General features: G+C 49.1%; 85 protein-coding genes and 2 pseudogenes (2 of these 87 running past the window's edge). 72 read left to right on the top strand and 15 right to left on the bottom strand.

Translation table 11 applies throughout. The features are described from left to right. The 5 genes from NW747_RS04375 to NW747_RS04395 form a co-directional block, all read right to left on the bottom strand. On the bottom strand, positions 1 to 474 hold the beginning of the coding sequence (locus tag NW747_RS04375) for an exonuclease SbcCD subunit D (RefSeq protein WP_273188146.1). The gene continues 693 nt to the left of window position 1, outside the view; only the first 474 of its 1,167 coding nucleotides appear in the window; it begins with the start codon at positions 472 to 474; the stop codon falls past the left edge of the window. A 57-nt stretch (positions 475 to 531) separates the two neighbouring features. Continuing rightward, positions 532 to 942: a HEPN domain-containing protein gene (locus NW747_RS04380; protein ID WP_273188147.1), complete on the bottom strand. Its 411-nt coding sequence runs from the start codon at positions 940 to 942 to the stop codon at positions 532 to 534. After that, positions 932 to 1,273 (bottom strand): nucleotidyltransferase domain-containing protein, encoded by a 342-nt coding sequence (locus NW747_RS04385; protein ID WP_273188148.1) that lies wholly within the window; start codon positions 1,271 to 1,273, stop codon positions 932 to 934. Before NW747_RS04385 ends, NW747_RS04380 begins: the two co-directional genes overlap by 11 nt. A gap of 29 nt (positions 1,274 to 1,302) precedes the next feature. Further along, positions 1,303 to 2,139, bottom strand: coding sequence for a deoxyribonuclease IV (locus NW747_RS04390; RefSeq protein WP_273188149.1), 837 nt, complete (start codon positions 2,137 to 2,139; stop codon positions 1,303 to 1,305). Between the two features lie 193 nt (positions 2,140 to 2,332). After that, positions 2,333 to 3,589 carry a Glu/Leu/Phe/Val family dehydrogenase gene (locus tag NW747_RS04395; RefSeq protein ID WP_273188150.1) on the bottom strand — a complete coding sequence of 419 codons (1,257 nt, stop codon included), beginning with the start codon at positions 3,587 to 3,589 and terminating at the stop codon, positions 2,333 to 2,335. Between the two features lie 1,183 nt (positions 3,590 to 4,772). Here NW747_RS04395 and NW747_RS04400 point away from each other — a divergent pair. The 4 genes from NW747_RS04400 (at position 4,773) to NW747_RS04415 (ending at position 10,881) form a co-directional block, all read left to right on the top strand. Beyond that, the gene (locus NW747_RS04400; RefSeq protein ID WP_273188151.1) at positions 4,773 to 6,587 is read left to right on the top strand and encodes an ammonium transporter; all 1,815 of its coding nucleotides are present in this window, start codon (positions 4,773 to 4,775) and stop codon (positions 6,585 to 6,587) included. A gap of 239 nt (positions 6,588 to 6,826) precedes the next feature. Next, positions 6,827 to 7,219: a hypothetical protein gene (locus tag NW747_RS04405; RefSeq protein ID WP_273188152.1), complete on the top strand. Its 393-nt coding sequence runs from the start codon at positions 6,827 to 6,829 to the stop codon at positions 7,217 to 7,219. A 669-nt stretch (positions 7,220 to 7,888) separates the two neighbouring features. Next, positions 7,889 to 9,100: a Fic family protein gene (locus NW747_RS04410; protein WP_273188153.1), complete on the top strand. Its 1,212-nt coding sequence runs from the start codon at positions 7,889 to 7,891 to the stop codon at positions 9,098 to 9,100. An 857-nt stretch (positions 9,101 to 9,957) separates the two neighbouring features. Continuing rightward, positions 9,958 to 10,881 carry an NAD-dependent epimerase/dehydratase family protein gene (locus NW747_RS04415; protein ID WP_273188154.1) on the top strand — a complete coding sequence of 308 codons (924 nt, stop codon included), beginning with the start codon at positions 9,958 to 9,960 and terminating at the stop codon, positions 10,879 to 10,881. Between the two features lie 319 nt (positions 10,882 to 11,200). Here NW747_RS04415 and NW747_RS04420 read toward each other — a convergent pair whose 3' ends face one another. Both NW747_RS04420 and NW747_RS04425 read right to left on the bottom strand, forming a co-directional pair. Then, positions 11,201 to 12,061 (bottom strand): IS3 family transposase, encoded by an 861-nt coding sequence (locus NW747_RS04420; RefSeq protein ID WP_273185781.1) that lies wholly within the window; start codon positions 12,059 to 12,061, stop codon positions 11,201 to 11,203. Then, complete coding sequence (locus NW747_RS04425) at positions 12,058 to 12,408, bottom strand: hypothetical protein (RefSeq protein ID WP_273185784.1); 351 nt, start codon at positions 12,406 to 12,408, stop codon at positions 12,058 to 12,060. Before NW747_RS04425 ends, NW747_RS04420 begins: the two co-directional genes overlap by 4 nt. A 766-nt stretch (positions 12,409 to 13,174) precedes the next feature. Between NW747_RS04425 and NW747_RS04430 the strand changes: the two genes are divergently transcribed. From NW747_RS04430 to NW747_RS04450, 5 genes are all read left to right on the top strand, one after another. Continuing rightward, positions 13,175 to 13,612 carry a VanZ family protein gene (locus NW747_RS04430; protein WP_273188274.1) on the top strand — a complete coding sequence of 146 codons (438 nt, stop codon included), beginning with the start codon at positions 13,175 to 13,177 and terminating at the stop codon, positions 13,610 to 13,612. Positions 13,613 to 13,739: 127 nt separating this feature from the next. Further along, positions 13,740 to 14,534: a tyrosine-protein phosphatase gene (locus NW747_RS04435; protein ID WP_270441861.1), complete on the top strand. Its 795-nt coding sequence runs from the start codon at positions 13,740 to 13,742 to the stop codon at positions 14,532 to 14,534. A gap of 752 nt (positions 14,535 to 15,286) precedes the next feature. Beyond that, positions 15,287 to 15,637: a hypothetical protein gene (locus tag NW747_RS04440; protein WP_273185784.1), complete on the top strand. Its 351-nt coding sequence runs from the start codon at positions 15,287 to 15,289 to the stop codon at positions 15,635 to 15,637. Next, positions 15,634 to 16,494, top strand: coding sequence for an IS3 family transposase (locus tag NW747_RS04445; RefSeq protein WP_273185781.1), 861 nt, complete (start codon positions 15,634 to 15,636; stop codon positions 16,492 to 16,494). The genes NW747_RS04440 and NW747_RS04445 overlap by 4 nt, the downstream gene beginning before the upstream one ends. A gap of 965 nt (positions 16,495 to 17,459) precedes the next feature. Then, the gene (locus tag NW747_RS04450; protein ID WP_273188155.1) at positions 17,460 to 18,977 is read left to right on the top strand and encodes a capsule assembly Wzi family protein; all 1,518 of its coding nucleotides are present in this window, start codon (positions 17,460 to 17,462) and stop codon (positions 18,975 to 18,977) included. A 255-nt stretch (positions 18,978 to 19,232) separates the two neighbouring features. Here the strand turns inward: NW747_RS04450 and NW747_RS04455 are convergent, their stop codons facing one another. Together NW747_RS04455 and NW747_RS04460 are read right to left on the bottom strand one after the other, a co-directional pair. Continuing rightward, positions 19,233 to 20,093, bottom strand: coding sequence for an IS3 family transposase (locus NW747_RS04455; protein WP_273185781.1), 861 nt, complete (start codon positions 20,091 to 20,093; stop codon positions 19,233 to 19,235). Next, positions 20,090 to 20,440 carry a hypothetical protein gene (locus tag NW747_RS04460; RefSeq protein ID WP_273185784.1) on the bottom strand — a complete coding sequence of 117 codons (351 nt, stop codon included), beginning with the start codon at positions 20,438 to 20,440 and terminating at the stop codon, positions 20,090 to 20,092. The genes NW747_RS04455 and NW747_RS04460 overlap by 4 nt, the downstream gene beginning before the upstream one ends. A 618-nt stretch (positions 20,441 to 21,058) precedes the next feature. Here NW747_RS04460 and NW747_RS04465 point away from each other — a divergent pair. The 3 genes from NW747_RS04465 (at position 21,059) to NW747_RS04475 (ending at position 25,537) form a co-directional block, all read left to right on the top strand. After that, positions 21,059 to 22,522 carry an ISLre2 family transposase gene (locus tag NW747_RS04465; protein ID WP_273186357.1) on the top strand — a complete coding sequence of 488 codons (1,464 nt, stop codon included), beginning with the start codon at positions 21,059 to 21,061 and terminating at the stop codon, positions 22,520 to 22,522. A gap of 685 nt (positions 22,523 to 23,207) precedes the next feature. Next, a complete protein-coding gene (istA, locus tag NW747_RS04470; RefSeq protein WP_273185725.1) occupies positions 23,208 to 24,785 on the top strand; it encodes an IS21 family transposase in 1,578 nt (525 codons plus the stop codon). Next, complete coding sequence (locus NW747_RS04475) at positions 24,782 to 25,537, top strand: ATP-binding protein (RefSeq protein ID WP_273185728.1); 756 nt, start codon at positions 24,782 to 24,784, stop codon at positions 25,535 to 25,537. The genes istA and NW747_RS04475 overlap by 4 nt, the downstream gene beginning before the upstream one ends. 278 nt (positions 25,538 to 25,815) lie before the next feature. On the opposite strand, the gene NW747_RS04480 is transcribed toward NW747_RS04475, so the two are convergent. From NW747_RS04480 to NW747_RS04490, 3 genes and pseudogenes are all read right to left on the bottom strand, one after another. After that, entirely contained in the window at positions 25,816 to 26,040 is a 225-nt protein-coding gene (locus NW747_RS04480) for a DUF2188 domain-containing protein (RefSeq protein ID WP_273188156.1), read from the bottom strand. Between the two features lie 441 nt (positions 26,041 to 26,481). Further along, positions 26,482 to 26,865: a hypothetical protein gene (locus NW747_RS04485; protein WP_273188157.1), complete on the bottom strand. Its 384-nt coding sequence runs from the start codon at positions 26,863 to 26,865 to the stop codon at positions 26,482 to 26,484. 155 nt (positions 26,866 to 27,020) lie between these two features. Beyond that, positions 27,021 to 28,483: pseudogene (locus NW747_RS04490) on the bottom strand (ISLre2 family transposase). Positions 28,484 to 28,895: 412 nt separating this feature from the next. Here NW747_RS04490 and NW747_RS04495 point away from each other — a divergent pair. The 15 genes and pseudogenes from NW747_RS04495 to NW747_RS04560 all read left to right on the top strand — a co-directional run bounded on the left by NW747_RS04495 (position 28,896) and on the right by NW747_RS04560 (position 45,120). After that, positions 28,896 to 30,011: a hypothetical protein gene (locus NW747_RS04495; RefSeq protein ID WP_273188158.1), complete on the top strand. Its 1,116-nt coding sequence runs from the start codon at positions 28,896 to 28,898 to the stop codon at positions 30,009 to 30,011. A 400-nt stretch (positions 30,012 to 30,411) separates the two neighbouring features. Then, positions 30,412 to 31,965 carry a ComEC/Rec2 family competence protein gene (locus tag NW747_RS04500; RefSeq protein ID WP_273188159.1) on the top strand — a complete coding sequence of 518 codons (1,554 nt, stop codon included), beginning with the start codon at positions 30,412 to 30,414 and terminating at the stop codon, positions 31,963 to 31,965. Between the two features lie 393 nt (positions 31,966 to 32,358). Then, the gene (locus tag NW747_RS04505; RefSeq protein WP_273188160.1) at positions 32,359 to 32,925 is read left to right on the top strand and encodes an SLATT domain-containing protein; all 567 of its coding nucleotides are present in this window, start codon (positions 32,359 to 32,361) and stop codon (positions 32,923 to 32,925) included. 2 nt (positions 32,926 to 32,927) lie between these two features. Beyond that, a complete protein-coding gene (locus tag NW747_RS04510; protein WP_273188162.1) occupies positions 32,928 to 34,250 on the top strand; it encodes a nucleotide-binding domain-containing protein in 1,323 nt (440 codons plus the stop codon). A 972-nt stretch (positions 34,251 to 35,222) separates the two neighbouring features. Beyond that, positions 35,223 to 36,059, top strand: a complete 837-nt coding sequence (locus NW747_RS04515) for a ParA family protein (RefSeq protein ID WP_273188163.1) — start codon at positions 35,223 to 35,225, stop codon at positions 36,057 to 36,059. 18 nt (positions 36,060 to 36,077) lie between these two features. Then, entirely contained in the window at positions 36,078 to 36,419 is a 342-nt protein-coding gene (locus NW747_RS04520; RefSeq protein WP_273188164.1) for a hypothetical protein, read from the top strand. 1 nt (position 36,420) lies between these two features. Then, the gene (locus tag NW747_RS04525) at positions 36,421 to 37,125 is read left to right on the top strand and encodes a hypothetical protein (protein ID WP_273188165.1); all 705 of its coding nucleotides are present in this window, start codon (positions 36,421 to 36,423) and stop codon (positions 37,123 to 37,125) included. A 372-nt stretch (positions 37,126 to 37,497) separates the two neighbouring features. Beyond that, positions 37,498 to 38,415, top strand: a complete 918-nt coding sequence (locus tag NW747_RS04530) for an IS1634 family transposase (protein WP_472924493.1) — start codon at positions 37,498 to 37,500, stop codon at positions 38,413 to 38,415. A 64-nt stretch (positions 38,416 to 38,479) separates the two neighbouring features. Then, a complete protein-coding gene (locus NW747_RS10360; protein WP_472924494.1) occupies positions 38,480 to 38,899 on the top strand; it encodes an IS1634 family transposase in 420 nt (139 codons plus the stop codon). A 350-nt stretch (positions 38,900 to 39,249) separates the two neighbouring features. Then, the gene (locus tag NW747_RS04535; protein ID WP_273188167.1) at positions 39,250 to 40,545 is read left to right on the top strand and encodes an AAA family ATPase; all 1,296 of its coding nucleotides are present in this window, start codon (positions 39,250 to 39,252) and stop codon (positions 40,543 to 40,545) included. 34 nt (positions 40,546 to 40,579) lie between these two features. Beyond that, positions 40,580 to 41,221 carry a hypothetical protein gene (locus tag NW747_RS04540; protein WP_273188168.1) on the top strand — a complete coding sequence of 214 codons (642 nt, stop codon included), beginning with the start codon at positions 40,580 to 40,582 and terminating at the stop codon, positions 41,219 to 41,221. 584 nt (positions 41,222 to 41,805) lie between these two features. Then, positions 41,806 to 43,193: pseudogene (locus NW747_RS04545) on the top strand (IS5 family transposase). Positions 43,194 to 43,445: 252 nt separating this feature from the next. Continuing rightward, positions 43,446 to 44,150, top strand: a complete 705-nt coding sequence (locus NW747_RS04550; RefSeq protein ID WP_273188169.1) for a hypothetical protein — start codon at positions 43,446 to 43,448, stop codon at positions 44,148 to 44,150. Then, positions 44,147 to 44,704, top strand: a complete 558-nt coding sequence (locus tag NW747_RS04555) for a hypothetical protein (RefSeq protein WP_273188170.1) — start codon at positions 44,147 to 44,149, stop codon at positions 44,702 to 44,704. Before NW747_RS04550 ends, NW747_RS04555 begins: the two co-directional genes overlap by 4 nt. After that, positions 44,701 to 45,120, top strand: a complete 420-nt coding sequence (locus NW747_RS04560; RefSeq protein WP_273188171.1) for a HEPN domain-containing protein — start codon at positions 44,701 to 44,703, stop codon at positions 45,118 to 45,120. Before NW747_RS04555 ends, NW747_RS04560 begins: the two co-directional genes overlap by 4 nt. A gap of 596 nt (positions 45,121 to 45,716) precedes the next feature. On the opposite strand, the gene NW747_RS04565 is transcribed toward NW747_RS04560, so the two are convergent. Both NW747_RS04565 and NW747_RS04570 read right to left on the bottom strand, forming a co-directional pair. Further along, the gene (locus NW747_RS04565) at positions 45,717 to 46,634 is read right to left on the bottom strand and encodes a hypothetical protein (protein WP_273188172.1); all 918 of its coding nucleotides are present in this window, start codon (positions 46,632 to 46,634) and stop codon (positions 45,717 to 45,719) included. A 139-nt stretch (positions 46,635 to 46,773) separates the two neighbouring features. After that, positions 46,774 to 47,178, bottom strand: a complete 405-nt coding sequence (locus tag NW747_RS04570; protein ID WP_273188173.1) for a hypothetical protein — start codon at positions 47,176 to 47,178, stop codon at positions 46,774 to 46,776. A 1,851-nt stretch (positions 47,179 to 49,029) separates the two neighbouring features. On the opposite strand from NW747_RS04570, the gene NW747_RS04575 reads away from it, so the two are divergent. The 31 genes from NW747_RS04575 to NW747_RS04725 all read left to right on the top strand — a co-directional run bounded on the left by NW747_RS04575 (position 49,030) and on the right by NW747_RS04725 (position 90,425). Further along, positions 49,030 to 50,196, top strand: a complete 1,167-nt coding sequence (locus NW747_RS04575; protein ID WP_273188174.1) for an XRE family transcriptional regulator — start codon at positions 49,030 to 49,032, stop codon at positions 50,194 to 50,196. Beyond that, complete coding sequence (locus tag NW747_RS04580) at positions 50,196 to 50,702, top strand: DUF4411 family protein (protein ID WP_273188175.1); 507 nt, start codon at positions 50,196 to 50,198, stop codon at positions 50,700 to 50,702. The genes NW747_RS04575 and NW747_RS04580 overlap by 1 nt, the downstream gene beginning before the upstream one ends. Before the next feature lie 224 nt (positions 50,703 to 50,926). Next, a complete protein-coding gene (locus NW747_RS04585; RefSeq protein WP_273188176.1) occupies positions 50,927 to 51,079 on the top strand; it encodes a hypothetical protein in 153 nt (50 codons plus the stop codon). A 66-nt stretch (positions 51,080 to 51,145) separates the two neighbouring features. Then, positions 51,146 to 52,258, top strand: coding sequence for an ATP-binding protein (locus tag NW747_RS04590; RefSeq protein WP_273188177.1), 1,113 nt, complete (start codon positions 51,146 to 51,148; stop codon positions 52,256 to 52,258). Between the two features lie 235 nt (positions 52,259 to 52,493). Beyond that, positions 52,494 to 53,036 carry a hypothetical protein gene (locus NW747_RS04595; protein ID WP_273188178.1) on the top strand — a complete coding sequence of 181 codons (543 nt, stop codon included), beginning with the start codon at positions 52,494 to 52,496 and terminating at the stop codon, positions 53,034 to 53,036. Positions 53,037 to 53,419: 383 nt separating this feature from the next. Then, positions 53,420 to 54,667: an IS256 family transposase gene (locus NW747_RS04600; RefSeq protein ID WP_273186602.1), complete on the top strand. Its 1,248-nt coding sequence runs from the start codon at positions 53,420 to 53,422 to the stop codon at positions 54,665 to 54,667. A 48-nt stretch (positions 54,668 to 54,715) separates the two neighbouring features. After that, positions 54,716 to 55,729, top strand: coding sequence for a dTDP-glucose 4,6-dehydratase (gene rfbB, locus NW747_RS04605; protein WP_273188179.1), 1,014 nt, complete (start codon positions 54,716 to 54,718; stop codon positions 55,727 to 55,729). Between the two features lie 814 nt (positions 55,730 to 56,543). Further along, the gene (locus NW747_RS04610) at positions 56,544 to 57,704 is read left to right on the top strand and encodes an AAA family ATPase (RefSeq protein ID WP_273188180.1); all 1,161 of its coding nucleotides are present in this window, start codon (positions 56,544 to 56,546) and stop codon (positions 57,702 to 57,704) included. After that, positions 57,701 to 58,483, top strand: a complete 783-nt coding sequence (locus tag NW747_RS04615; protein ID WP_273188181.1) for a DUF3226 domain-containing protein — start codon at positions 57,701 to 57,703, stop codon at positions 58,481 to 58,483. Before NW747_RS04610 ends, NW747_RS04615 begins: the two co-directional genes overlap by 4 nt. Positions 58,484 to 59,465: 982 nt before the next feature. Further along, positions 59,466 to 60,929 carry an ISLre2 family transposase gene (locus tag NW747_RS04620; RefSeq protein ID WP_273186528.1) on the top strand — a complete coding sequence of 488 codons (1,464 nt, stop codon included), beginning with the start codon at positions 59,466 to 59,468 and terminating at the stop codon, positions 60,927 to 60,929. A gap of 431 nt (positions 60,930 to 61,360) precedes the next feature. Next, positions 61,361 to 62,308, top strand: a complete 948-nt coding sequence (locus NW747_RS04625; RefSeq protein WP_008860568.1) for a homoserine O-succinyltransferase — start codon at positions 61,361 to 61,363, stop codon at positions 62,306 to 62,308. 630 nt (positions 62,309 to 62,938) lie between these two features. After that, on the top strand, positions 62,939 to 63,715 hold the full coding sequence (locus NW747_RS04630) for a basic amino acid ABC transporter substrate-binding protein (protein ID WP_273188182.1): 777 nt from the start codon (positions 62,939 to 62,941) through the stop codon (positions 63,713 to 63,715). Between the two features lie 429 nt (positions 63,716 to 64,144). After that, complete coding sequence (locus tag NW747_RS04635; protein WP_273186860.1) at positions 64,145 to 65,437, top strand: IS110 family RNA-guided transposase; 1,293 nt, start codon at positions 64,145 to 64,147, stop codon at positions 65,435 to 65,437. Between the two features lie 798 nt (positions 65,438 to 66,235). After that, complete coding sequence (gene mmuM, locus NW747_RS04640; protein WP_273188183.1) at positions 66,236 to 67,177, top strand: homocysteine S-methyltransferase; 942 nt, start codon at positions 66,236 to 66,238, stop codon at positions 67,175 to 67,177. Positions 67,178 to 68,157: 980 nt separating this feature from the next. Next, complete coding sequence (locus NW747_RS04645; RefSeq protein WP_008860572.1) at positions 68,158 to 68,460, top strand: hypothetical protein; 303 nt, start codon at positions 68,158 to 68,160, stop codon at positions 68,458 to 68,460. 351 nt (positions 68,461 to 68,811) lie between these two features. Beyond that, complete coding sequence (locus NW747_RS04650; protein ID WP_273097419.1) at positions 68,812 to 69,636, top strand: MetQ/NlpA family ABC transporter substrate-binding protein; 825 nt, start codon at positions 68,812 to 68,814, stop codon at positions 69,634 to 69,636. A 456-nt stretch (positions 69,637 to 70,092) separates the two neighbouring features. Next, positions 70,093 to 70,737 carry a YigZ family protein gene (locus tag NW747_RS04655; protein ID WP_273188184.1) on the top strand — a complete coding sequence of 215 codons (645 nt, stop codon included), beginning with the start codon at positions 70,093 to 70,095 and terminating at the stop codon, positions 70,735 to 70,737. A 1,546-nt stretch (positions 70,738 to 72,283) separates the two neighbouring features. Continuing rightward, positions 72,284 to 73,459, top strand: a complete 1,176-nt coding sequence (locus NW747_RS04660; protein WP_273188185.1) for a YkvI family membrane protein — start codon at positions 72,284 to 72,286, stop codon at positions 73,457 to 73,459. 1,314 nt (positions 73,460 to 74,773) lie between these two features. Continuing rightward, positions 74,774 to 76,675 (top strand): NADH-quinone oxidoreductase subunit 5 family protein, encoded by a 1,902-nt coding sequence (locus tag NW747_RS04665; RefSeq protein WP_273188186.1) that lies wholly within the window; start codon positions 74,774 to 74,776, stop codon positions 76,673 to 76,675. Continuing rightward, a complete protein-coding gene (locus NW747_RS04670; RefSeq protein ID WP_008860578.1) occupies positions 76,668 to 77,543 on the top strand; it encodes a respiratory chain complex I subunit 1 family protein in 876 nt (291 codons plus the stop codon). The genes NW747_RS04665 and NW747_RS04670 overlap by 8 nt, the downstream gene beginning before the upstream one ends. A gap of 12 nt (positions 77,544 to 77,555) precedes the next feature. Further along, complete coding sequence (locus NW747_RS04675; RefSeq protein ID WP_273188187.1) at positions 77,556 to 78,068, top strand: NADH-quinone oxidoreductase subunit B family protein; 513 nt, start codon at positions 77,556 to 77,558, stop codon at positions 78,066 to 78,068. Then, complete coding sequence (locus NW747_RS04680; RefSeq protein WP_008860580.1) at positions 78,049 to 78,486, top strand: NADH-quinone oxidoreductase subunit C; 438 nt, start codon at positions 78,049 to 78,051, stop codon at positions 78,484 to 78,486. Before NW747_RS04675 ends, NW747_RS04680 begins: the two co-directional genes overlap by 20 nt. 6 nt (positions 78,487 to 78,492) lie before the next feature. Beyond that, positions 78,493 to 79,578 carry a hydrogenase large subunit gene (locus NW747_RS04685; protein WP_273188188.1) on the top strand — a complete coding sequence of 362 codons (1,086 nt, stop codon included), beginning with the start codon at positions 78,493 to 78,495 and terminating at the stop codon, positions 79,576 to 79,578. Between the two features lie 11 nt (positions 79,579 to 79,589). Continuing rightward, positions 79,590 to 81,407 (top strand): 4Fe-4S binding protein, encoded by a 1,818-nt coding sequence (locus tag NW747_RS04690; protein WP_273188189.1) that lies wholly within the window; start codon positions 79,590 to 79,592, stop codon positions 81,405 to 81,407. Next, positions 81,400 to 81,744, top strand: coding sequence for a hydrogenase maturation nickel metallochaperone HypA/HybF (locus NW747_RS04695; protein WP_273188190.1), 345 nt, complete (start codon positions 81,400 to 81,402; stop codon positions 81,742 to 81,744). Before NW747_RS04690 ends, NW747_RS04695 begins: the two co-directional genes overlap by 8 nt. Beyond that, positions 81,745 to 82,401 carry a hydrogenase nickel incorporation protein HypB gene (gene hypB, locus NW747_RS04700; protein ID WP_273188191.1) on the top strand — a complete coding sequence of 219 codons (657 nt, stop codon included), beginning with the start codon at positions 81,745 to 81,747 and terminating at the stop codon, positions 82,399 to 82,401. A gap of 1,317 nt (positions 82,402 to 83,718) precedes the next feature. After that, a complete protein-coding gene (hypF, locus tag NW747_RS04705; protein WP_273188192.1) occupies positions 83,719 to 85,947 on the top strand; it encodes a carbamoyltransferase HypF in 2,229 nt (742 codons plus the stop codon). Between the two features lie 9 nt (positions 85,948 to 85,956). After that, positions 85,957 to 86,178 carry a HypC/HybG/HupF family hydrogenase formation chaperone gene (locus NW747_RS04710; RefSeq protein ID WP_273188193.1) on the top strand — a complete coding sequence of 74 codons (222 nt, stop codon included), beginning with the start codon at positions 85,957 to 85,959 and terminating at the stop codon, positions 86,176 to 86,178. Beyond that, the gene (gene hypD / locus NW747_RS04715; protein WP_273188194.1) at positions 86,175 to 87,209 is read left to right on the top strand and encodes a hydrogenase formation protein HypD; all 1,035 of its coding nucleotides are present in this window, start codon (positions 86,175 to 86,177) and stop codon (positions 87,207 to 87,209) included. Before NW747_RS04710 ends, hypD begins: the two co-directional genes overlap by 4 nt. A 1-nt stretch (position 87,210) precedes the next feature. Continuing rightward, entirely contained in the window at positions 87,211 to 88,194 is a 984-nt protein-coding gene (hypE, locus tag NW747_RS04720; protein WP_273188195.1) for a hydrogenase expression/formation protein HypE, read from the top strand. 872 nt (positions 88,195 to 89,066) lie between these two features. Further along, positions 89,067 to 90,425: an aminotransferase class III-fold pyridoxal phosphate-dependent enzyme gene (locus tag NW747_RS04725; RefSeq protein ID WP_273188196.1), complete on the top strand. Its 1,359-nt coding sequence runs from the start codon at positions 89,067 to 89,069 to the stop codon at positions 90,423 to 90,425. A gap of 107 nt (positions 90,426 to 90,532) precedes the next feature. Here the strand turns inward: NW747_RS04725 and NW747_RS04730 are convergent, their stop codons facing one another. Then, a complete protein-coding gene (locus NW747_RS04730; RefSeq protein ID WP_273188197.1) occupies positions 90,533 to 91,450 on the bottom strand; it encodes a dienelactone hydrolase family protein in 918 nt (305 codons plus the stop codon). Positions 91,451 to 92,559: 1,109 nt separating this feature from the next. Between NW747_RS04730 and NW747_RS04735 the strand changes: the two genes are divergently transcribed. The 14 genes from NW747_RS04735 to NW747_RS04800 all read left to right on the top strand — a co-directional run. After that, positions 92,560 to 93,588 carry a deoxyguanosinetriphosphate triphosphohydrolase gene (locus NW747_RS04735; protein ID WP_273188198.1) on the top strand — a complete coding sequence of 343 codons (1,029 nt, stop codon included), beginning with the start codon at positions 92,560 to 92,562 and terminating at the stop codon, positions 93,586 to 93,588. 639 nt (positions 93,589 to 94,227) lie between these two features. Beyond that, on the top strand, positions 94,228 to 96,141 hold the full coding sequence (lonC, locus tag NW747_RS04740) for a Lon family ATP-dependent protease (RefSeq protein WP_273188199.1): 1,914 nt from the start codon (positions 94,228 to 94,230) through the stop codon (positions 96,139 to 96,141). 950 nt (positions 96,142 to 97,091) lie between these two features. Beyond that, positions 97,092 to 98,825 carry a sensor domain-containing diguanylate cyclase gene (locus NW747_RS04745; RefSeq protein ID WP_273188200.1) on the top strand — a complete coding sequence of 578 codons (1,734 nt, stop codon included), beginning with the start codon at positions 97,092 to 97,094 and terminating at the stop codon, positions 98,823 to 98,825. After that, positions 98,822 to 99,598: a TatD family hydrolase gene (locus tag NW747_RS04750; protein WP_273188201.1), complete on the top strand. Its 777-nt coding sequence runs from the start codon at positions 98,822 to 98,824 to the stop codon at positions 99,596 to 99,598. Before NW747_RS04745 ends, NW747_RS04750 begins: the two co-directional genes overlap by 4 nt. A 311-nt stretch (positions 99,599 to 99,909) precedes the next feature. Then, positions 99,910 to 100,056, top strand: coding sequence for a hypothetical protein (locus tag NW747_RS04755; protein ID WP_273188202.1), 147 nt, complete (start codon positions 99,910 to 99,912; stop codon positions 100,054 to 100,056). Between the two features lie 162 nt (positions 100,057 to 100,218). Next, positions 100,219 to 100,512 (top strand): nucleotidyltransferase family protein, encoded by a 294-nt coding sequence (locus NW747_RS04760; protein WP_273188203.1) that lies wholly within the window; start codon positions 100,219 to 100,221, stop codon positions 100,510 to 100,512. Continuing rightward, positions 100,496 to 100,897, top strand: coding sequence for an HI0074 family nucleotidyltransferase substrate-binding subunit (locus NW747_RS04765; protein WP_273097311.1), 402 nt, complete (start codon positions 100,496 to 100,498; stop codon positions 100,895 to 100,897). Before NW747_RS04760 ends, NW747_RS04765 begins: the two co-directional genes overlap by 17 nt. A gap of 442 nt (positions 100,898 to 101,339) precedes the next feature. Beyond that, on the top strand, positions 101,340 to 102,707 hold the full coding sequence (gene rlmD, locus NW747_RS04770) for a 23S rRNA (uracil(1939)-C(5))-methyltransferase RlmD (protein WP_273188204.1): 1,368 nt from the start codon (positions 101,340 to 101,342) through the stop codon (positions 102,705 to 102,707). Between the two features lie 553 nt (positions 102,708 to 103,260). Then, positions 103,261 to 104,538, top strand: coding sequence for an S-layer homology domain-containing protein (locus NW747_RS04775; protein ID WP_273188205.1), 1,278 nt, complete (start codon positions 103,261 to 103,263; stop codon positions 104,536 to 104,538). A gap of 1,318 nt (positions 104,539 to 105,856) precedes the next feature. Beyond that, entirely contained in the window at positions 105,857 to 107,344 is a 1,488-nt protein-coding gene (locus NW747_RS04780; RefSeq protein WP_008860626.1) for an aldehyde dehydrogenase family protein, read from the top strand. 1,815 nt (positions 107,345 to 109,159) lie between these two features. Next, positions 109,160 to 109,615, top strand: a complete 456-nt coding sequence (locus NW747_RS04785) for a Fur family transcriptional regulator (protein ID WP_008860634.1) — start codon at positions 109,160 to 109,162, stop codon at positions 109,613 to 109,615. Positions 109,616 to 110,105: 490 nt separating this feature from the next. Then, positions 110,106 to 111,425 (top strand): S-layer homology domain-containing protein, encoded by a 1,320-nt coding sequence (locus tag NW747_RS04790; RefSeq protein ID WP_273188206.1) that lies wholly within the window; start codon positions 110,106 to 110,108, stop codon positions 111,423 to 111,425. Between the two features lie 1,141 nt (positions 111,426 to 112,566). After that, the gene (locus NW747_RS04795) at positions 112,567 to 113,859 is read left to right on the top strand and encodes an S-layer homology domain-containing protein (protein WP_273188207.1); all 1,293 of its coding nucleotides are present in this window, start codon (positions 112,567 to 112,569) and stop codon (positions 113,857 to 113,859) included. A 1,316-nt stretch (positions 113,860 to 115,175) separates the two neighbouring features. Further along, positions 115,176 to 115,343 carry the 5' end (the start) of a diguanylate cyclase domain-containing protein gene (locus NW747_RS04800; protein WP_273188208.1) on the top strand. Its footprint extends 1,554 nt past the window's final position, so the window shows 168 of its 1,722 coding nt (coding positions 1-168); it begins with the start codon at positions 115,176 to 115,178; its stop codon lies beyond the right edge, outside the window.

A 115,343-nucleotide genomic window follows, 5' to 3' on the forward strand; every position in this document is an offset into this window, starting at 1 on the left:
TTCTTCATAGGAATGCACCTGGTCTGCTCCCTTAAGGCCCAGGGTATTCATCATGACCCGCACCCGGGCCGGTTCGGCGTAGGGAAGGGGACAGAAGGCCACCTTTCCATCGGCATCTTCCAGAATCACCGGAAAAAGGCGGGTGAGGGGACCGAAAATATAAAGGCCCTGCCACTTCAAAAGGCGGCTGGCCACAGCCAGCCGTTCGGCGCTGTCATGGTTGCCGCTGATGATGATAAAGGGGATTTTCCGCTTCCCCACGATTTCCTCGGTCATCCGGTCAAAAAGCTCCACTGCCTCTTCCGGCGGATAGGAGCGGTCGTACACATCGCCGGAGAGAAGGATCACATCGGGCTTCTCTTCGTCCACCAGGGGAAGAAACCGGTTGTTTAAAAGCCATTCCTGGTCCTCTGTCATGCTGTGCTCCTTCAGAAGCTTCCCCAGATGCCAGTCTGCTGTATGGATAAATTTCATGGCTGCCTCCTTTGTCTGATTGAAAAGAGGAATCTGCCTTTCTGCAAATTCCTCTTCTTACACTTTCCTATTCACTCTGCCGGGCAGGTAATTTTTAATCATCTCATAAAAGTCCTTTGCCCTTGCATACTGTTCATCGGCATCCTCTTTTGAAACAATAAAGAAATCGGCATAATCTGTATTATTCCGAATTTGAAAGGCCTGGCTTAGATACTTGGAGTATCGGACCTCAAATACACCGGTTTTGATGTATTCCTTTTGGAAGTAGGAAATGACGCCGGCATGTTTTTTAAAGTCTACCCCATCCAATGCCAGAATGGCACGAACAGCTGTAAACATGGCATAGTAAGAACGGCCTATAGAATCTTTAAAATTATGGTGTTCCAAAAGGATATGGGCGGAGTCAAGCCTTTCTTTTGCCATTTCCATTCGATAATTCATGAGTTCCAGCCGTTTTTCAAGCAACAATATTCACCCCTTCCCTGCTGATATTACGGTAATAGGGCACATCATCCTTGTATTTCATATACTCGTCATAGGGGATGACAACGGGGGAAATGATGATGCCGTACTCCAGCTCTAAATCGGAAGATATATCCCAGACCTGTTTCAGCTTCTGCTGCAGCTCCCTCCGGGGGCCCACTACAATAGCTGCCAGATCCAGGTCTGAATCATCGGTGAAATCGCCACGGGCGTAGGAACCGTACAGGATAATCTGTACCACGTCATTTCCGAAAACAGAGCGGTAGGCCCCTGCCACCGATTGGATGATTTTCTGTACATCCGATACACTGCACATAGGCACTCCCCCTTTCTTTCTGTATTATATCATGGTTCCCGCAGCCCTTTCAGCAAGGCGATTTCCTTTTTATATCCCGGAAGTTCGTTCGGTGTTTCCAGGTAGAAGGGAAGGTTCTTCAGAAGGGGATGGTTGATGATGCGGGCAATGGCGTCAAGGCCCAGGGTGCCCTCTCCGATTTTTTCGTGCCGGTCCTTATGGCTCCCCAGGGGGTTCTTGTCGTCGTTCAAATGGATGGCGTGAAGCCGGGAAAGACCGATGACTTCGTCAAAGTGGCGGAGCACGCCATCCAGATCGTTCACTATGTCGTAGCCGCCGTCATATACATGGCAGGTGTCCAGGCATACTCCCAGCCGGTCCTTCCTTTCCGTTCTGTCTATAATGGACGCCAGTTCCTCGAAGGTGCGGCCCACTTCCGTGCCTTTCCCGGCCATGGTTTCCAGCAGTACATACTTTGGCAGTTCTTCCTGGTCCATTGCGTAGTTCAGCATGTCGGAAATCAGAACCGTGGCTTTTTCTACGCCCTGCTTCAAATGGGCGCCGGGGTGGAAATTGTACATGCAGCGAGGCAGATGGGCCGTCTTGGCCAGGTCTTCCCTCATGGCAGTCCGCGCAAAGTCACGCACGCCCTCCTTTGTGGAGGCGCCGTTCATGGTGTAGGCGCCATGACAGAGGATAGGGCCGAAGTGGTGCACTTCCATCCACCGGGCCAGCCCTTCCACGTCTTCTTCTATGAGGGGCTTGGACTTTCCGCCCCGGGGATTTCTGGGAAAGAACTGGAATGTATTGCCGCCAAGGGCGGTGGCAGTCTGTGCCATGGACAGAAAGCCTTTGGAAACAGATAAATGACATCCGATAATGAACATGGTTTTCTCCTGGTGAATAGGGGTCCTTCGCGGCCCGAAAATCAGAGGGCGCAAAAGGCTTCCGGGTTTGACAATGATTTCCCGGAGAACCCTGAAATACATTTCTCTTCTGATTATATCACGCTTGCCGGCACGCAAAGAGGCCTCCTGCTTATGTAAAGGCAGGAGGCCTCCCTTGATTCCCGTATTCCTGTTATCCTAAAAATCCTCTGGTATTCTGGGCTTCCACCACCCGCTGCAGAGCCAGCATGTAAGCGGCCAGACGGTAGGTGACATGATATTTTTCCTTCAATGCATATACATCTTCATAGGCTTCTCTCATTTTCTTCTGGAGACGCTCATTGTATTCCGCCTCAGTCCAGTAGTAGCCGGTGCGGTTCTGTACCCATTCGAAGTAGGAGCCTACGACGCCGCCCACATTGCTCATCACGTCCGGCAGCACTTCGATGCCCTTCTTTTCAAAGTAAGCATCTGCTTCTTCCGTGGTGGGACCGTTAGCACCTTCCAGAATGAGGGGTGCTTTGACCTTTTCCATGGTGCTTCCGTTAAGCTGGTTTTCCAGAGCTGCCATGAAGAGCACGTCCACGTCCTGGCTGAAGAGTTCGCTGTCCGGAATGATTTCAGCCCCTTCTTCGGTGTAACCTTTCAGGGAGCGGCCGTGGGAGTTGGCGTATACATACATGGCTTCAATGTCCAGACCCCTGGGGTTGTGCCAGGTGCCGTTGATATCGCCGATGGTAGTGATTTTCACGCCTTCCTGGTGCATGAGGAGGGCACCTACGGAGCCTACATTGCCAAAGCCCTGGACTGCCATGGTAAGGTTTCGGATATCTTTGTGGTTCTTTTCACACCAGGTCTGAAGGGTGAAGAGAAGACCTCGGCCGGTGGCTTCATTTCTTCCCAGGGAACCGCCGGTGGCAAGGGGCTTGCCGGTGACCACGCCGGGCTGCCAGCTGCCGGAGAGAGCGGCGTATTCGTCGGCTATCCATGCCATAATCTGGCCGTTGGTATTCACATCCGGTGCCGGTACGTCCTTATCGGGCCCGATGATGGGGTAAATCTTCCGCACATAGCCTCGGGTAAGCCGTTCCAGTTCCCGCTTCGACAGCTTGTGGGGGTCCACCCGGATGCCGCCTTTGGCACCGCCGTAGGGAATATTTCCGATGGCGTTCTTAATGGTCATCCACGCAGCCAGCGCCTTCACTTCGTTTTCATCAGACTGGGGATGGAAACGAATGCCCCCTTTGGCCGCGCCCCGGGCTGTGGAATGCTGTACCCGGTAGCCGGAGAAAACCTCCACATGGCCGTCATCCATGCGGATCGGAATGCTCACGGTCAGTTCCCTTTCCGGGTACCGTACAAATTCATAATCCTCTTTCTGGTAACCCAGCACCTGGGCTGCTTTGTCCAGCACATCAAGCATGTTTTCATAAGGATTGTAATTCGCCATAGTATGCCTCCTCGAATGAAATGATTGGGAAGGAAACGTCTTTCCTGCCCGCTCCTTCTACTATAACACCGGCCGCTGATTTTGAAAACCAAGTCATGGAAGCATGAGTATTCTGTATAGATATGCCTTTCAGTGTGCCCTTGGCGGGATAGCAGGCATTGGCTGGCGGGTGACTACTATTCCGCTGTCGGCTGTCGGCTGTCGGCTGTCCGCTATCCGCTGACCGCTGACCACCGGCGAGGTTCGGCGCCATGTATGATGATTGCGCCCGAAGGGCGCCACCACCACCCTTTGAACCCTTTGAACCTTCTGAACCCTCTGAACCCTCGCGCCGAAGGCGTGTCCAATGGCACAGCCGGATAAGGGGGGGCGAGCGCAGCAGCTAATCACCAGAATGCATATCATGCCATATGACATAGAAACCAATCCCGTAACGATCTTGCGTCCCCTTTAGGGGAAGAGGGCCACGAAGTGGCGAAGGGATGTACGAGGGTAAGAATGATTATGATACTCGATGTGGACGTGACCGCCGAAAGGCGGCATTATAATACTCATTGCCCCCTAAAGGGGAAACAACTCACTACATTTTGCGCGTCGCTAGCGCTCCTTCAACTACTGCTGTCACTGACTCACTGGATTTTCAGGTCGCTGATGCTCCCTTACAAATCCAGTTCGCATAGTGCAAACTGTGTTCGCTGTGCACCGAAGGGCGCCACCATCACCCTCAGCGGCAGAGCCGCTGTCGCCCCCTGAGCGAAGCGATGCAACCCTTCTACACAACCTGCGGCGCTAGCCGCGCCCCCTTTTTTAAAATTGCGGCGAAGCCGCCACCACCACCCTCGGCCTGAAAGGCCGTCAAACTTAAGAACCCTCCGGCCGCAGGCCGGTCAATCTTAAGAACCTTTCCCTTCACAACCCTTAGAACCTTTTGAATATGCCCTTCGCAGCCCAATTTCATTTTCCCCCTTGACGCGGACCAAATGCTATTGTATCCTATTAACATACAGAAGGCCGAAAGGCCGCAATTACATATTTTTGACAAAGATGTCTGATGATGAATGGTTCACATCAGGCTTTTTCTTTTGGACAAGGGGGCCCGGAAATATATCCGGGCCCTTTCTGCTTTCAAGAAAAAGCCGCCATTCTCTCAGACCTTTTTTGTTAAGGAGAGGGAGTGGATTTTATGAAAAAAATGGAAGCAGTCATTCGAAAGTGGCCGCTGCTTCTGGCAGCTTTGGCCACACCGGCGGTGGCCATGGCGGCGGAGCCGGAGGGAAGGTATTCATCGGTGGACACCATCTGGGTGCTTTTAGGAGCTATTCTGGTGTACTTCATGCAGCCCGGGTTCGCCATGGTGGAAACGGGGCTCACCCGTGCCAAGAATGCCGGCAACATTGTAATGAAGAATTTCATGGACTTTGCTCTGGGCACCGTGGTGTTCTGGTTCCTGGGCTTCGGTCTCATGTTCGGTACGGATATAGGCGGTATCATCGGCACGCCGGATCTCTTTGTCACCCATTTCCAAGTGCCTGATGATGCCGGTTATACACCGCTGGCCTACCTGTTCTTCCAGACTGTGTTCTGCGCTACTTCGGCTACCATCGTTTCCGGGGCTATGGCAGAACGGACGAAGTTCTCTGCCTACTGCGTATATTCCGTACTCATTTCCCTTCTGATTTATCCCATTTCCGGTCACTGGATCTGGGGCGGCGGCTGGCTTTCCGAACTGGGATTCCATGATTTCGCCGGTTCCACCTGCGTTCATCTGGTAGGCGGCGTGTGTGCCTTCGTAGGGGCGTGGCTTCTGGGACCCAGAATCGGCAAGTACAATAAGGACGGCACCGTAAACGCCATCCCCGGCCACAGCATTACCCTGGCCTGCCTGGGCATGTTCATCCTGTGGATGGGCTGGTTCGGATTCAACGGCGGCTCCACCGTTTCCATGACCGGCGACAAGACCATTGAGTCTGTGGGCCATATCATGATTACCACCAACCTGGCTGCAGCCGCAGCTGCCTGCACCACCATGATCGTCACCTGGGTGAAATACGGAAAGCCTGATGTATCCATGACACTGAACGGCGGCCTGGCAGGACTGGTAGCCATTACCGCCGGCTGCGATACCGTCACCGTTCCCGGCTCCTTCGTTATCGGCATTATTTCCGGTATCTTCATCGTTTACGCCGTCGAATTTGTGGATCAGAAACTGAAAATCGATGATCCCGTAGGTGCCATTGCCGCCCATGGCGGATGCGGCGCCCTGGGCACCATTCTGACCGGCTTCTTCTCCGAATCTGACGGTCTCCTCTATACAGGAGATCCCCATTACCTCTTCATCCAGATTCTGGGGGTGGTGGCAGTGGCAGTTTACGTATTCATTGCCATTAACATTGTATTCCGCATCATCCGCGCCACCATCGGCCTCCGCGTAAGCCCGTCGGAAGAAATCAACGGTCTGGACTTCGAAGAGCACGGCCTGGCTTCCGCCTATGCAGACTTCATGATGATTCCGGAAACCACGGAAGAAAAAATCGAAGCCGGCAGAGCTCCGAAGAATGCGGTGGAAATTCCCATGGACAAGGAAGTGCCGGACACTGTGGTTCCCAAAGAAATGCCGGCAGACGGCCATCACCTTTACTGCGTCACCATCATTACTTCGGACAAGCGTTTTGAAATTCTGAAAGCCTCCCTGGAAGCCATCGGCATTACAGGCATGACCGTTACCCAGGCCCTGGGCTTCGGCCTTGAAAAAGGACAGACCCAGATGTACCGCGGCGCTGCTGTTTCCGCCAAACTCCTTCCGAAAGTGCGGGTGGATATGGTGGTATCCAAGATTCCGCCCAGAACGATTATCGAAGTGGCTAAGAAAGCACTCTACACCGGCAAGTACGGCGACGGCAAGATTTTCGTCACCACCGTGGACAATGCAGTGAAAATCCGTACCGGCGAAGAAGGCTACGATGCCCTCCAGGACTATCCTATTGAAGACGATAAATAATGGTATACACAAAAAGAGCTGTGGTTTTCCGCAGCTCTTTTTGCGTGGGAAAGAGGACAGAGGAAATAAAGTGTATACTTATTTCACAAAAGCAGGAAAACTCACTTTTCCACAGACTTATTCACAGGCTGTTGATAACTTTAAAATGAGAATTCCAAATGTAGACAATCAGCGGCAAAGAGAAAGGTGTCTACTGGAGATATACACAAAAATCTGTGAATAACTGTGAACAAGTCCGGATGAAATGGGAAAAAGTGGAAAATGACAGGGGGAAGCAAGGGGCATTCAGGGATATTTCACTTGTCCACAGGAAGAAAAACTGTGAATTCACTTTTCACAGACAAAGAGACGGGAAGAAAAAAGGAGTAAAAGGTTCTGTCAAGAAAAGGTCAAGGCTGATGAATTTCGTAAAAAGAACGAGTAAAAGGGAGGATACCATAGAAAATCATGCCCTTCCTCCTGTCCATGTCCAATGGAAAGAAGAAAATCAATATAAGAATGAAAGCCTTTTTTCCGCCTGGGGGAGAAGGGGAAAAAGAAGTACCCTATATATTTTTTCACAATTTCACAGCTTGCCAGTGGAAGTTGTCGGCTATCCGCTGTCACCGTCATCTCGAGCGGAGGATTTATGAGAAGATTGTCTCGCGGTGTTTTATTCTGCCCCCTACATAGGGGTGGCAAGGGAACACGATTCGTAAGGAAGCGAAGCGACCTGAGAATCGTGTGACACGCTTTCCCGTGGAGAAGTCCGGCGCAACCGGATAGGGGGTGGCGAGCGTAGCGAGCCAATTCGCAGAATGCCTATCATGCCATATGACACAGAAAGGTAAATCCGTAACGCTGACTTTATAAGCATTGCTCGTAAGGGCAATCCACCACCTTCAGCGCCGCAGCCGCTGTCGCCCCCTGAGCGAAGCGATGCAACCCTTCTACACAACCTGCGGCGCCAGCCGCGCCCCTTTTTTATAAAATCTGCGGCGAAGTTGCCATCACAACCCTCTGGGCCAAAGGCCCCGTCAAACTTAAGAACCCTCCGGCCCATAGGGCCGGTCAATCCTAAGAACCCTCCGAGACCTGCGGTCTCGGCCTCCTTTGGTACTGCATACCACCTTTCCGCCCGCAAGTGGTGGCACAACAAAACTCAAACCTCAAAGCTCTCTTGCTCTTATTTATAAAAAATGCTATTTTTATAAACGAAGCTGCTTTCATTTACAAAAATGCCTGTTTTTATAAATGAACAGCGCAGCCGATCAAAAAAATACCGATTTTATAAATAAAGACCATGAAGGAGGTGCAGGCCTGTGAAATTTATTTCCCTGACCAAATATTTCTACCAACACACACAGGAAGAATATGAAACAGAGTATATCAGAAGACTGGAAGCTCCCTTTACTGTTCATTTCAACATTCCCATACACCAATACAATAGAAAAAGCGCATACCCTGCATTTCTCTGCTATACGGGGGAAATCCTCAGGCTTGTTGAGAAGTTTTATAAAACCTATGAGCAATTTCTTTATACAGTGAACACCGTGCCCCCTGTTGTTCTCTATCAGTTTACCCGGCTCAGCATAGTGGAAGAAGTCAAATCGACCAATGATATAGAAGGAGTACGCAGCACAAAAAAAGAAATCAGAGAAATTATAGAAAAAAAGGGGACGCACTATCACCGGCTGCAAAGTGTAGTCCATCAGTATCTGGAACTGCTTGGCGAAGAAGAAATCAAATTTGACACCTGCCAGGATATTAGAAATTTCTATGATGATTTTACCCATCAGGAAATTACTCGGGAAAATCCGCAAAACAGACTGGATGGGAGCCTGTTTAGAAAAGAACCGGTGCAGATAGAAGCAGCTACAGGGAAAATAATTCACCAGGGACTGTATCCTGAAAGCCGGATTATTGAGGCCCTGGACCAGGCACTCCGCATCCTTCATTCGGAAGAATATCCTCTTCTCATCAGGCTGGCGCTCTTCCATTATTTCTTTGTGTACATTCATCCTTTTTATGATGGAAATGGCAGAACCGACAGATTCATTACCTCCTACTTTCTGAGCCGCCAATTCCATCGCCTTTTGGCGGTGAGGCTGTCTATTTACATAAAGAGAAACCAAAGCAGGTACTATCATATGTTAGAAGAAGCAGACAGTGAAAGAAATCGCGGAGATATGACCCCCTTTGTCATGGGCTTTCTGGAAATCCTGATCGGTTCTACAGAAGACACCATAGGCGTTTTGTCAAGAAAAAATGAGCAGATGCGTAAGTATGAATCCAGAATTGATGCCTTTCAGCTTCAAGATAAACTGCTTAAAGAAATATATATCACCCTCCTGCAGGCGGCCCTCTTTTATGGAGAAGGCATCTCCATGGCAGACCTTATGAAAGTGACCGGCAAAAACAGGGGAACGATTCAAAAACGAATCGATGAGATACCTGGAAATCATTTAATCGTAACCAAAGCAGGAAAAACAAACTATTACAAATTAAACCTCATGCTGTTTAAAGAAAACTGAGGGAAACCGGTTAATCCCGTAACCCTGACTTTATAAGCATGGCCCCCTAAAGGGGAAACGACTCACTACATTTTGCGCGTCGCTTCGCTCAGGGGGCCGCCGATTGGCGGTCAGGATAGCGATGGGGTGTCAAATCGGCGCTCGGCCTTGTACACCCTTTGCCTCTTCGCGGCGTTCCCCTCAAGGGGAAACGAGAAGTATGGAGAGGAAAAACAGAGAGTCATATATTTCATGTACCACTCCGACATTCCCCCTTTGGTGGCTGTCGCCACCACCTTTCCCCCGCAAGCGGTGGCACTATAACCCGTGCTTACTGTAGAGCCGCTGATGAAGTGAGGCTTCGCGGTGTTTTATTCTGCCCCCTGCATAGGGGGAAGTCCGGCACAGCCGGATAGGGGGTGGCGAACGCAGTGAGCCAATCCGCAGAATGCGTATCATGCCATATGACACAGAAAGGTGAATCCGTAACGCTGACTTTATAAGCATTGCCCAACGGGCAATCCACAACCCTCGGGGCTAAAGGCCCCGTCAAACTTACGAACCCTTGGGCCCCAAGGGCCCATCCATCTTAAGAACCTTTTTTCCGCAACCTTTCTATACAACCCGCCGCCGACAGGCGGCCACAACCCTCGGCCCGAAGGGCCGTCAACCTTCCCTTCTGAACCCTTTGAACCCTCGCGCCAAAGGCGCGTCTGACGTCTCCCGCCGAATTGTCTCCGCATCCTTTACAAATTTATGATTCTTTTACCTCACACTGTATCATCATGTGTTATACTGTACTATCATGTGATATTATATTAGTAATAAATAACTAAAATAGACTTATCTCAGGTATTTTTATAGAAAAAGGTGAAGTTATGAAGATTCTTGTGACCGGCGGTGCCGGCTTTATTGGTTCCCATCTGGTTCGTCAGCTCATGGAAGCAGGGGATGAGGTCGTTTCCCTGGATAATCTTTCCACAGGCCTTCGGGAAAACCTGCCGGAAGGAGCCCGGCTGGAAGTGATGGATACCCATGACGACAAAGTGGAAGACCTCTTCCGCCAGGAACATTTTGATGCTGTAGTTCATCTGGCTGCCCAGACCCTGGTGAGCGACTCCATGGTGGATCCTGAAAACGATATGTACCAGAATATTGCAGGTACCGTTCATATCATGGAATGCTGCAGGAAATACGGCGTAAAGCGGGTAATCTTCTCCTCCTCCGCTGCCACCTATGGTGACGTGGACGAAAAAGCCCTGCCTGTGCAGGAAACGCTCCCTCAGATTCCCCTTTCCTTCTATGGTCTGACCAAAATGACCGTAGAAAAATACCTGGCTCTCTACCATATGGCCTTCGGCATTCACTACGTGGTACTCCGTTTCGCCAACGTATACGGCGAACGTCAGGGCGATGGGGGAGAAGGCGGCGTCATCAGTATCTTTGCCAAACGCCTCGCTAAAGGACAGGATATTACCATCTTCGGAAACGGCAAACAGACCAGAGACTTCGTCTACGCCGGCGACATTGCTCGGGGCATCCGCCTGGCACTGACCACACCAAATGCCGATACCTGCTACAACCTCAGCACCCAGACAGAAATCAGCCTGAACGAACTGGTCACCATCCTTTCCCGTATTACCGGAAAAGAAATTACCCCATCCTACGGCCCTGCCAGAGAAGGAGACATCTATCGATCCTCTCTTTCCAACGAAAAAGCCGTGAAAAACCTTCACTGGACCCCGGAAGTATCCCTGGAAGAAGGACTGAAACGGACCTACCAGTATTTTGTTAAAAAATAGATTTGCAAAGTTTGGTGATGCTGTAGAAACGCGGATAATGAACTGTCGCTGCGCTTCAGGGGACGGACATTTGCCGTTTCCCCTAAAATCCAGCCGCCCCCTTCCGTCTCGCTCCGCTCGCCACCCACCCCCTAAGTGGGGGTGGGCAAGAAAAAGATGGAGGCCCCCTTCCGTCTCGCTTGCACTTGTCAACAAAAATTGGACACGAAACTAAAAAAATTAGGCATAAAAATTGAATACTTGTACAAGGCGCAGTGAATCTTCCAACATTGCCTCGGGAACCGACAGACACTTCATGCCAACTATAACTTGAATAAGTTCAGCAGTTAAAAATATGGCGTTCTCGGTACTGCTTCGGCGTCAGGTAGCCCAATGTATAGGCCGGCCTATATTCGTTAAAGAAATGGATGTAATTATCCACCTCTTCCGCGACGGACTTCTCCCCGGTCACGTGTAAGTCCATGAACATCTCGGCCTTAATCCATCCATTGACAGATTCCATTGCAGCGTTATCTGTCGGCGTTCCGGCACGTGACATCGACCGGGTAATGCCGTACATGGGCAACAGGTCGTTGTAGGCCTTAGATGCGTAGACAGATCCCTGGTCCGTGTGCAGAATCATTTGGTGCTCCGGATGTTGCTCCTTCCATGCAATCAGATCTTTCAGCCCACTGATATAGGTCATGCGGTCGCCACGCTTTGCCGAAAGGGAATGGCTGACAATCTCATCGTTCCAGAGATCCATGTAAAGAGTCAGTTCGTAGTAGGTGCCCTTCACATAAAACGCTGTCATATCGCTCACGATGCACTGCATTGGCCCGTCAATCTGCATCTCTGACAGGAGCAGATTGGGGAATATTCGCGCCGGATCTCCAGCCTTCTTGTAGCGGTAATGCTTGGACTTGCTCTTGATTCCCGCAATCTTGCAACACTTATGAGCATAGGGGTCAGACAGGACAATGTTTTTGTCCAGGCGTATCTTGGCATTCAGCCAGCGGTAACCATGCGATGGATACTTCAAGTGGTATTCTTGAAACAGCCTGACATTGCTTGCAAGGTTCTTCTCTCTTTCCGAAGGATGAGAAAGATGCTTCTTCCATGCGTAGAAACTGCTCCGCTGGATGCCCATTGCTTTACATAGAATCTTCACTGGGATTTCTCCTGACAGTTCCATAATCACTTGGTAGTCTTGCTGGCGTATAGAATGACCGTACCATCTCCCTTCACCTCGTATCCTTTTTTTAGCCTTGCTTCTGTGATCCTGGCTTTAATCAGCTCCTGGATCAATTCCTCCTTTGTCATAGATTTCAGTTCATCCAGCTCTGCCGGCTCTTTCTTGAAAGAAAGTGCGCTGATGGATCTCTGTCCGCGTTTGGGCGGCAGCCGATTGGCATCCCGATACATTCTCATGTAATTCCGTGCGGTCTGCTCACTGATGCCATATTCTTCTGCGGCTTCATACCGGCTTATTTCGCTGTAGTAAATTCGTCGACCGATGTCCAATCTTTGTTCTTTCGTGTACTTCATGGCAAACCTCCTGTCCAGTAAAGGGGATACTCTGTCCAGTGCTTATTTTGCACTGCCTATGCAGTGTACACTTGTATGTCTAAAGATTACCCCCTCTGTGTCCAATTTTAGTTTACCACTTCACGCTCCGCTCGCCACCCACCCCCTAAGTGGGGGTGGGCAAGAAAAACATGGAGGAGAGGAACAGTTAACTCAAACCCTTGCTTTCCTTAAGCTTGCGGGGGCAAGGGACCGCGTCTCTACCTCAAATCTTGCCTCCCCCCGCTCGCGGGGGGAGGGGGACCACGAAGTGGTGGAAGGGGGGCCTTAAAGCGGTCGATGCCTGCGAAGCGGGCATAAGAACTCTGTCAAAGGAAAGGGTGCCATCAAACATAAAGGGGCACCCACCATCATTTACCATTGCACTGACGCCCCCTTCCGTCTCGCTTCGCTCGCCACCCACCCCCAAGTGGGGGTGGGCAAGAAAAAGATGGATGCCCCCTTCCGTCTCGCTCCGCTCGCCACCCACCCCCAAGTGGGGGTGGGCAAGAAAAAGATGGATGCCCCTTCCGTCTCGCTCCGCTCGCCACCCACCCCCTAAGTGGGGTGGGCAAGAAAAACATGGAGGCCCCTTTCCATCTCGCACTGCTCGCCACCCATCCCCCGAAGCGGGAATGGGCAGGTAAAATCAGGAGGAGACTTCCCAGAAAGACCGGTGGCCGCAAAGCGGACACACTATGAGCTCATCAGTACTCACCATAGCCTTCCTTTGTCCTTACTCATACACATGAAAAAATACTTACTTACAGTTCTTTCTCTTTTTATTATTTGTTTTATATGGCATAATTCCATGGCAGATGCGCCCCATTCCAGCAGGGAAAGCATATATGTTCTTCATCTGATTCAGCATTATCTGTATATGCTTCCTGACGTAGGGCATTTGACCAATGGCGTTTTGCGGAAACTGGCACATCTTACAGAATACGCCTGGCTGGGAATCGCTTTATACAGCGCTTTCAGAGTGTTTCGTATTTCCCATGGGGGAAAGTGTACGCTGGTGATTTCTTTTCTTGTCGCATCTGTAGACGAATGTATCCAGCTCTTTTCTCCTGGAAGAAGTGCGGAGTTTAAAGATGTACTGATTGATACCACCGGTGCAGGTCTTGGAATCCTTTTCGTGGCTGTTTTGACAGGGATATGGAATCGATTTGTTTTGAGCAGGTAAAATGCGAAGATCCTTTCTGTTTCGCTGCTCTTGTCCCCCTTTCCTGTGCCCGTAAGGGAAGACAGGAAAAAAATCAGAACAAAGAGCTTAGAACCATAAAACATAACCTTGAAAAGGAGAATCGCCTATGATCGATATACATTCTCACATACTTTATGATATAGAGGGGGATGACGGCTCCCGATCCGAGACCATGTCCCTGGGCATGCTCAGGCAGGCAGCTGCATCCGGCACCACCCATATTTTTGCTACTCCCCATATGCATCGCCATGAGGTGGTGCCTTCCTGGTCTTCCATTGAGGAGAGAGTGGCGGAGCTGCAGCAGAAGGCTGATGCAGAGGGGATTCCCATCACCATTCATACCGGGGCAGAAGTCAGTCTCGATTACGACACGCTGCAGTACTTGCCTGGCGGAGAGAATACAGATTACTGCCTGGGTGGTACCCATTATCTGCTGGTAGAACTCACGCCACAGAGCGAACCGGAAATGGTGTCTAAGCTTTTTTATGAGCTCCAGCTTCGGGGATATATACTAATACTGGCTCATCCGGAGAGGTACCACCGTATTATGCGTCATCCGGAAACGGTTTTTCGCTGGATGCAGGATGGACTTCTCACGCAGAGCAATGTAGGAAGCTTTGACGGACTTTTTGGCGAAGATGCGCAGAAAAATGTAGAGAATCTATATCGCCATCATATGATCTGCTTTCTGGGAAGTGATGGGCACAGGACAGATTGGAGAAATCCTGATACTCGCAAGGCCCATGAGGCGATTGACCGATTCACCGGAAGCGGAGAATTTTGGGAAACCTGCAGCAGGAATGCTGAAATGATTTTAAAAAATCGCGTTTTTTATCCGAAAATTCCCGATGCCTATGAAATGAAAAAGAAGGGATTCTTTGCCCGCCTTTTTGGAAAATAATTGGAATAAAGGACGAGCTTGGAATGGGGGCTGTGAAAAATGCATGAATGACACAGTGACCACTATCATTTCGGCGCCAGCGCTGCGGAGTACTGAAATCCCACCTCTCCATGGTACAGTGAGCAGGGTGGCAGGAGATTTCCGGCTCAGCATTTCCATAGAGCCCAAAGCCTTTATGATTCATATCGGCACGTACCCCCATTCGAGATGACCCGGGGGCTTCAGCTTTCCGTCAGGAAAAACATAGAAAAAGGGCTATGAAGAAATGATGACCATTTTTTCACAGTCCTTTTTATGTAATCTTTATTTCATGCCATCTATCCTTTACATCCCCAATCATGAAAAATCAGAATCCGGAGTATAGAAAACAGGCAATGCTTTTATAAAACGGATGGTATCTATATATTTTTGGCATAATGTTAAATCTGTGCTTTAACCTAAGCTATAGGGTGCTATAATATGATGAACATAAAAAACTTCAATCACAGCGAGTAAAGAAAGGGCATCCCGAATAGAAAGGGGCACCATTGCACTGATGCCCCCTTCCGTCTCGCTCAGCTCGCCACCCACCCCCTGAGTGGGGGGCAAGAAAACATGGATGCCCCCTTCCGTCTCGCTGCGCTCGCCACTGAAGTGGTAAACTAAAATTGGACACAGAGGGGGTAATCTTTAGACATACAAGTGTACACTGCATAGGCAGTGCAAAATAAGCACTGGACAGAGTATCCCCTTTACTGGACAGGAGGTTTGCCATGAAGTACACGAAAGAACAAAGATTGGACATCGGTCGACGAATTTACTACAGCGAAATAAGCCGGTATGAAGCCGCAGAAGAATATGGCATCAGTGAGCAGACCGCACGGAATTACATGAGAATGTATCGGGATGCCAATCGGCTGCCGCCCAAACGCGGACAGAGATCCATCAGCGCACTTTCTTTCAAGAAAGAGCCGGCAGAGCTGGATGAACTGAAATCTATGACAAAGGAGGAATTGATCCAGGAGCTGATTAAAGCCAGGATCACAGAAGCAAGGCTAAAAAAAGGATACGAGGTGAAGGGAGATGGTACGGTCATTCTATACGCCAGCAAGACTACCAAGTGATTATGGAACTGTCAGGAGAAATCCCAGTGAAGATTCTATGTAAAGCAATGGGCATCCAGCGGAGCAGTTTCTACGCATGGAAGAAGCATCTTTCTCATCCTTCGGAAAGAGAGAAGAACCTTGCAAGCAATGTCAGGCTGTTTCAAGAATACCACTTGAAGTATCCATCGCATGGTTACCGCTGGCTGAATGCCAAGATACGCCTGGACAAAAACATTGTCCTGTCTGACCCCTATGCTCATAAGTGTTGCAAGATTGCGGGAATCAAGAGCAAGTCCAAGCATTACCGCTACAAGAAGGCTGGAGATCCGGCGCGAATATTCCCCAATCTGCTCCTGTCAGAGATGCAGATTGACGGGCCAATGCAGTGCATCGTGAGCGATATGACAGCGTTTTATGTGAAGGGCACCTACTACGAACTGACTCTTTACATGGATCTCTGGAACGATGAGATTGTCAGCCATTCCCTTTCGGCAAAGCGTGGCGACCGCATGACCTATATCAGTGGGCTGAAAGATCTGATTGCATGGAAGGAGCAACATCCGGAGCACCAAATGATTCTGCACACGGACCAGGGATCTGTCTACGCATCTAAGGCCTACAACGACCTGTTGCCCATGTACGGCATTACCCGGTCGATGTCACGTGCCGGAACGCCGACAGATAACGCTGCAATGGAATCTGTCAATGGATGGATTAAGGCCGAGATGTTCATGGACTTACACGTGACCGGGGAGAAGTCCGTCGCGGAAGAGGTGGATAATTACATCCATTTCTTTAACGAATATAGGCCGGCCTATACATTGGGCTACCTGACGCCGAAGCAGTACCGAGAACGCCATATTTTTAACTGCTGAACTTATTCAAGTTATAGTTGGCATGAAGTGTCTGTCGGTTCCCGAGGCAATGTTGGAAGATTCACTGCGCCTTGTACAAGTATTCAATTTTTATGCCTAATTTTTTTAGTTTCGTGTCCAATTTTTGTTGACAAGTGCACCACCCACCCCCTGAGTGGGGGTGGGCAAGAAAAAGATGGATGCCCCCTTCCGTCTCGCTCCGCTCGCCACCCACCCCCCAAGTGGGGGTGGGCAAGAAAAAGATGGACGCCCCCTTCCGTCTCACTCCGCTCGCCACCCACCCCCCTAAGTGGGGGTGGGCAAGAAAAAGATGGATGCCCCCTTCCGTCTCGCTCCGCTCGCCACCCACCCCCTAAGTGGGGGTGGGCAAGAAAACATGGATGCCCCCTTCCGTCTCGCTCCGCTCGCCACCCACCCCCCCCCAAGTGGGGGTGGGCAAGAAAAACATGGATGCCCCCTTCCGTCTCGCTCCGCTCGCCACCCACCCCCCTAAGTGGGGGTGGGCAAGAAAAAGATGGAGGAGAGGGGCGATTAACCCAAACCCTTGCCTCCCCCTGCTTGCAGGGGGAGGGGGACCGCGTCTCTACCTCAAACCTTGCCTCCCCCCGCTCGCGGGGGGGAGGGGGACCACGAAGTGGTGGAAGGGGGGTGCCTTAAAGCGGTCGATGCCTGCGAAGCGGGCATAAGAACTCTGTCAAAGGAAAGGGTGCCATCAAACATAAAGGGGCAGGTGAATCAGATCACTCATCTTGCGGGAAGACAGCCTGCGGCTTCCTGTCCGATACAGCTATTTCAACACATAAAACACCCTTTGACAGGAAGGGCGTTTCACGTCTTTACCGCCTGTTCTGAGGAAACACCGATTCAGATATAGAGTCTGCCTTTTTAAGAATTCTCATGCACTGCTGCGTCATGGGGCTCGACATGAATGAATCATCACTTGCCTAAGGAGGAAAAGATAGAATATGCAAATCGTAAAGAAAACCCTTGCTGCGGCGGTTATACTGGCATTAACCGGCCCGGCTTTTGTTATGGCCGCAGACAGAACCACTGCCAACGTATCCGTAGACAGTGTTTACTATTCCTATATTGATAAATTATCCGGCATGGGATACCTGAAGACACTTCCGAATGGCGCCCGCCCCTACAGCCGTATGCAGATGGCCCGCTGGTGCCTGGAAGCTGAAGAAAAATCAGCAGAAAAACCTATGCCGGCCTATCTGGCTGATGAGCTGAAAGCACTGGAAAACTACCTGGCCCCGGAAATGGCCTCCCTTAAAGGCAATCCCACGGAAGACACCCTGCGCCTTAGAAGCGTGGCAGTCGAAGGGGACTACCTGAAAGCTGACCGGTTCAGCTACAGCGATGCCACCGATTCCGGCAGCTGGGCTCCCTTTGGAGCAAACAGGAATGGTCACAAGTATGGAAGAAATGGAAATCTGGCCCTTTCGGCTGAAGTATCCGGTAACATTGGGCATGAAACGGCTATTTCCATCAAAGGGCGCACATCCTGGGATAAGGATAACGACGGCACTGCTTCCCTGGAAGAAGCCTACATCAAGACCAGGGCAGGTTCTTTTGCCTTCGAAGCAGGCCGACAGGCTCTCACCTGGGGTGAAGGGTACAGCGGACATCTCCTCCTGGGAAATCAGATGAAACCTCTTACCACACTGCAGGCCCACCTTGCCAATCCGGTCAAAATCGGCGGTTTCTTCCATTTTCTGGGAGACTTCGATTTCCATGCCTTCTACGGGCAGCTGGATAAAGACAGAGCGTCCGATGCGCAGGGCAGAGGCGTCACCGATTATGATCATCCCGGTATCCTGGGCCTTCGCGTCGACCTGACACCGGCAGACTGGGTCACCCTTGGCGCTTCCCGCGTATCCATGATGGGCGGGAAACACCACAGTATGGACCGGTCAGACTGGCGGAAATGGACATTTGGCTCTAATGAAGACAATAACGACAAATGGGATGACATCGGCGGCTTCGATTTCAAACTCCGCTTCCCCGCCTTTCAGTTCTATGGTGAATTCATGGGCGAAGACCAGGCCGGAGGCCTCCCAAGCAAATGGGGCTGGCGTCTGGGCACCTATATCCCGAAATTGAATGCGGATGGTTCCTGGGACATGATCCTGGAAACCGCTAAAACCACAGACGTATGGTACAGCCACTGGGTATTCCAGAATGGATGGACCTACAGCGGAGACATTATGGGCGATGATATGGGAAATGATGCAAGAAAGTACTACGCCCGCATTAACCATTACCTGCCTGGAGAAAAAACACTCTCTTTCTACGGCCTTCGCACAGAACGTCAGAAAAACCGGGACGGTGCCACCGTGAATGAAGCCGGAATCACAGGCCGCATGAAACTTCATGGCAATATGTACCTTGACGGCACCCTGGGCTATGCCGGAGTTAAAAACCACGGCACTGACCATGACTACTTCGGCGGAGTCAAAGTGGAGTGGAACTTTTGAGAAGTTCTACTTTCTGACGCCCCCTTCCGTCTCGCTCCGCTCGCCACCCACCCCCTAAGTGGGGGTGGGCAAGAAAAACATGGAGGAGAGGGGCGATTAACCTCAAATCTTGCCTCTGCACTTGTCAACAAAAATTGGACACGAAACTAAAAAAATTAGGCATAAAAATTGAATACTTGTACAAGGCGCAGTGAATCTTCCAACATTGCCTCGGGAACCGACAGACACTTCATGCCAACTATAACTTGAATAAGTTCAGCAGTTAAAAATATGGCGTTCTCGGTACTGCTTCGGCGTCAGGTAGCCCAATGTATAGGCCGGCCTATATTCGTTAAAGAAATGGATGTAATTATCCACCTCTTCCGCGACGGACTTCTCCCCGGTCACGTGTAAGTCCATGAACATCTCGGCCTTAATCCATCCATTGACAGATTCCATTGCAGCGTTATCTGTCGGCGTTCCGGCACGTGACATCGACCGGGTAATGCCGTACATGGGCAACAGGTCGTTGTAGGCCTTAGATGCGTAGACAGATCCCTGGTCCGTGTGCAGAATCATTTGGTGCTCCGGATGTTGCTCCTTCCATGCAATCAGATCTTTCAGCCCACTGATATAGGTCATGCGGTCGCCACGCTTTGCCGAAAGGGAATGGCTGACAATCTCATCGTTCCAGAGATCCATGTAAAGAGTCAGTTCGTAGTAGGTGCCCTTCACATAAAACGCTGTCATATCGCTCACGATGCACTGCATTGGCCCGTCAATCTGCATCTCTGACAGGAGCAGATTGGGGAATATTCGCGCCGGATCTCCAGCCTTCTTGTAGCGGTAATGCTTGGACTTGCTCTTGATTCCCGCAATCTTGCAACACTTATGAGCATAGGGGTCAGACAGGACAATGTTTTTGTCCAGGCGTATCTTGGCATTCAGCCAGCGGTAACCATGCGATGGATACTTCAAGTGGTATTCTTGAAACAGCCTGACATTGCTTGCAAGGTTCTTCTCTCTTTCCGAAGGATGAGAAAGATGCTTCTTCCATGCGTAGAAACTGCTCCGCTGGATGCCCATTGCTTTACATAGAATCTTCACTGGGATTTCTCCTGACAGTTCCATAATCACTTGGTAGTCTTGCTGGCGTATAGAATGACCGTACCATCTCCCTTCACCTCGTATCCTTTTTTTAGCCTTGCTTCTGTGATCCTGGCTTTAATCAGCTCCTGGATCAATTCCTCCTTTGTCATAGATTTCAGTTCATCCAGCTCTGCCGGCTCTTTCTTGAAAGAAAGTGCGCTGATGGATCTCTGTCCGCGTTTGGGCGGCAGCCGATTGGCATCCCGATACATTCTCATGTAATTCCGTGCGGTCTGCTCACTGATGCCATATTCTTCTGCGGCTTCATACCGGCTTATTTCGCTGTAGTAAATTCGTCGACCGATGTCCAATCTTTGTTCTTTCGTGTACTTCATGGCAAACCTCCTGTCCAGTAAAGGGGATACTCTGTCCAGTGCTTATTTTGCACTGCCTATGCAGTGTACACTTGTATGTCTAAAGATTACCCCCTCTGTGTCCAATTTTAGTTTACCACTTCACCTCTCCCGCTTGCAGGGGGAGGGGGACCGCGTCTCTACCTCAAATCTTGCCTCCCCCCGCTTGCGGGGGGAGGGGGACCACGAAGTGGTGGAAGGGGGTTGCTCCAAGCGGTCGATGCCCGCAGAGCGGGCATAAGAACTCTGTCAAAGGAAAGGGTGCCATCAAACATAAAGGGGCACCCACCATCATTTACCATTGCACTGACGCCCCCTTCCGTCTCGCTCCGCTCGCCACCCACCCCCTAAGTGGGGGTGGGCAAGAAACATGGAGGCGAGGAGCGATAATTCCAAACCTTGCCTCCCCCTGCTTGCAGGGGGAGGGGGACCACGAAGTGGTGGAAGGGGTGGCCGTAGGCCACTATGACAAGAACCTTAGTGTAAAATTTTACTCGGTAAGGGAATTTTTCCAGAAACAATAAAAGAGGAAAGCCTCCCCTTGAGTGGAAATGTTATAATTTCCGTGGCAAAGAATAAAACAAAGAAAGGGCTTTCCTCATGGATATTATAACAAAAACTGGAGAAATTTGGAGTGAAAATGCAATTGGTGCAGTCATTTCTCTCATTAAGGAATCTGATGACTCTATCGAGGCTGAAAGGAAGCTAACTCATTGGCTCACTGAAATGAACTGTCAGCTTATAGCTATGGCCCTGGCGCGTATTGACACTGAGCTGTATCAGATTTACAAGGCACAGGGGTGGCGTGTGGCGCGCCGGGACTCTAGGACGATTTGCTGCCGCTATGGAGAGCTGACCTATACACGAAGACTTCTGCAGAAAGAAGGGAAGAGCTTCTATCCCCTGGACTGCAAAATGGGCTTTGAGTCCAGAAAGCACTACAGCTTGGGAATGATTGAGCGGATTGTCGAGGCTGTTGCAATTACCACATCTCGCAGTGCCAGCGAACTCCTGCAAAGCCTGGCCGGGATTACCATCTCCCATCAGTCCGTTATCTCACTCAAGAACTATGCCGGCGAGAAGGCGAAGACTTATGAAAAAGCATTGGCAGAAGAGGAAAAGGTTGAAAAGCCGACACAGCCGGAAATTATAGCGATTGAAGGAGATGGAATTGTACTCAAGAACAAGGAGAAAGGCAGCGTTTCGGAAGTGCACCGCCTCCAGATATATGAGGGAGTCAGGAAAAATGGCAACAGGACAGAACTGGTAGGACTTCGCTGCTTTGCATCTACCAGCAGAAAAGAACTTTTTGCAATGGTAAGAAGCTATCTGCTTGGGCACTATGACCTGTCTAAGACCACAGTGCTGTCGAATGGGGATGGAGGGTCCGGATACCAGTTTCAGGACTTTGAGCGAATGGTAGAAGGCTGCCTGGATCACCAGCACTTCCGCGACTGCTATCATGTGCATGAAAAGATCCGGACCCGGCTCAGCTTCTGCAACAGGAAACTGATAGACCGTATTATCCGAGAACTTCACCGGACCGACAATATTATGAAACAGATTCCCGTATGGATGGACACTGCCCGGAGCTGTGCCCGGACAGAGGAGGATTTGGAGGAGGTAGACAAGCTGCAGAGCTATCTGGAGAGAAATGCCCCCTATATCCCCAGCCTGAGTCAGCGCGGCATCCATACAGAGATTCACCTGGGGACTGCAGAAACAAACCACCGGTTCTATAGCTATCGCATGAAGCGGCAGGGACGGAGCTGGTCCAGCGAGGGAATGGAGTGTATGGTTTGGGTATTGACCGCCCGGAAGAATAAAACACTTACAGCAGCTCTCCTGTACCATGCTAATGGGAAAAGCTACAAAAAGATGGATAGAGCCATGCACAAGGCTGCGGTGCAGGCAGAGCGTAAAATCGCCCAGAATGTCCGGAGTGAGGCGCAGAAGCGTAAAATGAGAAACTATAGGCCAGGATGCCTGGAGGGGCGTATAGGCGTTTATGGAGCTTCTTCTTCACCAATGGGGAGACTGGCCAGAGCTATACAGAAATACTGATTAAACCGAAGCCACGGAGATAGTAATCATCGACAGTCAAATGAATTACCGAGGAAAACTTGACACTTACGCAGGCCTTAGTGTAAAATTTTACTCGGTAGGGGAATTTCCCAGACACAATAAAAGAGGGAAGCCTCCCCTTGAGTGGAAATGTTATAATTTCCGTGCACAAATAAAACAAAGAAAGGGCTTTCCTCATGGATATTATAACAAAAACTGGAGAAATTTGGAGTGAAAATGCAATTGGTGCAGTCATTTCCATTCGTATGGCTCACGGTGGTGTATCGGGAGGCTCTCATGGCACATAGTACTCAACAGCATGATACTACATTGGAGAAATCTCTTCCCAGGTCTCAAGGAATACTAAAAGGATTTAAATGAGAAATCTCATCGGATATGGATAGTGCCTCAGACCCGATAAGATTTTAACATGCAACGATTATTTACTGCTTACGATGTATGAGTATTCCGCAGTAGGTGTACCGCCTGTCCGCCAAGGTGTACCGTTTGTCCGCCGAGGTGTACCGCTTGCCATTTTTAGGTAACTTCTTGAACTATTGGTGTACATGCCAGCTGAAATACTCCTAAATTCTTTTAATAAATATATTAATATATGGCTTCCTGCCATAGAATGAAAACAGGGACGTAGTATTTCCCTTTGTTCTATGAAAGGAGGCCTTTTAATATGGCCAATTTTGCCAGGATCCGGCTCATCCTGGAGCTCCATGACCGCGGAATGTCTCAAGATGAGATTTCCCGCTCCCGTCACATGTCGAGGAGTACGATTACTACCGTACTGCGAACAGCGCGGAAGAAGGGCATCACTTATGCGGGCATCCGCAAGCTGGATGATGCAGCACTACAAAAGCTCTTCTTCCCTGACCGACCGGAAGGTTCAGACATGTACGAGCTGCCGGATTACGAATCCATCCATAAAGAGCTCAAGAAGCCGGGTGTGACTCTTTCATTGCTCTGGACGGAGTATCGTGACAGGTGTCACCAGAATGGAAACATTGCTGTAGGGCATACCAAGTTCTGTGAGGATTACGGCCGGTACTGCACAACCCATGACCTGACCAATCATCTGGAGCATAAGCCCGGAGCCCAGTGCGAGGTCGATTGGAGCGGGCCGACCATGCAGATCATCGACCGTGATACCGGCGCGACCATTTCCGTGCATCTCTTTGTTTCCTGCCTCACATACAGCAGGTATGCCTACGTGGAGGCCACGCTGGATATGAAGATGGATACATGGCTCCGGTGCCATGTCCACATGTACGAGGCATTTGGCGGCGTTCCTGTGCGGACAGTCTGTGACAATCTCAAAACCGGCGTTGTGAAGCATCCCAAAGAGGGTGAAGTGGTTCTCACCGACGCCTATGAGGCACTTGGGCTTCATTATTCAACTGCTATTATGCCTGCCGGTGTGCGGAAGCCCAAGCAGAAAGCATCCGTGGAGAATACGGTTGGAAATATTGCCACCGCTATCATCGCCCGTCTTCGCAATAAGGTTTACTTTACTCTTGGCGAGCTGCAGAAGGATGTAGTAACTGCTACAGATAAGTACAACCGGCAGCCCTTCCAGAAAAGGCAGGGAAGCCGCTATGAAGTATGGCTGGACGAGAAGAAATATCTCCGGGCTCTTCCACGAGCTCCTTATGAAATCGCCGCGGTTATTCTGGGAAGGAAAGTATATCCCAATTTCCACGTTTCCTTTAAGAAAAACTGGTACTCCGTTCCCTACGTATACCGCGGGCAGTCCGTGGACATCCGTTACACCGACAAACTTGTGGAAATCTACTGCGGAAACCGGCGTATTGCCTCCCACATCAGATTTCCTGACTACATGACCAACCACTATTCCACACGCCCGGGAGATATGCCGGATGAATTCAACCAGCCGGAAATGGACAAAGATCGCATCTGTGCCTGGGCCGGGAAAATCGGACCGTGTACGTCGGAAGTCATCAGGAGGATCTTTGACAGTGTAACCATAAAAGAGCAGGGCTATAATGCTTCATTGGCCGTTCTGCATCTCAGTCAGAAATATCCGAAGGACCGCTTCGAGAATGCCTGCCAGTATGCTTTAGCCCACACAACATCGCCCCGCTACAACTATCTTAAAGCTGTATTGGGGAACAATCAAGACAAAATCCTGGACGGCGTACATTCCGCCCGTTATGAAAATACCGGAAAACACAGTATTTCCGAAAAAGGCGCTTACATCCGCGGCGCAGACTATTATGGAGGAAAGACAAAATGATCAATGAAGAAACACAGCGGAAACTCCGCAACATGAAAATGGAACCTCTGGTAGAAGCCCTGCAGAACCAGCAGAGTGATCTGGAATCTTATGCCCCTTTGGACTTCGATTCGAGGCTGACACTGGCCATCGATGAATGCTATTCAGTAAAATTGGATGATCGCATCCGGAGGCTGACGCATATTGCTAAGTTTCGCTATCCTGATGCCGATGTTCACACCCTTATCCTGCAGGGAAGAGGTTTCAGCCGCGAAGAAATCCTGGGCTATGCCAGCTGCGGTTACATTGAACGCCATAAGAATCTGATCATCAACGGATTTACCGGAGTAGGAAAGACCCACCTCGCCTGTGCTTTAGGGAAAGAGGCCTGCCGCCATCTGTACAGGGTCAAGTATTTCCGCATGCCGGAGCTTATGGAACAGTTCAATTATGGAACCGAAGTCGGACGGAGCGTGGCCAGCATTGTAAAGAAGTTCTCCGGCTACGATCTCCTCATCATCGACGAATGGCTTCTCGAGATGCCGACGGAAGTGGAGCAGCAGTATCTTCTTGAAATCTTGGAAAACAGGTACGATGCCCATTCTACTATTTTCTGTTCCCAGTACAAAAGCTCAGAATGGTATCCGCGCCTCGGTGATGGGGTTCTGGCCGATGCGATTATGGACAGAATCATTCACAATGCCTACCACATCAATTGCGGATCAATGAATATGAGAGAATATTTGAATAGCACCGATGCGAAAAATGACTAAATTATTTTAACATCATAACCTAAAGAATAAGCGGTACACCTTGGCGGATAAGCGGTACACTTTCCGCGGAAAGGCGGTACCGCTTTTTCGGATAGGCGGTACACCTGTTGCGGAATATTCACGATGTAATTGAAAGATGATGATATACTAACAAAAGACAGGCGTTTAAAGCAGAAAATACTGGATGTAGTCATGAAAAAATGATGGGGAATTATTACCAATATAGCCAAATAAAAAGCAGGCAGTACACGCATAGGATGTACTGCCTGCTTTTCTCATTATCCCTTAGGTGGGAAGGGGTCATTGCCATAGGAGTCCTTCTGACGGATTTTTCCATCTCTGCCATGAATGACAAGTTCGCTATGCTGATTACGTGCCAGCTCTCTACCGATTTCAATGGCTTTGCGCTGGGTCTCTGTTCTACGGTAGGCTTTTGAACTACCAGAAGATTTTACCTGATATCCACCTTGGGAGTGATTCGTGACATGAATATTTTTGCCCATATATGTGATCCTTTCGATAAAGAAAATAAGAAGGGAAGGAACCTACAACCTCCGCGCCAATCCTGATAAAAACTACCGATTGATATCAGTAATAAACTTTGATGATGAAGGCCTTGAGACCGTAATCGGCAGCGAAAATAACTTTGCCGCTTTTGGTTTTCATAGAGGCACGGTAGATGATACGGCATCTTTTGTTTCGACGAGTATTTCGCTTGTAAGTCATAATAAAAACCTCCTGCTTTCAACTCAAAAACTACCTACGAATCGACATCGTAAAACAGATAATTCTTGGCAAAACTTGAAACAGGGGGCTTTGTGTCCTATACTAACAATGATAGCTGAAGTAAAGGGTAGGTTACACTCGCTCTCTATTTCAAAGGGATCAATGAAGCTGGCACTTCATTGATCCTTTTTTTATTTAGCGGGTGTACCGCGAAATAACTACTTGATGATAATGGATTCCTTCAAATCAAAGAGGATTACATTATCTTCCTGATAGAAAGTGCCGGAAATCCGGTAGCCGCCTTTGGATAAATCCCAATCCATTAGCTGGGACAATGTGTTCAGTAGGTCCCTGCTGTTCCAGCGAACGGATAAGATGGTATTGTTGCGGTTTGTGTTAAAGAACTTCACCGCGTTTGGCGTTTTCTCATCACATGCCTTCAAAGCCACCATCTTCTCCTGCCGGTCTATCAGGAAAAGTACGTATTCAGGCTTTTGCATCTTTAGTGTGACAGCCTTGTTGAATGTGACTCCGTTTTCTGTGACGGAAAGATATGGGACTCCTTCTTGAAAATTGAAGGGCTTGAAGTTGGAAAGATCCATGGCTTTCACCTCGCTTTCTATCTAATGGTAATTATAGCATTTTGGTAGCCGGATTACAACTGCACATTGCACAAAAAAATCTTCAAAAAGTGTCAAGTTTTCCTCGGTACTTCATTTGGCCGCCAATAATTACCGCCTCCGTGGATTCGGTTTTATCAGTATTTCTGCATATCTCTTGCCAGTTTCCCTGTTGGCGAAGAGGGAGCTCCATAAACGCCTATACGTCCCTCCAAACATCCCGCCTATAGTTTCTCATTTTGCGCTTCTGCGCCTCGCTACGGACATTCTTAGCGATTCTGCGCTCTGCCTGCACCGCGGCTTTGTACATGGCTCTATCCATCTTTTTGTAGCTCTTCCCATTAGCATGGTACAGGAGAGCTGCTGTAAGTGTTTTATTCTTCCGGGCGGTTAATACCCAAACCATACACTCCATTCCCTCGCTGGACCAGCTCCGTCCCTGCCGCTTCATGTGATAGTTGTAAAACCGGTGATTTGTTTCTGCAGTCCCCAGATGAATCTCTGTATGGATGCCGCGCTGACTCAGGCTGGGGATATAGGGAGCATTTCTCTCCAGATAGCTCTGCAGCTTGTCTACCTCCTCCAAATCCGCCTCTGTTCGGGCGCAGCTCCGGGCAGTATCCATCCATACGGGAATCTGTTTCATAATATCGTCGGTCTGGTGAAGCTCTCGTATAATGTGGTCTACCAGTTCCTTGTTGCAGAAGCTGAGCCGGGTCCGGATCTTTTCGTGCACATGATAGCAGTCGCGTAAGTGCTGGTGATTCAGGCAGCCTTCTACTATTCGATCAAAGTCCTGAAATTGGTACCCGGAACCTCCATCCCCATTCGACAGCACCGTGGTCTTAGACAGGTCATAGTGCCCAAGCAGATAGCTTCTTACCATTGCAAAAAGTTCTTTCCTACTGGTAGATGCAAAGCAGCGAAGTCCTACCAGTTCTGTCCTGTTGCCATTTTTCCTGACTCCCTCATATACCTGGAGGCGGTGCACTTCCGAAACGCCGCCTTTCTCCTTGCTCTTGAGTACAATTCCATCTCCTTCAATCGCTATAATTTCCGGCTGTGTCGGCTTTTCAACCTTTTCCTCTTCTGCCAATGCTTTTTCATAAGTCTTCGCCTTCTCGCCGGCATAGTTCTTGAGTGAGATAACGGACTGATGGGAGATGGTAATCCCTGCCAGACTATGCAGGAGTTCGCTGGCACTGCGAGATGTGGTAATTGCGACAGCCTCGACAATCCGCTCAATCATTCCCAGGCTGTAGTACTTTCTGGACTCAAAGCCCATTTTGCAGTCCAGGGGATAGAAGCTCTTCCCATCTTTCTGCAGAAGTCTTCGGGTATAGGTCAGCTCTCCATAGCGGCAGCAAATCATCCTAGAGTCCCGGCGCGCCACACGCCACCCCTGTACCTTGTAAATCTGATACAGCTCAGTGTCAATACGCTCCAGGGTCATAGCTATAAGCTGACAGTTCATTTCAGTGAGCCAATGAGTTAGCTTTCTTTCAGCCTCGATAGAGTCATCAGATTCCTTAATGAGAGAAATGACTGCACCAATTGCATTTTCACCCCAAATTTCTCCAGTTTTTGTTATAATATCCATGAGGAAAGCCCTTTCTTTGTTTTATTTGTGCACGGAAATTATAACATTTCCACTCAAAGGGAGGCTTTCCTTTTTTATTGTTTCTGGAAAAATTCCCCTACCGAGTAAAATTTTATACTAAGCAGTGCCAGGCAATCTTAGGCCGCTTCATAGCTAAACAATATGCGTACAACCCTTATACTGTATAGAAAGGTGAACCAATAAAGGTGAACTAATGAAGTACTGAAAAGATGTCTTTTAATAGTTTGCACGGATTTTCCCTTATTAGGTGGTTTGCTAATCAATTGTGATGGGAATATTTATCTTATAATATGATAATAAAATATTCTATATTGAATAAAACTATTGTTTGTATCATAATATAGACATGATTTTTTTTATTGCGATTTGAAATTTTTAGGAGGATTGCATTATGAGCGATACAGTAGGTGAACAAATAAGTAAAGAAAATGAGGATAAAAATGAAGGGACAAGACGGATTGTTGCTTTTTTGGATTTGATGGGGTTTAAAAACTTATTAAATAAGGATAAAAATCAGGCAAATGAATTGCTTAAAAAGTATAATGAGATTCTGAGTAAGGAATATAAGAATTCTGCCGGAAGACCGCCTTATAAAGCGGGAGAACGAAGCACTGCTAATGGTGTACCAATGAGCCAAGAAGCAGTAGAACTAATCAATTCAAACACAATTAGTACATTTAAGGCTTTTATCCCTTTTAGTGATTCACTAATCATATTGGCGGATGAAAAAGACGCTTCACTTTTTGTAAAACAATTATCTAAGTTTATTAGTCATGTTTACAAACAAGTGATGCACGAATTGCGTAAATCTAACTCTCAGATACTTCCCCTGTTTTATCGTGGAGGTTTGGCAATTGGTGATGCCAAAGTTCTTTATGGCGTAGCTTTTGATATTTGGAATAAAAATATAGCAACGAATGGTGGAACTTTTTGCAATGCCTATGTAGGGGGACCTGCATATGTTGAGGCATATGGATTGGAAGAGGAAGGAATAGGCCCCTCTTTAATCTGCTCACAAGAGTTGGCTACACTGCTAAGCCAAAAGCTTGGCGAAGAAGCTGTGGTCATTACAGATGTAGAAATAAAAGATGCATCCAAGGCAAAAGAGGTAAAGCAGATTCTTTGGCCTTTTTATGCTTGTGAGGCAGTAGGGAATTTGAGTAATCAAAATAAAGAAGCGCCTTGTGTTGTAGAAAATAGTAAAAGTGATATAGAATACAACATAAAAACTACCTGCACTCAGCTTTTGGAACCAGCAAAAAGTGCTTTTAATGACAGCATAGACCAGGTAGATTCAATCATCCTTCAAATAAAACATGAAAAAATGTTTTCAGATGATGGATTATATGCCCAAGCATCTTCTATTATAGAGAAAAATATGAAACAGGTTAAATATCAATATGAATTTATTAAATTGGTTGAAAAAGGAATTAAAATTTATAGAGAGAATAGAATGAAACACATAATTAAAAATAGTCGGATAGTAGGAAAGGCCAATGATGATTGAACTTTAGGGTATTTTGACGGTTGCTCAAGTAAAAGATACGGATGTTCAGACCTTATATATTACGGAGCTTTGACATCACCAAATACGTACGTGAGAGCCACTCGATATGTGACAGGAAGCCAGTGGGTACGCAGGAGAGTACTAACTGTTACAGGTGAATGCCTTTCTCCTGATTTACATGCAAGAGTAGCGGTATTTTCCGCATATTGTACTTTGGCAAAAGATTGGCTCTCCTGCACGTATTGATCTGGAAAGAATAGGTGGATTCGGATCGCGTATTGTATGACTTTCAGTGGCGTATTAGATGGTTCTCACGGTGCGTGAGAGCTAATAATAAGTTCGTATGATTATCCTCAATGTTGGGGCTGTGAATTTTCTCTTTTCTTCGGAGGGGTTCATTATGGACATGACTGTTTTCAATGTGGGGTTTGGACAATCCATACTCATGGAAGAGGATGGAGACCAGCTACTGGTGGACTGTGGGAGCAAAAATTCGAGGTCAAGATGGAATCATTCGATTTCCTACATGAAGAACAGTTTAGCAGGAACTAAAAGAAGGCGCACTGCCCTGCTTACCCATTATCATGTAGATCATTACCGGTATTTTAAAGAGATGAAGCCACATTCTTTTGATGACTTTTATCTGCCTTATGTCGGGTTCCAGTCTAAATCCAAAGGGAGCATTCTGACGGAAGAAGCGCTGCTTACCCATCTTTTCCTGAAAGGCAATAAGAGTGATACAAAAGTGTATCTTCAAGATCAGATGCAGATGGTATTTGATTTGTTGAAGAAGAATGGACGGATTGCCGTACTGATGAAGGGGGATTATTTCACGCTGGGGCATACTGTCTGCGAAGTGCTTTGGCCTTCCTTTGATATTGAGAACGAATTTGAAGTTAAAGGGAGGAGAAAACTTATTGATCGATTTAAAAGTTACCTATCTAAGTATAGGGAAGATAATCCAGAGTGGAATGAAGTCTATGCAATGTGGAGTGAACTATACCAGGTTGTTATAGACCGCCTTTATCACTTTTATGAATTGTGTTCTGGAATTGAATATAACGATAATGATACGAATGGAGAAAGAGGAGGCAGACGCGGCAGAAATATAGATCAGATTAATCGTCTGATTGATTTAGACGAAATTCGGGAGATGGTGAAACAGCAAAGAAAAGACTTGGGACAGCTGACGCTATTGTCTTCTGATTTAAAAAAGTCACTTCAGCGAGATGTGTCAGATTCTTTTGCTAAGTTCAGTAAAGAGCTGGCTCACAATTTTAAGTCTGACAATAATGCTGTATCTATCGTATTTAGAGACAGGGTCCCCAATGTAGAGCAAGAAGAAGAAGATGTTGGATATCACCATAAATTTCTTATGACTGGTGATATTACTAAGGATATACTGGAAGAACATATCTTTAAAGATCCCGATGAATCAGGGCAGATTTATAATTTTATCCAGTGTCCGCATCATGGTACGAAAAAGAGACACTACAGCACGCAGCTGCCCAACGCCTGGCATTTCATCATTTCGAATGGCCATTTTGGAAATTATGGGAAAATAGCTCCTGAATATATTCAGCCCTGCATTTTGACCAGTAAGTTAAAAATCTCCAATAGCCAGAGGAGAGCACAAAATACTAATGGCAGTTGTCCTGATATCAATACTATCAGGTGGTGTCTTATACGGAATCATTTTCATTTGCGTTATTATTGCCCTTATTGGGATCCACCTACTTCATTTATGAGGCGTTGGTCTAACGGTCAATGTATTCATGCAGGAAGCCGTATTTGCACAAACCCAACGCCTGAAATATGCAGTCAGCTGGCCCAAGGAAAGCAATGCTCAACGTTTGACTGCCGGCTGCATAAAGGAGAAGAAATTGTCTGCTATAAATTCAATATGGACACGATTCGTTCTCCTCTTGTAGTTACCAAGATTCTGAAACCTTAAAAATTTTCAGGATTGGATTTTGCACTATCTCTGTTTTTATTTACTTGACCTTGGCTGGATAATAAATAAAGTGAGGGGCCATTGGCTTTCTGCTTACGGCTGTTAGCGGCGAGCGGAATTCGCTAAGTAACCTCGGGGCCAAATTGCCACCCGGAGGCGGGGGAGTTCAGCCAATGCTGGACGAAGAACAAGGCCTATGAATATGACGCTGCTTCAAGAACCACCTAATACATGGGTGAAAGCCATAGAACACGCGGTAGGGAGCCAGACGATTCAGGTGTGAGGTATTTATTTGTTCAAAAAGTTGTAAAATGTTATGATGAGATATAGACACTAAATGATCTGGGGTGTTTTATCCTCTCCCCCCCGATATGCGCGATTGGAGGATACTATATGGATAATGCGAAAGAAATGGCACAAGTCTTACTAGATGAGGTGCGTCAGAATTTTGCAAGTGTGGTATGGACTCATAAAATACAAGAGAAGCAGGCAGATATTTATGCAAATCGATATAAAATATTTGAAACCTGTAATATTATTTTTGCAGGTTTTACCTCTTGTGGGGTTGTAGCTATCTTTTTATGTGATGACTATATTACAAAAGTCCTTACGACAGTTGTATCCTTTGGCTCTTTCTTTTTGAGTGCTTACTTAAAGGGCTTTGATTTAAAAAATCTAGAACGACAACATAGGATAGCTGCGAATAAATTTATTATTGTAAGGAATCAACTTCTACATATTATAGCAGAATTACATATGGAATCTAACTTAGAACAAATAAAAGCAGAATATCAACAGATACTTTCTGACTTAAATAAGCTTTACTTAGAAGCACCATCAACAACTGATTCAGCTGTGAGTAAGGCAAGTGAAGCGCTAAATATAAAAAATGAGTATACTTATACAGATGAAGAAATAGATCATTTTCTTCCAAATAATTTAAAAGGGGGGATTCATTAAACATGGCTTTATCTGATGACTTTAAAATTTTCTGTAATAGGATTCAGTTAGATGATCTAGCCGATATGCAGAAAACAACTGAATCTATAGCGAAAAAATTGAATAGTCACTATTATGGACTTGATAAAGAATCGGAATCGCATATGTATATTGTCGGCTCTGTGGGACGAAAAACCGCTATATCTGGTAGTAGTGATTTAGATTTGCTGTTTGATATGCCTTCATGTATATTTAAACAGTATGATAATTATAAGAGCAATGGGCAATCTGCTTTACTTCAAGATGTAAAATCTGTTCTTTTGGAGAGATATTCTAATACAAATATCAGTGGCGATGGTCAGGTTGTTGTTATTGAGTTTAACAAATATACTGTCGAACTGGTTCCTGGATTTAAGCAATCAGACAATAGATTTAAATATCCAGACACACATGATGGAGGAAGTTGGAAAATAACGGATCCATTGAGTGAACAGTCTGAATGCTCTGATTGCAATTCAAAATCATTCGGGATTTATTATGATTTTTGTCATATCGTAAGAAGCTGGAAGAATACCATAGGATTTAAATTTGGTGGACTCCTTATTGACACTTTAGTATATAATTTTTTCAAAGATAATGATGATTTTAAGGATTCGAGTAGTGATAATTATTTAGATATCCTAAAATCTCTATATAAGTCTTTTAAAAATGAAAATCCAAATCAAAATTATTGGCTGGCGGTCGGGAGTAATCAACATGTACTTAATTCAAATAAGGGGGAATTTGTAAAGAAAGCAGAAAAAGCATATGAAACCTTGTCAGATATGGATGATTCATCTTTTGGAATAAACGATGCGTTAATTGATTTGTTGGGGTCAGACTTTCCGAAAGCAGAAGAAACAGTAAATAAATCTGCACGTTATTCAACGGTTGATGAAAATCATAACAAAGGCTTCAATCGAGAAGATTTTATAGAGCAATTAGTTCCCGTAGATATACGCTACTATCTCCATATCGACTGCAAAGTCACTCAAGATGGGTGGAGACCATTCTCTCTGCGTGACATGTTGCATAATCGCTATGCGTTACTGGCTCATAATAAGCGGTTGGATTTTTACATAAAGGAAACTGATTGTCCTAAACCATATAATATTTGGTGGAAAGTAAGAAACGTAGGACCTGAAGCAATAAGGAGAAATATGATACGTGGTAATATCATGGAAAGCAATTCTGAACATCGTTATGAGCATACAGATTTTGCAGGTCCACATTACGTAGAATGCTATTTGATAAAAAATGGTGTATGCGTAGCAAAAGATAGGATAGATGTACCTATTGGAGAATAATTTGGAAGCAAAAAGAATAACAGCACTTTACAACCTGTAGTCCCGTAATTTTATGTCTAGAATTCATCTGATGTCTTCCTGAAATATTCGGTAGATACTTACATTTTACTGATATTTTAGCTCCTGATTAGCTTGAACTCTTCTCTCTCCGAGAATTTCGAAGGAAAGCTCTTTGTACAGTTTTTGGCACTGATTTACCTTTCCTACATCAAAAAGCAAATGGACGAGAATGGACTGTACAAGAAGTATACGATGCAGACACTGCTGGATGATTTGGATATAATTGAGCTTTACCAACAGTCAGGCAAAGCCCATCATCTTTCAGAGATAACAAAGAAGCAGATGGCTCTGCATGATGCAATGGGAGTCGCAATCCCGAAATAGATATAATTTCACGGGACTTCAGGTTAACAAGTTTAGAAATTATGATATGGCGTTGCTTTTATATTCAGCGATTATGTTGAGGTTCATGAAAATGCAGAGATTAGAGGGAGGTACCTTTTTAGCTTCTGGGGGTGTTGGGGGATGATAGCATATGTATTACATCTGTTCGGCTATTCTGAAAAATTAATCCGGTTTGCAGAAACAGGCAACCAAGGTATCCACCATTATGATTGAAAAAGCAATTGACAAATTTGAGAATACTTTCTGCTTATAGAGGCTAGAATTTAGTTGAGTGGAAGACAGAAGGTGCTTATAATTCTTAGGAAATAAGTAAAAAGATGATGTACAATGTAAGTGGTATCAATAACGTGCAAAGTTATTATTAGTACAATGAATGGAGATACTAAAACATAAAAAATATTTACAGCAACATTTTTTTATCAATACGGATCTGACTGATTATTTATTAGCATATTTAGCTTTTGTCTAAAATGTATTATGACCATTAGTTGCTATTATTAGTTATTGATTTGAGTTTAGAGATTCCAATAAAATTTCTCGTTATTTGCATTTGAAAAGAGGTATATCATGGGTAAGGTTATTTCCATTATCAATATGAAGGGCGGAGTGGGAAAAACGACACTGAGCACTGGCCTTGCAGATTATTTTTCCGACAAGGGACTTAAGATACTTTTAATTGATGCAGATCCTCAGTTCAATGCAACGCAAGCGATTATAGATTGCTATAAAGGCGATAATAGTGTAGAAAATGATTATTATATAAAAGATATTCTAGGCCGAAGCAAAACAATATATGAGTTATTTAAACCGCAAGTGGATTTAACTAAGCCAAAAGAGATGCCGAAAGCAAGCCATTTAATTGTTAATGCAAAGGAAAATTTAGATATTCTTTGCGGAGATCTAAATTTGGTGCTTGCTAATAATAGTGCAGAGCATACATTTGTGCGTAAGCTAAAGGTGTTTATAGATAAAAACAATCTTAAAGACAAATACGACTTTATTATTATTGATTGCCCTCCTACATTGACCATTTATACGGATAGTGCGCTAATGGCTTCTGATTTTTATCTTATTCCTAATAGGATAGACAGATATTCCATTGTGGGGATTCAGTCCCTTCAAAGGGCTGTTTCAAATTTGATTGAAGAAGAGGGAATTTCTTTGAAGTGTATTGGTCTAGTTTATACTATGGTTAATAATAAATTATCAAAAGAGAGTAAGCTAAAAATAGACTTTGAAAGTAAAAAGGCTGTTGATGATATTGATATTTTTGCATCGAGTTTAAATCTTTCAAATAATATATCAGCAGGTGCAAAAGGACCTATTCCAACAAAATATAAATTGCCAAGGCAGGATATTGAGGCTATCGGTGAAGAACTTATTTGCAAAATTCACGATGCTTAGGAGGAGGGAAAAAGAAAAATGTATACATCACTTTTACTTTTTCGCAATGAATTAAAAAACAACAAAATTCCACTTTACAAGATAGTGGGAATTCTTTCTGTTTTGCTTTTATCAAAAGAGATCTTTCCTCATAATGAGATGATAAAAGGGTTTCTCATGGAGATTTTGGGACTAAGCTATAAAGAATATGTCTTCCGCTCAAGAACGCTGCTATGCGCCCGAGTTACAAGAGATTTGATTAATGAAAAAGTTGTCAATGATTACAAACTAAAATTGTATAAATTTTTAGAGACGCAAATTGAAGTCTTAAAAAGACGAGATAACATCAAAGAAAATAATAAGTTGAACGGGTGGATATAAAATGGTAGTAAATGATTTGACTCGTGGTGAAATTGATGAGTTAAATAACAATATGGATAGCTTTCAACGATACATCAATTCCTACTGTAAGGATCAGAATATCACATTGTCACAGGCAACGAATTCCTTTTTAAGATTTTGGGCTAAGCATATTATTTTTATGAATTATTTAAAGGAATATGATTATATCAAATGGCATTGTCGGATTAGCGGAATCATTTCGGATATGTTTTTCTTTTCAGCGAGCATTATTTTGAATCAAAAACGGTATATGTATCTAAATTTACGTTCGTTTATTGAATCATTCATGAGATTATTGCTTAATGAGGAAATAGAAAATGGGCAAATAACTAGAAAGGCATTTGAGAAATTTCGATTGGTATATAAGAATGATATTCTTAATGCTGATGATTTTTCTATTATCAAAAGTGTTTATCAAGAATCTTGTGTGGCTATTCATAATCCTTTATTCGAAGGAAATGATTTGGCAAAGGGGATAAGGGATTGCTTGGAGTATAGATGTGGCGCTGGTGGGAGGTATACAGTTATGGGGAAAAATTTTAATAATGTAATAACTGTTACATCTATCTTTATTAAGCTACTGATTTATAAATATAAAGATCAAATTAATGGGGCTTTTCACAGACGAAAGAAGCTGATGGCTAAACTTGTAGGTGACAAAATGGTTGAATCTTTATCATCTTGATAAATTTGAAAATTAATTTCTAGTTCTGTAGTTTTATATTCAGGATCACCGGGGCTTTCACTTGAAATTCTATTATTAATATTTTCAAGCAATTTTTAGTGACAAATGGATTAAATTCTCATTCCTTCATGTGCATATAATATAATTTATATCTAGCAAGGCGGAGATTTCTATGGATATGCCAGCTAACGCCAAGACGCAGACTATCTCGGGAAAAAGTATATCTTTATTGATACTCCCTATTGGAATGCAGAGAAGCATCGCGGGGAGCATAAGCGCCGCTATATTGGTAAAATAGTTGAAGGTCAGTTTGTTCCGAATGGGAAGTATCTGCTGTCACTGGAGAAGTCCGGGACAATAAAGCCTGGGCCGATTCCCGCCACAGAATGCAAGCGGCAGTTTTATGGCGCGACCTATCTTCTTGACCAAATTGGTGATAAGCTCGGAATTGTGGATGATTTGAAAGCGTCCTTCCCCGACAAGTATAAGCAGCTCTTGTCACTTGCCTATTTCTTTGTCTTGGAGGAAGGCATGTCTGCTTATCGTCTCCGCAAGTGGGCGTTGACTCATAAGCATCCCTATGGTAGGGACATCCCCTCCCAGCGGATTAGTGAGCTTATGGGCTCCATTGATGAAGCCTCAAAGATGAACTTTTTCCGTCGGCAGGCTCGGCGCAGAGCAGAGAAGGAGTTTCTTGCTTTTGACACCACGTCGATTTCTTCTTATTCTGAGCTGATCAAATTTGCCAAGTATGGGAAGAACAAGGAAGGAGACCATCTGCCACAGATTAATCTAGCTCTGCTGTATGGAGAAGTGTCACGGCTTCCGGTTTATTTCCGCAAGCTTACAGGAAATACGGCACACGTCAGTCTGATACGAAATCTGATGCTGGACATTGATTTCCTGGATATGAAGAAACTGAGCTTCGTTATGGACAGAGGTTTCTACAGTGAGAAGAATATTAATGACCTGATGAAGCATCACCATAAGTTCCTCATAGGTATTAGATGCGGACTGAAAATTGCCAGGAAACATCTTGATGAGGTCCGTGGGGAAAAGCTGATCAGCTGGGAAAATTACAACGATGATGTAGGCCTGTACGCCACGAGCTTTACCGATGAATGGAACTACAGGGAAGAGCAGCCAAGGACGGGGAATTGTGTATGTGACAAGCGGAGAGTCTATGTCCATATATACTTCAACGACCGGCGCTGTACCGATGAACGGCTAAGCTTTGCAAAGTACCTGATACGTCTGCAGGATGAGCTGAAAAGCGGCAAGAAAGCGTAAGGACACTTGAGGGACTACGATAAGTACTTCGTAGTCAGCGAGACCCTCCAAGAAGGGACTGCATATTGTTCCCAATGGAGATGCAATTCGTGAACATCAGCGTGATTTCGGCTATTTTGTTCTGCTTTCCAACGGGGTTAAGGACCCGGAGGAAGCCATAAAGCTTTACCGAGTCAGAGACCTGATAGAAAAGGCTTTTGCAAATCTGAAAGAAAGGCTGGATATGAGGCGTATGTCCGTCTCCTCCTCCGAGAATTTCGAAGGAAAGCTATTTGTACAGTTCCTGGCACTGATTTACCTTTCCTACATCAAAAAGCAAATGGACGAGAATGGATTGTACAAGAAGTATACGATGCAAACACTGCTGGATGATTTGGATATAATTGAGCTTTACCAACAGCCAGGCAAAGCCCATCATCTTTCAGAGATAACAAAGAAGCAGATGGCTCTGTATGACGCGATGGGAGTCCCATTTCCGAAATAGATATAATTTCACGGGACTTCAGGTTAACATGCAATAATCACTGGAAAAAGAAAAGAGGAATGTAGTATAGCATTTCATTCATTTTTTTACTTAAGCTTGGACGCATTTGACAACTATTTATCATAAGAAATGCTCAGAGCTTTTGCCAATTTTAAGTAAAAAGTCATTGAAACGCTATAGTAGTTAGGTTACAAATTGATTCCCATAGTTGTATAATAAATATTTCATCGGAAAAACATACTTTTGTATTTAATAAAGAGGTATTTACTTGTATAATAAAAAAGAGAGTCATCTGAAACAATGGCTTAACACCATAAAATTTTAATATCATTTCTATGTGAGGTCATAATATGAAACTGGTAATAGAAAATATAGGGAAAATAAAAAAAGCGGAGTTTGATTTTAGAGGAATTACGGTTATTGCCGGAAATAACAATACAGGTAAAAGTACTGTTGGTAAAGTTTTGTATTCTTTTTTCAATTCACTTCAAAATGTAAGTGAAAAGGTCGAAAATCAGCGATATGAGGAAAGATGTGATGCATTACAAGCCTATATGACTAATGAGATATACTCATCCTTTGAACCATCGGATGAATCAAATCGGATAAGAAGAATTTTTAGTGCGTTAAAGTTCAAAATTCCCGAAGATCTTGATCTTAGAGATAAGTCAGAGGTAAAAAAATGGGTGGCTTCTGCGCTAAAAAAGCGCGGGATTAAATTATCAGATAGAAGCGCAGGTTTTTCGAAACTTTGGAAGCAATTTGAGAATATCGACAAGATTGACGATAAGGATATTATATCTGTTTTGGTCGAACGGTATTATAAGGATGTCTTTCATAATCAGATTAATTCCCTTTTTGTGGATGCAGCAGGGAAAGTGAGATTGGATATTCAAAGTAAAGAATTTATATTAGAATTTAAGCATAACAAGGTCACCAGTCAGAATATTCCTTTTGACATTAGGAATAGAGCAATATTTATTCAATCCCCAGATATTATTGATGCATTAGGGGAAAAGAATAGTTTTGCCCATGGCTTTGTAGCTGAATTGATGAATGGGTTAAATGAGCAATTAATTCTCTCGCTAATTAAAAGGACTCGGAAAAATGCTATTGCGGAAACGCAATTTAGAGAAAAAATGACCAATATTACAGCTCTTTTAAATGAAGTGATTCCAGGAGAATTTGATAAAAAATCAAGCGGAAATGTTGTTTATAACGAGAAAGAATTTGAGGAACCTCTTTCTGTTATAAATCTCTCTACCGGATTGAAATCATTTGCACTTCTTCAGCTTTTACTCGATAACTCAGCGCTTGGAGATAAAGATGTGTTGATTTTAGATGAACCAGAGGTAAATCTTCATCCCGGATGGCAACTTAAATATGCAGAGCTTATTGTGCTCTTGGAGAGGGCCTTTAATTTAACAGTCCTTCTTACAACACATAGCCCTTATTTTTTACGAGCAATTGAGATGTATTCCCGCAAATATGGAATTACAAATGATTGCGATTATTACCTGGCAAGCTTGACTGGGAACAATGAGGCAGAATTCTTTCATGTCAATGACCAATTGAATCGTATCTATCGGGAAATGGCAGAGCCTTTTGAAGTGTTAAACCATATTGATGATAATTTAGAAAATTGATTGGTCGCTTATAATGCGTTTAATGGAGCGAGACATGGGAGATTTTGACATGAACTTATTATCTGCTTCACCAATTCATAAGTATAATGATTTTGAAAATATATTCAGCAAAAAATATCGTGAATATTATCAGGAGATTTCTAAAATATCTTATGATACAACGAACAAATATATCCTATGCGATACGAATTGGCATGCCTATAATTTCGATAAAATAATTAAATCATGGTCCATAAAACAGCAGCTTAACCCATTCTTTACTGTTGATGCGGTATCTTTCAAGTCTGATTTTTTGAATTTTATTGAGTTCAAAAATGCTAAGTTAAGTGATGAAAAGAAATATCAAATTTACCTAAAAATCGATGAATCGTATCGCTGGTTTGAAAAAGTATTTCTTGAGTCTCATTGGCTTGATGCAATAGACATAAAGAAAAGATTTATTTTCGTTTATAATCCAGAAAAGATTGCTAATGGTGACAAAGGATATCGAGATATTAATGGTACAATTGAAGCTTTAGCAAATAACAAAATTCCTAAGGAAAGTAAGGGGGAAATTGTAAAATCTAAGTTACGGAGGATAAATGAAATGAGTATTCTATTAAAATATTTTGATGATATTCAGTTTCTAACTGCAGATGAATTTATGAAAGACATAGGGAAATATTGTAATCGCTAATCAATACGTTTTATTCTCAATGTTTTGTATAAGGTAATTCGCTCCTAGGGAAATGCTGACTTAAATCCACTATTTGCTGAGCAGCGTTGCATAATCCTGTTAAATAGAGATAATGATAGATAAGATGAAATTTTGGCAGCAGTCGTCGAAAGGTGCCAATCAGGGGTAGTTTAAAATCTGTTCCCATAGGTAAGTGAAATGGCGGTTCAATGCTACACAATACGCGTGTGAGAACCATACGATATGATAGTGAGAGCCAGTGAATACGCAGGAGGGAGCCATCCACTCAAGGTGGGTGGTTTTCTCCTATTTTGCCGTTTCTTCAAGGGATCTATCCTTATAGCATAGGGGAAATAAGTTGGCTCTCCGGTGGGTATCATACTAAAAAAGGGCTCTCGTTTGGTGTATTAGTGGGACTCTCATCAGCGTATTAGATGGCTCTCAGTGTATTTAGTGAATGTTGAATAACTATTTATGGTCGGATGCATTAGATAATTACTGAGATTTTACACGTAATATGGCATAATATATGCATAGATAACTTTAGCATCCCCGGATTTTCTTTGCACATAGGAGCTCTATTCATGTATAAACTCACTCCCCAGTACCAGCAAATTTCTATTTTTGACTTCAATCAGCCGGGTGGGCTCCAGCTTTCCTCCGACAATAGATGGGTTCAGCTGGCGGATTCCCTTGAGTGGAACAAGTATGTAGAGCGCTATGCTGAGCAGTTCCCTTCTAAAACAGGACGTCCGGGAATTTCTTTTCGTATTGCCTTTGGCGCATACATTATCTAGAAGGTAACCGGAGCTTCTGACAGGAAATTATGTGAGCTCATTGCAGAAAAACCATATTATCAGTATTTCCTTGGGCTCCCATCTTTTCAGTCTGAGTGCCCGTTCACCTACTCTGCTATGGTGTATTTTAGAAAGAGATTCACACCTGAGTTCCTTATGGAAGTCAATGAAATGATTCTAGCAGCGTCTGATGTAACGCCGGAACACAGGGAGGATAAGTTGGAGGTGCCCGATGGCACTGCTCTCCCCGACAATATGGAGACCTTGATTCTGGATGCGACCTGTTCTCCTTCGAATATCCGGTATCCTCAGGATTTCTCGCTTCTCAATGAAGCCAGGGAGCATCTGGAGGGGATGATTGACTATTTCAATGATACCTATCATCCCTGGGCTAAGCCAAGGACTTACCGGGAAATCGCCAGAAAGGACTACCTGAAGCTGGCAAAGTCCAAGAAAAGGTCTGCAAAAGCTGTCAGAATGCAGATTCGGCGGGAGTTATTCAATCTTGCCCGTGATATGCGCTATATCGAACAGTACCTTGCGGCAGGCTATGAGCTTCCGGACAAGTATCGGCAGTTGTACCAGACCATTCAGAAGCTGTATGAGCAGCAGAAGTACATGTATGACCACAAGACACACCGAATCGATCATAGGATTGTCAGCCTGCGTCAGCCCCATCTGAGGCCCATTGTACGCGGCAAGGTCAAGGCACCGGTAGAATTTGGTGCCAAGTACGATGTGAGCATTGATGAAAAGGGACATGCCCGAATGGAAAAGCTGTCATTCGACCCTTACAATGAAGGCGGCATTCTGACTGATGCAGTGGAATGGTATAAAAACCGTACCGGCCATTATCCTATGAGGGTGCTGGTCGATCAGATTTATCGCACTCGCACAAACCGAGAGTTCTGCAAGCAGCATGGAATTCGCAAAAGGAAGAATACCAGGACAATGTCGATAGAATCGAGGTTGAGCGCTTCTTCAGCTTGGATAAGCACTGCTATGGTGCCGGGCTTATCATGACTAAACTGCCGGAGACGACGTTGTCTTCTATCGCCATGTCTGTTCTTGTGGGGAATCTGTTCAGAATCCCCACTGGGTCCCTTTTTTGGCTCTATTTTGTGGATTTAGGGGCAGAATCAGAGTCTCAGCACTATATGGAGTTGGTAGACTGAGATTCCGAGGCGCCCTCAGGGTCAAAATGTCTCCTGAAAAATGAATTTTCACGTTTTGAGAGCATTTTAGGGTATTTTTGCAAAGGGTGGTTTTTTAACAGCCACTATTTAAGAGAATTTTAGAAAATTTTGATTTAATCATCCAAGAGTGCAAAAGACTACTTAGTCAGCGATTCCTTAGTATGCTATAATGAAAACATAGAGAATACGTAGCAGCATTCAACCGTTGTGTGGATTATCAAGGTGGACATTATGTTAAATCAAATCTATACGCAATACATCATTAATTTTGAGAAGAATGATGATATCATGGATAGTTTAGCCTTATTTCAGGAGAAGTTACAGCCGTTTTTTGATAGGAAAGCGTATACAATCATTGGTATACCAGATAACATTCCTGTACCCCCGGATGCGGCTAGAATTATTGCTATTTCTTCAAAGGGACATTCCAGTATGGAAGTTAGCCTTTCGCAGATTCGCCTGAATACGAAGTTTGATTCTGCCTATGAAGGTGATCTAAATAAATGTCAGGAGTATATGGAGGGGCGTATTAAGGCCATTAATGAAATTGCAGAGGATGTTTTGAATCATAGGATCTTCTTTAATGGCGTTATCTCACAATTCATTGATCCGGATATTTCTAATCCTACGGATTACATCATGAATCATCAGTATAAGAAAGATATAAAGCGTGATAATTTATTTGATGTTCTTACTAAATTTACCTATGTGTATTCGGACCAATATTATATTAATTCCACAATCAGTAATATTCGAAAAGATAAGACAAGGGAAAGTTTTGGCATACAATTGGATGTTAATAATCGTTATTTCTCGAATTTCAATGAAGATCATAGATATGTAGATCAAACACTCATTGATGGGACGCTGGCATTGTATAGTGAAATCGTCCAAAATCATTTGACAGAACTGATAGAAGGGAAGTTGTCGATATGATAACCTCTAAGTCATTTTTAGGGAGGGATGTTGCATCGACTGTTGCTGTTGCTTTAAGTACGACAGCTATTGCAGTTAGTTCATCGGTAACAACTCTTCCTTATCCCGTGACGAACAGCGAGAATGGGAATGTTGCGTTCAACGAAGCATATCCTGGCTTTTTGACAGATGCCCCAGCTTTTGACTCGCCTTATGGCGTCTATAATGCTGCACTTTATCAAGAACAGTCAAATTCATCACTTGGCTTTACTTGGATGGATTTATTGAGGTATGATTTCCAGATTTCAGAAGATGCTGAGGAATTCTTAAAAAATTACGATTTAATAAATGTTCTTTTTGAGGCGAAAAATCATATCAGGCAATACTTTCCGAATGAAGTGCTATTTTTGACACTTGCACCCTTCGTCGAGCAAGGTGACGGTCGTCTATTATTGTATATCAAAACAAGCTTACCAGTTGAGAAAGCATGTGCAAAGTTAGATCAATTGGATGAGTGGATACTTGATCACGCGGAAGAGTTACATGATATTTTAATCGATGTGATGTTTATATGAAAAATACGACTTACGACTGGAATCAGTTTTTATCTTTTTCGGAACAATTATATAATGATCCCTTTGGGAATAATGATTCTGAAACAAAATATCGGATTGTTGTGAGCCGTTCATACTATGCAGCATTTCATTATGCAAAGAAATTTTTGAAAGATTTTCATTTGGAGAATTCTACTATATATGGAGGAGAACACCAACGTGTTATTCGCCATTTTAAAGAAATGAAAAGGAAGACGCCGGATTTTCAACGAAAATGTAAGCGTATTGGGCTTTATTTAGACCGCTTGAAAACACGGCGTATGCAAGCTGATTATAAGGACGGCTATACCTTTAAAAATGCAGATGGTGAATATGGAATTAAACAAGCACATACAATTATTTCGAGCATTGATGAGCTTAAAAATTATTTCAACTGATGCATGATTATTGAGCCCAAGTAAAATTGCTATTCCCAAGGGTTTTACATTTTTAATTCTGAAAACAATTGAATTTCTTATTTATTCTAAAAATAAAAATCCCAATATGAACTTGATACCTATGTTCAATGGGATTTTTTTGTTGGTAAATTTGATATTGACTATTTGCAGTAGTATTCTTATGCGGTATTTTATTTGTTATTTCTAACCACTTAATATAAGGAATTACTTTGATAGGAAGAAGACTTGATTATTTTGACCTTTTTAATGCTTCGAAAATATATCATTATAATCTTTTTGAGGAATGAATATTACGGCGTTTCAGAGCCACCCAATACGCGCGTGAGAGCCATACGATACGCGATTTGAGAGCCAGCAAATACGCAGGAGGGAGCCATCTACTCAAGGTAGACGGCTTCCCTCCTGTTTAATATTTATTCTCTGGAAATAGAAGACTGGCTCTTTGCTGTGTATTGAGCTAAAAATTGGTGGCTACCATTAGCGCATTAGGTGATTCTCGTGGATTATAAGACTTGAATGAAATAAATATCAGATTTTTTTGATGAGGATTTTCTTCTAGATTATTTATTTTTCCCCTAATTTCCGTAAATTTTGGTATCCAGAAGAGAATTCAACTCCTGACTTGACATTTGCCGGTCTCGGTAAAATTGAGGGAGCATAATGTGATATTCGGCTAAGAAGCTGGGACTTTTTTCTGTATGTTTTTTTACTGTTTCATATATCCAGTTTGGAGTATTTGAACGTAACGAAGCCAGAATATCTTGCTTAGAAAGCTTTTTCATACCATTGCGGTAGCTCTGTTTTTGATAGCGAGTTAAAATGATTCTTGTAAAATATTGCCTTATAGAAAATAAGTAACGAACTCGGACAATTTCTTTTGGAACGAGCAGTAACTCCTGATTATTTATTGTGTAAGATGGAGCGCTTTTGATTTTCCACTTTAAAAGTGATGGCTCCCAGTACCAGAATTGAGTTGTAGAATTAGGACGTATTCCATATTTCCGCAACTGCTGTGTTGTATATTCATTCAGATTCTTGTGTAAAATATTGGTTAAGAGGTCAGAAAGACCATCTTCGGCAAATTTAGGAAGAAGTATAGCTAAATCAACCGGTCGGTTTATGCTCTTGATCTTTTGTATTAGTCCTTCCAGTGGATTGAATGTCTGCATTAATCCTTCAGCGGTATGTCCCTTTCCGTTATTCCCTTTTCCGTAACCAAAACGCGTGCCATTTTGTTCGCGTGCATGAGAAAGCAACTCCCGCTCTTGAGTTTTATCATGCAACGAATAAGCTTGATAAAATTTGTCGAAAAAAGATTGAATACTTTTATTAGCAGATTGACACCAGGTCGACGTTGAGAATTCAATTAATATGGGATCCAGAAAGAGTCTATTATCATCATTGATCGCAACATCTACAAATTCATAATTCTGATGTCCCTTGATTCCGTTATTGATAAAATCAGACACAAAAAGTTTTTGTTTAGTCATCATATCACCTCATTGGTTAATAATAGTAGTGTAAAATGAGCCAAATGTGTGATATAATAATTGAGTGTTGTGATATTTATACACATTTGGCCAAGGCATTCTGAAACCACTGGCATGGTTTTGGAATGCTTTTGTCATGCCCTTAACTCGATTCACATTTTTGAAGGAGTTCATTTTCCTTCTCCACAGAACTATTTGTAACAGAAAAATACAAAATTTCCATTTTACTATCATAATTGGCAACATACTTTTTTGCAGGGTTGAAAGATAATCCTGTTAATGATGACAGTTGTCTTATGAAATCTTTGCATCCGATACGAATCCATCCATTTTTCATTCGGCTGTAGAAGATAAAGCTTTTTGTTGCGGAATCACCACGATATGGAGTTACGCCGATTACTTTTTGGGTAGAGTCAAATCCTAAGAGAACCTTTTCGGGGTTGCCTAACAACGATGAGGCAGCAGCATTAAAGGATAACGCATAATTGCTGATTGTGACGTACGGAGCTCCTGATGCAATATAATTCCAGTCAAAATTGTAGTTCATTTTCATTACCTCCTTTCTTGCAATCTATTATAATACGACGAATAGTAAAAATCAACACACGACGAAAAACAAAAGAAAAATAAAATATAAAAACGATATAGAAGGTAGAAAAATAATTTAATAGAGACACGGAATGACAAAATCGAGACGAGCTAAATCAGCAACGCCATTAAGAAGGATAAAGAAGCGAAAATACAATTTGTCAATAAAATGATTCTACGAAATACCGAAAGCGCTGAAAATAAAATTTTTGGGTTATGAGTGTATTTTAATGTAATATCATGACAAACAGATTGAAATTATTTCATCTCTATAAAAATAGGATTTTTTAAGTCTTGACGATTTTGCAAAGTGATTCATTGAATTCAGAATAAAGTCGAGTTTGCCTAACAAATTAAATATTATAAATTATCAATTGTCTTATATTGTTAACAGGAGTAATATCCTCTATAAATGTTGCTTACATGTATATTTTTATACTTCGTTGTATCGTAATGCTATCGCTATCCATTTCATTTCTTGGCATGTTGATATTTATTTTTTTAACATATAGTTTTGATGGTGCTGACCTGATTACAGAATGCTGGTTTCGCATGAATTTCAGTGATAAGGCAAATAAATGCAGGGGGCTCAGGCTGATTTAGCGGGATAGGAATCCAAGGACTCATTGTGGTTCACAAAGATATTTTTGATTTATTTGATATTCTTGGATTAACTTGACGTATTTTTAAAAATATTGGAATTCATTTTGCCCTCGTTATATATAGTTCAAGTAAACTTTTGCATGCTGCATAACGTGGGGAATAGATACGATGTTGTAGTTTGATAGGACAAGTATTTCTGTCGTTTCTGTTGCGGATTGTATAGCTTTTGGCCTTTTGGATAATATCTATTCACTTGTTGATAATTCCAGTCACATCGTTGTATAAAATGAAACGCTATTACTCTTTGCATATGTCGCTACTATGACTTTGTTTTGCTTGCACTTTATTCGGCTTTAGCTTTATTAAAACCGTCAATTGTAAATAAACTTTTCGCATGACTGTAATTAATATTATGCACCATAAGAACTACTCTGATGGTGAAGAGGAGAATTTTTTCTAATTTTGTCAGGAGGACGTAGCGCTGTATAATTTCTCTATTCCACTTTGCTTCGCTAGCAATAACGGGGAAGGAATTGCTAGACTTGAAATGACAGTGGGGCGCCGTAGGCGCCGCCACTACAAAGAAACCCGGTGTCTCCAACTTCCCATCATGCCCAATGAATTCGGTGTCTGCATGGTCTACGGCCGCTGCTGTACTTGGGGAGCAATGCTTTCTTTGCAGATTCTGATTTCATACGAATTTTCATGTCATACTGCGTCATAGCATTCCTTAAATAGGTTACTATTTTCGTCATGCTACTCCTTGTATGTCGTAAAAATTCTAGAATAAAATCAGAAAGCAATGAAATCACAGCTTCCCCTCTACGACGGCGCGCGCCAGGCATGAGTCTCCCGTCATTTCTGCCCTATAAGGGATTTCTGGAGTCCTGAGTCTCTCTATGTTTTTCAGTGTTTGCTGAATTTGTTACCTTTCCGGAAAAGGTGGAGGGAGAAAGGCGGTACCCTTTTGGAATTCCGGCATTCCATTCCTGCATTTCCTATGGCCATCTTGGAAATATATGGAATGCTTTCTTTCAAAGCCGCGGGCCTTTCGCGTCCCTCTACTATACACATACCGTGAGATGGAAAAATGAGAAGTAGTTTTTGGAGAAATTTTAAATTTTTCAAGGATGTCAGCGGTGGGAATTATCTCCTTGCAACGTACTTTTAATTTCTGTAAGATATGGATAGGAAAGGAGGTAGTCGTATGGGAAACAAAAGCGTGATTTTGCAGTTACATCCAGAAACATTGCGATGGATAAGAGAAGAAGCACAGGCAGATATGGCAGATGCTTCTGTTATCAAACTTTTAAATGATTGGGAATTAGGTACGAAAAAGCCAACGCTTAGTCAGGTTCAAAAATTGTCTCATGAGACACATATTCCCTTTGGCTATTTTTTCTTAAAAGAAAAACCGGCTGAGAAATATAGCGTTTTGGAATTCAGGACTATGGACAGCGCCTATCATGGGGAAGCCAGCCAGGCATTGAGAGACACTATTTTTGATATGTTAAATATCCAGGACTGGATGAAGCAGTATCGCTTACATCAAGGTTATGAGGTGCTTTCTTATGTGGGTAGTTTAAAAAATGAAAAAGACGTGGATGCCGTAAGTGCGGCTGTTAGGGAAAAGCTGGATATTGATATTGCGTGGTTTAAGCAATGCAGGGATGCTAATCATGCTTTTAAGTTTATCCGTGAAAAATGTGAGGCTGTTGGTATATTGGTTATGATGAATGGTGTTGTCGGAGCCAATACTCACAGGCCATTAAGCTTGGCAGAATTTCGTGCTTTTGTTTTAGTAGATGCTTATGCGCCTTTAATTTTTATAAATGCACGAGATACAGTCAATGGACGACTGTTTTCTTTGCTACATGAAATTGTCCATGTATTCGTGGGGACCGATAATCTTTTCAATGCAGATGATGGAGATGAGCATTTTTCTAAAAGTACGGAGACTTTGTGCAATAAAGTGGCTGCTGAAGTGCTGATGCCTAAAGGAGATTTTCTTGCATTTTGGGATACATGTAAGAATGAGCATGAAGATACAATGATATGTATTAAGGAGGCGGGGCGGGTATTCCATTGCAGCTTAACGGCGGCTGCGCGCAGAGCTTTTGATTTCCACCGGATATCCGGAACTGAGTTCGCCGGCTATGTTAAGTCGTTTTCTCAGGCATATATCAATAATAAAGCACAGGGACGTGGAGGTAATTATTACAATACGATGCAAAGTCGATTGGATAGATCCTTTTTAAAGGCTTTGGCAGATTCCGTCCTGGCTGGAAGAACTTCTTATCCGGAAGCTTTCAGATTAACAGATACGAATAATAAGACCTTTACTCACCTTGTCGGTACTTTGGAGGGAAAATAATGGGAGATAAAGTCTTGTTTGATACCAATTCTTTTATAGCACCGTTCAATCAGTACTATGCTCCTGATATCGTACCGTCCTATTGGAAGCAGCTCCTGGTGAGTTCCCCTGATATTATGGTTTTAGATAAAGTCCGGGATGAAATATATCGTGGTAGAGATGAGTTGGCCAGGTGGCTAAAATCGAATATAAATCAATTCCAGGTTGTATCGACGGATGATTTGCGAATTATAGAAGTATATGGTCAGGTTATACAGAGTATCGCGGATAATCAGTGTTATCAGCCGGCGGCAGTTAGAAACTGGTCGGATAATCGTATAGCTGATCCGTGGCTCATTGCAGCAGCTAAAGTATATAACTGCTCTGTTATTACGTTTGAAAGATCTGCCATCCCCACGGTAGACTCACCATCAAGAAATCCTAAAATCCCCGATGTTGGTCGAAATTTCGGAGTTCACTGTAAAGATTTGTACTCTTACATGCGTGATGTCCGGATGAAGATATAGGGATATTTTCCCTACTTACGACGGGGAGGATGGCGTGGGGGGGTGAGATTTGAGGTTTAGCCTCGGACCTATCCTCAGGGCTCCGCCCAGCTTCTGACGGTCGCAGGACACAAGGATGGAGCCTGACAGTTCGGTACGTACCAGTGTGTTCCCTTCCTGCTGACTGGGATTCCTTGGTGAGCTGGTGGACTAGTGGGTTAGTGAGCTAGTAAGAGTCATTAGCGGTGCTTACCAAGATTCTTCTCTTCGTTCAGAATGACGGTGCCGGCAGGAAGGTGGTGCTGCATGGTGGTGGGCAATTTTGGAATTTTTCCGAAAAACCTGCCTGTATCGTCTATGATGGGGTGGATCAGGAAGTGGTGGAAAACATGCCGTAAAAACTTTACGGCATGTTTTTTTATGCTATATTTTAATCAGAAAAGTGGTGGTAAGGAGGCAGTTCTATGCTGAAGAGGTTTGAAGTGAGCGGGTTTAAGCAGTTTGGACACCTGGTTTGGGATTTTTCCCGCACCCGGGAGTATGCTTTTAATCAAAACTGTGTTAAAGATGGGCTGGTCAGGGATGGCTTGATTTATGGGGCTAATGCCTCCGGAAAGACGAATTTAGGTCTTGCTTTGTTTGATATCACCGCCCATTTGTCGGATAAAAATTCTGCTGAAGATTTATACAGGTATTATTTGAATGCTGATGCAGATGTAAAATATGCGGATTTCCGCTATGACTTTCAGTTTCCCGGTCATCATTTTATTTCTTATAGCTACCGAAAGAGCAGCCACCGCCTGCTTTTGGGGGAAGAGCTGACCATTGATGGCGGGCTGGTGCTGAGGTGGCCTGATGCAGGCGGCATTTTTATAGATCCGGAGTTTCAGGAAATGTACAAGTTTGGTGACATGAAGTGGGATTTCAAAAGTTCTGATTTATCAGCGGTAAAATATGTCTTTAATAATATGCTGTCGGATTCCTCTTCTTTGCTGTCTCAGTTCCGTACTTTTGTGAACGGAATGTTGTGGTTCCAGAGAAATGATTTAAATAATCGATATATTGGCTATTTAAATACTCATGAGGATATATATGATTATATTGTCCGGGAGGGGTATATCGGGGATTTTGAAAAGTTCCTGCATGAGCTTGGGGAAATAGCGGTTAAACTGGCTGCTATACAAAATCCGGACGGCAATTCGGAGTTGTATTTTGATTACGGACAGAAGATTCCTTTTTCTAAGGCCGCTTCCAGCGGTACCCGTGCACTGAGTTTGTTTTATTATTGGCTGAAGCATAAAAAGGGGATTACATTCCTGTTTATTGATGAGTTTGACGCTTTTTATCATTTCAAATTGGCAAAAAAAGTTTTCCAATATCTGATTTCTGATTTTGCCGGGCAGGCTATGGTGACGTCCCACAATATTGATCTGCTGACGAACCGGATTACGCGGCCGGACTGCTGCTTTGTGGTTAGAAATGGTCAAATTGCGTCTTTTGCGGATTCTACATCCAGGGAAATCCGGCAGGGAAATAATCTGGAGCGTCTGTATGTGGGTGGTGAGTTCGGTGAGTAAGAAAATATTGGTCATCTGTGAGGGCACGAAGAAAGAACCTGAAATTATTCAGTATGCTCAGAAGCTGGACCTGCTGCCTGAAAATTTGCAAATCGTATCCTATGGGACCAATATTTATAAACTCTACAATGCTTTGGAAAAAGAAAGTCAGGGATATCCGGATGGTTAGGATTCTCTTGATATTCAGCTTTCTATGATACACTCGGTCAGAACAGAAGATGAAAAGTCTGTGCTCATGGACAGCTATACGGATAAATTGCTTATTTTTGACTTTGATCCGCAGGATTCTTTCTTTCGAAATCATAGGGATGAGGCTTGTCGTCGTTTTCAGAAGCTGATGGAATTTTTCTCTGAATCCACGGACCACGGTAAGCTGTATCTCAGTTATCCCATGATTGAGGCATTTTTACATGTCAGTGCTGCTGAAATCAGTCATGGATATTTCAACGCATTTTTTGAACGACAGTTTTCTGTGGGAGAACTGCGTAATAGCAGGTATAAACAGCGTGTCAGCAATGAAGGTGAATCTTCCATTACAAGCTATAATCGGGAGTCAATGATTCGCCTTATACGGGCACATCTGGCAAAGGCAGAGCAGTTGATCTGCTGCAATGAGCAGGATGTTATTTCCAGCTATAGTGATGAGCTGGCAATAGAGTTATTAAACGTAGAAATTGAATCTGTGAAATCTCGAATGCTGGGGGATGTGGTGAGCTGCAGTTTGTTTTATGTGGTGGAAAGTTATCCGCAGAGACTGCAGGTTTTGCCAGGTGATTGATTTGAGAATAGAGATTTGAGATTTGAGGGGGGAGAGGAGAGACGTCGGATGGCCAGACTTCAGGCTGGCAGTGTGCCTTGCGGAGTGTGCTCCACTTGCGGTGAGCAGCATGGCGCAGGGAGATTTTGGGGCTTCGCTCAAAATGACAGGGGGGCTGAGGTTTGAGGAAAGAGATTTGAGAGGTGCAACATCAGGTGGCTTGTCATGGTTGGAGGGGCAGCATTGTGGGGGAGAAGGAGGGGGATTTGAAGTTTTAGGAATGGGGAGAATAGAGGTTTGAATTTTAACTGGGGTAGTGTAAAATATTTTGTGTAAATGAATCTTGCTCAAAATATTTTCATACCTCATACTTAAGGGGAGAAAGAGGAAAAGGAGTTACTACCATGGCAAAGCGTACCCCTACCCCTGGCGAAAAAATTGCGCAGGAAATCTACGAAACCTACAAACCGACCACTGTCGAAGAGATGCAGTCCGCCTTAAAGAGTGTCTTTGGACCATTGTTTGAAGCAGCTCTTAAGGGTGAATTGGATAACCACTTAGGCTATCCCAAGAACGGCAGCACCCCTGAGGATTCCAAGAATACGAGAAATGGGTATTCCAGGAAGAACCTGAAGACCTCCATGGGAACGGTACCCATCCAAGTCCCTCGTGATCGGGAAGGTACTTTTGAACCCCAGTTAATCCAAAAATACCAGCGTGATGTTTCCTCTATCGAAGGGAAAGTTCTTGCCATGTATGGCCGTGGAATGAGCCAGAGAGACATCTCTTCGACCATTGAAGAAATCTACGGTTTCTCCATCTCCCATGAACAGATTGCCCATATTACGGACCGGATCCTGGACGAAGTATATGCGTGGCAGAATCGCCCACTGTTTCCTTTTTATACCTTTCTCTTCATCGACTGTCTGTATGTTCCCATGAAGACTGACAGAGCCCTGAAACAAAAGGCTGTCTACGTCATCCTTGGGTATGACATCAATGGTGAGAAGGATATCCTTGGTATCTGGATCAACGAAACGGAAGGTAAGCATACCTGGATGCAGATTTTCGATGAAATCAAGAACCGGGGAGTACAGGACATTGGTTTCATCTCCATGGATGGTGTCAGCGGCCTTGAAGAAGGCGCTGCTGCCATCTTCCCTGGCACAGTGGTGCAACGCTGCATTGTCCATCTGATCCGTAATTCCATGCGGTATATTCCCTGGAACAAATCCAGAGAGTTCTTGAAAGAACTGAAAGAAATCTACAAGGCTACCAATGTAGCAGAAGCTCGCAGATTGTTTGAAAAGTTCAAGGGAAAATGGGCAGCCTATCCTGGGGCTATAGCGGTCTGGGAAAACAACTTCCAGCACGTGGAACAGCTGTTTAACTACGGCTCTAATGTACGGAGAGTCATGTACACTACCAATGCCATAGAAAGCATCAATTCCAGTTTCAGAAAGGTAACCCGTAAGGGCTCTTTTGCCAATGACGAGGCCATCCTGAAGCTTCTCTACCTCCGTGTCCTTGAGCTCAAGAACACCAAATGGAAGGGCAAAGGAAAGGTCTTTAACTGGCAGGCTGTTATGAACCAATTATTGATTGACGAACGTATGAGCAAACTAATCGCTAAATACGATTGGTTAATCTAAAAACACAAAATTCTTGACATCCCCTTAACTGGATTGCAGGTAGATATATTGACTATCATCATCACCGGCGGCGCCGGATTTATCGGCTCCAATTTCATTTTCTACATGATGAAGAAGTATCCGGACTATCGCATCATCTGTCTGGACAAGCTGACCTACGCAGGAAATCTGTCTACTCTGGCACCAGTCATGGATAAGCCGAATTTCCGCTTTGTGAAGATGGATATCTGCGACAGGGAGGCGGTGTATGGCCTCTTTGAAGAGGAGCATCCCGATGTGGTGGTGAATTTTGCGGCAGAATCCCATGTGGACCGGTCCATTCTGAATCCGGGAATTTTCCTGGAGACGAATATCATCGGCACTTCTGTCCTTATGGATGCCTGCAGGAAGTATGGCATCGGCCGGTACCATCAGGTATCCACCGATGAGGTATATGGAGATCTGCCCTTGGACAGGCCGGACCTTTTCTTTACGGAAAAGACACCCCTTCATACCAGCTCTCCCTACAGCAGCTCCAAGGCAGGAGCTGATCACCTGGTGGGCGCATACCATCGTACCTATGGCCTGCCGGCTACCATTTCCCGCTGCAGCAATAACTACGGACCATACCAGTTTCCGGAAAAGCTGATACCCCTCATGATGATGAACGCCCTGGAAGATAAGCCCCTTCCGGTGTATGGGGATGGGAAAAACGTAAGAGACTGGCTCTATGTGGAGGATCACTGCAAGGCCATCGACCTCATCATCCATAAAGGCACCGTAGGGGAAGTCTACAATATTGGCGGCCATAACGAAATGGCAAATATCGACATTGTGCGGCTTATCCTCAAGGAACTGGGAAAACCGGAAAGTCTTATCACCTATGTGAAGGATAGAAAAGGCCATGACCGGAGATATGCCATCGACCCGGCCAAGATCCATAAAGAACTGGGATGGCTTCCGGAAACGAAATTTGCAGATGGCATTAAGAAGACCATCCGCTGGTACCTGGAGAATAAGGAATGGTGGCAGGAAATCGTAAGCGGAGAGTATCAGAATTACTATAAGAAGATGTATGAGTGATCCGCTGTCGGCTATCGGCTGTCGGCTGTCGGCTTTCGGTTCCTGGCTTCCGGCTTTCGGCTGTCGGCTCCCGGCGTGCCTTCGGCAATCCCCCCTCGCCACTGCGTGGCCCTCTCCCCCCTGACAAGCAGTGGGGCGCAAGAGAGTATATAGGCGCTCGCCACCTACCCCTGGACAAGGGTGGGCAAGGGCGTAGTGCAGACTTCCGGCTGTCGGCTTCCAGCTTCCGGCTGCTGGCTGTCGGCTTCCGGCTGTCGGCTTTCGATAATCCCCCCTTGCCACTGCGTGGCCCTCTCCCCCCTGACAAGCAGTGGGGCGCAAGAGAGTATATAGGCGCTCGCTACCCACCCTTGGACAGGGGTGGGCAAGGGCGTAGTGCAGACTTCCGGCTCTTGGCTCCTGGCTCTCGGCTTCCGGCGTGCCTTCGGCAATCCCCCCTCGCCACTGCGTGGCCCTCTCCCCCCTGACAAGCAGTGGGGCGCAAGAGAGTAGTGCCGGCTTCCGGCTATCGGCTGACGGCTATCGGCTGGCGGCTGGCGGCTTTCGGCTCCCGGCTATCGGCTTCTGGCTGCTGGCTTCCGGCTTCCGGCTGTCGGCTTCCGGCTGCCGGCGTGCCTTCGGCAATCCCCCCCTCGCCACTGCGTGGCCCTCTCCCCCCTGACAAGCAGTGGGGCGCAAGAGAGTATACTGGGCCGGCGGCTTATAGCTCTACATTGCACAAAATGCAGATTGACTTGCACCCTTATTACAGACTAAACTAATAATATACTTATATACCAGATGATAGAAAAAGTTAACGGGGTAGGTGTTTATAATGATTGAAAGTCTTGCCATCAATAATTTCAAAAAATTTGAACATATTGAATTGAAAAATCTTGCTCGAGTCAATATATTTGCAGGAATTAATAATGTAGGCAAGACATCTGTGCTTGAAGCGGTTTTTGCGTATGCATGCGGCAGGAATTTGTTTCCACTCCTTTCGAATACGGTTCTACATAGATTATCTGTAGGAGACCGGGACCAAATCCGAAGTCCCTATCCCTGGATGGAGATGATTTGGAATACTTTTCATGATAAAAGAAATGTCAGAAATTTCAATTTCTCTTTTGAAGGGCATATCGATGGAAAAGAGATGCAGGTTAATCATCACTTTACTCCAAGCAGTATTTTTGCGGACTTCCTGCCTAATGAAATGGGATCGTTTGGTGATACTGCATTTATGCGTGTAACCACGGATGAGATAAAGAACACGCAGCAGAATCTGGGGGCTCCGGTTTTACAGATTCTGGGAAGATGGCAGACGACGATTAACGGGAAAGAGGGAAATCCGGTAGAGATTACATACCCGCTCCTTTCGCCGGCTCTGCCGGCAGAGCCGCTTATTTTGGCGAAAATAGATGACATCTTATCTCATAGAAATGAAAATGAAGATAGAAAGATTTATTCCTTTCTTTCCCGTGCGGGACTTCTTCCACAGATTACAAAAGAAATAAATCAGTGTTTCCCGGAACTACAGCTTACTTCTATTGAAAATATACCTTATCCCGATGGTACCGCTGCTCCTATCAGCGTAAGACTGGATGGTAAGGGAACATATCCTTTGTATACGTTGGGCGATGGACTGCGCCGCTGGTTTCATCTTATCGGCAGTATGCTGGTATATCATGACGCGGTGCATTGCATAGAAGAAATCGATGCTACCTTCCACCATAAAGCGCAGCAGGAATTGTCATGTGAACTGTTAAAGTATGCTAAAAAATATAATAATCAGCTGTTTATTACGACTCATAACAGCGAATATCTACAGTCTTTCCTTACCGCTATAAGAAATGATTCTGTAGAAGGTGATGCATCATTGGAAAAAGATGTACGTGTCTTTACGATGCGCAATATGGGAGAAGAAACGAAGCTGCGTGTGCTTGATGGCAAAGAGGCATGGAAAGCGGTAGAAAGCGGATTGGAGCTCAGAATATGACAGGAATCATACTTTGCGAAGGTTTGACAGACCAGGTGCTGCTGAGTAAATACTTCTGCGGACGATTCGGCTTTGCTTTTGATTTGAAAAGTACTCAAAAAGCAATAAAATTAGATGCTGTCGAGGAAAGCAGTGTCTATAGCAGAAAAAGAGCGGAATTTCTTTATGTTTCTCAAACAGGAGGGAAATCCAATCTGTCCCGGGCGCTTGCCGATATCTTAGAAATGAATCGATTGGATGCGGGTTTATTTTTTGACTACATTGCTGTCATCACGGATCGTGACAGTGATAAAGAAGCGGCTGACTTAACAGAAGAATTGCAGAAGGTTCTGAAAAATTATGGCTCTATGGAGAATGAGCAATCTTCAGACTGGTATACATTGAACATGGAGACAAAGGGATTTCAGGAAAAGAAAAAGGTTAGATTTCTTACTATCTTTATTCCTCTTGATCATCCTGGGGCTCTGGAAACTTTTTTGCTTGATTCATTATCGAAGAAGAAAGAAAACCAATATATTGCGCAGGAATCGGTAAAATTTGTGGATTCTTTGAACCGTGCCCATGAGGATAAAGAAGAGGCTTTTCCCCAAGGGGTACTTTCCTCTCGGCGCCTGCGTATCAAAGCACCATTGGCTGTGTTCTTCGGTGTAACCAATCCGGAAGGTACATTTAAAAGGTTTGAAGATTTCTTGAATGCAGTTGATTGGGCAAGCTATGAAAAGATACATCAGGGATTCCAATCATTTGACTGTGTAATGAATGGCAAGATAGAGGAATAGTGGGTCAAGTGTTCACCGACGAGTTGCTGGCTGTTGGCTTCCGGCTGACGGCTATCGGCTTCTGGCTGACGGCTATCGGCTTCCGGCGTGCCTTCGGCAATCCCCCCCTCGCCACTGCGTGGCCCTCTCCCCCCTGACAAGCAGTGGGGCGCAAGAGAGTATATAGGCGCTCGCCACCCACCCTTGGACAGGGGTGGGCAAGGGCGTAGTGCAGACTTCCGGCTGCCGGCTGACGGCTCCCGGCTTCCGGCTTCCGGCTTTCGAATCCTCAGTCCCGGCTCTCGGCTGTCGACTTCCGGCGTGCCTTCGGCAATCCCCCCCTCGCCACTGCGTGGCCCTCTCCCCCCTGACAAGCAGTGGGGCGCAAGAGAGTATATAGGCGCTCGCCACCCACCCTTGGACAGGGGTGGGCAAGGGCGTAGTGCAGACTTCCGGCTTCTGGCTCCTGGCTCCCGGCTGTCGGCTTCTGGCTGCTGGCTGACGGCTATCGGCTTCCGGCGTGCCTTCGGCAATCCCCCCCTCGCCACTGCGTGGCCCTCTCCCCCCTGACAAGCAGTGGGGCGCAAGAGAGTATATAGGCGCTCGCCACCCACCCCTGGACAGGGGTAGGCAAGGGCGTAGTGCAGACTTCTGGCTGGCGGCTTGACGGCTATCGGCTATCGGCTGTCGGCTGTCGGCTGTCCGCTGGCGGCTATCCGCTATCCGCTATCCGCTGTCCGCTGGCTGTATGCCCGAAAGAGGAAGGCCGCCAAAGGGGGCATTATAAAACTTGCGGCGAAGCCGCCACCACTACCCTCGGCCTGCAAGGCCGTCAAACTTAAGAACCTTAAGAACCTTCGGGACGAAGTCCCGTCAACCTTCTTAGTGTAAAATTTTACTCGGTAGGGGAATTTTTCCAGAAACAATAAAAGAGGAAAGCCTCCCCTTGAGTGGAAATGTTATAATTTCCGTGCACAAATAAAACAAAGAAAGGGCTTTCCTCATGGATATTATAACAAAAACTGGAGAAATTTGGAGTGAAAATGCAATTGGTGCAGTCATTTCTCTCATTAAGGAATCTGATGACTCTATCGAGGCTGAAAGGAAGCTAACTCATTGGCTCACTGAAATGAACTGTCAGCTTATAGCTATGGCCCTGGCGCGTATTGACGCTGAGCTGTATCAGATTTACAAGGTACAGGGGTGGCGTGTGGCGCGCCGGGACTCTAGGACGATTTGCTGCCGCTATGGAGAGCTGACCTATACCCGACGACTTCTGCAGAAAAAAGGGAAGACCTTCTATCCTTTGGACCGTAAAATGGGCTTTGAGCCTAGAAAACACTACAGCTTGGGAATGATTGAGCGGATTGTCGAGGCTGTCGCAATTACCACATCTCGCAGTGCCAGCGAACTCCTGCAAAGCCTGGCGGGAATTACCATCTCCCATCAGTCTGTTATCTCACTCAAGAACTATGCCGGTAAGAAGGCGAAGACTTATGAAAAAGCATTGGCAGAAGAGGAAAAGGTTGAAAAGCCGACACAACCGGAAATTATAGCGATTGAAGGAGATGGAATTGTACTCAAGAACAAGGAGAAAGGCGGCGTTTCGGAAGTGCACCGCCTCCAGGTATATGAGGGAGTCAGGAAAAATGGCAACAGGACAGAACTGGTAGGACTTCGCTGCTTTGCATCTACCAGCAGAAAAGAACTTTTTGCAATGGTAAGAAGCTATCTGCTTGGGCACTATGACCTGTCTAAGACCACAGTGCTGTCGAATGGGGATGGAGGGTCCGGATACCAGTTTCAGGACTTTGAGCAAATGGTAGAAGGCTGCCTGGATCACCAGCACTTCCGCGACTGCTATCATGTGCATGAAAAGATCCGGACCCGGCTCAGCTTCTGCAACAGGAAACTGATAGACCGTATTATCCGAGAACTTCACCAGAGCGACGATATTATGAAACAGATTCCCGTATGGATGGATACTGCCCGGAGCTGCGCCCGAACAGAGGCGGATTTGGAGGAGGTAGACAAGCTGCAGAGCTATCTGGAGAGAAATGCTCCCTATATCCCCAGCCTGAGTCAGCGCGGCATCCATACAGAGATTCACCTGGGGACTGCAGAAACAAACCACCGGTTTTACAGCTATCGCATGAAGCGGCAGGGACGTAGCTGGTCCAGCGAGGGAATGGAGTGTATGGTTTGGGTATTAACCGCCCGGAAGAATAAAACACTTACAGCAGCTCTCCTGTACCATGCTAATGGGAAAAGCTACAAAAAGATGGATAGAGCCATGCACAAGGCTGCGGTGCAGGCAGAGCGTAAAATCGCCCAGAATGTCCGGAATGAGGCGCAGAAGCGTAAAATGAGAAACTATAGGCCGGGATGCCTGGAGGGACGTATAGGCGTTTATGGAGCTTCTTCTTCACCAATGGGGAGACTGGCCAGAGCTATACAGAAATACTGATAAAGCCGAAGCCACGGAGATAGTAATTATCGACAGTCAAATGAATTACCGAGGAAAACTTGACACTTACGTCAACCTTCGCGCCGTAGGCGCGTCCTATTGACATTTATTCACGGACAGTTTAAAATAGCTATAATTTCAAAGAAGCAGGGAAGAGAAGAGTACCCGTGCAGGAATGGCAAAGAGAGCTCCCACTGGTGAGAAGGAGCACAGGAAAGCATGGAGAAGATGGCCTCTGAGCTTGATATGCTGAATGGTGAAGCAGTCCGGGAGTCTCCCGTTACAGAGACAGGGTATCAAGGCATGGCCGGCGTACCTGTGAGGTCTTTCCGGTGACGGAAAGATGAAATTGGGTGGTAACACGAGGATCTCGTCCCTTAGGGGACGGGATTTTTTTATTGCATGTATGCTTTTACAAGGAGGTTTTCATTTTGCCGATTAAAATTGCCGACGGTTTGGACGCTGTTTCAGAACTGAAGAAGGAAGGAATCGTAACCATTGGAGAAAAAAGGGCCCGGACCCAGGATATCCGTCCCCTTCATATACTGATTCTGAACCTCATGCCCATCAAGAAACCGACAGAAGTACAGCTTCTCCGCCTGCTGGGGGATACGCCGCTGCAGCTGGATGTGGATTTTGCCCGTATTGCTTCCCGGGAAACCACCCATACGGACCGGTCCTATCTGGATGAAAATTACCTTACCTTTGATGATATTAAGGACAGGAAATATGACGGCTTTATCATTACCGGGGCGCCGGTGGAAAAAATGCCTTATGAGGAAGTGGATTACTGGCCGGAAATGCTGAAATATTTCAACTGGGCTGACAGCCATGTGTTCTCCACCCTCCATTTCTGCTGGGCCGCCCAGGCAGGGCTGTATCGGGACTATGGGGTAGAAAAGAGAATCCTTCCAAGGAAACTCTTCGGTATTTACCAGTACAATCTCACCCTGGCCTACCATCCGCTTCTCCGGGGCTTCGATGACCGCTATTTCATCCCCCAGTCCCGTCATACTTCCATTGACGATAAAAAAGTGGATGCCACGCCGGAACTCACCGTTCTTTCCCGGTCCGAGGAAAACGGCATCAACATCATTTCCGACAAGGAATCCCGCCGCATTTTCGTGCTGGGCCATTTTGAATACGACCTGCGCACCCTGGAATGGGAGTACAAGCGGGATAGGGAAAAGGGACTTCCCATCCGTCTGCCGGAAAATTACTATCCCTACGATGATCCCCAGGAAAAGCCCCGTTTCGTATGGTGCAGCTATGCCCATCTGTTTTACCATAACTGGCTGAATTTCGTATACCAGGAAACGCCCTACAGTCTGGACAATCTCATGCCTTTCAATGTACATAATCCGCTCCACGGGAATTAATGGGCTGGTGATCTAGTGAGCTAGTGTACTGGTGGGGCAGTGAGACAGTGAGACAGCTATCCGCTATCGGCTGTCGGCTGTCGGCTTTCGGCTTCCGGCTGCTGGCTCCCGGCTTTCGGCTGTCCACTGTCGGCTGGCTGTATTCCCGAAAGCAGGGTGGTGCCTGCGGCGCCCGGGTTCTATCGTTCGTGTGCTTCGCACCGAACGATGGGTTCCGCCAGCAGAGCGGGCTGGTTCAGAGGGGAGTTATAAATGCTGTGTAAGTCCTGCATAGGACTTACAAGTCAGCCAAAGCTGGTTTCTAGGGAAGCACTGCCTATGGCAGTGAAAACCTTCACAACCGGGCTGGCGCCCGATGGAAATGCACCCCTTTTGGTGCTGACGCACCACCTTTCCCCCGGAGGGGGAACTTTTCTTGCCGCTTAGCTCAGCCTCATGAGCAACCACAACCCTCGGGCCAAAGGCCCGTCAAACTTAAGAACCCTCCGGCCCATAGGGCCGGTCCATCTTAAGAACCTTTTTCACAACCTTTTTGCACAACCCTTCTACACAACCTGCGGCGAAGCCGTGCCCCTTTGCACCCGAAGGGTGCCAAACCCTCTGAGCCTTTTTTTAGATAGGAGGATCCCTATGAAAAAACTATTTCTTTTCTTAGCTCTGCTTCTCGGTATTACGGCGGCCGTGACAGGCTGCGGACAGGAGAAACAGACATCGTCCGTTCTTCGGGTGGGCATGGATGCAGCCTATCCGCCCTTTGGTTTCCAGAATATGGACACCAAGGCCTATGAAGGTTTTGATGTGGACATTATCAATGCCATTGCGAAGGAAGAGGGACTCTCCACGGAAATCAGAAATGTGAATTTCGACGGTCTCATTCCGGCCCTGAAGTCCGGCGACCTGGATGTGGCTATCAATGACATTACGGTCACCGAAGACAGGAAGCAGTCCGTCGATTTCTCCAAACCCTACTACATTGCCGGCCTGGGCGTAGTGGTAAGGAGCGACAATCAGGATGTCCGGTCAAAGGCTGACCTCTCCGGTAAAACCCTGGGCGTCACCATCGGCTCCACCGGTGAAGAGGCGGCCCGGAAAATCGAAGGGGCTAATGTCCGCACCTACAGCACCCTGAGCGATGCATTCCTTGACTTGAAACAGGGCGCCGTGGATGCCGTGGTCAATGATATTCCCACCAATGAATACTACGTGGCGAAAACGGAAGACCATTCCGTCAAAACCGCACCGGTGGCCCTGTCTACCGAGTACCTGGCCATTGCGGTGAAGAAAGGAAATAAGGACCTTCTGACTAAAATCGACGATGGCCTGGCTAAAATCAAGAAGAACGGAGAATTTGCGAAAATCTATAAAAAGTGGTTTGGTAAAGAACCGCCGGAAGAAATTGTGAAATAGTGTACTTAGTGAGCTAGTGAGCTAGTGAGCTGGTGGGACAGCTGTCAGCTATCGGCCATCGGCTTTCCGCTGACTGCAGGACTCTTCCTGCCGTCCACTTGTCATCCTCGTATAGTATGTGTAGGGCATGAAGTCAAATACTTCCATTGCCCATCTTGATGGGTAGGGAATCCTGGTGCTACGATGAAAGTAACATGGAATAGCTCAGAAGACGACCAAGTCATCCTGCGGTTCTACCGCCAGCTCAGTATTCTCGCCTGGCTCTTTCTCCCATTCTGCCTACTTCAGAATTTGCGGCCCCGGGCGGAGCTTCTTCCAGTAAACGATTTACCTCCACGGGTGATTGCCTATTAACGAGATTTTAGAGGGAGTTTGAGATCAGGATTCCTTCTCCTATTTCATGAATGTTGCCAGGAAGGAGGTGCGATTATGAAACAATATGAATTACTCCATTCTTTGTTTGTTGGTATAGACGTTTCGATGAAAGAGAACGTTGTGCATGCGATGCCTTTTTCCCCTGAGGACCATCCTGGGCACGCGCATCTGCGTTTTTCCGCTCCTAACACTCCTGCTGGATCTGTAGGAATTGTCGAAAAAGTCAGTGACTTCTTGAAATTCTATCCTGATGTCATACAGGTTGTCATTGCGTTAGAGGCTACTTCGGTTTATTCTTTTCACCTGGCAACATTTCTGTCCGTTGCACATTTTAACGGACACATCCCAGCCATCGTCTATTCCGTTAATCCCAAAGAGATTCATGCTTACAAGAAAACTTTTACGGATGTAGGGAAAGACGACTATGTCGATGCCATGGTTATTGCCGATTATGCGCGTTCCAACAAAATCCGGTCACGCCCTTGGAAAGGGCCAGAACTGCTTGGCTTGCGGGTACTTACACGTTTGAGATTCCGCATCGCCAAACTCATGGGAATAGTGAAGAACTCGACCGGAAACAGCATCTACCTTGAATGCAGCGGACTTATGACAGGAGAGAATCCCTTTTGTAATGTATGGACCACCACCTGCCAGGAGCTGCTGACAACCTTTCAGGGCCCTGATGAAATCCTCAGTCTGTCCGATGAGGAACTGCTCAATTTCATCACAGAAAAAGGACACGGAAGATTTTCCCATCCTTTAGATGTCGTCGAAAAAGTGAAGAAGGCAGCCCGCAATTCCTATCGGTTGGACAAAAGGGTTTATGAGCCACTGACTTCGGGATTATCCGTGTCCTTTTTCATTATACACTCTCTTGAGGCTGCAATAAAGAAATTGGACAAGTCCATTGAGACAATGGCCAAAAGTTTTTCAAGCGACTCATATCAGATCCTGCTGTCAATCGACGGCGTCGGACCAGTCATAGCCGGAGGGCTCCTAGCGGAAATTGGCGATATCAAGCGGTTCAAAACCGATGATGCCCTAGCTAAATACATAGGATTAACCTGGAGAGGAAAGCAATCCGGTCAATCAGAAAGCCCGGTTAAGCATCTGTCAAAAGCCGGTGATGTGTATCTCCGCTATTATGTGCTCTTAGCTACAGGACAGATCATAAACTACAGCGCTAAATATCGCGAGGCATATGAACGTATTCGCAGTCGTAAGACCCTATTTCCATACAGGGCCGCACTCAATCTCGTTGCTCGAAAGATCGTCCGGCTGATCTTTACATTACTGGATAAACATCAGCTGTATTCCGATAACAAAGTAATGGTAACGTTGGAATAGAAAGATCGAACGCCGGAATATATTCGAAAAAATCAATTTACCCGGTGGTGTGTTAAGGTTACACTTTTTTAAGAAAAAATAATAAATTTCTTCAAAAAAAAGACTTGACCTATGACCAGAATCCTGAGCGCCAGCGAAGGATCTCGGTGCATGGCGTAAGTGAGACCAAAGCCTGTAAATACCGGTCGGCGGGAAGGCTTTCGGCTTCCCGCTGTGGGCTGTCGGCTTTCCGCCGAGCACCGTCATTCTGAACGCAGTGAAGAATCTCGGTGCATGCCGTTAGTGATACTAATGCCGGTAAATACCAGTCGGCGGGAAGGCTTTCGGCTTCCCGCTGTGGGCTGTCGGCTTTCCGCCGAGCACCGTCATTCTGAACGCAGTGAAGAATCTTGGTGAGTACCGCTAATGGCTCCTGCTAGCTCACTAGTCCACTAGTCCACTAGTTCACTAAAGAATACCAGTCGGCGGGAAGACATCAGACTATCAGACGACAGACATCAGAAAACAGTATTCTCGAACGCAAGAGGGACAATCCCGCCGCCTTTGGCGGCATACAAAACTTATCGCCCGTAAGGGCGATACCACAGCTCTCGGGCCCGAAGGGCCGTCGCCCCCTGAGCGAAGCGAACACAACCCACCGCCGACAGGCGGCCACAACCTTCGGCCCGGAGGGCCGTCAACCTTTCCCTTCACAACCCTTCTACACAACCCGCGGCATCCGCCGCGTCCCTTTGTGCCCCAAGGGCAGAAAAACCCTCTGAACCCGGCCGCGAAGCGGCCTTTGATAAAGGAGCTATTATGATAGAAGACATCTTAAAAAAATATCCATTCATCGTGCTGGACGGCGCATTTTCCACAGAACTGGAAAGGCAGGGCTTTTCTATTCATGATGAGCTCTGGAGCGCCATCGCCCTCTATGAAAGACCGGATCTGGTGAAGGCGGTGCATCGTTCCTATTTCGATGCAGGCAGCGACATTGTCACCAGCGCCAGCTACCAGGCCACTCTGGAGGGCTTTGAGAAGAAAGGCTTCTCCCGCAAAGAGGGAAGGGAGCTCCTGATTCGCTCTGTGCAGCTGGTGCAGGAGGCCAGGGATGAGTTCCTGGCAGAGTCATCGCCGGAAAGAAGGCCGGTGCCGCTGGCAGCGGCTTCCGTGGGACCCTATGGCGCTTTCCTGGCCGACGGCAGCGAATACAAGGGCCATTACGGCAAGACAAGGGAAGAACTGGCCGATTTCCACCGGGAACGCCTGCATATCCTGGCGGAAGCAGGTCCCGATATCTTTGCCTGTGAAACCATTCCCTGCCTTCTGGAAGCCCTGGCAGAGACAGACGTGCTGTCGGAAATCAAGAACGCTTCCGCCTGGGTTTCCTTTTCCTGCAAAGACGGCCTCCATACCTGCGGCGACGATTATATCGGCGACTGCGCTAAAGCCCTTGACCCCATCCCCTGCGTAAAGGCGATCGGGGTGAACTGCACAGCGCCGGAGTATGTGGAATCCCTGATTCTGGAAATCAGGAAATATACTTCAAAGCCCGTGGTGGTCTATCCCAATTCCGGTGAACATTACGACCCCTCCGGCAAGACCTGGGGAGGGGCGGCAGCGGATTATGCAGACTTTGTGAAAATCTGGCAGAAAGCCGGCGCCCGCCTCATCGGCGGCTGCTGCCGCACCACGCCGGAAGATATAAAGAAAGTGGCAGCTTTCCGGCAGGAACTGATGGGACAGCAGCGGGACTGATGACCGGATGACCGCTGTCGGCTATCGGCTATCGGCTGTCGGCTTACGGCTGTCGGCTGTCCGCTGTCCGCTTACGGCTGTCGGCTATCGGCTGTCGGCTGACTGTATGCCCGAAAGAGGAAGGCCGCCAAAGGCGGCATTATAAGACTTATCGCCCCCTAAAGGGGAAACGACTCACTACATTTTGCGCGTCGCTTCGCTCAGGGGGCCGCCGATTGGCGGTCAGGACCGCGATGGAGCATCCTATTGGTGCTCTGCCCCGTACACCCTTTGCCTCTTCGAGGCGTTCCCCTCAAGGGGAAACGAGAAGTATGGAGAGGAAAAACAGAGAGTCATATACTTCATGTACCATTCCGGTGTGTCCCCCTTTGGTGGCTGGCGCCACCACCTTTCCCCCTCTTCGAGAGGGCACTATAAAGCTCCGTTATGCTGTGAGCGACTTATGAATGGAATGCTTCGCGGTGTTTTATTCGGCCCCCTGAACAGGGGTGGCAAGGGAACACGATTCGTAAGGAAGCGAAGCGACCTGAGAATCGTGTGACACGCTTTCCCGTGGAGAAGTCCGGCGCAGCCCGGATAGGGGGTGGCGAGCGCAGCGAGCCAGTCAGCAGAATGGTTATTTTGCCATATGACACAGAAAAGTAAATCCCGTAACGCTGACTTTATAAGCATTGCCGCAGAGCGGCAATCCGCAACCCTCAGCGGCAGAGCCGCTGTCGCCCCCTGAGCGTAAGCGAACACAACCCTTCTACACAACCTGCGGCGTAAGCCGCGCCCCCTTTTTTTATAATCTGCGGCGAAGCCGCCACCACAACCCTCGGGGCCAAGAGCCCCGTCAAACCTAAGAACCCTCCGGCCCATAGGGCCGGTCAATCCTAAGAACCTTTTCCCATCATGCGGAACCTTTTGAACCTTTTCCCTTCATCATGTATAATAAAGCCATCATAGCGAGGTCTTAGTATAAAGGAGCAGTGAATCATATGCAGGGCGGCGACGCAGACGAGTTTATTGATTATCTGAATGACGGGGAGGCTTCCGTGAGGCACCGGGGGTATGTGTACCGGTTCTCGGGGCTGAAATTTCATCCCGGAAGAAATACCTACAGTATCAGTGTGGAGAAGTACCGGTTTTCCAAAGAGCCCTTTGAGGAGTTCATGGAGCTGGTCTACTATTATGAATCCGATGATGGTGATGATGTGCTGAACCATGTGACGGAAGATATTCTCTGGGACGGGAAGACCTTCTACGAGCTGGAAAAGGCACTGACCTGGATTGACTGGTAGTAAAATTTCTCTTGACTTCATGATTTCCCGATGGTATATTTAATGCAACTTCATAAAGGCAGTGAAGAGAAGAGTACATGAAATGGTCCGGCCAAGAGAGCTCCGTTGGGTGAAAGGGAGTGCGGACGGTTTGATGGAAGATGGCCTCTGAGCCTGGTGCGCTGAATGATGAAGCGGCCCGGGAGCTCCCGTTACAGAGACAGGGTATCAAGGCTTTGGCCGGCGTACCTTATGAGACTGATGAAGTGATTCATTGGTGAAATTGGGTGGTAACACGGTCCTCCGTCCCTTTCGGGACGGGGGATTTTTGTTTTGTATATTTTTAACATATTATATGCAGGAGGTTTTATTATGAACTGGAAGAAAACATTAGCCCTTTCTCTGGCAGCCCTGGCAGTGGCCGGCGCCATTTCCGGCTGCGGCGGTGACAAGAAGGATGCCAAGGCTCCGGCGGAAAAGAAGGAAATCACCGTAGGCATTACACCGGGTTATTCTGAAAAGGTTATGGAATTTGTGGCCCAGGAAGCAGAAAAGCAGGGCCTCAAAGTGAATATCAAGTCCTTCTCCGACTACGTGACCCCGGACCAGGCCCTGGCTGCCGGTGATATCGATCTGAACTCCTTCCAGCATGGTCCCTTCCTGGAAGCCTTCAATGAAAAGAATGGCACCAAGCTGGTTTCCATCGGAAATACCTACCTGGCACCGCTCCGCATTTATTCCAATAAAATCACCGACATCAAAGACGTTCCCGACGGCGCCAAGGTGTCCATCCCCAATGACCCCTCCAACGGCGGCCGCGCCCTGCTTCTCCTGGACCATCAGGGCCTGCTGAAACTGAAGGAAGGAACAGACCCCACCAAAGCAGTGGTAGGCGATATTGCCGAAAATCCGAAGAACCTGCAGATTGTGGAACTGGAAGCAGCCCAGCTGCCCCGCTCCCTGGATGATGTGTCCATTTCCGTCATTAACGCAGGCTATGCGAAATCCGCCGGCCTGGACTCCAAGAAAGCCCTGGCCACCGAAGATAATACATCTCCCTATGTGAACATCATCGCTGCCAGAGAACAGGATAAGGATAACCCCACCTATCAGAAATTCGTGAAGATTTTCCAGAGCGATGCCGTGAAGAAATACATTAATGATAACTTCAGCGACGGACTGATTCCGGCATTCTAATGGGCCGGAGGGTCCAAGGGTTGACAGGCCTTCGGCCTGAGGTTTGACCGGCCCTTTGGGCCGGAGGGTTTTGGTATCGCCCATGGGGGCCACTGGGTGGCTCGGGTTCAGAGGGGTCAGAGGGTTCTGCCTGCCTTTGGCAGGCGGGTTCAAAGGGTGTGGTGGCGGCTCGCGCCGCAAATATAAAAAGGGCGCCGCTGGCGGCAGCGCTGCCGCCAGCGGCATTCAAACTCCCCTCTGAACCAGGCCGGAAGGCGAAGCCGATCCCGGCCCGAACCTTAGCCGCCCAGGGCGTTAGCCCGATGGCGGCTTGAACCCGGGCGCTGCCGGCGACTGAACCCTCTTGCTTCCGGGAATACAGCTACCCATAACATATGACTCAAAAACATATGACTCAAAAAACAGCACCGACCGGCGCTGTTTTTTCGTGTTACAATGAAGAAAAAGGAGGTCATCATGCTTATTCCCTACGCGGCTCCGGCGGAGCCATTTCATAAAGAAACGGAAATTAAAAAATCCATTTTTATTGCCCACCTGGTGCCGGTGAATTCGGAAGAAGAAGCCCAAAAGACGCTGGAAGGCTTCCGGAAGCAGTATAAAGATGCCACCCATAACTGCTATGCCTGGCGCATCGGTACGGAAAGAGTGATGGAAAAATCGGGGGATGACGGCGAACCGTCAGGTACCGCCGGCCATCCCATGCTTCATGTGCTGCAGATGCAGAAGCTCACCAACCTGCTGGCCGTGGTGACAAGGTACTTCGGCGGCATCAAGCTGGGAGCCGGGGGACTTACCCGTGCCTACAGCTCCACCCTGGCCGATGCAGTGAAGGAAGCGCCCATCGTCCTCTACACGCCCCATGTACGGTATCGCCTGACCATACCCTACGGCGCCGTAGGAGGCTTTGAAAATTATATAAAGGATAAGGACATTATCGTCAGGAAACGGGATTTCACCGACAAGGTGGTGCTGGAATTCCTCTGCCTTCCGGAAAACGGGGAAAAGCATATCCGCTTCTTCACCGACCTCACCGGCGGAAAGGCGGTAATAGAGGAAATAGGGGAAGAGTATGTGAAAATGAAAAGGGAGATAGTGAACTAGTGAGCTAGTGAACTAGTGAGCTAGTGTACTAGTGGGACGGTGGACTAGTGAGACAGTGTGACCGCTATCCGCTGTCGGCTATCGGCTATCGGCTGTCGGCTGTCGGCTGGGCGGTATTCCCGAACGCGGGAGACGTCAGACTGTCAGACATCAGACATCAGACATACTTTATTCCCGACAGCAAGAGGGTTCAGGCGCCTTCGGCGCCCGGGTTCTATCGTTCGTGTGCTGCGCACCGAACGATGGGTTCCGCCCGCAGAGCGGGCTGGTTTCTAGGGAAGCACTGCCTATGGCAGCGAAAACCTTCACAACCGGGCTGGCGCCCGATGGAAATGCACCCCTTTTGGTGCTGACGCACCACCTTTCCCCCGGAGGGGGAACTTTTCTTGCCGCTTAGCTCTTGGCCTCATGAGCACCACAAAGTATCATGCTGCTAAAATCTCCCCCTCCGGGGGAGACGTCGCCGCAGGCGACAGAAGGGGTGCATTTCCCATGTGGAGACCCTGCAGAGGGTCTCCAAGTCGGGCGAAGTTGGTCCCTGGCCTGCACATAAAAGGACTTTCCAATAAAGCGCCCGACCGATGCCGCAGGCGCGGTTTTACGGTTTTGCCGCCGACAGGCGGCATTATAAACTCATTGCCGCAAAGCGGCAATCCACAACCCTCGGGCCAAAGGCCCGTCAAACTTAAGAACCCTCCGGCCAACGGCCGGTCAATCTTAAGAACCTTCCCCTCTGAACCCTCACACCGAAAGTGTGTCCAATGGTAAGAAGCAAAAATGACACAGGCCGCCGATTGGCGGTCAGGATAGCGATGGGGTGTCAAATCGGTACTCTGCCCCGTACACCCTTTGCCTCTTCGAGGCGTTCCCCTCAAGGGGAAACGAGAAAATAGGTGGCACTGGATATTGTGTCACATATGACACAGACAGCCAATCCCGTAACGTTCTTGCGTCCCCTTTAGGGGAAGAGGGCCACGAAGTGGCGAAGGGATGTACGAGGGTAAGAATGATTATGACACTCGATATGGACATGACCGCCGAAGGCGGCATTATAAAACTCATCGCCCGATAGGGCGATCCACAACCCTCGGGCCAAAGGCCCGTCAAACTTAAGAACCCTCCGGCCAACGGCCGGTCAATCTTAAGAACCTTTTTCTGGGAACCCTCAGAACCCAGGACGCAAAATGTCCCTCTTTTACAATTTCCCCATTGACATGGCCGCCCAAGGCGTGTATACTACTTTCTAACTAAAAAGTACCTGCATGGAACGAGACAGAAATGACGGAATCCCTTTCAGAGATCCGGTGGATGGTGCAAACCGGAAGGCGCTGTCGTTTTACTCACTCGCGAGCTTCCCGGCCGAACGGAGTAGGCCTGGCGGATGTCCCCGTTATGGATAGGCCCGACGCAATGAAAACCGTTCATTGATGAGGCAGAGTGATAAGTACAAGGTGGTACCGCGCAAGGATGCGCCCTTCAGAATTGATTTCTGATGGGCGCTTTTTGATTTCCTGCAGGGATGGTACAAATGAAGGAGTGAAGCAGTATGGAAGAGAAAAAAGGTATTTTTGGAGGGGCCCTGGGGAGGATGATTCTTCCCGGCATTATCCTGCAGTCCGTGCTCATCGGCGGTGGGTATGCCACAGGCCGTGAAATCGTGGAGTACGGCGCCAAGTTCGGCGCCATGGGCTGGCTTTCCGGGCTGGCTACATTTGTAGGATTCGCCCTGGTGGCTATTCTGTCTTTTGAACTCATCCGCCTTTATAAAGTGTATGATTTTAAATCGTTCCTGAAGGAATTAATCGGGCCCCTGTACCATGTCTTTGATCTGGTGTACCTGCTTTTCATGGTCATCATCATTGCGGTCATGTCTTCTGCTACCGGCGCGGTGGTGGAGCAGATGACGGGGCTCAATTACTGGTACGGCGTCGGTGCCATTACGGTGATTGTAGGCGTGCTCAACTACTATGGGGAAAAGATTATTTCCTATTTTGAAACCATTGGTACCGTGCTTCTTTACATCGGTTATATTTCCTTCTCTGTGCTGGTCATCAGCCATGGGGGAGCCCATATTTCCGAGGTCATGGCATCCGGCGATCATTCCTTTGTGCCCGATGCCACTGTGGGGGCTGCCCTTTGGACAGGCATTCTCTACATGGCCTATAACCTGGTGGTTTTTCCGGCATCCTTCTTCACCATCAAGGCCCAGAAGAGCCGCAAGGACACCATTATCAGCGGCATCATTGCAGGCCTGCTCATGATTATCCCCTGGTTCATGACCTACTATGCAGTCATGGCCTTCTACCCCGACAAAGCAGTGCTGGCATCGCCGGTGCCCTGGGTGGCTATGATGCAGGCAGACAATGCGCCGGGCTGGCTGCTTTTCCTCTTCAGCATCGTCATGGGCTGGACTCTGATTGAAACGGCCACCGGTATTATCCATGCCATGCTGGAACGTGTGGACAGGGGTCTTGCGGATACGGGAAGAAATCCCCTCACCCGTCAGCATCGCGGCGCGCTCACTGTCATTATCCTGGTGATTTCAGTGGCCTTCGCCAAAATCGGTATTATCGACCTCATTGCCAAAGGCTACAATGCCCTGGCCTATGCCTTCATCCTTCTCTACCTGGTGCCCCTTCTCACCGTCGGTGTTTACAAGATTGTGAAGAAATCTTCCGGTAAAGAAGAGACAAAAGTAATTCCTGCAGAAATAGCCAAATAACGGCAGCAAAACGGCGCCTTTGAAAGGGCGCCGTTTTTTTAGTATCGGCGCTTCTGGGCGGGCACAAGGGTAAGAAGCAAAAATGACACAGGCCGCCGATTGGCGGTCAGGACTGCGATGGGGTGTCAAATCGGTGCTCTGCCCCGTACACCCTTTGCCTCTTCGAGGCGTTTCACCCACAGGGAAGCGTGTCACTGGATTCGCGGGTCGCTTCTCTCCCCTATGAATCCAGTTCCCTTGCCACCTCAAGGGGAAACGAGAAGTATGGAGAGGAAAAACAGAGAGTCATATATTTCATGTACCATTCCGCAGTTTCCCCCTTTTGGTGGTGAACGCAGTGAGCCAATCACCAGAATGTTTTTCATGCCATATGATACAGAAAGCCAATCCCGTAACGTTCTTGCGTCCCCTTTAGGGGAAGAGGGCCACGAAGTGGCGAAGGGGTGGACGAGGGTAAGAAGCAAAAATGACACAGGCCGCCGATTGGCGGTCAGGATAGCGATGGGGTGTCAAATCGGCGCTCTGCCCCGTACACCCTTTGCCTCTTCGAGGCGTTCCCCTCAAGGGGAAACGAGAAGTATGGAGAGGAAAAACAGCGAGTCATATACTTCACGTACCATTTCGGTGTTTTCCCCCCTTTGGTGCCTTACGGCACCACCTTTCCCCCGCAAGCGGTGGGACTATGGGTGCTTAGCAATGTGGACATGTCTCTGCAGGAAAGCATAGAAACCTATTCTGCCCCCGCTTGCGGGGGAAGTCCGGCGCAGCCGGATAGGGGGAGGCGAGCACAGCGAGCCAGTCAGCAGAATTGTTTTCATGCCCTATGACACTGAAAGTAAATCCCGTAACGTTCTTGCGTCCCCTTTAGGGGAAGAGGGCCACGAAGTGGCGAAGGGATATACGAGGGTAAGAATGATTATGATACTCGATGTGGACGTGACCGCCGAAGGCGGCATTATAAAATTCATTGCCCGAAGGGCAATCCACAACCCTCGGGGCCAAAGGCCCCGTCAAACTTAAGAACCCTCTGGCCCATAGGGCCGGTCAATCCTAAGAACCTTCCCCTTCTGAACCTTAAGAACCTTCGGGACGAAGTCCCGTCAACCCTCACACCGAAGGTGTGTCCCATGCTCCCTATTTTATGCATAACTTCTTTAGGTACTCATAGAAAATTTCGATATCAGCAATCTAACACAATTTATACCTTGCGGGAATAGGGGTTTTGATATAGAGTATATATTAATAAACCAGTAACCTGGCATAAAGGGTACACTTATAGAACGAATGTAAATTCAGGGATAAGGGGAGATGGGTATGGCTTTACCGGCATTGCTTTTTGCGCTGCCTCTGGTGACGGCACTGATTCTTCTGGTGAACCGGAATCCAGCGGTGAGGAATACGCTGGTCCGTGTGTCGGCGCTTCTGATGGGGGTCCTTTCTGTGGCTGTAGGGGTCATGTATTTCGGACATCCTTTCAAAATCGGTGTGGATTCTCCGCTGGTGCGGCTTCTGATGATGGCTGTGGACGGTCTGGCTGCACTGACGGTGCTTTATTTCTGTGTGAAATACAAGCGCTATCTCACCGCCCTGCTGGGGCTTGCCCAGTTTTTCCTGATCGTGGCCTTTGAGTTTCATGCAGGCAGCTATGCCCGGTCGGTGTGGGATTTCAATATCGACAATCTGTCCATTATCATGATTCTCATTGCCGGCATCATCGGCGGTCTGATTGCGGTGTATTCTCTGGGGTACATGGCGGTGTATCACAGGAAGCATGCGGATGTGAAGGACCGCCGCTCTTTCTTTTTCTTCGTGGTGTTCCTTTTCCTGTCAGCCATGTTTGGCCTGGTCATGTCCAACAATCTCCTGTACATGTACACTTTCTGGGAAATCACATCGCTCTGTTCTTTCCTTCTCATCGGCTATTCCGGTACCAATGAGGCTATCCACAATTCCTTCAAGGCCCTGTGGATGAATCTTCTGGGAGGATTGGCCTTTGCCATGGCCATTGCCTATCTGGGAGAGCATTTCTATACCCTTGAAATTTCCCAGCTTCTTTCCATGGGTATGCAGGGGATGCCTGTGGAGCCGGTGGTGGCGCTTCTGGTGTTCTGCGGCTTTACGAAGTCTGCCATGATGCCTTTCTCCGGCTGGCTTCTGGGGGCCATGGTGGCGCCTACGCCTACGTCGGCCCTGCTCCATTCTTCTACCATGGTGAAGGCTGGGGTGTTCCTCATTATCAAGCTGGCGCCTATTCTGGGAAATAATCATGCCGGCATTATGGCCATGCTGGTCGGGGGCATTACTTTCTTCTTTGCTTCCTGCGCCGCCATTTCCCAGTCCGACGGCAAGAAGGTGCTGGCTTATTCCACCATTTCCAATCTGGGCCTCATCGTGTGCTGCGCCGGCACCGGTTCCTATGAAGCAGCCTGGACGGCGATTATGATCGTCATTTTCCATGCCGTGGCCAAGAGTCTTCTTTTCCTCACCGTGGGAACGGCAGAGCAGCAGCTGGGCAGCCGGAATCTGGAAAGCTTCGACGGTATTTTCAATTCCATGCCCCGCCTTTCTCTCTGCATGGTGATCGGCATCTGCGGCATGTTCCTGGCCCCCTTCGGCATGCTGATTTCCAAATGGGCGGCCATGAAGGCCTTCGTAGACGCAGGGCAGCCCCTGCTGCTTCTGGCGCTGGTCTATGGTTCTGCCACCACCCTGTTTTATTGGACGAAATGGCTGGGCAAGATTACCACCTATATACCGACCAATGAAAACCGGGAGAAGGGCATTTTGGGAGTGGAGTGGACGGCGCTGAAGACTCTGGCGGCCCTGACCCTGGTGGTGTGCGTTCTCTTCCCGCTGATTTCCCAGTACATGGTCATTCCTTATCTGGCTTTAATGTATAGAAATATTAATGATGTCATTGCCCAGTCCAACCTGTGGATTATGTCGGTGATGGTCTTCCTTATCATTATCCTGCCGCTGCGCTTCGGCAAGAGCAGGAGGAAGAAACAGGTTATCACGAACCTGTCCGGCGAGAACCTGGGGAGCGACGTGGCTTACCGCGGCGCTGCCGGGCGGATCGTGCCGGTGCAGCTTCGGAACTGGTACCTGGAGTCCTGGTTTGGTGAAAGGCGGATGACTCTCTGGGGGTACACGGCCTGCCTGGCCTGCGTGCTCATGGAGCTGTCACTGGCAGCAGGAGGTGTGTTCCATGTCTGATTATATGATCAATGTCATCGGCGCCCTGCTGTATCTGCTGCTGGCGCCGCTTCTGGGGGGCCTCCTTTCCGGTCTGGACCGCAAGATTTCCGCCCGCATGCAGCGGCGGGTGGGGCCGCCTCTGCTGCAGCCTTTCTATGACTTCGGAAAGCTCTGGGACAAGCAGCCCATAGCCGTCAATAAGGCGGAGGGATTCTATGTATTTGGTTTCCTTCTCTTCGTCCTTCTGTCCGGCGCTTTCTTCTTTGCAAGGGGCGACATTCTGCTGGTGGTCTTCACCCTGACCATGGCCAGCGTGTGCCTCATCATTGCCGCCTATGCCACTGACTCTCCCTACAGCCAGGTGGGGGCGGAAAGGGAGCTGGTGCAGACCATGGCCTATGAGCCCATGCTTCTCATGGCAGCTCTGGGTTTCTATCTGTCCGGCGGCAGTTTCAATATTCGGGAAATCATGGCTTCCGATACCATGAATATTCTGCGCATGCCCGGCATTTTCCTGGGCCTCTGCTACATTCTTCTCATTAAATTCAGAAAATCGCCCTTCGATATTTCCATGTCCCATGAAGCTCATCAGGAACTCATCGGCGGTGTGAAGACGGAAATTTCCGGCCGCACTCTGGGTATGGTGGAAATCGCGGAGTGGTATGAAGATGTGTTCCTCCTGGGACTGGTGCTTCTCTTCTTCGTCACCTCTTCCCCCTGGACTTTGATACCGGGCCTTGTCGTATGCGGTCTGGTGTTCTTCACGGGCATTCTGGTGGATAATTCCTGCGCCCGCATGAAATGGGAGAAAATGCTGGCTTCCACCTGGCTTTTCTCTTTCCTGGCCGGATTTATTAATGTGGCCTTTCTCATGTATTTCAAATAAGGAGGAATCGTTATGGGATTTGAAAAGAAATCGCCCTGGCTCATCCATTACGACGGCTCTTCCTGCAATGGCTGCGATATCGAAGTGCTGGCCTGCCTTACGCCTTTGTACGACGTGGAGCGGTTCGGCATTGTGAATACCGGGGATCCCAAGCATGCGGACATTTTCCTCGTCACCGGCGGAGTGAATGCCCAGAATCTGCCGGTGGTGCGGCAGATTTATGACCAGATGCCGGAGCCTAAAGTTGTGATTGCCGTAGGCACCTGCGCCTGCACCGGCGGCGTTTTCCGGGAATGCTACAACATGCTTGGCGGTATGGACAAGGCCATTCCGGTGGACGTGTATGTGCCGGGCTGCGCCGCCCGGCCGGAGTCCATTATTGCCGGCGTGGTGAAGGGCCTTTCGGTGCTGGAAGAAAAGCACAGGAAACTGAAAGCCACCGGAAATCACGGCGTACCTATGGAAAAACCAAAAGCCTTTGGCGCCTATGGAGAGGAGGACAAACATGAAACAGCAGGTCATTGAAATCAGGAGTGAAGACCTTCTGGAAAGGACGGCCCGTTTCAAGAAGGAAGGCTGCCGTCTGGTGCAGATCCTCTGCACCCGGGTGGAAGAGGGCTATGAGCTTACCTATACCTTTGACAAGAACTATTTCCTCTATCATCTGCGCCTGATTGTGCCTCTTTCCGGCTCTGTCATGAGTGTCACCAGCCTTTACTGGTATGCCTTCGTCTGGGAAAATGAAATCCATGACCTCTTCGGTCTGGACATCCGGTTCATTGCGCCGGAGGTGGACTACGGCGGCCATTTCTACCATCTGGCCCAAAAGACCCCCTGGCACGACCTGTCCGGCGCCGTCCATGCCAAACGGGCGGTGAAGGTCAATCTTCGGAGCGGCCTTGGCATTGATGCTTCTGTACATAAAGATACAAAGGAGGATTGATTTCAAATGGCAGAAATAACCACAGTCCCCTTTGGCCCCCAGCATCCGGTACTGCCGGAACCGATTCATCTGGACCTGGAACTGAAGGATGAAAAAGTCGTCCGGGCCGTGCCCTCCATCGGCTATGTCCATCGCGGACTGGAAAAACTGGTGGAAAAGAGGGATTTCAAACAGTTCATCTATGTGGCGGAAAGGGTATGCGGCATCTGTTCCTTCGGCCATGGCTGGGGCTATGCCAAAGCGGTGGAAGGCCTCATGAACATCGAGATACCGGAGCGGGCCAGCTGCCTGCGCACCCTGTGGCATGAGCTCTCCCGGCTCCACAGCCACCTTCTCTGGTTCGGCCTGGCCGCCGACGCCATGGGATTTGAAAGCCTTTTCATGCATGCCTGGCGCATCAGGGAAATGGTGCTGGATATTTTTGAAGAAACCACAGGGGGCCGGGTCATTTTCTCGGTCTGCAAAATCGGCGGCGTAAGAAGAGATATCACCGACAGCCAGCGGAAAATGATTCTGGAAAAAATGAAGGAACTCAAAAAAGAAATCAGCCAGATGGCCATGGTATTCCTCTATGACAATACCATCCAGAGCCGTCTGGAAGGGGTAGGGGTCCTTTCCATGAACGATGCCATGGACATGGGCTGTGTAGGCCCCATGGCCCGGGCCAGCGGCCTTCCTGTAGACTACCGCATGGCTGAGGATGAAGGCTTCTACAAAAAGCTCCATTTCCATCCTGTCACTGAAACCGCCGGCGACTGCCTGGCCAGGGTGAAGGTGAGGCTGGGAGAACTGACCCAGTCCATCGACCTCATCTGCGGCTGTCTGGAACTTCTTCCGGAAGGAGCCATCGAAGCACCGGTCAGAGGCCTTCCCCCGGCAGGCGAATATTTCACCAGGGTGGAACAGCCCCGGGGCGAAGCCCTTTACTACGTGAAAGGCAACGGCACAAAGAACCTGGAACGGTTCCGCCTCCGCACTCCCACCAACGTCAATCTGGCAGCCCTGGTGAAAATGCTGAAAGGCTGCGAACTGGCCGATGTGCCCAACATTATCCTCACCATCGATCCCTGCATCAGCTGCTGTGAAAGATAAGGAGGCGTCCCATGAGTTTTCTCATTTATATGAAACAGGCCCTTTCCAACCTGTTCAAACCGCCGGTTACCACCTCCTATCCCTTAAAGCCCAAAACCTTTAAGCCCCATGACCGGGGCCGGGTGATCAACGACATCAGCCGCTGCATCCTCTGCGGCCAGTGCATGCGCACCTGCCCGGCCGGTGCCATTACCGTGGACCGCACCACAGGCATATGGAAAATCAACCCCTTCGCCTGCGTCCAGTGCGCCGGCTGCGTGGAGGTATGCCCCAAGAAATGTCTCCACATGGACCCGGAAGCGGCAGCGCCGGATGTGAAGAAATCAGAAATCATCCTCCAGGTGAAGAAAGAAGACGGCGTGTCCAGAGTGCAGCGCAAGGTGGCAGCCATCAATATGGCAGAGGCCGCCATGGACGACCGGAGCCATATTGTAAACAATATTATGAAATGTATCTTCTGCGGCCAGTGCATGCGGAACTGCCCCTCCGGCGCCATTACCGTGGACCGCCGCTCCCGTACCTGGCGCATTAACCTGGAAGCCTGCGTGAACTGCGGCACCTGCATCGACAACTGTCCAAGGAAATGCCTGTCCCTGGGCTGCTACCTGGGCAATCCAAGCGAAATCACCATGAAAGGCTCCCGCCCCCCTGTAAGGCGAAGACCTTCAACGTTCGCTCCTGCGGAGAAAGAAGGGCCCCTTACATCTCCTGTCCAGGCGGCAAAGCCGGAAGCTCCGGCAGAGAACCCGATGCCTGCAGTGAAAACGGAAGAAGCCACTGTGCCGGATACCCATATCCGGATAGAAGCGGAAAAATGTTTATTCTGCGGCAAATGCGAGCATAACTGTCCGGCTGATGCCATTTCCATAGACCGGAGGAACCGTACCTGGACCATCGACCGGGAGAAATGCATCACCTGCGGCGTCTGCGCTGACGGCTGCCCCGCCCGCTGCCTCACTTTGGCAGATGCCTGGGAAGCAGGGGAGAAGAAGGAAATGAAATCCACCTATCAGGGGAAAGTCCTCCGCCGCCCGCCGGCAGGAAGAAAACCGGCTCCAGCGCCGGCGCCTTCCCCCATAAAGGAAGAAAAAGCAGCAGAATCTCCCGCCCCGAAGCCGGCTCCTGTCAAAGAAGCGGCACCGGAAGCATCTGTGCCGGATACCCATATCCGGATAGAAGCGGAGAAATGTTTATTCTGCGGCAAATGCGAGCATAACTGCCCGGCTGATGCCATTTCTATAGACCGGAGAAACCGCACCTGGACCATTGACCGGGAGAAATGCATCACCTGCGGCGTCTGCGCCGATGGCTGCCCCGCCCACTGCCTCACTTTGGCAGATGCCTGGGAAGCAGGGGAGAAGAAAGAAATGAAATCCACCTATCAGGGGAAAGTCCTCCGCCGCCCGCCGGCAGGAAGAAAACAGGCTCCTGCGCCGGCGCCTTCCCCCATAAAGGAAGACAAAGCAGCAGAAGCTCCCACGCCGAAGCCTTCTCCTGTCAAAGAAACAGCACCAAAAGCAGTGCCGGATACCCATATCCGGATAGAAGCGGAGAAATGTTTATTCTGCGGCAAGTGCGAGCATAACTGCCCGGCAGGAGCTATTTCCATAGACCGGAGGAACCGCACCTGGACTATTGACCGGGAGAAATGCATCACCTGCGGCGTCTGCGCCGACGGCTGCCCTGCCCGCTGCCTCACTTTGGCAGATGCCTGGGACGCAGGGGAGAAGAAAGAGATGAAATCCACCTATCAGGGGAAAGTCCTCCGCCGCCCTTCCCGTCCGGCGCCGGCCAGGAAAGAAGCGCCAAAGGATGAGCCCCATGCATGAATATCCGGTGACTTTGGAAATCGTCCGCATGGCGGAAAAAACGGCCCGTGAAAAGGGGGGCATTGTAAAGGCCATCCATCTGGTGGTAGGAGAGGACTCCGGTTTCATCGGAGAATCCATCCAAATGTATTTTGATGTCATTTCCGAGGGCACCCTCTGTGAGGGCGCCCTTCTCACCATTCAGGATGTAAAGCCCAAAATGAAATGCGACCGCTGCGGCTGTCTCTTTGAAAGAAAGAAATTCTCCTTCACCTGTCCCCGCTGCGGAGGCGACGGCTCCCCCACGGACATAGGCAAGGAATTTTATATAGAATCTGTAGACCTGGAGGTTGATTGAATGCATATGGTAAAAGCCGGCGTCATGGAAGACATTTACGCCCACAACAATCACATTGCCGAACACGTAAGAGAATACCTCATGAAGAGGAATGTATATACCATCAACGTCATGGGGGCTCCGGGAACCGGCAAGACCACATCCCTGGAACAGCTCATGAAACATATGAAATCCAAAATATACGTCATTGAAGGAGACATTGAATCCGACATCGACACGGAACGGCTTAGAAAAGAAAATGTTACCGCCGCCCAGATCAACACCTTCGGTGCCTGCCACCTGGACGCCCCCCTGGTGCACAATGCGGTGCACACCATGGATTTCAGAGAAGGAGGCATCCTTTTCATAGAAAATGTAGGAAATCTCGTCTGCCCCGCGGAACTGAACATAGGAGAAAATATCAAAATGCTCATCGTCAGCGTGGCCGACGGCAGCGACAAGCCCTACAAATACCCCCTGGCCTTTGAAAAGGCGGATATCATCCTTCTCAACAAGACAGACCTTATGCCATATCTGGACTTCGACGAAGACTTCTTCATGAAGGGCCTCCGCCACCTGAACAAACAGGCGCCGGTATTCAAGGTCAGCGGAAAAACAGGAGAAGGATACAAAGAAGCGGCAGAGTGGATTGAAGAAGCCGCCGGGAAGGGAAGATAGACCTGCGGCTGCTATCTGCTTACCGCGGCGGAGCCGCGCCCCTTTTTTAACATGACGGTGGGGTGACACGGCTCTTTCGTCATCTCGAGCGGAGGTACGTGCCGCTATGGGAGACAGACAAGAACCGCTCCCATGATGCTCTGAGTCGAGAGATCTCCCACCGTAATGCCGCCCGTACCATCAGAGGAGGAGATTTCTCCACTCCGCTTCGCTTCGGTCGAAATGACGGGAGGGCGCGGGCTGGCTTTTTTGTAATCTGCGCCCGAAGGGCGCTACCACCACCCTCTGAACCTTTTGAACCTTTTGAACCTTCTGAACCCTGTGAACCCTCACACCGTAGGTGTGTCCAATGGCACGGCCGGATAGGGGGTGGCGAGCGCAGCGAGCCAGTCAGCAGAATGCTTTTCATGCTATATGACACCGGAAGCCAATGCCGTAACGCTCTTGCGTCCCCTTTAGGGGAAGAGGGCCACGAAGTGGCGAAGGGGTGGACGAGGGTATGAATGATTATGACACTCGATATGGACGTGACCGCCGAAAGGCGGCATTATAATACTCATTGCCCCCTAAAGGGGAAACGACCCACTACATTTTGCGCGTCGCTCCGCTCAGGGGGCCGCCGATTGGCGGTCAGGAAAATGATAGAGTGTCATATCTCTGCTCAGCCTTGTACACCCTTTCCCGCTTCGCGGGACTTCCCCTCAAGGGGAAACGAGAGATATGGAGAGAAAAACAGGGCGTCATATACTTCATGTACCATTCCGGTGTGTCCCCCCTTTGGTGGCTGGCGCCACCACCTTTCCCCCGCAAGCGGGGGCACTATGGATGCTTAGCCATGGAGCCATGTCTCTGCAGGAAAGCATAGAGCGATTTATTCTGTCCCCCGGATGGGGGAAAGTCCGGCGTAGCCGGATAAGGGGGAGCCGCGCAGCGGCTAATCACCAGGATGCCAATCAAGCCCTATGACACAGAAAAGCAAATCCCGTAACGCTCCTTGCGTCCCCCTTAGGGGAAGAGGGCCACGAAGTGGCGAAGGGATGTACGAGGGTATTAATGATTATGATACTCGATGTGAACGTGACCGCCGCAGGCGGCTTATAAAACTCATCGCCCGCAGGGCGCCACCACAACCCTCGGGCCAAAGGCCTGTCAAACTTAAGAACCCTCCGGCCCATAGGGTCGGTCAATCCTAAGAACCTTCCTCCTGAACCCTCTGAACCCTCTGAACCTTCTGAACCCTCTGAACCCTCGCGCTAAAGGCGCGTCCAATATGCACCCGGGCCGCCAAAGCGGCCCTTAAAAAAAGGAGGCCACACCATGTCTCATATCCATACCATCCGTTTGCTGCTGGAAGGCAGAGTACAGGGGGTGGGATTCCGTCCTTTTGTCTGCCGGACGGCTCTTTCGCTGGGCCTTACGGGCTGGGTGAAGAATCTGGGCGGTGTGGTGGAAATCAGGGCTTCCGGGGACAGGGAGGCCCTTTTGGCGCTGGAGAAGGAACTTGAGGAAGCGCCTTATCCTGTGGCTGTGGAGAAAGTGACGAAAGAGGAGGTCCCTCTGGAAAACTTTTCTACTTTCTCTGCCATAGAAAGCAGCGGGGAGCCTTTGGCTCCCCTTTTTCCGGCGGATATTGCCATCTGCCCTTCCTGCCGGAAGGAGCTTCATGACAGGAAGGACCGCCATTTCCAGTATCCCTTCCTTTCCTGCACCGCCTGCGGGCCCCGGTATACCATCATCCGGAGTCTTCCCTATGACCGCCCCCGTACGACGATGGATTCATTTCCCCTGTGCCCGGAGTGCCAAAGGGAGTATGAGGATCTGAAGGACCGCCGCTGCCATGGGGAGACCATCTGCTGCGCTGCCTGTGGGCCGGCGCTTTCCATGGTGACCCAGGGCGGAGAAGAGGCTCAGGGGGAAAAGGCCATGGAAAGGGCCATCGCTCTGGTGAAGGCGGGAAAGGTGGTGATGGTGAAATCCATCGGCGGCTTTCAGCTGGTGTGCCGGGGAGACAGGGAGGAGACGGTGCTTCGCCTGCGCCGCCTGAAACACCGGGAAGGGAAGCCCTTTGCCCTCATGGTCCATTCGTTAAAGGAAGCAGAAAAGCTCTGTTTCCTCACAGACCGGGACAGGAAGCTCCTCACTTCTCCGGCCTGTCCCATTGTGCTCTGCAGGCCGAAGAAGGAAATCAAAGCGGTGGCGGAAGGGGTGCCGCGGCTGGGGATATTCCTGCAGCCTTCTGCGTTTTATGATCTTTTGACCGACGGCGTCAAGGCGCCGCTGGTGGTGACCAGTGCCAATATGAGCGGAGAGCCTATCCTTTATAAAGATGAAGAGGCGCTGGCCTGGTTTCATGACCATCCGGTGGACGGCCTCTTCACCAATAACCGGGACATCCTCCGTCCTGCCGATGACAGCGTGGTGAAGGCGGAAGAAAGCCATAGGGACATGATCCGCCGCACTCGGGGATTTCTGCCGGAGCCTGCGGTGCAGGGGGCGAAAGAGGGGGCCCTTTTGGCTATGGGAGCGGACATGGAGCCTTCCTTCTGTCTTACCGCCCGGGGGCGTTTGTATCCCGGGGAAATGCCCTGCGATTTGGAAAATGAATCTTCTGAGGAAGCGTTCCTTCATATGATAGAGGACTGGGAAAATATGCTGGGCATCCGGCCCGAGCAGATTGTGACGGACCTTCATCCCCGCTATATTTCTTCAGCCCTGGGAGAGCGTCTTTCTGCGGACCGGGGGATTCCCCTCTGGAAGGTGCAGCATCATCACGCCCACGGCCTTTCCGTTATGGCGGAGCATGGACTCTCGGGAAAGGCGGCGGCCTTCGTTTTCGACGGCACCGGCTATGGCACTGACGGCACCATCTGGGGCGGAGAGATTCTTCTTCTGGAAGGAAATCAGATGGTGCGGGCCGGCCACCTGGATGCCATGCCTCTTCTGGGCGGCGATATTTCCATGAAACAGGCCTGGAAGACAGGACTGGCCAGTCTTGTTTATGCAGGCCTTCAGGCAGAGGATCACCGCTATGGGCTGGTGAAGGCAGCCCTGGCGGCCGGGGTGAATACCATCAGGGATTCCGCTATGGGACGGCTCTTTGACAGCGCTGCCGCCCTTCTTCACCTGAAAGAAGAAAACCGTTTCAAAGGGGAATGCGCCATGGCCCTGGAGCAGGCGGCAGAGCAGGCCAAAAGGAAGGGAAAGGCGGCCCTTCCCCTCCATCTGTCCCTGAAGGAAGAAAAGGGACAGCTCATTTGGCACAGGGAAGATCTCATCGCATCCCTTGTGGAAGCAGATGATACAATAGAGGAAGCAGCCCTGGGATTTCACCGGGCCATTGTAGACATGGTGGTGGAAAGCGCCCGCCTTCTGGGCGTGGAGCAGGTCATCCTCACCGGCGGCTGCTTCCATAACGGCATTTTATGGACAGAAACGAAAGAGGCTCTGACAAAAGAGCATTTCAAAGTATATGGTAATGAAAAAGTTCCCTGCGGCGACGGGGGTATTTCCCTGGGCCAGGCCTTCTACGGCCTCATGCAGGGATAAGGAGGACCTATGTGTGTAGCCTATCCGGGCAGAGTGGTAAGCATCATCGGCACCCATGGCATGGTGGATTTTTCCGGTACCGAAGTGCCGGTGAACCTTTCCATGGTACCTGCGAAAATCGGTGATTATGTGCTGGTTCATGCAGGCATGGCCATCCAGATTGTGGAAAAAAAGGAAGCCCATGACTGGATTGACCTGTTTAAAGAAATCGAGGAGCTGGCAAAGGAATGAGAGAAAAAGAACTGGCCCGCTTCCTTTCCACCTATGACGGGCCGCCCCTTCGTCTCATGGAGGTCTGCGGCACCCACACCTCTTCCCTGTACAGGAGCGGTATCCGGCAGATCCTGTCGCCGAAAATCACCCTTCTCTCCGGCCCCGGCTGCCCTGTGTGCGTGACGCCTACGGCCTACATCGACAAGCTGGTGTCCTATGCCATGACCGAAGGATACAAGGTCCTGGCCTTTGGGGACCTTCTGGCGGTGCCGGGAAGCCGCCTGTCCCTTTCCGGCGCCCGGGATCGGGGCGGCAGGGTGGATTTCTTCTATAATCCCGAAGAAGGGCTGGCCATGGCGGCAAAAGACCGGCAGACCACCTACGTTCTGGCGGCAGTGGGCTTTGAAACTACGGCGCCGGTATGGGCGGATCTGGTGAAACGGGCCTATGACGAAAACATAGGGAATATCCGCTTCCTCACCGCTTTAAAAACCATGCCTCAGGCCATGAACATTCTGGCCAGGGACCTTCACATTGACGGTTTTCTCTGTCCCGGCCACGTGGCGGTGATTACAGGAAGCCGTCCCTTCTTTCATCTGGCGGAAACATCGGGGAAACCCATGGTTATCGGCGGATTTACACCGCCTCTTCTTCTTCGTGCCCTTTCTCGGCTGGTGCTGGAAGCATCCAGAAAAAAAGGGGGCCTTTGGAACGAATACCCCTCGGTGGTACGGGAAGAAGGCAATCCAAAGGCCCTTTCCCTGATGCATGAAATCTTTGAAGCAGGAGACGCCGTCTGGCGGGGCCTCGGCACCATCAGAGGCTCGGGCCTTTATATTTCCGGAAAATATGAATTCCTGGACGCCGGCAGCCGGGGCCTTACAGAAGACGTCATGCCCAAAGGCTGCTGCTGCGCCTCCGTGCTCACCGGCCGCATGGTGCCTCAAAACTGCCCCTGCTTCGGAAAAGCCTGTACCCCGGACCATCCGGTAGGGGCCTGCATGGTATCCGGCGAAGGGGCCTGCTCCATTACCTATCGGGGAGGTTAATATGAAAATCGAATTACGCCATGGTTCCGGCGGCGAAGAAACCGGCCGCCTCATCCATGAACTCTTTGAAAAATATTTTACAAATCCCATATTGGACCGGATGGAAGACGGTGCCGTCCTGCCGGTGATGAAGGGCCATCCCGTCCTTACCTCCGACAGCTTCGTGGTGGAACCCCTCTTCTTTTCCGGCGGTGATATAGGGAAACTGTCTATCTGCGGCACGGTGAATGACCTGTCCTCCATGGGAGCCAGACCCCTCTATCTCACGGCCTCCTTCATTCTGGAAACAGGACTGGAAACGGAGATACTGGAAAAGGTAGTTTCCTCCATGGCGGAAACGGCCAGGGAAGCAGGCGTTTCCATCGTAGCAGGAGACACCAAGGTTATTGAAGGCAAAGGGGGTCTCTATATCAATACTGCCGGCATCGGTGAAAGGGCAAAGGGCCTTGCCATTTCTGCCTCCGCCATGGAAGAAGGAGATGCCGTCATCCTCACCGGCACCATGGGCGACCACCACGGCACCATCCTCACCGCCCGGCTACACATGAAGAGCAGCCTCAGAAGCGACTGCGCCCCTTTAAACGGACTGGTGGAAAGTCTTCTTAAGGAAGGCCTCACCATTCATACCATCCGGGATATTACCAGAGGCGGCCTGGCCACGGTGGCAAGCGAACTGACCGCAGCCTCCGGCAAAGCCATGGAACTGATGGAAGATGAGATTCCAGTGTCTGAAGAAATCCGAGAGCTCTCCGGCATTCTGGGCCTGGATCCCCTGACCATGGGAAACGAAGGGAAAATGATGATCATCCTTCCCGAAAAAGAAGCAGACCGGGCCCTTGCCATTTTACGAAACCATCCCTATGGCAGACAGGCATCCCTGGCAGGCCGTATTACCAAAGGCGAAGGCGTCCACCTCATCACCGCCTACGGAGGAAAAAGAAAACTCCTGCCCCTCAGAGGAGAAGGACTGCCAAGAATATGTTGATGATAGTGTACTAGTGTACTAGTGGGCTGGTGGGGTAGTGGGACAGCTGTCCGCTATCCGCTATCCGCGGTGGTGGGCGCCCTTTAAAAATCATTGGGCGCCATTATGATAAAACCATGCAGCCTCACTTCGCACGTGGAAATGCATTTCCCCCCTTGTCGGCTGGTGGTACCACCTTTACCCAGGAGGGAGGCACAACAAAACTCTGCGAGGATGTAATCTCATATGTGGCTCTAAGCAAAGCAGGGGTTGTTCTGCCACCGCTTGCGGGGGAAGTCCCGCGCAGCGGGCAAGGGGGAGGCGAGCGGAGCGAGCCCTTCCCGCCGACTGGTACTTACAGGCAGATGAGACACTGTCGTCATGCACCAGGATTCTTCCCTGTGTTCAGAATGACCATGTGAGACGGGAGGGTAATCCCGTAACGTCTTGTTTCCCCTTGAGGGGAATTCCCGCGAAGCGGGAAAGGGTGTACGAGGCTGCGAGGGATATTGATATTCTAAGTTGGTATGGAACCGCCGTCAGGCGGCATTTTTATTTATCACCGCCGAAGGCGGCAATCCACAACCCTCAGCCGCCAAAGGCGGCTGTCAAACCTAAGAACCTTCGCCCGCGCAGCAGGTGTCAATCTTAAGAACCTTTTTCCGTGGCCCTTCTACACAACCTGCCGCCGACAGGCGGTCCCAACCTGCGGCGTCAGCCGCGCCCCCGTTCGCCCAATGGGCGAACCTTCTGAACCCTCTGAACCCGGGCCGCAGGCGGCAGATGCCGCCTGCGGCCCTTGACAATCCCGCCCTCTCTTTATACACTTGTCAATAAGACGATTTCAGAGAAGAGGAAACGCTGTTTCCCTATTTCAAGTACAAGGAGGAACTATGTATAAAATTCAGAAAAAGATTGATAAATGTTTAGACCTTGTAGCCCGGGATGAAAAGGTGGTAGCTCCCTGCCAGCACCTTTCCTATTATCCCTTTGCCGTAGAAAGCGGGAAGGGAGAAATCCTGAAAGACGCTGACGGCAATGAATATATTGATTTCCTCACCAGCGCCTCTTCCCTGAATCTGGGAAGCTCCAATCCCATTCTTACCAAAGCCATTGAAGCGCAGCTGAAGAAATGCACCCAGTACACCGCTGCCTACTCCTACAATGAACCCATGATTTCCTATGCGGAAAAGCTGACCTCCGTATATCCCGGCGGCGTGAAGGCCAAGATTGCCTTTGGCAACTGCGGCTCCGACGGCAACGATGCAGCTGTGAAATTTGCCAGAGCCTACACAGGACGGACGAAAATTATTACCTTTATCAACGGCTACCATGGAAATACCTACGGATCCTCTTCCATGACCACCTGCACCACCCGTATGCATGCCAAAATGGGACCTTTCCTTCCGGAAATTTACCATTTCCCCTTTTACGGTGACAATGTGCCCGATGACATTGTGGAAAAGGAAGCAGTGAAGGATATCGAAACCGCCTTCAAAACCTACATGCCTGCCGATGAAGTGGCAGCAGTGGTGATTGAAGCCATCCAGGGCGATGCAGGCATCCTTCCGGCCCATCCCATTTTCATGAAAAAACTCTATGACCTCTGCAAAAAGCACGGTATCCTCTTCATTGATGAAGAAGTGCAGCAGGGCTTCTGGCGGGCAGGCCACTTCTTTGCCATTGAAAACTACCCCGGCATCATTCCTGACGGCATCATCATGGGCAAATCCATCGGCGCCGGCCTGACCCTGGGGGCCTTCATGGGAAGAGCGGAAATCATGGACTGCCTTCCTGCGCCGGCCCATCTCTTCACCCTGGGCGGCAACGCCATTGCCTGCGCCGCAGGCAATGCAGCCTTCGACTACTATCAGTCCGAAGAATTCCAGACTATTTATAAAAGGAACTGCGCCGATATCCAGAAGGAACTGGCAGCGCTGAAAGAAAAACATCCGGACAAAGTGGCCTTCTATCGCGGCCGCGGCATGTCCTGGGCCATCGGCATTGTGAAGAAAGATGAAAAAGGAAATACCATCCCCGACGGAGACGGCACCTTCAAAGTCTGCTTCCGCTCCTATGAAAAGGGACTCATCATCATTACCCTGGGCGAAAACCTGCTCCGCGTGCAGCCGCCCCTCAACATTTCCAAAGAAAACCTTCACAAAGCCTTCACCATTCTGGACGAATCCCTCACCGAGCTGGAAAAAGGAGACATTCCTGACGGTGTCTTCGAGTACCGCCACGGCTGGTAAATCTGTTTCATACATAAAAAAACGACTGCTTCGGCAGTCGTTTTTTGTTATAGAGAAATCGTCTTTCTGAAAGCCCATGGGCCCTTACAGGCCTAGAAGGGGCCTGGTCACATGCCTACCGTTTCATCCAGCGGTTCCTGGCAGAAAAGCTTCATGGCTCCTTCCGCCATTTTGCCGCCCTCATGGGCGGCGCCTTCCACCACATGCAGCTGCCAGCAGAAGGGGACGCCCAATTCCGCAGCTTTTGCCTCGCAGAAATGGAAGTAATTGTTGCACCGCTCCATGCGGTTCATACCCTGGGCATCGGCCTCCGGCGTATCCCGGAAAGGCTTCTCCCGGGAAATATCATTTCCGCCCATCAGCATAATGACGGGACGGGCAAAGGCCCGGGCCAGGTCCCTGTCCGAAAGAGGCACGTTCTTGATACCGTAGGGATAGCATACACTTTCATCAGGCATGGTGAACCAGCCCGCATTGGCGCACACAATGGCGTCAGCAGCCGGATGGCTGGCAAAGAGGGAATAACGGTGCATGAGCTGGCCGCCGGCGGAATGACCGAAAAGGATGACCTTGCCTTTGGCATGGGTCCGCCGTCTTACCGCTCCTGTCACATGGTCGATGGCATCAAAGGTCCACTGCTGCCGGGGCTGAATCGTCCCTTTTTCACCTTCTGCATCGGAAATATTTCCTTCCTGATACCACCGGGCGCCGGGATATTTCTTCGTGGAAAACTCCGGGCAGGCGATGAGCATATTGTATCGTACCGCCAGCTCCTCCAGATGCTTCTCAAACCGCTCCGCCTTCCTGGTGTACCCCGGAAAAGCGATAAACACGGGCTGGTCTTCAGTCCAGGTGGCAGGCTTGTAATAGTATACCGGAATAGGCTCTCCGCATGTGCCGCTTCTGTCCTCCAGAAAATAAGAACTTTCGCCCACCGGCAGGGAAGAATCCTTCCTGCGGGGAAACAGATAGGCAGTGACAGCGCCCAAAGCCAGGGCGGCCAGTGCTTTTGTAACTTTACCCAATGGTAAGATCTCCTTAATTGAAATAACAATCCACAGAGGATAAATGCCCTCCAATTGCACTATTATATCATGGAAGGGCAAAAAGGAAATGGCCTCTTTGCTAAAGGGTTCAAAGGGTGGTGGTGGGGCGCCTGTGGCGCGGTCGGGATCGGGACCGGGCCCTGGGCGGTGCTTTCCAGTATTCCCGAAGGTTGACACGCCTTATGGACAAGCCCCTATGGGGCTTGAGGGTTGACGGCCCGCTGGGCCGAAGGTTCTTAAGGGGCTTAAGTTTGACGCGCCTGTGGCGCGAGGGTTGTTGTAGGGCGCCTCTAAATTATAGAAGGCGCCAGTTTGTATAAAACCTTAACAACCGCCCTGCGGGCGAGGAAATGCATTCCCCCTTTGGTGGCTGGCGCCACCACCTTTCCCCCTGTTCAGGGGGCACTATAAAGCTCCGTTATGCTGTGAGCTGTTTATGAAAGGACTGCTTTTCAGAGCTTTATTCTGCCCCCTGAATAGGGGTGGCAAGGGAACACGATTCGTAAGGAAGCGAAGCGACCTGAGAATCGTGTGACACGCTTTCCCGTGGAGAAGTCCGGCACAGCCGGATAGGGGGTGGCGAACGCAGTGAGCCAATCACCAGAATGCTTAACATGCCATATGACACAGACAGCCAATCCCGTAACGTTCTTGCGTCCCCTTTAGGGGAAGAGGGCCACGAAGTGGCGAAGGGGTGGACGGTGGTAATCCTGATTATGATACTCTATGCTGACGTGACCGCCGCAGGCGGCTTATAAAACTCATCGCCCGTAAGGGCGATACCGCAACCCTCGGCCCAAAGGGCCGTTGCCCCCTGAGCGAAGCGAACATAACCCTTCTACACAACCCGCGGCGGAGCCGCGCCCCTTTTTTATAATCTGCGGCGGAGCCGCCACCACAACCCTCGGGGCCAAAGGCCCCGTCAAACTTAAGAACCCTCCGGCCCATAGGGCCGGTCAATCCTAAGAACCTTCCCCCTTTGAACCCTCTGAACCCTCTGAACCCTTTGAACCCTCCGCCCGAGCGGCCCCATAGATGATATAATAAAAATAAAGGAAATCAATCCCATTTCAAAAAGGAGGGACATCATGCTGATTCGCGAACGAAGTGAAGAACTGGAGAAGAAAATCCTCTGCCACCGGGCGGCTCTTTCCGCCAATGCACGGCGGGACAGGGAGGAGAAGAAGGACCCGCTGCGCACCGATTTCCAAAGGGACCGGGACCGGATCCTTCACAGTAATTCTTTCCGCCGGCTGAAACATAAAACCCAGGTTTACATCGCTCCCCGGGGAGACCATTACCGCACCCGCATGACCCATACCCTGGAGGTGGCCCAGATCGGCCGCACCATGGCCAGGGCCCTTCGGCTGAACGAGGATCTGGTGGAAGCCATTGCCCTGGGCCATGACCTGGGCCATACGCCCTTCGGCCATGTGGGGGAACAGGCGCTGCAGGAAGTATGCGGCCATTTCGAGCACAATGAGCAGAGCGTCCGCATTGTGGAGAAACTGGAAAAGGAAGGGCAGGGGCTGAACCTGACCGGGGAAGTGCGGGACGGCATGCTGAACCACTGTGGGAAGCTCACCGCCCATACCCTGGAGGGGGCTCTCATTAAATACGCCGACCGCATCGCCTACCTCTGCCATGATTATGAAGATGCAGAAACCATGGGCCTCATCGGTCCGGAGGATCTGCCGGACATGGTGAAGCATAAAATCGGTACCACCCATTCCTCCATGATTACCGCCCTCGTCACCAGCGTGGTGAAAAATTCCATGCAGAACGAAGAAGACGGCATCCACATGTCAAAGGAAGGGGACGAAGTGCTGAAAACCTTCCGGCAGTTCATGTTTGACGAGGTATACATGTCAAAGGCCCTGATTCCTGACCGGAAACGGGGGAGCAACGTGGTGAAAATGCTTTATAACTACTATACGGAAAAGCGGGCCGATGGAAGTTTCCATGAAACCAGGCTTCCTGAAAAGCAGATCCGTCTGGCGGGAGGACATATTCCCCTGGCTGCGGTGGACTACATTTCCGGCCTCACCGACAACTTCGCCATTAACCTCTTTGAAGACATTTTCGTGCCACGGTACTGGACATTCAAGAAAGAGTGAAGCGGCGGCTGCCGGCTGCCTGCTGTCGTTAAGCATGGCTGATGACTCTGGCTGGCTCACCGGTCCACTAAATAAATATCAGTGGGCGGAGCAGGCAGGCGATAGAAGGTAGAAGATAGATGGCAGACGGTCAGACTTCAGAAGGTTGTAATCCCGAAAGCAAGAGGGTTCATGTGCCTTTCGGCACCTGGGTTCTATCGTTCGTGCGCTTCGCGCCGAACGATAGGTTCGGGCCGGAATCGGCTTCGCCTCCTGTCTGGTTCAGAGGGGAGTTTTATATGCCGCCACAGGCGGCAATAAAATGGCGCCGACAGGCGCCCACCTCCCCAGCGGGCACGGTCAGCCAACCAATAGGTAAGCCCTTTAATGGGCAGGCTAAGGGCCTACTTTGGCTGACTTGGAGGTCCTATGCAGGACCTCCACAATACTACATAACTACCCTGGGCGGAGCCCTCAACCTGTCCGGGAGGCGTAGCCGGTCCCGGACAGAACCCTGGCGGCCCAGGGCCGTCAGGCCCGATGGCTGCCTCAACCCTCGCGCCCCAAAGGGCGCGTCAACCTTCGGGAATACAGTTTAGCATCGTATCTGCATGGAGCAGCCTGCGGCGTGTCAATATAACAATAAAGGAGGGGATTTCTTTGGAAGATGTAAAAGATTTAATCGGCCGTCTCATGAACCACGTAGACGGCAGCAGCTTTTCCGATGAAGAGCTGAAAAGACAGATCAATGCCATTTACAGCATTTATGCCAGCATTATGGGCTCCGAGCAGATCATCGTGCAGGCCAGCCGGTATAATGCGCTGAAATATATACATGATGAAAACCCCCGTATCCGCCTCATCGGCATGGAACGGCTCATTCTGGAAAGCCGGGACTATACCAGGGTGCCTACGGAGGAAGAAATACCATCCATTCTGGACAAGCTGGAAGATAAGCTGGCGGAAATGCTGGCCCGGCAGGCCGTGGAACGGCAGCTGGAAGAAAAGATAGCCGATCGCCTGGAAGAAAGGCATCAGGAATATGTGGATGAAATCCGCCAGGAAATCATTAATGAAGAAACGGGAGACACCGAAACACCCCAGAGCCGCCGTAAAATGGAAAAGCTGGAAGCCCTGGACAAAGTGAAGCTCACCTCTACCATTATGAATGTGGTGCGGCCCCGGAGCCTTTCGGAAATCGTAGGCCAGGACCGGGCGGTGAAAGCCCTTTTCTCCCGCATTGCCTCCCCCTATCCTCAGCACCTCATCCTCTACGGACCGCCGGGAGTGGGAAAGACCACCGCTGCCCGGCTGGTGCTGGACGAAGCAAAGAAACTTTCCTACACTGCCTTCGGGGAAAATGCACCCTTTGTAGAATGCGACGGCACCACCCTCCGCTGGGACGAAAGGGATATTACCAATCCCCTCATCGGCTCCGTCCACGACCCCATTTACCAGGGCGCCAGCCGCCAGCTGGCAGACGACGGCATACCGGAACCGAAACCGGGCCTGGTCACCGAAGCCCATGGCGGCGTCCTCTTCATTGATGAAATTGGTGAACTGGACCCCATGATGCTGAACAAGCTGCTGAAGGTACTGGAAGATAAGAGAGTTTATTTCGAATCGGCCTACTACGACGAAGACAATCCGGCCGTGCCGGACTACATCAGGAAACTGTTCAAAGACGGCGCGCCCGCCGATTTCATCCTTATCGGTGCCACCACCAGGCAGCCTGAAGAAATCAATCCCGCCATCCGCTCCCGCTGCGCCGAAGTGTTCTTTGACCCCCTCCAGCCCAAGGACGTGGTGGAAATCGTGAACCACGCAGCAGACAAACTGCAGGTCCATCTGGAAAAAGGAGTGGCAGACCTCATCAGCAGCTACACCATGGAAGGCAGAAAAGCAGTGAGCCTCCTGGCCGATGCCTACGGCCTTTCCGTCTATGAAAGCGGCGAAGCCAAAGATGTGACCATTACCCTGGACCTCATGAAACGCACCGCCCAGGCCAGCCGCCTCTCTCCCTGGCTGGGAAGGGTGAAGAAAGGAAATCCCAGAGTCGGCCACATTTACGGGCTGGGCGTAGCAGGCTACTGGGGAAGCACCATTGAAATCGAAACCGCCGCCTTCCCTGCCAGAACTCAGGGCAAAGGCACCATCCGCTTCAATGACACCGCCGGATCCATGGCCAAAGACTCCGTATCCACCGCTGCCGCCGTGGTGCGCCTTGTCACCGGCAAAGACCTTTCCGACTACGACCTTCATGTAAACATCGTAGGCGGAGGAAACATAGACGGCCCCTCTGCCGGCGCCGCCATTACCTGTGCCATTGTCTCCGCCGTGGAAAACAGGCCCCTCCGCCAGGACCTGGCCGTTACCGGAGAAATCTCCCTCTCCGGCGACGTGAAGCCGGTGGGCGGCGTCATGGAAAAAGCCTTCGGCGCCCGCCAGGCCGGCATGAAGGGCATCCTCATTCCGGCGGAAAATAAAGCGGACATCGACGCCAAAACCCTTGGCATCGAAGTCATCCCCGTCACCCATATCAGGGACGTACTGGATACCATGCTGGTGAAATAAAGGATTCGCCCTGACCGACCTTTTCCATTTAGCGGAGGGGCCTGAGCCTGCGGCGCAGAGGGGCCTATGGCATCCATCGGGCCTCTGGCCCTCGGTGCCAAGGGTTGTGTAGAAAGGTTGCATCGCTTCGCTCAGGGGGCCGCCGATTGGCGGTCAGGAAAATGATAGAGTGTCATATCTCTGCTCAGCCCCGTACACCCTTTTGCCACTACGTGGCATTTCCCCTCAAGGGGAAACGAGAAAATAGGTGGCACTGGATATTGTGTCACATATGACACAGACAGCCAATCCCGTAACGTTCTTGCGTCCCCTTTAGGGGAAGAGGGCCACGAAGTGGCGAAGGGATGTACGAGGGTAAGAATGATTATGATACTCGATGTGGACGTGACCGCCGAAGGCGGCATTATAAAACTCATCGCCCGATAGGGCGATACCACAACCCTTTGAACCTTCTGAACCCTGTGAACCCTCACACCGAAGGTGTGTCCAAAGGCGAAGCCGGGTAGGGGGTGGCGAACGCAGTGAGCCAATCACCAGAATGCTTATCATGCCATATGACACAGAAAGCCAATCCCGTAACGCTGACTTTATAAGCATTGCCCATAAGGGCAATCCGCAACCCTCGGCCCGAAGGGCCGTCAAACTTAAGAACCTTAAGAACCCTTTCCCCCTTTGGTACTGCGTACCACCTTCCCCCCGCAGGCGGTGGGACAATCACAGGGGGCCAAAGGCCCCGTCAAACTTAAGAACCCTCCGGCCGCGAGGCCGGTCCATCCTAAGAACCTTCCCCTCTGAACCTTCTGAACCCGGGCCACGGAGTGGCCCTATAATGCCCCCTTTGAACCCTTTCATTCATTTTCCAAATGATATATAATAATTTTTATAACCACGACCACTTTCATAGAACGCAATGAAACTCGCATGTTAGATAAAATCAGGAGATGATGGGTATGAAAAAGATGACGGGTATAAGCCGTTATATTTCCATGCCCGTTTTTTCTATTATCATTGTGGCCGTACTCTTATTGGACGCCGCTTTTTACAACTCCATCAGGACCAATGTAGAAACCAACTGCCGCGAAATAGGGAATGCCCGGCTCACCTGGGTTCAGCAGTCTCTGGAGCGGTATGTCACCATTACCAGTGTCATGGAAGGAAGGGTGAAGGAGCCCGGCGGCCCCCATGTCCCTGATCAGGCGAAGCTGGCAGACTTTGTGAAAATGGACAACGCCCTTCGCAGCATCCAGATTATCCAGGATGACGGCACCTTTACCGGGTACAACCAGGACACGGATATCCGCGATTTCAAAAATCCCATGGACAGCTCCCTGCATAATCTGGCCCGTGAAGTCCGCCGGTCCGGCAATGTGAGCATTACACCATCCATGGAAGTGGGGGATGGTCTCCGGGATATCGTGGTGCTTCGTCCCGTGTTTCTGCCTGATGACAAGGGAAACCGCCATTTCTGGGGATATATTCTGGCCATTATTGATACCCGCATCTTCCTGAAGGATGCCAATGTATCAAATCTGGAAGACCAGAACATTCTCTGCGGCCTCATTCATACAGAAGGAGACGGTACGGCTTCCGAAGTCTATGGAGACGAGAATTACAGAAAAGACGCCCTGTTTATGTCCCGGGAAATCTATGGAGATCACTGGACCCTGTATCTCCGCCCTGAAGGTTCCTGGGTAAATCCCTGGATCATGGTCCTCATCACCTGGGCAGGCTTATTGACTGCCCTGACCCTTGCCGTGCTGGCCCGCCGCAATGCACGCCTCCGCCGTATGGGTACCACCGATCCTTTGACCGGTGTATACAACAGAACCGGCGGCGACTGGACGGTGAGGCACTATCTGGAAGAACATGAGAATGAACCGGCCCTGGTCATGGCAGTGGATATCGACAATTTCAAAATCATAAACGATGTCTACGGTCACGAGGCAGGGGACGAGGCCCTCTGCCAGTTTACCAGGGATATGAAGGAAACTTTCGGCCAGAGCGCTGTTATTACCAGAAACGGCGGCGACGAATTCATCATTTTCTGCGGCTATGGCTGGAGCGGGAAAGCGGCAGAGGCTATTGACCGTTTCACAGAAAACCCCCACCTCATTACCTATAAAGGAAAGGAAATCCGGTTTTCCGCCTCCCTGGGCCTGGCCCGCTATCCGGAGCATGACAAAGACTATCGCAGCCTCTGCATTAAGGCGGATTATGCCCTCTACGGCGCCAAGCTGAACGGCAAATCCCGGTGGAAGGAATTTGATCCGGAGCTCAGGCTGAAAGATACCCGCACCCAGCTGGGCTTCAACCTCACGGATATCGGAAATGAAATGCCCGGCGCCATGGCGGTATACAGGGCGGACGACAGGAGTATCCTCTTTGCCAGCAGCACCCTCGTGGAATTCATGGAATGCGACAGCCTCGATGATTTCATGAAATATACGAAAATGTCCCTGGACCGGATTTTCCCTGATTCGGAAAAGGAGATGGCCAGGGCAGCCATTGACCGGCAGCTGGAGAATCCTTTCAACCGGCACCATTTCTATTTCATTACGGCCAATGTCCTTACCAAAAGTGGAAACCTCCGCCCTGTAGAAATCCGGGGCCACCGGAGCCACAATGCCAACTATGGAGATGTATTCTACATCTTCCTTTACGAAAAAGAACAGAAGGAATCATGAACATACGATACTACGACATAGGCCTCAACCTTTTCACTCCCTCCTTTCCCCATCCGGAAAAAATCATCGAAGATGCCGAAGCAGCCGGTGTCAGATGCATACTTACCGGCTCCGACCGGAAAGACAACGAACTGGTGAACGATTTCACAAAGAAACACGGCCTTCTGGGCACCGCTGGCATCCATCCCCACAGCACCGATGACGCCAGAGAAGAAGACCTTCAGCGCATCCGTGAAATCATCCTCACCAATCCTGCCATCAGGATGGTGGGAGAAACAGGCCTGGACTATGACCACATGTATGCCAAAAAAGAAAACCAGCTGCACTATTTCAAAAAACTCATCGCCCTGGCCGAAGAACTGCATAAACCCATGTTCCTCCATCTGAGAGATGCGGAAGATGACTTCCTGCACTGCTTCAAAGGCCACGAGTCCATCTGCCCCCTGTCCGTGGTCCACTGCTTCACCGGAAATAAGGAAACCCTCCGGAAACTGCTGGACCTGGGCTTCTACATCGGCATTACCGGCTGGATCTGCGACGAAAGAAGAGGAGACGCCCTCCGAGACGCCGTCTCCATCCTCCCCCTCAGCCGGGTCATGGTAGAAACCGACGCCCCCTACCTCACACCCCGGGGCTTCCACCTCAAAAGGACCAACGTCCCCCAGAACATTACCTACGTCGTAGAAACCCTGGCCTCCTACATGCACGTCACAGCAGAAGACCTCCGCCTTCACGCATTGGAAAATACGGAAAAAGTCTTCGGCATTCGATAGAAGAAGCTTCATGGACAAGCCCCTTTGGAGCTTGAGGGTTCAGGCGCCTTTCGGCGCCCGGGTTCTATCGTTCGTGTGCTGCGCACCGAACGATGGGTTCGACCCACAGAGCGGGCTGGTTCAGAGGGTAGTTTTATATGCCGCTGCCTGGGGCAGCGAAAACCGTCCAACCGAGCTTCGCTCAGAGGGCCGCCGATTGGCGGTCAGGACCGCGATGGAGCATCCTATCGGTGCTCTGCCCCGTACACCCTTTCCCGCTTCGCGGGACTTCCCCTCAAGGGGAAACGAGAAAATAGGTGGCACTGAATATTGTGTCACATATGACACAGACAGCCAATCCCGTAACGCTCCTTGCGTCCCCTTTAGGGGAAGAGGGCCACGAAGTGGCGAAGGGGTGGACGGTGGTAATCCTGATTATGATACTCTATGCTGACGTGACCGCCGCAGGCGGATTATAAAACTCTGCGCCCGAAGGGCGCCACCGCCACCCTTTGAACCAGCCTGCCAAAGGCAGGCCGAACCTTCAGAACCCTATGAACCCGGGCCGCGGAGCGGCCCCATAGCACCACCACCCTCTGAACCCTCAGCGCCGCAGGCGCGTTCAAAGAAAGGAGCCCATCATGCCCATCCATCTTCCTGCCAGAGTGCTCCGGGATATTTCAAAATTGGCCGCTAAAAACCACATTCAAAGGATTATCCTGTTCGGATCCCGGGCCAGAGGCACCCATACAGAACGGAGCGACATAGACATTGCCGTCAGCGGGGGAGATTTCGACAGCTTCTACAGGGATATTAAAAATGATGTCCATTCCCTCCTTATGTTTGATGTGGTGAACCTGGATGATGGTATTTCCGAAGAATTGCAGAAAGAATTGGACCGAGACGGAGTGGTGATTTATGAAAAAACTCGATAACTTCCTAAGCTGCCTTAAGGTACTGGAAAAAGCGGACTTCTCCCTGGCAGAGAATGATGAAATCTACCGCACCGGCATTATCGGCCAGTTCAACCTTACCTTCGAACTGGCGTGGAAAGCCCTGCAGCAGGTTCTGCGTCTTCATGGCGTGCAGGAAGCAGAAACCGGTTCTCCCAGAGAAATTCTCCAGCTGGGCTATAAAGTGGGATTCGTGGACGATCAGCCCGTATGGCTCCTCATGCTGAGGAAAAGAAATCAGTCCGTCCATATGTATGATGAAAATGAAATAGACGAACTGGTTCTTCTCATTAAAGACAGCTTCATTCCCGCCTTCGCCAGACTGGCCAAGACGTTGGAGAAAAAACTGAAAGAAGCGGAGGATTAAAGAGCGGCCTCAATGCTTTCTTGACCATGGTGGAGTGAGATTTCTCCACTCCGCTTCGCTTCGGTCGAAATGACGGAGGGCGCTCGCCACCACCGTCATCTCGAGCGGAGCTGCGTGTCGGTATGGGGCAGAGGGAAAACGCATTGATGATGCTCTGAGTCGAGAGATCTCCTACCGTAATGCCGCCCGTACCATCAGAGGGGGAGATTTCTCCACTCCGCTCCGCTTCGGTCGAAATGACGGAGGGCGCGGGCCGGCTTTTTTTATAATCTGCGCCCGAAGGACGCCACCATCACCCTCGGCCCGAAGGGCCGTCGCCCCCTGAGCGAAGCGAACACAACCCTTCTACACAACCTGCGGCGGAGCCGCGCCCCTTTGCGCCCTCTGGGCGCATCCTCTGACCCCGGGGCCGCGGAGCGGCCCCATAAATAAGGAGTCTCCTATGACCAAAAGAAATATTCCTGTAAAAATGAACGAAACCTACACCCTTTCCATACGCGACCTGGGTATTCATGGGGAAGGCATCGGTTCCGTCGAAGATTTCACCGTTTTTGTGCCCGGCGCCCTGCCGGGAGAGACGGTGACTGCCCGTATCGTGTCAGCCAAGAAATCCTATGCCCAGGGAAGGCTGATTTCCGTAGACAGCCCCTCTCCCTTCCGCACAAAGCCGGAATGCCCTGCCTACCATGCCTGCGGCGGCTGCCAGATTTCCCATCTCACCTATGAAGGCCAGCTGGCGCTGAAAGAAAAGCGGGTGAAAGACGTGGTGAGCCGTCTGGGCGGATTTTCGGAAAACCTGGTGCTTCCCATTCTTCCTGCGGACCATCCCTGGAACTACCGGAACAAAATGGCCGTGCCTGTATCCCAGGTCACCGGCGGTCCGGTGATTGGCTACTACCGCCAGGGCAGCCATCAGGTGGTGCCCATTGACGGCTGTCTCATCCAGGAAGAAGAAAACAACCGGGTCCTCCGCTTTGCCCAGGGTTTCATGGCAAGGCACCATGTCCAGGGGTACAACGAGAAATCCCGCAAAGGCTCTGTGCGTCATATCATGGCAAGAACCGGGGACAAGGGAGAAGTGATGGTGGTCATCGTCACCGCCACGCCGGCCCTTCCCTTTGCGGAACTCTGGGTGAAAGAAATGCGACAGCTCCTGCCGGAAGTGGTTTCCATCTACCACAACGTACAGAAAAGCCCGGGCAATGTGATTCTGGGACAGACCCTTCACCACCTCTGGGGCCGGAAAACCCTCACGGCCACCCTGGCAGGCCTTTCCTTTGAGGTGTCGCCTTTCTCCTTCTTCCAGGTTCATAAAGACCAGGCAGAGAAACTGTACGCCAAAGCCCTGGAATACGCAGACCTTACCGGCAGCGAAACGGTCATAGACGCTTACTGCGGTACCGGCACCATTTCCCTCTGTCTGGCAAAGAAAGCGAAAAAAGTGATCGGCATTGAAATCGTGGAAGCAGCCATTGAAGACGCCGGAAGAAATGCCGATTTCAACCATGTGGAAAATGTGGAATTCCATGCCGCCGATGCAGGAAAGCTCATGCCGAAACTCTATAAAGAAGGCCTGCGCCCCGACGTCATTGTCATGGACCCCGTCCGTGCCGGCTGCAACGAAGATGTGCTGAAGGCCGCTGTCGCCATGGAACCGAAACGCATGGTCTACGTTTCCTGCAACCCCGCCACCTTCGCCAGAGATGCAAAAGTTCTCGCCGGCCTCGGATATACCCTCAAAAAAGTCCAGCCGGTAGACATGTTCCCCCAGACCATGCACGTGGAAACGGTGGCCCTGATAGTCAAGTAAACATAGGACGAAATCAGAAAGGGACTGTAAATCATTTCTTTACAGCCCCTTTTGCGAACCATGAACAGTTTCCGTCCATTGATCATTTCCCGGGACGCCTATAAAATAAGGGTAAAAATCCAAAGGAGAGCAGGTCATGAAAAGAATTCTGATTTCACCACATGTCCTCCACAGGGAAGCCTTTGACTTGGGCGCCTCCATCTGATGTATACCAATTGATGCATAGCCCTTGCATTTTCCTGCCATCTGGTTTATGATACTTACAAGTTCATAAATGGTCAGATTTAGATTCGAAGAGGAGTCCGTGAAGGGCTCCTTTTTTTGACATTCTGAAAGTTTTCATAGAAATGATGATTAGAATTATATAAAAATAAATATTCCCTATTGCGTATAATTATATATTTATAGTATGCTGAAAAAAGCATATTTCTGGCCCGGGAGATATGGAAGGAGAGAGGGTAAGCAGAGGAAACATGGACACTCTTGCAAAAGTATTTTCACTCCTTCAGAAAGGGCAGGTTATCCATATATTTTTCTAAAGGAGCGAAGAACTATGAAAAAAATTCTCGCACTGGCAGCTGCAGCTGCACTCACCGCTGGCGTATCCGCTTACGCAGCAAATCCATTCTCCGATGTTTCCACCGATGACTGGGCTTACCAGGCAGTATCCGACCTCTCCGACCAGGGCGTGGTAGAAGGCTACCCGGACGGCATCTTCAAAGGTGAAAGAAACATTACCCGTTATGAACTGGCTCAGATCATTGCCCGCCTCATGGCAAAAGAAGACCAGCTGAACGCTGAACAGCGTGCAACCCTTGACAAACTGGCTGGCGAATACGCTGACGAACTGGCTAACCTGGGCGTTCGCGTTTCCAACCTGGAAAAGAAAGTAGGCAACATCTCCTGGTCCGGCAACGGCTACATGAAATTTGCTCAGGGCTACAAAACCTATGAAACCGGCACCGGCAAAGACGCAGTTACCCATTATACAGGCAAAGCTGATGACAAATACGTTGGCCGTATCCGTATCAACGTAAAGGGCCAGGTCAATGACTCCACCTATGTGAATGGCCTGCTCCGTTCTGATATGAACTTCAAAGACAGCGAAACCAGCGATACCTACATGCAGAGACTCTATGTTCGTCATGCATTCGGCGACAAGGTAGAAGCTACCCTTGGCAAATATGACCAGTTCTTCGGCCAGACCGGCGTATTCTTCGATTCTGAAATCAAAGGCGCTGAAGTGGCATTCCATGCAAATGATGCAGCCAACCTGGCAGTAGGCTATGGCCGCTTCGAAGACTGGAACGGAGACTATGCAGACAACATCACTGATAAACATGAATATGCCTACGCACAGTTCTCCGGCGAAGCAGGACGCTTTGCTTATGACGTAGACTATGTGAACGGCACCAGCTCCAACAAAGTCAACATCTGGGGCGCAGGCCTCACCGCAGGCCTTGGCGGCGGCTTCGACGTATTCGGTGACTACTACAAGAACACCGATGCCAAAGGCGATCCGGATCTCTGGACTGCAGGCCTTGGCTACGGCAAACAGGATAATGCTAAAGTCGGCTCCTTCCGTGTAGCTGCTTCCTATGTAGACGCTGAAAGAAATGCATTCCTCGGTGCTTACACCTACGATGCTTCCCCACTGGACGCTCTTCTGAACAAAGACGTCAAAGAAGTTAAATTCTGGCGTGCAGAAGGCGATGTAACCCTCGCTAAGAACGTAAGACTCCACGGCGAATACAGCTTCGACGTAAAGACCAAAGGCACCGATACCGACTACGATGATGTAGCATCCGTATCCCTGAACTATGTATTCTAATTTTCATTAGAATGAAAAAAGAAGCTCCTCGAAATGAGGGGCTTTTTTTTTCTACATCCTGACGGCCAAAGACTCCGGCGCCAGCCGTGCCCCTTTTTTAACATGACGGTAGGGTGACACGGCTCTTTCGTCATCTCGAGCGGGGCTGCGCGTCGGTATGGGAAACAGATGGAAAACGCTTTGATGATACTCTGAGTCGAGAGATTTCCCGCCCCAATGCTGCCCGTACCATTAGAGGGAGGAGATTTTTCCACTCCGCTCCGCTACGGTCGAAATGACGAGAGGGGCGCTCGCCGCCACCGTCATCTCGAGCGGGGCTGCGTGTCGGCATGGGGGACAGACGGTAATCGCTCCCATGATACTCTGAGTCGAGAGATCTCCCGCCCCAATGCTGCCCATACCATCAGAGGGAGGAGATTTCTCCACTCCGCTCCGCTACGGTCGAAATGACGAGAGGGGCGCTCGCCGCCACCGTCATCTCGAGCGGGGCTGCGCGTCGGTATGGAGGGCAGATGGAAAACGCTCCGATGATACTCTGAGTCGAGAGATCTCCCACCCCAATGTCGCCCGTACCATCAGAGGGAGGAGATTTCTCCACTCCGCAACGCTTTCGTCGAAATGACGAGAGGGGCGCTCGCCACCATCGTCATCTCGAGTGGGGTTGCGTGTCGGTATGGGGCAGAGGAAAACCGCTCCGATGATACTCTGAGTCGAGAGATTCCCCGCCTCATTGCTGCCCGTACCATCAGAGGGAGGAGATTTCTCCACTCCGCAACGCTTTCGTCGAAATGACGAGAGGGGCGCTCGCCGCCACCGTCATCTCGAGCGGGGCTGCGTGCCGGTATGGGAGACAGACGGTAACCGCTCCGATGATACTCTGAGTCGAGAGATCTCCCGCCCCAATGTCGCCCGTACCATCAGAGGGGGAGATTTCTCCACTCCGCTTCGCTTCGGTCGAAATGACGGGGGCGCGGGCCGGCTTTTTTTATAATCTGCGGCTTCAGCCGCCACCACTACCCTCTGAACCTTTTGAACCTTTTGAACCTTCACACCGCAGGTGTGTCCAAGGGCGTAGCCAACACATAGAAAATCATCATTCATGCTTATCGAGACTCTTGAATATTGTAACGGTCCATGATATACTATGACTACAGCAATGAAGCAGAAGAAAGTGACTATCGAACAGTATGAAAGGTTGTATTTCTTACTGCTGCTGAAAGAAACATCCCGTCGGACTACCGGATATCGTACAAACTCCGGCGGAGCATCTCATACAAAGGGGATTTACCCCGCAAGTGATTGAAAGGAAGGTATTAGTATGGCAAAAGCAGACATTCAGGAACAGTATGGACTCTTTATTAACGGCGAATTCGTTCCGGCTTCTGACGGCGCTACCTTTGACGCCCACAATCCGGCAAATGGCGAGCACTTGGCTTATTTCGCAGAAGCAACCAAAGAAGACGTGGACAGCGCAGTGAAGGCAGCAAGAGCAGCCCTTCCGGCCTGGTCCAAGACATCTCCTATTGAAAGACAGAACATCCTGCTGAAAATTGCAGATATTATTGATGCCAATGCAGACCACCTGGCACTGGTGGAAACACTGGACAACGGCAAACCTATCCGTGAAACCAAAGCTGCCGACATTCCCCTGGGCAGCGACCATTTCCGCTACTTTGCAGGCTGCCTCCGTGCATGGGAAGGCTCTGCCACCATGCTGGACGACAACACCCTGTCCCTCATTCTCCATGAACCGGTAGGTGTAGTAGGCCAGGTCATTCCCTGGAACTTCCCCTTCACCATGGCATGCTGGAAACTGGCTCCTGCCCTGGCAGCCGGAAACACCATCGTCATTAAACCATCTTCCCACACATCCCTCTCCCTCATGGAACTCACCCGTCTCATCCAGGATGTACTTCCGAAGGGCGTATTGAACGTCATCACCGGCAAAGGCTCCAAATCCGGCCAGTGGCTCCTTGATCACCCGGACCTGGACAAACTGGCCTTCACCGGATCCACCGAAGTCGGCCACGGCGTATACCAGGCTGCCTGCGACAAACTCATCCCCGTTACCCTGGAACTGGGCGGCAAATCTGCCAACATCGTATTTGACGATGCAGACCTGGCCCAGGCCGTAGACGGCGCATGCAAAGGCATCCTCTTCAACCAGGGCCAGGTATGCTGCGCAGGCTCCCGCCTCTTCGTACAGGAAGGCATTTTTGACGAATTTGTAAAACACCTGAAAGCCACCTTTGAAAGCGTAAAGATCGGTGATCCCACAGATCCAGAAACCCAGCTGGGCGCCCAGATTTACAAATCCCAGCAGGACAAAGTACTGAAATATGTACAGATCGGCATTGACGAAGGCGCCAAACTCATTACCGGCGGCGAAAGATACACCGAAAACGGCTGCGACAAAGGCTTCTTCATGAAACCCACCATCCTTGTCACCGACAAGAACAGCGACCGCGTATGCCAGGAAGAAATCTTCGGACCAGTGGTAGTAATCCAGAAATTCAAAACCGCCGATGAAGTCATCGCCCTGGCCAACGACAGCGTTTACGGCCTTGGCGGCGCTGTATTCACCAAGAACATCAACACCGCCCTCAAAGTAGCCCGCGGAGTCCGCACCGGCCGTATGTGGGTCAACACCTACAACGACCTCCCTGCAGGCGCTCCCTTCGGCGGCTACAAACAGTCCGGCATCGGCAGAGAAACCCACAAAGTCATGCTGGAACACTACAGCCAGATGAAGAACATCTACATCAACCTCAAAGAAGGCGTCAGCGGCATGTACGACATTAAATAATGACTGCTGAAAAAACTCCTTTCCCTCGGGAAGGGAGTTTTTTTATGGAAAGAAATAGGAAGCCCCGGAGAAACTGTAGGTCGGGATCGGGACCGAGACGGTGCTTTCCAGTATTCCCGAAGGTTGACACGCCTTATGGACAAGCCCCTATGGGGCTTGAAGGTTCTAAAGTTTGACGGGGCTATCGCTCCGAGGGTTCTTAGGTTTGACGCGCCTCCGGCGCGAGGGTTATGGTGGGCGCCTTACATTTATAGAAGGCGCCCTCTTATGATAAAACCTAACAACCGGGCTTTTGCCCGAGGAAAAACCATACAACCGCCCTGCGGGCGTCGGAAATACATTCCCCCTTTGGTGGCTGGCGCCACCACCTTTCCCCCGCAAGCGGTGGCACTATAACCCGTGCTTACTGTTAACGCTCCTTGCGTCCCCTTTAGGGGAAGAGGGCCACGAAGTGGCGAAGGGGTGGACGGTGGTAATCCTGATTATGATACTTGATGTGGACGTGACCGCCGAAGGCGGCATTATAAAACTCATCGCCCCCTAAAGGGGAAACGACTCACTACATTTTGCGCGTCGCTTCGCTCAGGGGGCCGCCGATTGGCGGTCAGGATAGCGATAGAGCATCATATCGGTGCTCTGTCCCGTACACCCTTTTGCCTCTTCGAGGCATTTCCCCTCAAGGGGAAACGAGAGATATGAGGGAAAAAACGGGGAGTCATACACTTCATGCACCATTCCGGAGTTTCCCCCTTTGGTGGCTGGCGCCACCACCTTTCCCCCGCAAGCGGGGGCACAATAAAGCTCCGTAAGGCTATTTTTTCATAAAGTGGCTCTACGCTAAGCACGGGTTGTTCTGCTCCCGCTTGCGGGGGAAGTCCCGCGCAGCGGGAAAGGGGGAGGCGAACGCAGCGAGCCAATCACAGAATGCTTATCATGCCATGTGATACAGAAAGCCAATCCCGTAACGCTCCTTGCGTCCCCTTTAGGGGAAGAGGGCCACAAAGTGGCGAAGGGGTGGACGGTGGTAATCCTGATTATGATACTCTATGCTGACGTGACCGCCGCAGGCGGCATTATAAAACTCATCGCCCCCTAAAGGGGAAACGACTCACTACATTTTGCGCATCGCTCTGCTCAGGGGGCCGCCGATTGGCGGTCAGGATAGCGATGGAGCATCCTATCGGTGCTCTGCCCCGTACACCCTTTTGCCTCTTCGAGGCATTTCCCCTCAAGGGGAAACGAGAAAATAGGTGGCACTGGATATTGTGTCACATATGACACAGACAGCCAATCCCGTAACGCTCCTTGCGTCCCCTTTAGGGGAAGAGGGCCACAAAGTGGCGAAGGGTGTGCAAGCGAACTGGATTCATAGGGGAGCCTCGCGACCCGCGAATCCAGTGAGATGCCATCCAGCGAAGTCGGTGTGGACGGTGGTAATCCTGCCAATTCGCAGAATGCTTATCATGTCATATGATATAGAAAACTAATCCCGTAACGCTGACTTTATACTCATCGCCCCCTAAAGGGGAAACGACTCACTACATTTTGCGCGTCGCTAGCGCTCCTTCAAAATGTGTTCGCTGTGCACCTGCGGGCGATACCACAACCCTCGGCCTGAAAGGCCGTCAAACTTAAGAACCCTTGGGCCGAAGGCCCATCCATCTTAAGAACCTTTCCCCTCTAAACCCTCTGAACCCGGGCCGCCTGCGGCGGCCCTCATAGAACTTTCCCTTGACTGGATAGAGAAAATCCCATATAATCAAGTAAATAGTATACTATGTACTCAAAGGAATGAAAAATCATAAGGAGAAAAGCATGGCAAGTTTGGAAGATATACTGGTAAAGAAGCATCTGAAAAGGACGAAAGCGCGGATTATGATTTTAAAAGTCCTGGAGAAGAGCCTGCCCCTTACGGCAGGAGAGGTGTATGAGCTGGTACGGGGCAAGGACACCCGCCTCAGTCTGTCCACGGTGTATCGCAACTGCGAAGCCTTGGCGGAGAAAGGGCTGCTCTATCGGTCCACCACCATGTCCGACGGCCTCACCCGCTATGAATATGCCCATGACACGCCGGTGTACTATGCCATCTGCCTTTCCTGCCACCGTATTTTCCCGGTGGATGTGGATCTGGAGAAAGGATACCGGCAGCACATGGACGAGGAATACGGCTTTGAAGTGGCGGAGCCGAAGGTGGAAATCTACGGATACTGCCGCGAATGCCGGGCTTCCGGAAAAGCAGAGGAGCATAAGGGGAAAATGGAATTATTATAATGATAAAGAGAATCTCGGGAGGACTGCCAAATGACCATCATTTGGCAGTCCTCTTTTTCTTGGACACCCGCTTTCTCAAAACTTGACAGACTGAAATAGAGAAAACCATTCTCAGAATAGACGGTAGAGAGAAAATCATTCTCAAAATAGAAGAGAAGGTAAAAGGAAAAGAGCCCTTTCTATCGCATCAAAAATGATGAAATATCCCTATTTGAGAATAAGCCTTCTAAAGAACTGTTTCTCATTTAATGAGAAAATCATACATTTTATCAAAGATTATAGTATTGTTTTATAATAATATACATAACGGAAATTTGTTAATTTCTAATAAATATGATATAATGAGAAAGTCCAAAGGAGTCCTGCCTTTTGGACAGGAAAAGGAAAGAAAAAGAAGAGCAGAGGAAACACGGTCACTCGCGCAGACATTCTTTTTCAGGATTTTTCCCCTATGCAGGATCATATCTGTTTATATAAGGAGCGAAGAACGATGAAAAAGATTCTCGCAATCGCAGCTGCTGCTGCACTGACTGCTGGCGTTTCCGCTTTCGCAGCCAATCCATTCTCTGATGTTTCCACTGATGACTGGGCTTACCAGGCAGTATCCGACCTCTCCGACCAGGGCGTTGTAGAAGGTTATCCGGATGGTACCTTCAAAGGCGAAAGAAACATTACCCGTTATGAACTGGCTCAGATCATTGCCCGCCTCATGGCAAAAGAAGACCAGCTGAACGCTGAACAGCGTGCAACCCTTGACAAACTGGCTGGCGAATACGCTGACGAACTGGCTAACCTGGGCGTTCGCGTTTCCAACCTGGAAAAGAAAGTGGGCAATATTTACTGGTCCGGCGATGCTCGTATGCAGTACCAGCACAACCTGAATGATGAAGGCAAAGCAAAGGACAAAGATACCTGGAATGGCCGTATGCGTATCAACGTAAAAGGCCAGGTCAATGACCAGGTCACCGTTAACGGCCGTTTCGTGACCAATATGTACTTCAAGAATGCAGAAGATGATGATGGCGACACCACCATGGACCGCATCTACTCTGAATGGACACCGAATGACCAGACCTATGTCAGAATCGGCCGTCAGGGCGTAGCTCTTGACCAGACCGGTACATTCTGGGATGAAGATGGACAGTATGATGGCATCACCGCTGGCTGGGACAATGGCAAGATCGGTATCGATGCAGGCTATGGTTATCTGAAGTCCGCTGAAAATGCTTGGAAGTATGGCGATGACGAAATCGGAAAAGCTTATACTGCAAAGAGCAAGACTGAAAACTGGTTTGCAAAACTGACCGGCCATGTAGCTGACGGCGCTGATATTTCTGCTTTCTATCTGGATAGCCGCGATGGCGATTATGATGTTTACAAAGGCAAAGACCTCTCCACCTGGGGCGCTGGCGCTACCATCGGTCTTGGTCACAGCAACTTCACCCTTGATGGTGACTATGTAAAGACAAAGAATGCTAAGAACGGCACCAAAGACGCAGCTCTGTGGACCGCAGGTCTCACCTATGGCGCAGTTGATACCGATAAACCAGGTACCTGGCAGCTGGGTGCACACTATGTAAAGGCTGATGCAGGCTCTATCCTCCTCGGTAACTCCGCTCTGGACCTCACCGACCAGCTGCAGTATGGCTTCGATGAAAACTCCGATGTTCATTTCTGGGTAGCCCGCGCAGGCGTAGCACTCCAGAAGAACGTAGAACTGGACGCTTACTACAACTTCGCAGCCAAAGCATCCGGCAGCACCGAAGATCCCGACGACACCTGGGGCATCGAACTGAACTACGCATTCTAATGAGAATGAAAAAAGAGAACTCCTTCGGGAGTTCTTTTTTTATGGCTTTTTGAACATAAGACCCTTTCTCCCCGCCCCCTGAACAAAAGCGATGCAACCCGCGGCGAAGCGACGCCCCTTTCTTTATAATCTGCGCCCGAAGGGCGCCACGGCACTTTCGTCATCTCGAGCGGAGCTGCATGTCGGTATGGGAGACAGATGGAAAATGCTCCTATGATGCTCTGAGTCGAGAGATCTCCCGCCCCAATGCTTCTTAGACTATTGAGGAGTGAGATTTCTCCACTTCGCTTCGCTTCGGTCGAAATGACGAGAGGGGCGCTTGCCAACACCGTCATCTCGAGCGGAGGATTTACGAGAAGATTGTCTCGCGGTGTTTTATTCTGCCCCCTGCATAGGGGGAAGTCCCGCGCAGCGGGAAAGGGGGAGGCGAACGCAGTGAGCCAATCACAGAATGCTTATCATGCCATGTGATACAGAAAGCCAATCCCGTAACGTCGACTTTATACTCATCGCCCGATAGGGCGATACCACCACCCTCGGGGCCAAAAGCCCCGTCAAACTTAAGAACCCTCCGGCCGCGAGGCCGGTCCATCCTAAGAACCTTTCCCTTCACAACCCTTCTACACAACCCGCGGCGGAGCCGCGCCCCTTTTTTATAATCTGCGGCGTCAGCCGCCACCACAACCCTCGGCCTGAAAGGCCGTCAAACTTAAGAACCCTAAGAACCCTATGAACCCTCACGCCGAAGGCGTGTCTATAATAAAAAATATCTATAAGCACTACAAAATAAAATTGAATATCAGTCACTCTTTCTTCTGTCCAAGGCGGAAGCAAAAGAGATGAAAAGCTCGTAATCATGGGAGATTTCACAGGAACGGCGGCCTTCCTGTTTCGCTTCGGGAAGAAGGGAGCATGGCGGAATCTGACAAGGCACTGACATGCGGAACCCTTGATTTTACTGGATGTTTATGGTACCCTGTACCTAGACCAAGGTCCCACCCTCGGGACGGTAGTCAGGGGTAGTACGTGAAGAAGCAGGCAGAGGAAACACGGTCACTCGCGCAAAGGCTTTCAGCGGAACTCCCGGTAGAAAAAATAGAGGGTCCATTTCTCTTATTTTTTTTCAAAGGAGCGAAGAACTATGAAAAAGATTCTCGCAATCGCAGCTGCTGCTGCACTGACTGCTGGCGTTTCCGCTTTCGCAGCAAATCCATTCTCCGATGTTTCCACTGATGACTGGGCTTACCAGGCAGTATCCGACCTCTCCGACCAGGGCGTCGTAGAAGGTTATCCGGATGGCACCTTCAAAGGTGAAAGAAACATTACCCGTTATGAACTGGCTCAGATCATTGCCCGCCTCATGGCAAAAGAAGACCAGCTGAACGCTGAACAGCGTGCCACCCTGGACAAACTGGCTGGCGAATACGCTGACGAACTGGCTAACCTGGGCGTTCGCGTTTCCAACCTGGAAAAGAAAGTCGGCAACCTCTACTGGTCCGGCGATGCTCGTATGCGTTACATCGACTACTCCAAGAAAGATACCGCTGACAAGTGGGATGGTCGTATGAGAATCAACGTTAAGGGCCAGGTTAACGACTCCACCTATGTACAGGGTCAGTTCGTAAACAACTTCAACTTCAAAGATTCTGAAACCAGCGACACCTCCATGGCTCAGATCTATGCTAACCATAACTTCGGCAAAGACTTCTCCGTACGTCTTGGCCGTCAGCCCATTTCCTTCGGTGACCAGGGCGGCTGGCTCTACAATGCTCTCGAAGGATACGATGGCATCCAGGCTGCTTATAACCATGACAAACTGTCCCTGACCACCGGCTTTGGCCAGTTCAATAGCGGCGATTTCAAAGGTGCTGCAGCTACTGATACGATTACCGTAGTAGAAGGCAAAGCTACAGAAACAAAGAAAGATGCAATTGACGGACAGGACTTCTACTTCGCTCGTGGCAGCTATGACTTCGACTTCGCTAAACTGGGCGTAGACTACATCAACTTCCAGAGCACAAAAGGCGGCAAGGACGTACCGGAAGTTATCGGCGCTAACCTGACCATTCCGGTAGGCGACTTCCAGGTATTTGGTGACTACTATAAGAACACCACTGCTGACAGCAAGTACGATACCGCTTGGAACGCAGGCCTCGGCTATGGCAAACTGAACCTGAAGAAACCGGGTTCCTTCAACCTGAGCCTCGCTTACAACAATGTGGAAGATGAAATGTACTTCGGCGGCACCGCTTGGCACACCGACATCCTCGATGCAGTTGCTGATGCTGGCAAGCTGAAATTCTGGAGCGCAAACGGCAACGTAACCCTCCAGAAGAACGTATTCCTCCGCGCTGAATACGAATTCGCAGCTGACGCTGACCAGGGTGCAGATCCGGACGACGCTTGGACCGTTTCCCTGAACTACAAATTCTAATTTCTGAAAAGAAAAGAGAATCTAGTTTCATAAACAAAAAAGAAGCTCTCGAAAGAGGGCTTCTTTTTTATGCCTTTATTCTGGTTCCATGACAGTCAGGGGCTGCCCCTGGTCATCTGGAGTGGGTAACGGGCCGGTATGCAGGGCTCTAGGGGGACTCTGAGCCCGGAGATTTCCTGCCTCCATGCTTCCTGAACTATTGAGGAGTGAGATTTCTCCACTCCGCAACGCTTTCGTCGAAATGACGGAGGGCGCGGGTCGGCTTTTCTGTCATTGGGGGCGTGAGATTTCTCCACTCCGCTTCGCTTCGGTCGAAATGACGATAGGGGCGCTCGTCGCCACCGTCATCTCGAGCGGGGCTGCATGTCGGTATGGGGCAGATGGAAAACGCGTCCATGATACTCTGAGTCGAGAGATCTCACTCCCCCATGCTTCATGTACCATTGGAGGAAGTAGATTTCTCCACTCTGTGGAGACTCTGCATAGAGTCTCCAAGTCAGCCGAAGTTGGCCTCTAGCCTGCACAATAAGAGGCTTTCCTATTGGCGGCTGACCGGCTTCGGTCGAAATGACGAGGATGAGGTTCGTCCCCCTTCTGAAATGACTGTATGCTGCTCGCCAGGCGGCTAATCATGAAAATGTGGTTCATGGCGTAAAGTGAGGCTGTTTTTCCTCAAAACCGGCTTTGCCCATTTATGGAGAAGAGGGTCGCGCCCCTATACCTTGCCTCCCACCGCTTGCGGGGGGAGGGGGACCACGAAGTGGTGGAAGGGGGGTCTCCGAAGGAGGCCGGTGCCCGACAGGTGGGCACTAAATGAGCGAACAGCCAGCAGCGAAAAACGGCACTACGAACCCATAGATACAGCCGCCCCCTTCCGTCTCGCTCCGCTCGCCACCCACCCCCTGAATGGGGGTGGGCAAGTTAAATGGAGGAGAGGCTCGCCCTTTAAAAATGGCGCCCGAAGGGTGCCACCACCACCCTCTGAACCTTCGCGCCGAAGGCGGTAATATAAAACTCATCGCCTGAAGGGCGATACCACAACCCTCGGGGCCAAAGGCCCCGTCAAACTTAAGAACCCTCCGGCCCATAGGGCCGGTCAATCCTAAGAACCTTTTTAACAACCTTTTTCTACAACCCTTCTACACAACCCGCGGCGAAGCCGCGCCCCCTTTTTTAACCATATTAAAAATTTCCTGTTTCACTCATAGGGAAGGCCTATAGTGTATAATAAAATAAAGTGTAGCAAATGATGGTATCATACAGTGAAGGATGCAGAAGAAAGGACTGGGACTATGGGAATGCAAAGGGGAAGAGTGATGATGAAGTACCTCAGCATTCCTGTACTGATTCTGGGCCTTTTTTTGACGTTTCTGCTGGATTGGGCGCTGTACCACGAAGACAGCCGCATGAGCCGGGATGTTCTTACTGTTACGGCATCCCACAAGCTGAATCGTTTCTATGATTACCTGAACCGGTATATGACG

Source organism: Dialister succinatiphilus, from assembly GCF_928721695.1.
Taxonomy (GTDB): Bacteria; Bacillota; Negativicutes; order Veillonellales; family Dialisteraceae; genus Dialister; species Dialister succinatiphilus.

Bases quoted from the DNA above. Each gene is read 5' to 3' on its own strand.
- NW747_RS04460 (WP_273185784.1), bottom strand. From the start codon at position 20,440: ATGAAGTACACGAAAGAACAAAGATTGGACATCGGTCGACGAATTTAC.
- NW747_RS04560 (WP_273188171.1), top strand. From the start codon at position 44,701: ATGAAAAATACGACTTACGACTGGAATCAGTTTTTATCTTTTTCGGAA.
- NW747_RS04435 (WP_270441861.1), top strand. From the start codon at position 13,740: ATGATCGATATACATTCTCACATACTTTATGATATAGAGGGGGATGAC.
- NW747_RS04395 (WP_273188150.1), bottom strand. From the start codon at position 3,589: ATGGCGAATTACAATCCTTATGAAAACATGCTTGATGTGCTGGACAAA.
- NW747_RS04595 (WP_273188178.1), top strand. From the start codon at position 52,494: ATGGACAGCTATACGGATAAATTGCTTATTTTTGACTTTGATCCGCAG.
- NW747_RS04465 (WP_273186357.1), top strand. From the start codon at position 21,059: ATGGATATTATAACAAAAACTGGAGAAATTTGGAGTGAAAATGCAATT.
- NW747_RS04790 (WP_273188206.1), top strand. From the start codon at position 110,106: ATGAAAAAGATTCTCGCAATCGCAGCTGCTGCTGCACTGACTGCTGGC.
- NW747_RS04550 (WP_273188169.1), top strand. From the start codon at position 43,446: ATGTTAAATCAAATCTATACGCAATACATCATTAATTTTGAGAAGAAT.
- NW747_RS04635 (WP_273186860.1), top strand. From the start codon at position 64,145: ATGAAACAATATGAATTACTCCATTCTTTGTTTGTTGGTATAGACGTT.
- NW747_RS04590 (WP_273188177.1), top strand. From the start codon at position 51,146: ATGCTGAAGAGGTTTGAAGTGAGCGGGTTTAAGCAGTTTGGACACCTG.
- NW747_RS04725 (WP_273188196.1), top strand. From the start codon at position 89,067: ATGTATAAAATTCAGAAAAAGATTGATAAATGTTTAGACCTTGTAGCC.
- NW747_RS04515 (WP_273188163.1), top strand. From the start codon at position 35,223: ATGGGTAAGGTTATTTCCATTATCAATATGAAGGGCGGAGTGGGAAAA.
- NW747_RS04475 (WP_273185728.1), top strand. From the start codon at position 24,782: ATGATCAATGAAGAAACACAGCGGAAACTCCGCAACATGAAAATGGAA.
- NW747_RS04510 (WP_273188162.1), top strand. From the start codon at position 32,928: ATGGCTTTATCTGATGACTTTAAAATTTTCTGTAATAGGATTCAGTTA.
- NW747_RS04710 (WP_273188193.1), top strand. From the start codon at position 85,957: ATGTGTGTAGCCTATCCGGGCAGAGTGGTAAGCATCATCGGCACCCAT.
- NW747_RS04615 (WP_273188181.1), top strand. From the start codon at position 57,701: ATGACAGGAATCATACTTTGCGAAGGTTTGACAGACCAGGTGCTGCTG.
- NW747_RS04440 (WP_273185784.1), top strand. From the start codon at position 15,287: ATGAAGTACACGAAAGAACAAAGATTGGACATCGGTCGACGAATTTAC.
- NW747_RS04540 (WP_273188168.1), top strand. From the start codon at position 40,580: ATGGGAGATTTTGACATGAACTTATTATCTGCTTCACCAATTCATAAG.
- NW747_RS04645 (WP_008860572.1), top strand. From the start codon at position 68,158: ATGCAGGGCGGCGACGCAGACGAGTTTATTGATTATCTGAATGACGGG.
- NW747_RS04390 (WP_273188149.1), bottom strand. From the start codon at position 2,139: ATGTTCATTATCGGATGTCATTTATCTGTTTCCAAAGGCTTTCTGTCC.
- NW747_RS04795 (WP_273188207.1), top strand. From the start codon at position 112,567: ATGAAAAAGATTCTCGCAATCGCAGCTGCTGCTGCACTGACTGCTGGC.
- NW747_RS04760 (WP_273188203.1), top strand. From the start codon at position 100,219: ATGCCCATCCATCTTCCTGCCAGAGTGCTCCGGGATATTTCAAAATTG.
- NW747_RS04685 (WP_273188188.1), top strand. From the start codon at position 78,493: ATGGCAGAAATAACCACAGTCCCCTTTGGCCCCCAGCATCCGGTACTG.
- NW747_RS04415 (WP_273188154.1), top strand. From the start codon at position 9,958: ATGAAGATTCTTGTGACCGGCGGTGCCGGCTTTATTGGTTCCCATCTG.
- NW747_RS04600 (WP_273186602.1), top strand. From the start codon at position 53,420: ATGGCAAAGCGTACCCCTACCCCTGGCGAAAAAATTGCGCAGGAAATC.
- NW747_RS04555 (WP_273188170.1), top strand. From the start codon at position 44,147: ATGATAACCTCTAAGTCATTTTTAGGGAGGGATGTTGCATCGACTGTT.
- NW747_RS04565 (WP_273188172.1), bottom strand. From the start codon at position 46,634: ATGATGACTAAACAAAAACTTTTTGTGTCTGATTTTATCAATAACGGA.
- NW747_RS04570 (WP_273188173.1), bottom strand. From the start codon at position 47,178: ATGAACTACAATTTTGACTGGAATTATATTGCATCAGGAGCTCCGTAC.
- istA (WP_273185725.1), top strand. From the start codon at position 23,208: ATGGCCAATTTTGCCAGGATCCGGCTCATCCTGGAGCTCCATGACCGC.
- NW747_RS04430 (WP_273188274.1), top strand. From the start codon at position 13,175: ATGAAAAAATACTTACTTACAGTTCTTTCTCTTTTTATTATTTGTTTT.
- NW747_RS04655 (WP_273188184.1), top strand. From the start codon at position 70,093: ATGCTTATTCCCTACGCGGCTCCGGCGGAGCCATTTCATAAAGAAACG.
- NW747_RS04690 (WP_273188189.1), top strand. From the start codon at position 79,590: ATGAGTTTTCTCATTTATATGAAACAGGCCCTTTCCAACCTGTTCAAA.
- NW747_RS04680 (WP_008860580.1), top strand. From the start codon at position 78,049: ATGAAACAGCAGGTCATTGAAATCAGGAGTGAAGACCTTCTGGAAAGG.
- NW747_RS04575 (WP_273188174.1), top strand. From the start codon at position 49,030: ATGGGAAACAAAAGCGTGATTTTGCAGTTACATCCAGAAACATTGCGA.
- hypB (WP_273188191.1), top strand. From the start codon at position 81,745: ATGCATATGGTAAAAGCCGGCGTCATGGAAGACATTTACGCCCACAAC.
- NW747_RS04695 (WP_273188190.1), top strand. From the start codon at position 81,400: ATGCATGAATATCCGGTGACTTTGGAAATCGTCCGCATGGCGGAAAAA.
- NW747_RS04520 (WP_273188164.1), top strand. From the start codon at position 36,078: ATGTATACATCACTTTTACTTTTTCGCAATGAATTAAAAAACAACAAA.
- NW747_RS04400 (WP_273188151.1), top strand. From the start codon at position 4,773: ATGAAAAAAATGGAAGCAGTCATTCGAAAGTGGCCGCTGCTTCTGGCA.
- NW747_RS04650 (WP_273097419.1), top strand. From the start codon at position 68,812: ATGAACTGGAAGAAAACATTAGCCCTTTCTCTGGCAGCCCTGGCAGTG.
- NW747_RS04580 (WP_273188175.1), top strand. From the start codon at position 50,196: ATGGGAGATAAAGTCTTGTTTGATACCAATTCTTTTATAGCACCGTTC.
- NW747_RS04750 (WP_273188201.1), top strand. From the start codon at position 98,822: ATGAACATACGATACTACGACATAGGCCTCAACCTTTTCACTCCCTCC.
- rlmD (WP_273188204.1), top strand. From the start codon at position 101,340: ATGACCAAAAGAAATATTCCTGTAAAAATGAACGAAACCTACACCCTT.
- NW747_RS04665 (WP_273188186.1), top strand. From the start codon at position 74,774: ATGGCTTTACCGGCATTGCTTTTTGCGCTGCCTCTGGTGACGGCACTG.
- NW747_RS04500 (WP_273188159.1), top strand. From the start codon at position 30,412: ATGGACATGACTGTTTTCAATGTGGGGTTTGGACAATCCATACTCATG.
- NW747_RS04450 (WP_273188155.1), top strand. From the start codon at position 17,460: ATGCAAATCGTAAAGAAAACCCTTGCTGCGGCGGTTATACTGGCATTA.
- NW747_RS04535 (WP_273188167.1), top strand. From the start codon at position 39,250: ATGAAACTGGTAATAGAAAATATAGGGAAAATAAAAAAAGCGGAGTTT.
- NW747_RS04780 (WP_008860626.1), top strand. From the start codon at position 105,857: ATGGCAAAAGCAGACATTCAGGAACAGTATGGACTCTTTATTAACGGC.
- NW747_RS04765 (WP_273097311.1), top strand. From the start codon at position 100,496: ATGAAAAAACTCGATAACTTCCTAAGCTGCCTTAAGGTACTGGAAAAA.
- NW747_RS04525 (WP_273188165.1), top strand. From the start codon at position 36,421: ATGGTAGTAAATGATTTGACTCGTGGTGAAATTGATGAGTTAAATAAC.
- hypF (WP_273188192.1), top strand. From the start codon at position 83,719: ATGTCTCATATCCATACCATCCGTTTGCTGCTGGAAGGCAGAGTACAG.
- NW747_RS04745 (WP_273188200.1), top strand. From the start codon at position 97,092: ATGAAAAAGATGACGGGTATAAGCCGTTATATTTCCATGCCCGTTTTT.
- NW747_RS04630 (WP_273188182.1), top strand. From the start codon at position 62,939: ATGAAAAAACTATTTCTTTTCTTAGCTCTGCTTCTCGGTATTACGGCG.
- NW747_RS04660 (WP_273188185.1), top strand. From the start codon at position 72,284: ATGGAAGAGAAAAAAGGTATTTTTGGAGGGGCCCTGGGGAGGATGATT.
- NW747_RS04610 (WP_273188180.1), top strand. From the start codon at position 56,544: ATGATTGAAAGTCTTGCCATCAATAATTTCAAAAAATTTGAACATATT.
- hypE (WP_273188195.1), top strand. From the start codon at position 87,211: ATGAAAATCGAATTACGCCATGGTTCCGGCGGCGAAGAAACCGGCCGC.
- NW747_RS04495 (WP_273188158.1), top strand. From the start codon at position 28,896: ATGAGCGATACAGTAGGTGAACAAATAAGTAAAGAAAATGAGGATAAA.
- NW747_RS04675 (WP_273188187.1), top strand. From the start codon at position 77,556: ATGGGATTTGAAAAGAAATCGCCCTGGCTCATCCATTACGACGGCTCT.
- hypD (WP_273188194.1), top strand. From the start codon at position 86,175: ATGAGAGAAAAAGAACTGGCCCGCTTCCTTTCCACCTATGACGGGCCG.
- NW747_RS04785 (WP_008860634.1), top strand. From the start codon at position 109,160: ATGGCAAGTTTGGAAGATATACTGGTAAAGAAGCATCTGAAAAGGACG.
- NW747_RS04735 (WP_273188198.1), top strand. From the start codon at position 92,560: ATGCTGATTCGCGAACGAAGTGAAGAACTGGAGAAGAAAATCCTCTGC.
- NW747_RS04485 (WP_273188157.1), bottom strand. From the start codon at position 26,865: ATGGATCTTTCCAACTTCAAGCCCTTCAATTTTCAAGAAGGAGTCCCA.
- NW747_RS04670 (WP_008860578.1), top strand. From the start codon at position 76,668: ATGTCTGATTATATGATCAATGTCATCGGCGCCCTGCTGTATCTGCTG.
- NW747_RS04385 (WP_273188148.1), bottom strand. From the start codon at position 1,273: ATGTGCAGTGTATCGGATGTACAGAAAATCATCCAATCGGTGGCAGGG.
- NW747_RS04425 (WP_273185784.1), bottom strand. From the start codon at position 12,408: ATGAAGTACACGAAAGAACAAAGATTGGACATCGGTCGACGAATTTAC.
- NW747_RS04505 (WP_273188160.1), top strand. From the start codon at position 32,359: ATGGATAATGCGAAAGAAATGGCACAAGTCTTACTAGATGAGGTGCGT.
- mmuM (WP_273188183.1), top strand. From the start codon at position 66,236: ATGATAGAAGACATCTTAAAAAAATATCCATTCATCGTGCTGGACGGC.
- NW747_RS04775 (WP_273188205.1), top strand. From the start codon at position 103,261: ATGAAAAAAATTCTCGCACTGGCAGCTGCAGCTGCACTCACCGCTGGC.
- NW747_RS04405 (WP_273188152.1), top strand. From the start codon at position 6,827: ATGAAATGGGAAAAAGTGGAAAATGACAGGGGGAAGCAAGGGGCATTC.
- NW747_RS04620 (WP_273186528.1), top strand. From the start codon at position 59,466: ATGGATATTATAACAAAAACTGGAGAAATTTGGAGTGAAAATGCAATT.
- NW747_RS04480 (WP_273188156.1), bottom strand. From the start codon at position 26,040: ATGGGCAAAAATATTCATGTCACGAATCACTCCCAAGGTGGATATCAG.